This is a genomic window from Bradyrhizobium sp. HKCCYLRH1030, from assembly GCF_051168395.1.
Lineage (GTDB): Bacteria > Pseudomonadota > Alphaproteobacteria > Rhizobiales > Xanthobacteraceae > Bradyrhizobium.
Genome location: NZ_JBNPUY010000003.1, coordinates 112,267 through 227,609 on the forward strand (window position 1 = coordinate 112,267; position 115,343 = coordinate 227,609).

A 115,343-nucleotide genomic window follows, 5' to 3' on the forward strand; every position below is an offset into this window, starting at 1 on the left:
GCTGGGCGGGCGAGGGGATGAGGAGGATCGATGTCCAACGCTGAGCTCGAGATTGCCGTCGACGATCCGACCGCGCCTGAGGAGAATTCTCCGGCCGTCACCTCCACCCGGACCGTCGACGTCGCGGTGTCGCTGCTGCTGCTCGCGCTCGCGGCCGTACTCGCCTGGGACAATTGGCGGACCGGCGCGTCCTGGGACTCGACCGGTCCGGAGCCCGGCTACTTTCCGTTCTATCTGTCGGTGATCCTCGGCGGCGCCAGCCTTTACGGGATCGGTGCCGCCTTCCTGTCGAGCAAGGAAGCGGTCGAGACTTTCGTGACGCGCGCGCAGCTGCGCCGTGTGATGGCCGTGTTCGTGCCGACCTTGTTGTTCTGCATCGCGATGCAGTTTCTCGGCATCTATGTCGCGAGCTTCCTGCTCATCGCCGGGTTCATGCGTCTCGTCGGCAAGATCGCGATCTGGAAATCGCTGCTCACGGCGTTCCTGTTCAGCGCCGTGATGTTCGTGACGTTCGATGTCGTGTTCGACGTGATCATGCCGAAGGGCCCGCTCGAAGCGGCGTTCGGGTACTGACACCGGTCTCTCCCCCGTCATTGCGAGGAGCAACGCGACGACGCAATCCAGGGCTGCGCACTCGACTCTGGATTGCTTCGCTGCGCTCGCAATGACGAGGAAACAGTTGGAATGAAATCATGGAAGCCTTGGGTCTGCTGCTGCACGGGTTCGCGGTCCTCCTGACCTGGAAGACGCTGCTGCTGATGATGGTTGGGCTCGTGCTCGGCGTCTTCGTCGGCGTGCTGCCCGGGCTGGGGGGGCCCAACGGCGTCGCCATCCTGCTGCCGCTGACCTTCTCGATGGACCCGACCTCGGCCATCGTGATGCTGTCCTGCATCTACTGGGGCGCGCTGTTCGGCGGCGCCATCACCTCGATCCTGTTCAACATTCCCGGCGAGGCGTGGTCGGTGGCGACCACTTTCGACGGCTATCCGATGGCGCAGCAGGGCAAGGCGGCGGAGGCGCTGACGGCCGCCTTCACCTCGTCGTTCATCGGCTCGCTGGTCGCGGTGATGCTGATCACCTTCCTGGCGCCCTGGATCTCGTCGTTTGCGTTGAAGTTCGGTCCGCCTGAATTCTTCGCCGTGTATCTCCTGACCTTCTGCTCATTCGTGGGCTTGGGACGCGAGGACAAGCACAAGACGGTCATTGCGATGGCGCTCGGTCTGCTGCTTGCCGGCGTCGGCATGGACACCGTGTCCGGTCAGTTGCGGATGACCTTCGGCTCGACCGATCTGTTGCGCGGCATCAACTTCCTGGTCGCGGTCATCGGCCTGTTCGGCATCAGCGAGATCCTGCTGACGATGGAGGAACGCCTGGCGCTGCGCGGTCACGCCGCCGCGATCTCCTTGCGCACGGTGCTCGCCGTCTGGAAGGACCTGCCGAAATACTGGATGACGCTGCTGCGTTCCTCGGTGATCGGCTGCTGGCTCGGCATCACGCCGGGCGGCGCGATCGCGGCCTCCTTCATGGGCTACAACCTCGCCAAGCGCTTCTCCAAGAATCCGGACAGTTTTGGCAAGGGACGCATCGAGGGCGTGTTCGCGCCTGAGACGGCCGCGCATGCCTCGGGCACCGCGGCGCTGCTGCCGATGCTGGCGCTCGGCATCCCCGGCTCGGGCACCGCGGCGATCCTGCTCGGAGGCCTGATGGTGTGGGGCCTCAATCCCGGCCCGCTGCTGTTCGTGGAGCACAAGGACTTCGTCTGGGGCCTGATCGCGTCGATGTATCTCGGCAATGTCGTCGGCCTCGTGCTCGTGCTTTCCACCGTGCCGATCTTCGCCTCGATCCTGCGCGTGCCGTTCGCGGCCGTGGCGCCGATGATCGTGGTGTCCTGCGCCATCGGCGCCTACGCGATCCAGAACGCGATGTTCGACGTCTGGCTGATGCTCGGCTTCGGCGTCGTCGGCTATGTCTTCAAGAAGATCAAGATCCCGCTGGCGCCGTTCACCTTGGCGCTGGTGCTCGGCAGCCGTGCCGAGGACGCGTTCCGGCAGTCGATGATCATCTCCGGCGGCAACATGAAGGTGTTCTGGGCGAACGGGCTGGTGGGCACCATCACGACGCTGGCGATCGTGCTGCTGTTCTGGCCGCTGATCGATCGTGTGATCGCGACCTTCAGCAAGTCGGGAGCGCCGGCCGCGAAGGCCGAGGCTTAGTACGGTTGTCGCTGATCACCCGTGCCCTGCCAGCTGGACGCCTGCGCTCGATCGGCTACGCCGCTCCTACCACGAGTAGCGCACGCTGCCCTTGCCGGCATAGGAACGGGTGACGCTCGAGAACTCGCCTTCGAACGTCGCCATGGCGCTCCAGCCGTTCTGCCAGCTCATCTCGACCGAGGTCGTCGTCAGCGCGGAGTCGCGCGCCTGCGCGGCGCCGTTGACGACGAAGCTTGCGCCCTGCAGCGTCTGGAACGTCGCCGCGACCGAACGATCGGGATTGAAGTCGTGCGCCCAGGCGAGGCGGCCGCGCAAGGTGAGGGCGCCGTCTGCCAGCGCGTAGGACTTGTCGGTGCGCAGGCCGAACTCGGTGCGTGTGTCGGTGACGGTCTTGCCGGTGTAGCTCAGTGCGAAGGTCGACGTGCCGGAGATGGCCTGCTCCACATAGGCCGGTAGGCGCAAGCTCGTCACCTGCGCAGCCGCGTAAGGCGTCAGGCCGATGCCGCCTATGGGAGCGACGAAGCGCGTGCCGCCCTCGATGCGGCCGATCCAGGCATTGGCTTGATAGGTCGCGCGCAGCCGGTCGACACCGGAGATGGTGACGGTGCGATCCGCGGTGACGTCCTGCCAGCCATAGGCCAGGGCCGCTCTCAGATAGCTCGGGCCGATATGATGATGCAGATAGGCGCCGGCCTGGAACAGATCGGAGCGGCCGGAGCCGAGGCCGTTGACGCTGAAGCTGGTGCCGCCGCCGCCGAGCGCGAAGCCCGCAATCGTGCGCGGTGCGATCCGGTAGTCGGCGCCGACGGCGGTGCCGGCGATGCGGCTGGTGGTATCGTTGGAGCCGACGACTGCATTGCCGCTGGTCGTTTGCGAGCCGCCGAAGCCCGCCGCCCAGACATTCCAGCGCTGCGCAAACTCGGCCGGCCTGTCGTCAGTCAGCATCGCGAAAGCATCGGTGCGCTTGCGGGATGTGTCAGCATAGCTGATCGCGCCCCCGCCGCTGGCTTGACCTTGTGCGAAGGGATCGGTCAGCAGGCTGGCGAACTGGCTCATGGCGTTGAACGTGGTCTGTTGCACGCCGGTGGCGCTCTCGCCGGACGCTTGCGTGAGGCCCGCCTGGTTCAACTTGCCGAACACGACGGGAATATCGCCGGTGCGATCGAAGAACGCCGACAGCGTATCGCCGACCGTCTTCTGATTGCCGTTGAGTCCGCCGGGCACGGCGAAGGCGAGGATCAGATCGAGATAGACGTTGTTGGCGTCGTAGCTCAGGCTGGTCTTGAAGCCGGAGGGCAGGTTGGTCTTCACCACCGATCCGAAGCCGCCCGAGATGCCGCCGCTCGTGGTCAGGATGGTGTAGCGCTTGTCGATATAGCCGCCGCCGGTGCCGAACACGGCGTTGACGGTGGCGCCGCCGAGGGTGGCCGTTCCGGTGACGCTCGCGAATGAGGCCGTGGTCGGATCGAGCTGCACCAGATAGTACGCACCGGACTGGAAGGCGAGATTGCCGACGATGGTCATCGACGAGCCGGCGGTGCCATTGCCCGGCGCCAGCGTGCCGCCGGCATTGATGCCGACCGTCATCGGCGGATCGACGAGACCCGCACCCGTCAGGGTGCCGCCGGCATTCACGGTCACCCCAGAGGTGTTCGTGATCGCACCTTCGACGTCGAGCACGCCGCCGTCGATGGTCGTCGCCCCGGTGTAGCTGCTGGTGCCTGACAAGGTCAGGATGCCTACGCCGACCTTGGTGAGCCCCCCCGTGCCCGAAATCGTCCCGCTGAGTGTCGCGTTGTTGCCGTTGGTATCGAACGTGCCGCCGCCGGCATTGAGGGTCACGGTCCGGCTGGAGCTGAAGCCGGCGAGATATTGCAGCGTGCCGCCACCGAACGACATGCTGCCGGAAGCATCGCCGAGATTGGCATCTGATGACACCGCGAGCGCGCCCTGGTTGATGCTCCACGGCGTAACCGCGGTCGTCGTGCCGGCCAGCGTCCAGGTCGCGGTGCCCGTCTTCACGAAACTCGAGAAGCCCTGGAATTGTGCGGTCGCGCCGATCGTGGAAACGTCGAAGCTGCCGTTCGCGGCGCCACCGAGCCGGAACGTATCGGTGCCGGTGCCGACGACGTTGCCATTGATGATCGAGCTCGCCCAGATCTCCAGCACGTTGCTGCCGCCGGTGAAGCTGATGGCGGCGGGGGCTGCGAACAATCCGAAGCCGTTACCGCGCGAGATCGTGCCGCTGTTGATGATCGCGAGATTGGCGCCGATGACGCCCGCACCGGCCGTTCCAGCCGTGCCGGAGTGACTGGTATCCGTCGCGCCGGCCACGCCTGCGTCGCCGCCGGTGATGGTGCCGGAGTTGATCAGCGTGCCGCCCGCGGCGAAGGCGACGCCGGCGGCACCACTACCACCGTCGCCACTCGCATTCGGTTGGGTGCTGGATGGCGCGTCACCACCATTTCCGCCGCCACCGCCTTTGATGGTGCCGGCGTTGTTCAGCACGACGCTGCTTCCCGTCAGAAAGATACCGTAACCGCCCTGGCCGCCATTGCCGCCCCAGCCATTCACGACGACATTTAGCGAGGCAGCCGCGCCGCCATTGCCGCCCTTGCCTCCCGTGATGCTGCTGCCATTGCTGTAGGTGAGCCCGTTGCCATCGACGACCACCCCGTATCCGCCGGCGCCGCCGCCGCCACCGCCGAAATCCCCGGTGGTGGCGCCGCCACGTCCACCATTGCCGCCGGACAGCGCTGCGGAGTTGCTCGTGTCCGTGGTTACGACGGCGCCATGTGCGCCACCGCCACCTCCGCCTCCGCTGTGAATCGAGAAGCCGCTTTGACCGCTTAGTCCGTTGGCGCCCGGACCGATCCCGCCGCTGCCACCCGGTGCGGCACCGGTCGAATCGCTGCCGCCGGCCCCGCCGAGTGTGCCGGCGCCGCCACCGCCGCCGCCTCGGGTAGGAATAGGTGCATTGGCGCCGACATTTCCAACGGCCGTGGCCGAGCTGGCACCGCCATTGGCGAAGGTGTCCTGGCTGCTGCCGCCGGCGCCGCCTCTGGTGGCCTGCGCAACGGCTGGCGCCGCCGCAAGCACCGGGGTGACCAGCGCGGCCGCTGACAACCAGCACAACCGCCTCGAGCGCGAGACCGTATGGGGACCGGATCGGTTTGCGATCAGCACGTCAGCCTTTGCATCTTCGCGATTGAATCCATGTCGTGCAGGCGCCGTCAGGCGCCTCCAATCGTGCCAGACGGCATATCGCAGCCAAGATCGCCTCGGCGGGTACTGCGATTTTTTGGGTGGATTTCGAGACGGCCTAAGTTCGTCGCTGCCTGTGACCGTCGTGCAACATTCGATACGAACCAGCCTCCGCCTCCGGTTGTGCGTGGTCGTTCTGCAACCGAATGGCGCGCATGCGGCGGGCTTGTGCAGCATGGGCTGTGGCATCAGCGATCCTGCCTCAAACGCTGCGGATAGACCGCGACGAGCACCTGAATTGCCCAGATTCTCCCTGCGCGTCAGCCTCGCGGACCGAGCAGACCAAACGCGGCGGGTGAACAGGCCACACGCTGAGGCTCCCACGACCATCGGCATCAGTTGCGAGTTTCTGATTGGGACCATGCCGTAATTGGTTCGCGGATTGTGGTGGATAGGACTTGGCTGGGAACACCAAAACAATCGTACCGATGTTCGAAGCCGTCCGGTGCTTCTCCAGAGGTTGTGTCTTTGCGATGACAGCATTTTAGGCAGAGCGGTGATAGGCTCCATTCATGGGCAGATATCGTTCTGCTCACGCGCGGTGCCTGATCTCTGGTCATCGCGCCCTGATGTTTCCTCCCGAGACGATCACCTTGCCCGGCGCGTGCGTCGGGCTTTTTTTTGCGTTCGGTGGATCAGAGTTCGCAGCTCATCCCGTCGCCCTCGAAAAGAAAAAGCCTCCGTCCAGCTTTCGGAACGAAGGCTTCGAGCAAAGATGATGCAGGTCAGCGGGCGCGCGGACCCGAGGCGAGTCAGCCTCAGTGGGCCTTCTCCGCAACCGGCATGTGGTACCAGTCGGACTCGTTGTCGAGCATCGTTTCGTCGAACGGCAAAACGCCGACGTGATTCAGAGCGGCCGCGTTGACGTCGCGCACCATGTCCATCGCCGTCAGAAACTCGTTCAATTCCGTCGCGCTCATGGAAGGCTACTCCTCACACGCGCGGGCCGAAGGGGTCCGCGATCAACTGATGCGAAGAGATTAACGCGGTCTCCCTCTGGCCTCAATCCCGCCCAGGTCGAAGTTCCAACGTGGTGACATCTGGGCCACAGCGGCGGGATGCCGCAGCTTGGTCATATTGCACCTGCTCACACGACGCGGTGCAGCCGGAGATCGGCGATCTCGCCGTCGGTGAAGCCGAACTCGGAGAGGATCTCCTCGGTCTGCTCGCCGAACTCCGGCGGCCGTGCCGCCATCCGGCTCGGCGTGCGCGACAAGGTGAAGGGCTGCGCCACCAGCGTGATGTCGCGGCCGTCGTCGCTGGCGACCTGCTGCGCCATGCCGAGATGCTTCACCTGCGGGTCCTCGAACATCTGATCGATCGCGTAGATCGGCCCGCAGGGCACGCCGGCGGCATTGAGCTCGGCGACCCATTGCTCGCTCGTCTTCGCCAGCGTGCGCGCATTGATCTCGGCGTTGAGCGCATCGCGGTTCTTGGAGCGCGCCGGCGCGGTCGCGTAGTCCGGATTGTCGATCCATTCGGGCGCGCCGAGCGTCTGGCACAGCCGCTCCCAGATCCGCCCCCCCGTGGCGGCGATGTTGATGTAGCCGTCGGAAGTCTTGAACACGCCGGTCGGAATGCTGGTCGGATGGTTGTTGCCGGCTTGAGGGGCGACCTCCTTCTCCATCAGCCAGCGTGCGGCCTGGAAGTCGAGCATGAAGATCTGCGCCTGCAACAACGACGTCTGCACCCACTGGCCCTCACCGGAGACCTCGCGCTCGAGCAGCGCGGTGAGGATGCCCATCGCGCAGGACAGGCCTGCGGAGAGATCGGCGATCGGGATGCCCGCGCGCATCGGGCCCTCTCCAGGCGCGCCGGTGATCGACATCAGCCCGCCCATGCCCTGCGCGATCTGATCGAAGCCCGGCCGCTTCGCATAGGGGCCGTCCTGGCCGAAACCGGAGATGCTGCCATAGACGATGCGCGGATTGACGTTGCGCACGGCCTCGTAGTCGATGCCGAGCTTGGTCTTCACATCAGGGCGATAGTTCTCGATCACGACATCGGCCCGCTTGGCCAGTCGCATGAACACGTCGACGCCCTTTGGGTCTTTCAAGTTGAGCGTCATCGCGCGCTTGTTGCGATGCAGGTTTTGGAAGTCGGAACCGCGGCGCGGGCCGCCCAGGGCCTCGCCACCATCCTCCATCATGGCGTCGATCTTGATGACGTTGGCGCCCCAATCGGCGAACTGCCGCGCGCAGGTCGGGCCGGCGCGCACCCGCGTCAAATCGAGGACAGTGAAGCGGGACAGGGCTTTGGACGCGCGCGGAAAGGCCATGCGACGAACTCCGAGAGAACGTGACATGGCTGTATAGGAGAGCGCGCGGGAGGCGACAATTGCGTGCGGGTGGTGCGGGCCGCCCCGCTCATGCCGCTGGCGCAGGGCTTCCTGCTACGGGAACAACGCGAGGACTTCACCGCTCGTCGGCGATCACCTTGCCGTCGTTGGGCAGCGTGCCTGGTGCGATCAGCTCGATGCTGCCGCCGAGCTTGGTGATGTTGCGCAGGCTGGCGGCGAGCGCGTCCTGCAGGCCATCTGATGGCGAGGCGCATTCCGCCTTCAGCGTCATCGCATCGGTCTCGTCGGCGCGGGTGACGACCAGGCGGAGGCGGCCGAGCTCCGGGTGGCGCTTGCCGATCTCGGCGACCTGCTCGGGGCGCACGAACATGCCCTTGATCTTGGTCGTCTGGTCGGCGCGGCCCATCCAGCCCTTGATGCGCATGTTGGTGCGGCCGCAGGCGCTGGTGCCGGGCAGGGCGGCGGTGAGGTCGCCGAGGGCAAGGCGAATCCAGGGATGGTGGGGATCGAGCGAGGTGACGACGATCTCGCCGACATCGCCTGGCGCCACCGGATCGCCGGTGCCGGGGCGGACAATCTCCAAGATCAGGTCCTCGTTGACGACCATGCCGTCGCGCGCTGCGGTCTCATAGGCGACGATGCCGAGATCGGCGGTGCCGAACGCCTGATAGGCATCGATGCCGCGCGCCTTCATCTCGGCCTGCAGTGACGGCGGGAACGCCGCGCCCGACACCAGCGCGCGCTTGAGCGAGGACACGTCGCGGCCGGCGCTGGCGGCGCTGTCGAGCAGGATCTTCAGGAAGTCGGGCGTGCCGCTGTAGCCGATCGGGCGATAGGCCTCGATCAGCTCGAACTGCGCCTCGGTGTTGCCCGGGCCAGCCGGGATCACCGCGCAGCCGAGCGCGCGCGCTGAGGCGTCGAAGATGAAGCCGCCTGGCGTGAGGTGATAGCTGAAGGTATTGAGCACGATATCGCCGCTGCGGAAGCCCGAGGCGAACAGGGCGCGGGCGCCGCGCCAGGGATCGCTGTGCGCCGCCTCCGGTTCGAAGATCGGCCCCGGCGACGTGAACAGACGCGAGAACGCGCCGGGCGCCTGCGCGACGAAGCCGCCGAATGGCGGGGCCGCCTTGTGCAGGGCAGGCAGCTCGGATTTGCGCAGCACCGGCAGTTGCGCGAGCGCAGCGCGCGTCGTGATGTCCTGGGGATCGATGCCCTGCAGCAGCGCGGCATAGGCCGGCGCCTTCATCGCCGCGTGCAGCACGTCGGGCAGGCGGCCGAACAGATCCTGCTCGCGGCCTGCGGGATCACGGGTTTCGAGGGCGTCGTAGTGGGTCATCGTACCCAGTCCTTGAATCTTGCGGTCGTCATGCCCGGGCTTGTCCCGGGCATCCACGTCGTTCGTCGTTGCGGCTCGTGCGTGGATGACCGGGTCAAGCCCGACCATGACGAGGAGAGAGTTCGGCTACAGCCACCGCTTCCGCCGCTTGAAGCTCTTCAGGTTCTTGAAGCTCTTGCGCTGGTCGCCGGCGCCGCCGAGGTAGAATTCCTTGACGTCCTCGTTGTCGCGCAAGCTGTCGGCGGTGCCGTCGAGCACCACCTTTCCCTGTTCCATGATGTAGCCGTGGCTGGCCACCGACAGCGCCGCGCGCGCGTTCTGCTCGACCAGCAGGATGGTGACGCCGAGATCCCTGTTGATCTCCTTGATGATCGCGAACACTTCCTTCACCAGTAGCGGCGACAGGCCCATCGACGGCTCATCCATCAGGATCATCTTCGGCCGCGCCATCAGCGCCCGTCCGATCGCCAGCATCTGCTGTTCGCCGCCGGAAAGATAACCCGCAAGGCCGGTGCGTTCCTTCAGCCGCGGGAAATAGTTGAACACCATCTCGATGTCACGGTTGACCTCGCGATCGGATCGCGTGAACGCCCCGAGCTTGAGGTTCTCCAGCGACGTCATGTCGGAGACGATGCGGCGGCCCTCCATGACCTGGAAGATGCCGCGGCGGACGATCTTCTCCGGATCGATGCCGTCGATGCGCGTGCCGTCGAACATGATCTCGCCGCGCGTGACCTCGCCGTCCTCGGTCTTCAAGAGGCCGGAGATCGCCTTCAGCGTCGTCGACTTGCCGGCGCCGTTGGCGCCGAGCAGCGCAACGATCGCGCCCTTGGGCACGTCGAGGCTGAGGCCGCGCAGCACCAGGATGACGTCGTCATAGACGACCTCGATGTTGCGGACGGAGAGCAGGGGGGCTGCGCTCGCGGTCGCATTTGCATTGGGCTTATCGAGGATCTCAACCATATCCGTTCACCTCACTGTCGTCCCCCGCGGGAGGCGGGGGACCCAGTATTCCAGAGCCGCCGATGCTCGGTGGAGAAGCCGCGGCGTACCGGATCCCCCGCTTTCGCGGGGGATGACGATGGCGTGCGGAGCGGCTGCTGAGTTGAATCAGCGGCCGCCTGGCAACTTACCAACCCGCCCATTCCGCCTTGCGCGGCAGCTCGATGGTCTTGACCTTCTCGAGCTTGATCGTGCCCTTGGCCATGAGATCGTTGAGGTCGCCATCGGTCGGGCCGGTCACCTTGGCGCGATAGAGGTCGACCTTCATCGTGCCGCGGTGATCCTTGTCGGTCCAGGTCGAGGGGCTGCAGACGCCTTCCATCCCTGCGGGCACCCAGTCCTTCTTCTGGTAGAAGCCCTTGGCGACGTTCTCGCCGGTGGCGCCGCCATTCTTCGCAGCCCACTCGATCGCCTCCTTCATGTAGAGCGACGAGCAGACCGCGGCGACATAGTGCACCGGTCGATAGACCTTGCCGGTCGGGTCGGACATCTTGGAGATCTCCTGCACCGTCTTCATGCCCGGCGCATCGCCGCCCCAGGCCACCGAGGTGCGCAGCGGAAAGACGACGCCGTCGGCGGCATCGCCCGCGGTCTTGGCGGCGTTCTCGTCCATGCCCCAGACGTTGGACAGGAATTGGACGTCGACGCCGGCATTCTTGCAGGCCTTCATCACCGAGATGTTGGAGGCCGCGGTGTTGCCCAGATAGGCGTAGTTGGCGCCGGAGCTCTTCAGGCTCAGGCACTGCGCGCTGTAGTCGCCGGGCGCCAGCGCGAACACCAGCGGCGGCAGCACCTCGAAGCCGAGCTCGGTGGCGAGCGCTTCGCCCGCGGCCTTCGGCGCGTTGGGATAGGGATGGTTGGCGCCCATGTGCACGAATTTCGGCTTGCCGGGCTTGCCCTTGGCCTTCCAATCCTCGGCCGCCCAGGTCAGCTCGGCACGCAGCGCGTCCGAGTAGCTTGGGCCGTAGAAGAAGTTGTACGGCGCGGCCTTGGCCTTGCCGCTGGTGCCTTCAGGGTCGGTCAGCGCTGCGGCGTAGGAGCCGGACATGTCAGGGATCTTGTCGTTGGCGAGGAAGCCGGTCAGCGCCTCGGTGTCCGCGGTGCCCCAGCCCATGATCGCCGCGACCTTGTTGTCCGGGGCCGACCACTTCTTGTACAGCGCGATCGCGCGCGGCACCTGGTAGCCGTAGTCGTTGCTGTCGACCGCGAGCTGCTTGCCGCCGATGCCGCCGTTCTTGTTGACCCAGGCGAAGGTGTCCATCACGGCCTGGCCATAGGGCGTGCCGACGTCGGACGTGCCGCCCGAGAGATCCTGCAGATGTCCGATTGCGATCTGCTGCGCCTGCGCCGTTGAGGCGAAGGCGCCTGCGAGCAGCGCCAGCGCCGCCGAGCCGAGCAATGATTTCATCGTCATAGTGCTTCCTCCTGTGATGCGTTCGGGCCGGATTGTCGCCGGTCCCTGTTGGTTGAGTTCAATGTGAGAACGGATAGAGCTTCCAGTATGTCTTGATCTGGCGCCAGCGATGCGCCAGCCCGTCGGGCTCGAACATCAGGAAGGCGATGATGATCAGGCCGATCGCGATCTCGCGCAAAAAAGTGATGTTGTTGTTGAGCGCGAGCGCCTTGTCGATCGCGCCGCCCTTGAGGTGGTGGCTCAGCCATTCCATCGATTCCGGCAGCAGAACGACGAATGCTGTCCCCATCAGGGTGCCCATGATCGAACCGGTGCCGCCGATGATGATCATGGCGAGAAACAGGATCGAGCGCTCGATGCCAAAGCCTTCCTGCGAGATCACCAGCTGGTAGTGCGCGTAGAGCGCGCCGGCAATGCCGGCGAAGAACGCGGCGAGGCCGAACGACAGCGTCCGGTACTTCGTCAGGTTGATGCCCATGATCTCGGCCGAGAGATAGTGGTCGCGGATTGCGATCAGCGCGCGGCCGTCGCGGGTGCGCATCAGGTTGGTGACCAGGAGGTAGCACACCACGACATAGGCCAGCACGACGTAGAAATATTGCCGGTCGCCGCGCAGCGTATAGCCGAAGATCGAGAACGGATTGGCGGAGGCCGGCACCGAGCCGCCGGAGAACCACTCGGCGCGGGAGAAGAAGTCGAGCAGGATGTATTGCGCGGCGAGGGTGGCGATGACGAGATAGAGACCCTTCAGCCGCGCCGCCGGAAGTCCGAAAATCAGCCCGACGAGTGCTGTGATCACCCCGGCGAGCGGGATCGCGAAGAACACCGGGATCGCGTAGGTGTTGTTGATATAGGCCGAGGTGAAGGCGCCGAGCAGGAAGAAGCCGGCCTGTCCGATCGAGATCTGGCCGGTGAAGCCGACCAGGATGTTGAGGCCTAGTGCGGCGATGGCGAAGATGCCGATCTGGATCGAGACCGACAGCCAGTATTCGGAGAACACCTGCGGCGCGAAGCACAGGAGGATCACGCCGGCGATCGCGAAATTGCGGCTGGTTCTGGTCGGGAAGATCGTGGTGTCGGCCGCGTAAGAGGTGCGGAAGTCGCCGGCGGGTATCGTGGAGCGCGCAACCATGATTCAGATCCGCTCGATGTCTTTGGTGCCGAACAGGCCGTAGGGCTTGATCATCAGGATGATGATCAGCACGTAGAATGGCGCGATCTCGTACAGATTGCCCCAGTGCAGATACTGGCTGTCGACATACTGCGCGATGTTCTCGAGGAGGCCGATGATGATGCCGCCGAGCACGGCGCCACCGACCGAGTCGAGGCCGCCGAGGATCGCCGCCGGAAAAACCTTGATGCCGTAGGCCGACAGGCCGGAGGAGACGCCGTTGACCACGGCGACGACAACACCGGCCACGGCCGAGACCGTTGCCGAGATGGCCCAGGCCATCGCGAACACGTTCTTGACGGAGATGCCGAGCGACTGCGCGACCTGCTGGTTGAAGGCGGTCGCCCGCATCGCCAGGCCATATTTGGAGGCCTTGAAGAACCAAGCCATGCCGAGCATCATCAGGACCGATACCACGAGGCTCATGACGTAGACCGTCTGGATTTGAAGTCCGAACAGGTCGACGGACGTGCTGGCGAACACTGGCGGGAACGGCTGGGGGTTGACGCCGAACATCCATTTCAGCGCCGCCTGAAACACGGTCGAAAGGCCGATCGTGACCATGATGACGGAGATGATCGGCTCCCCGATCATCGGACGGAGGATCACGACCTGGATCGCGATGCCGAACGCGAACATGAAGACCAGCGTCAGCGGCATGCCGACCCAGAACGGCACCTGATATTTCGTCAGCAATGCCCAGCACACCCAGGCGCCGATCAGCAGCAGCTCGCCTTGCGCGAAATTGACGACCTGGGTCGCCTTGTAGATCAGCACGAACGACATCGCGACCACGCCATAGAGCGTTCCGACGACGAGGCCGTTGACCAGGAGCTGGATGAGGAAGGCGGTGTTCATGATCGTTCTCACTCGTCACCGCCGGGCTTGACCCGGCGATCCATCGCGAAGGAGATTTTCGGAAGAGGATGGATGCGCGGGTCAAGCCCGCGCATGACGACCTCATGTGGCAGAAGGCGCATCACTCCGCGGCCTCCGCCATGGCGCCATGTCCACCCAGATCCACCACCTTCAGCGTCGTGCGGATGCGCTGGGTGGTGCCGTCCTGGAAGCGGATGACGGTATCGACGGGGATGGCAGGCTTGCCGCCATAGATGCCGTCGATGATATCGGCGTACTTCTCGTTGATGACGCTGCGACGCACCTTGCGCGTACGTGTGAGCTCGCCGTCGTCGGCGTCGAGCTCCTTGTAGAGCAGGAGGAAGCGGGCGATGCGCTGCGCCGGCGGCAGGTGGGCGTTGACGGTCTCGACCTCCTTCTGCAACAGCGCGTAGACCTCGTTGCGCGAGGCGAGATCGGAGTAGGTGGTGAACGCGATGCGGTTCTTCTCCGCCCATTTCGAGATGATCGAGTAGCGGATGCAGATCATCGCGGCGAGATGCTCGCGGCCGGCGCCGAGCACGACGGCCTCGGCAATATACGGCGAGAACTTCAGCTTGTTCTCGATATATTGCGGCGAGAAGCGTTCGCCGCGCGCGGTCTCGGCGAGATCCTTGATGCGGTCGATGACGACGAGCTGCTTCGCCTCGTTGAAATAGCCGGCGTCGCCCGAATGCATCCAGCCGTCCTTGACGTCGGCGGCCGAGGCTTCCGGGGCCTTGTAGTAGCCCAGGAACATGTTCGGATGGCGTACCAGGATCTCGCCGATCCCCTGGCTGTCGGGCTGGTCGATCTTGATCTCGATGTCCTCAGCCATCGGCACGCCCGTCGTGTCCGGATCGACCTTGTCGGCCGGGTGCAGCGTGTAGGCCCCGAGCAGCTCGGTCTGGCCGTAGAGCGTGCGCAAGGGCACGCCCATGGCGCGGAAGAACTTGAACGTGTCGGGCCCGAGCGCGGCGCCGCCGGTGGCGGCCGAGCGCAACCGGGTGAAGCCGAGCCGGTCGCGCAGTGCCCGGAACAGCAGCATGTCGGCAAGGCTCGAATGCTGGCCCCTCTCCAGCGCGGCAAGGCCGGTCGACATGCCCAGATGATACAGCCGCTGCTTCAGCGGCGAGGCGTCCATGGCGGCGGCACGGACGTCGGCCGCGATCTGCTCCCACACCCTCGGTGCGAACAGCACGAAGGTCGGCGCGATCTCGCGGAAGTCGTTCATCATCGTATCGGGCTCTTCGACGAAGTTGACCTTCATCCGGCAGAGCAGACCTTTGCCGAGCACATAGACCTGTTCCATGATCCAGGGCAGCGGCAGCACCGAGACGTATTCGTCCTCCGGTCCCTTGGGATCGAAGGCGAGATAGGTGGCGCAATGCTTGAGCACGCGCGCGGCCGAGAGCATCGCGAGCTTTGGATGCGAGGTCGTGCCCGAGGTGGTGCAGAGGATGGCGACGTCGTCGCCGACGGTTGCATCGACCATGCGGTCGTAGAGATCGGGCTCGCGCGCCGCCCGGTTGCGGCCGAGCTCGGCGAGCTTGTCCGCCGGCAGCAGCCTGGGATCGTCATATTTGCGCATGCCGCGCGGATCGGAATAGACGATGTGCTTGAGCGCCGGCACGCGCTCGGCGAGGTTGAGCAGCTTGTCGACCTGCTCCTCATCCTCAGCGAACACCAGTCGCGCCTCGCCGTAATTGAGCAGGTAGGCGGCCTCGTCGTCGAGCACGTCCCGATAGAGCCCGAGGCTCATGGCCCGGATCGCATGCGTCGCGACCTCCGCGGCAACCCAGTCCGGCCGGTTGTCGCCGATGATGCCGATCACGTCGTCCTTGCCGAGGCCGAGCTCCACCATGCCGAGCGCGAAATCGCGCACGCGCGCCTGGTAGTCGGCCCAGGTGAAGGTGCGCCACAGCCCGAGATTCTTCTCGCGCAGCGCGATCTCCGTCCCGTGCTCTTTCGCGTTCAGCCGTAGCAGCTTCGGATAGGTGTCGGCCTGCTTGACGCGACCCGCATAGTCCATCATGCCGCGTCCTCCGCGATGGACGGCGCCTCGTCGGGATCGACCAGCAGTTCGTCCTCCTCGCCGAGATAGGCACGCTTGACGTGAGGATCGGCGAGCACGGCGGCCGGGTCGCCCTCGGCGATCTTGCGGCCGAAATCGAGCACCATGACGCGATGGGAGATGTCCATGACCACGCCCATGTCGTGTTCGATCATCACGACCGTCATGCCGAATTCCTCGTTGAGGTCGACGATGTAGCGCGCCATGTCCTCCTTTTCCTCGAAGTTCATGCCGGCCATCGGCTCGTCGAGGAGGATCAGATGCGGCTCCAGCGCCATGGCGCGCGCCAGTTCGACGCGCTTGCGCAAACCGTAGGAGAGGGTGCCGGCGGGCGCCTTGCGCACCGACTGCAGGTCGAGAAAGTCGATGATCTGCTCGACCTTCTCGCGATGCTTCAGCTCCTCGCGCCGCGCGCCGGTGAGCCAATACAGAGAGCCGGTGAGGAAATTGTTCTTCAGCAGGTGATGGCGCCCGACCATGATGTTGTCGAGCACGCTCATGTGGTGGAACAGCGCGAGGTTCTGGAAGGTGCGGCCGATGCCGATGTTGGCGCGCGCGCTCGGCGGCAGGCCGGTGATGTCGCGGCCGCGATGGAACAGGCGGCCTTCGGTCGGCTTGTAGCGGCCGGAGATGCAGTTGACGATCGAGGTCTTGCCGGCGCCGTTGGGGCCGATGATCGAGAACAACTCGCCCTCGCGCACGCCGAAGCTGACGTCGGTCAGGGCTCGCACCCCACCGAAACGCAGCGACACTCCGCGCGCTTCCAACGTATAGTCCAAGTCGTCCTCCCGAACTGTCTTCGGCGCTTGGTGCGCTCTTCAGGCATCGTGTCGTGCGACGTTGAGTTCGTCGCATTGGTGCAATCCTATCCCGGGCATCGGTTCCGCGCCATCCGACGAATGACGGGCCGCCCGGGCGGGCGCATTTTGCCGCATCTCGATGCGCCTCGTCCGTGTCCAGAGGCGCGAGTCGAAGACGGTGGTCCTCGATAGGGGAAAGCGCTATCAGGAATTGTCTTGCGCCTGACAATTCCCAGGCAAAATTCACTGCAGGATTGTTGCGATGCAATATGGTCGCCGCGAGCTTCGACGAGACGAGATGCCGGCTTGATCTCTCCCGATACCCTTCTGCGCATCGCGCCCTGGTCCCGCCATCTGAAGCCCGAGGAAATCGACACGGCTGCGGCCGGCATCGTCGAGCGGTCGTTTGCGGCCAACGAGCACATCTTCCTTCGCGGCGACCAATTCGACTACTGGACCGGGATCGTCACCGGTCTCGCGCGGATGAGCACGGTGTCGCGCGGCGGCAAGGCGACGACATTCGCCGGCATGTCGGCGGGCGCCTGGTTCGGCGAGGGCAGCGTGCTGAAGAACGAGCCGCGCCGCTATGACGTCGTGGCGCTGCGCGATACGCGCGTCGCGCTGATGGAGCGGCCGACCTTCATGTGGCTGTTCGAGAACAGCGTCGGCTTCAACCGATTCCTCGTCACCCAGCTCAACGAGCGGCTCGGCCAGTTCATCGGCCTGGTCGAGGTCGGCCGCACGCTGGATGCGACAGCGCGGCTCGCCCGCAGCATCGCTTCGCTGTTCAACCCGATCCTCTACCCGAATACGACCCGTCACCTGGAGATCACCCAGGAGGAGATCGGAGCGCTCTCGGGCCTGTCGCGGCAGAATGCAAACCAATGCCTGAAGACGCTGGAGCGCGAAGGCTTGCTGCGCGTGGAATATGGCGGAGTGACGGTCATCGATCTCGACCGCCTGCGCTGTTACGGGGATTAGATTCCGCTTTTCGCAGGCCCCTTCAGGGTCTATCCGGCGCTGGTTCGTCGTTGAGCTTGACCCGCGGCCTCGGCTGTGGACTGCTCACCGGGAACTCCGGCCTTGAAGGGCCGAGACGGTGTTGGAGTGAGCATGGCGGGGAAGGACTGCAGCGGCCGCGTGGCGCTGATCACGGGCGTCACGGGCCAGGACGGCGCGTATCTGGCCGAATATCTGCTCGGTCTCGGCTACACGGTGCACGGGATCAAGCGGCGGTCATCGTCCTTCAATACCGCGCGGATCGACCATCTCTACCAGGATCCGCACGAAGGCAACGTGCCGTTCCTGCTGCACTACGGCGACATGACCGATTCCACCAACCTGATCCGGCTGGTGCAGCAGATCCGCCCCGACGAGATCTACAATCTCGCCGCCCAGAGCCACGTCGGCGTCAGCTTCGAGAGTCCGGAATACACCGCCAATGCCGACGCGCTCGGGGTTCTGCGCTTGTTGGAAGCCATTCGCATTCTCGGAATGGAGAAGCAGACGCGGTTCTACCAGGCCTCGACCTCGGAGCTGTACGGCCTGGTCCAGGAGATCCCGCAACGGGAGACCACGCCGTTCTATCCGCGCTCGCCCTATGGCTGCGCCAAGCTCTACGGCTACTGGATCACGGTGAACTATCGCGAGGCCTACGGGATGTTCGCCTGCAACGGCATCCTGTTCAACCACGAGAGCCCGATCCGTGGCGAGACCTTCGTGACCCGCAAGATCACCCGCGGCGTCGCCCGCATCGAAACCGGCCTGGAGGAGACGATCTATCTCGGCAATCTCGAGGCCAAACGCGACTGGGGCCATGCGCGCGACTATGTCGAGGGCATGCATCGCATCCTGCAGGCCGATACGCCCGACGATTTCGTACTGGCGACCGGTGAGACCCATTCGGTGCGCGAACTGGTCGAACTCGCCTTCGCCGAGGTCGGTCGCCGCATCGAATGGCGCGGCGAGGGGGTCGAGGAGACCGGGATCGACGCCAAATCCGGCAAGGCGGTGGTGCGGATCGACCCGACCTATTTCCGCCCGACCGAGGTCGACCTCTTGATCGGCGATTGCAGCAAGGCGCGCGACAAGCTCGGATGGAAACCAAGGACGAGCTTCGCCCAACTGGTCAAGGAGATGGTCGCCAGCGATCTGTGCGCCGCGCGGCGGGAGGCGAGCAGTGGCCACGCCGTTTGATCTCCGCGGCAAGCGTGTCTTCGTCGCCGGCCATCGCGGGATGGTCGGCAGCGCGCTGGTGCGGCGGTTGGCGAGCGAAGGCGTCGAGTTGCTCACGGTGCCGCGTGGCGAGGTCGATCTGCGCGACCAGGCGGCGGTGTTCGCATGGTTCGCGCGCGCCAGGCCGCAGGTCGTGTTCCTCGCTGCGGCGAAGGTCGGCGGCATCGTCGCCAACAACACGCTGCGCGCCGAGTTCATCTACGACAACATTGCCATTGCTGCCAATGTCATCCACGCCGCGCATGTGAACGGCGCCGAGAAGCTGATGTTTCTCGGTTCCTCCTGCATCTATCCGAAGCTTGCCGCGCAGCCACTGCGCGAGGACGCCATGCTGACCGGGCCGCTGGAGCCGACCAACGAGCCCTATGCGATCGCCAAGATCGCCGGCATCAAGATGGTCGAGGCCTATCGCAGCCAGTACGGCGCCGACTTCATCAACGTGATGCCGACCAATCTCTATGGTCCCGGCGACAACTACCATCCTGAATACAGCCACGTGGTCGCGGCGCTGATCCGCCGTTTCCACGAGGCCAGGCTCGCCGATGCGCCCGAGGTGGTCGTCTGGGGCACGGGAACGCCGCGGCGCGAATTCCTCTATGTCGACGACATGGCGGATGCCTGCGTGCACCTGATGAAGACCTATTCCGACGCCGGGCTGGTCAACATCGGCACCGGCGAGGACATCACGATTGCCGATTTCGCCCGTGTGGTCGCGGCAACGGTCGGCTATCAGGGACGGATCAGCTTCGACACCTCGCGGCCAGACGGCACGCCGCGCAAGCTGCTCGACGTGTCGCGCCTCGCCGCGCTCGGCTGGCGCGCGACGACGTCGCTGAAGGACGGCATCGCGCGCGCGTATCAAGCGTTCCTGCAGGAGAGGGGGCACGCGCAAGCGTAACCCTCCGCTGTCGTCCCGGCCTTGAGCCGCGACCCATAACCACCGAATGCTGTGAGACGCGCGGAATGTGCCGTTTGCCCATGTCAGACATCACGCGGTACGGGTCCCGGCGTTCGCCGGGACGACACCATTAGTTTGGTGAAGCGCGTGGCACTTTCACGCCCAGCGCCGTGGCCATCGCCGAAATCAGCGGCTTCATGAAATAGGCCTCGCCCGCCGGCGTGATCGACGGCGCCAGCCCATGCGCAGCCAGCTCCTCCGTCACCACGGGCCCGACCGAGGCGATCTGCGTGCGTGCCAGCCCCTCGCGCAGGCGTGCCTCGACGCCGTGCGCCCTGGCCACGTCGAACAGCCGCCGCGGCTGGCCGGAGCTCGTCAGCGCGATCGCATCGACCTTGCCGGCGATCATCTCGTCGATCGCGGTGAGGATGTTCGCATCCGCCGCCTTGGCGTCATAGACGTAGGGCAGCACGGGATCGACCTCGGCGCCCGCGGCCTTGATGGCGCCGATCAGTGCCGAATGGTCCTTGTCGGGATAGAGCTGCAGGCCGAGCCGATGACCCTGGAGATCGTAGCGCGACAGCAGCTCAGCCACGCCTTCGGATGTCGGCTTCTCGGTCGTGACCTGCGGCTCGAGCCCGAGCTCGCGCAAAGCGCGACCCGGCTTCGGGCCACGGGTGAACTTGCGTGTTTTGCCGAGCGCGGCGATGAACTCCGCTTGGAGGCCGATCCGGCGCACCACGGTCATCAGCCGCCGCAGGCCTTCGCCGGTCATCAGCACCACGTCATCGAACGGCCGCTCGATGCAGCGGCGGATCCAGGCCTCGATCGGCACCGGGTCCGGCGCATCCTCGATCGTGAACATCGGACATTGCAGCACGTCGGCGCCCTGCTCGGCGAGCAGTCGCGAGAACTGCGCCTCCTCGCGGGTTTCCAGGATCAGGATGCGGTTGCCGGTCAGCCTGTCAGCCATGGCGATGCTCGAAGTTTGAGAGTTGATGTTTTGTTCATCCTGCCCCCGCGCCGGGCGTTGGCGCAAGCGCGCGGAGGGTGGTAGAGCAGGGCCCGAACGGGCGCCAAGCCTGCCGCATCATTCCCCTCATATCATCCGCCCGGTACGTCATCGCCATGTCCGACCACCAATATGTCCTGACCCTGTCCTGCCCGGATCGTCCCGGGATCGTCTCGGCCGTTTCGACCTTCCTCGCCCACAATGGCCAGAACATTCTCGATGCCCAGCAGTTCGGCGACTTCGAGACGGGTCACTTCTTCATGCGGGTGGTGTTCACGGCCGCCGATCTCGCCGTCAACCTGCCGGCGCTGCAGACCGGCTTCGCCGCGATCGCCGAGCGCTTTGCGATGGACTGGCAGATGCGCGACCGCGCCGGGCAGCGCCGGGTGATGCTGCTGGTGTCGAAGTTCGACCATTGTCTGGTCGACATCCTCTATCGCTGGCGCACCCGCGACCTCGCGATGATTCCGACCGCCATCGTCTCCAACCATCCGCGCGAGACCTATGCCGGGCTCGATTTCGGCGACATTCCGTTCCACCACATGCCCGTCACCAAGGACACCAAGCGCGACCAGGAGCAGGCGATCCTGAAGCTGGTCGAGGAGACCAGGACCGATCTCGTCGTGCTGGCGCGCTACATGCAGATCCTGTCTGACGAGATGTCCGCCAGCCTGTCGGGCCGCTGCATCAACATCCATCATTCGTTCCTGCCAGGCTTCAAGGGCGCCAAACCCTACCACCAGGCCTATGAGCGCGGCGTCAAGCTGATCGGTGCGACCGCCCATTACGTCACCCGCGATCTCGACGAGGGCCCGATCATCGACCAGGACGTCGAGCGCATCAGCCATCGCGACACTCCCGACGATCTCGTGCGCAAGGGCCGCGACATCGAGCGGCGCGTGTTGGCACGGGCGATCCGCTATCACCTGGAGGACCGTGTCATCCTCAACGGCCGCAAGACCGTCGTCTTCATGGATTGATGTCGTCACCGCTTGTCAGCGGCCGGGGACGGTCGCCTGCGCGTTGGCATTGGACTGCGTCTCCTTGTCGCGTTCGGCGGCCGGCATCTGCCGCTGCCGCTCGCGCTCCTGCATGAACCGGTCGTATTCGGCGGTGCCCGGCCGGGGTGGCGCGTCGGCCGGCAGGCCGCCGGCCCATTGCGGCATCAGATCGCCCATCCCCGCGCCGACCTTCTCATTGATCGACGAGCAGCCGGAAAGGATCGGCCCGGCCATGGCGAGAAGCATCATCGCGGCCGGAAACAGTCTGGTCCGGTGGGGGTGTCTGGCCGGCATTGATGGGTGACCTTTCGTGCTGCGGGCGACCCGCGGCCTGGACCCTAACGACTTGCCATCAATTGGCAAAATTTGGCCGTTCGATGATTTAGGTATTAATATACCAATCACGGATTGGTGGTCCGTTGCGGAAACCTACCGTTCACGAAGCCTCCCATGATCGCCATTGACAACGGGGTCCCGAGTCCGCAGCGATGCGCCCGCGATATCGTGAACGAGATCGCACGGTTAAGACAACAATGGCCGGGGGCTGCGGTCCTGATCCGACCAGGGAGGTAGTTTCAATGTTCGTGCGAAGCAAGACACTGACGCTCGCCAGTGCGGCTCTTGCCGCGGCTGCGCTCGCGTCGGGTGCGGCGCGGGCCGAAGACGTATTCAAGATCGGCCTGATCGTGCCGATGACCGGCGGCCAGGCGTCGACCGGCAAGCAGATCGACAATGCGATCAAGCTGTACATGCAGCAGAACGGCGACACCGTCGCCGGCAAGAAGATCCAGGTCATCCTCAAGGACGACGCGGCGCTGCCCGACAATACCAAGCGTCTGGCGCAGGAACTGATCGTCAACGACAAGGTCAACGTGATCGCCGGCTTTGGCGTGACGCCGGCGGCCTTCGCCGCCGCGCCGCTCGCCACCCAGGGCAAGATCCCGGAAGTCGTCATGGCGGCCGGCACCTCCATCATCACCGAGAAGTCGCCCTACATCGTCCGTACCAGCTTCACGCTGCCGCAGTCCTCCACCATCATCGGCGACTGGGCGGTCAAGAACGGCATCAAGAAGGTCGCCACGCTGACCTCGGACTACGCGCCCGGCAACGACGCGCTGGCCTCGTTCAAGGAGCATTTCACCGCTGGCGGTGGCGAGATCGTCGAGGAAATCAAGGTTCCGCTGGCGAACCCCGACTTCGCTCCCTTCCTGCAGCGCATGAAGGACGCCAAGCCGGACGCCATGTTCGTGTTCGTGCCGGCCGGCCAGGGCGGCAACTTCATGAAACAATATGCCGAGCGCGGCCTCGACAAGAGCGGCATCAAGGTGATCGGACCGGGTGACGTCACCGACGACGACCTGCTCAACGACATGGGTGACGCCGTGCTCGGCGCCGTCACTGCGCACATCTATTCGGCGGCGCATCCGTCGGCGAAGAACAAGGAGTTCGTCGCGGCCTATAAGAAGGCGTTCAACAGCCGTCCAGGCTTCATGGCGGTCGGCGGCTACGACGGCATCCATCTGATCTACGAGGCGCTGAAGAAGACCGGTGGCAAGACCGACGGCGATTCCCTGATTGCTGCGATGAAGGGCATGGCCTGGGAGAGCCCGCGCGGTCCCATCTCGATCGATCCGGAGACGCGCGACATCGTTCAGAACGTCTACATCCGCAAGGTCGAGAAGGTCGACGGCGAGCTCTACAACGTCGAGTTCCAGACCTTCGACGCCGTCAAGGATCCGGGCAAGGCCAAGAAGTGACGCGATAGGCGTCATCGAGGGACGCGCGAGGACCGTGCGCTCCCTCCCCCGCCCGCGGGGGAGGGCTGGGGAGGGGGCACCCCACGGCACACGCGTCATGTGGAGAGATTTCCCCCACCCGGATCACATCGTTCCGATGCGATCCGACCTCCCCCGCAAGCGGGAGAGGCGCAGACCGAGCAAGCGTTGTATGCATGCCCTTCGGATGAAGGGATGACCGGGGACTGAAACTAGACTCAATGACCGCCATCCTCACCAACCTGTTCGACGGCGTCGCCTACGGCATGCTGCTGTTCGTGCTGGCCTGCGGGCTCGCCGTGACGCTCGGCCTGATGAACTTCGTCAACCTCGCCCATGGCGCCTTCGCCATGGCCGGCGGCTATGTCTGCGCCGTGCTCGTCAACCGGATGGGATGGCCGTTCTTCGCGGCGCTGCCGCTGGCCTTCGTCGCGAGCGCCATGATCGGCGCGCTGCTGGAGCGGACGCTCTATCAGCATCTCTATGCGCGCAGCCATCTCGACCAGGTGCTGTTCTCGATCGGGCTCGTCTTCATGACGGTGGCCGCGGTCGACTACATCATGGGCTCCTCGCGAATCTTCATCAATCTGCCCGACGTGCTGCAGGGCCAGTTCGACGTCTTCGGCGTTGGCATCGGCCGCTATCGGCTGATGATCATCGTGATCTGCGGGCTGCTCACGGTGGGGCTGCAGCTGGTGCTCTCCAAGACTCGGTTCGGCAGCCGACTGCGCGCCGCCGTCGATGATCCCCGCGCGGCGAGCGGCCTCGGCATCAACGTGCCGCAGGTGTTCGCCTTCACCTTCGCGTTCGGCTGCGGGCTCGCTGGCCTGGGCGGCGCGCTCAGCGCCGAGATTCTCGGCCTCGATCCGTACTTCCCGCTGAAGTTCATGATCTACTTCCTGATCGTGGTCACCGTGGGCGGCTCGTCCTCGATCACCGGGCCGTTCCTGGCCTCGCTGCTGCTCGGCATCGGCGACGTCGCCGGCAAATACTACGTGCCGAAGCTCGGCCCCTTCGTCATCTACACCATCATGATCGTGATCCTGATCTGGCGTCCGAACGGCCTGTTCGGTCGCACGGCGACGCGGTGAGGATCGCATGACCACGAACGCACAAGCCGAGGTCGGATTTCACGCCAGGCAGCATGGCCGCTGGCACTGGAGCGAGTTCGCCTTCTGGATCGTCGTGCTGGCGGTTGGCCTCGCGTTTCCCTCGCGCTACCTGATCATGACCGAGATCCTGCGGCTGGCGTTGTTCGCGCTGTCGCTCGACCTGATCCTCGGCTATGCCGGCATCGTCTCGCTCGGCCACGCCGCCTTCTTCGGCGTCGGAGCCTATTGCGCGGGCCTGCTCTCGGTGCACGGCATCATCAACGAGCCGGTGCTGGCGCTGATCGTGGCCGGCCTCGCCGCCACCGTGCTTGGCTTCGCCACCAGCTTCCTGGTCATCCGCGGCGTCGACCTGACGCGGCTGATGGTGACGCTCGGCATCGCGCTGTTGATGGAGGCGCTGGCGGAGCGCTTCTCCAACATCACCGGCGGTACCGACGGTCTCCAGGGCATCGACATCCAGCCGATCTTCGGCGTGTTCGCCTTCGACATGTTCGGCAGGACCGGCTTCTTCTATTCGCTTGCGGTGCTGTTCGTGCTGTTCCTGCTGGCGCGGACCATCGTACACTCGCCGTTCGGCTTGTCGCTGCGCGCGATCAAGAACAATCCGTTGCGCGCGGCCGCTGTCGGCATTCCCGTCAACAAACGCCTGATCGCGATCTACACCGTCGCGGCGTTCTATGCCGGCATTGCGGGGGCGCTGTTCACCCAGACCACGGCGCTCGCCTCGCTGGACGTGTTCGCGTTCGAGCGCTCGGCCGATCTGGTGCTGATGCTGGTCATCGGCGGCTCCGGCTATCTCTATGGCGGGCTGATCGGCGCCGCCGTGTTCCGGATGTTGCAGGAACTGTTCCAGTGGATCACGCCGCAGTACTGGATGTTCTGGATCGGCCTCGTGCTGGTCGTCATCGTGCTGGTCGGCCGCCACCGCATCCACGCCTATGCGCTGTGGCTGCCCAACCTCGTCCTGCGCCAGATCGCCGGCCGCAAGGCCGCGGTGGCCCTCACCGATAACGAGGCGCCATGACCTACGCATTGGAAACCCGCGGCCTCGACAAGCATTTCGGCGGCCTTCACGTCACCCGCGACCTGTCGCTGCAGATCGCGCCCGGCGCGCGCCACGCGCTGATCGGTCCGAACGGCGCCGGCAAGACCACGGTCATCAATCAGCTCACAGGCGTGCTGGAGCCGAGCGCGGGCCGCATCCTGCTCGAAGGCCAGGACATCACCGATCTGCCGGTGCACAAGCGCGTGCTGCGCGGCCTGTCGCGCACCTTCCAGATCAACCAGCTGTATCCCGACCTGACGCCGTTGGAGACCATCGGGCTTGCGGTCTCCGAGCGGCTCGGCGGCGGCGGCAATTGGTGGCGGCGCATGGGCACGCGCGACGACATCAATGCCGAGATCGCCGAGACGCTCGAGCGCTTCCGGCTGCTCGACGTGATGAACGACCGCACCTCGACCTTGCCCTATGGCAAGCAGCGCCTGCTGGAGATCGCGGTCGCGATCGCCGCCAAGCCCCGCGTGCTGCTGCTCGACGAGCCCGCCGCCGGCGTGCCCGAGGGCGAGCGCAAGGACATCCTCGCCGCCGTCGCCGCGCTGCCGCGCGACGTCACGGTGCTGCTGATCGAGCACGACATGGACCTCGTCTTCTCCTTCGCCGACCGCATCTCGGTTCTGGTCTCCGGCGCTCTGCTGGTTGAAGGCACGCCCGACGAGGTTGCGCGTGATCCGCAGGTCAAGGCGGTCTACCTCGGCGAGGCCGCGTGATGACCGATCTGCTCGCGATTGAAAATCTTCGCGCCGGCTACGGCCAGGCGGTCGTGCTGCCGAACATGTCGCTCAAGCTGCCCGAGGGCCAGGTGCTGGCGCTGCTCGGCCGCAACGGCACTGGCAAGACCACGTTGATCAACTCCATCGTCGGCGTCACCCGCCGCTTCTCCGGCAAGCTCGCGCTCGCCGGCACCGACATCACGGCTCTTCGCGCCGACCAGCGCGCCCGCGCCGGCATCGGCTGGGTGCCGCAGGAGCGCAACATCTTCCGCTCGCTCACGGTGGAGGAGAACATGACGGCGGTGGCGCAGCCGGGACCCTGGACGATCGAGCGCGTCTACCAGATGTTTCCGCGGCTCAAGGAGCGACGCAACAATTTCGGCAATCAGCTCTCCGGCGGCGAGCAGCAGATGCTGGCGATCGGCCGCGCGCTCACCCTGAATCCCAAGGTGCTGCTGCTCGACGAGCCGACCGAGGGCCTCGCGCCGATCATCGTCGAGGAGCTGCTGGCCGCGATCGGCACCATCAGTCGCGCCGGCGGGCTGTGCTCCGTGATCGTGGAGCAGCACGCGCAGAAGCTGCTCGCGCTGGCTGACCGCGTCGTCATCCTGGAGCGTGGCACCATCGTGCATGACGCGCCGTCGAGCGCCTTGAAGGCCGATCCGGCGCCATTGGAGCGGCACCTCGGCGTCGCGAGCGCGGCCGCGCATTGACCTGATCGTCGGGCTTGAACGCTACAGGGCGAAGCGTCATCCTTGGTTGTAGGGACGGTGTGGCTCGCGCAGTCAGCGTGAAGGCCATGCCGGAAGATCCGGCGGTATGGTGCGGCCGCCGTGGACACCGGTATGCAGGATCCGGTCGTTACAGCAGGAAGGCTGGCCAGCGCCGTTGTCGCGATGGCACTTCACCTGGAGGCGGATTTGATGGGTTCACCTCAGGATGCCCCATTGAACGAGGTCAGGGTAGGTCAGCCCATTGCACGGGCCATGGATTGCGCCATGCCTCTCCACGATCTCTCCTCGATAGAATTGTATACCGACCGGATACGGGGTAGGGGATGGACCCAGTCCATCACGCTTTGCCCAGGTAACCAGCCAGGACAGATCGCAGCCGGTCCAACAACCCTATCCAACGAATCGACGCCTTCCAAGGAGTGAGCACATGCAACGCACCAAGCCCCCATTCCGCGCCGACGAAGTCGGCAGCCTCTTGCGGCCGCAGAAGATCAAGGAAGCCCGCGCCAAGCTCGAGAAGGGCGAGATCTCGGCCGACGATCTCCGAAAGATCGAGGACATGGAGATTGAGAAGGTCGTGCATCGCCAGGCCTCGACCGGTCTCAAGCTCGCCACCGACGGAGAGTTCCGTCGCTCCTGGTGGCACTTCGACTTTCTCGCCAAGCTGACCGGATGCGAGCTGTTTCACCCGGACACCGGCATCCAGTTTACCGGCGTGCAGACCCGTCATGACGCGGTGCGCGTGATCGGCAAGCTCGACTTCCCGGATAGTCATCCGATGCTCGACCACTTCCGCTTCCTCAAGAAGCACGCCGACACCGCGCATGTCACGGCGAAGATGACGATCCCGTCACCGGCGGTGCTGCACTTCCGTGGCGGCCGCAAGTCGATCTCCAAGGACGTCTATCCCGATCTCGACGCCTTCTACGAGGATCTCGGCAAGACCTATCGCAAGGCCGTGAAGGCCTTCTACGACGCCGGCTGCCGCTACCTGCAGTTCGACGATACGGTCTGGGCTTATCTGTGCTCGCAGGACGAGCTCAAGAAGGCGCGCGAGCGCGGCGACAATCCCGACGGTCTGCAGCAGATCTATTCGCGCATCATCAACTACGCGATCGCCGAGCGGCCCGCCGACATGACGATCACCACGCATGTCTGCCGCGGCAATTTCCGTTCGACCTGGATTTCCTCGGGCGGCTACGAGCCGGTCGCCGAGACCATGCTCGCCAATACCAATTACGACGGCTATTTCCTGGAGTATGACAGCGAGCGCGCCGGCGGCTTCGAGCCGCTGCGCTTCCTGCCCAAGGGCAACAAGGTCGTCGTCGTCGGTCTCGTGACCTCGAAGGTCGGCGAGCTCGAGAAGAAGGACGACATCAAGCGCCGCCTGGAAGAGGCCTCGAAGTTCGCCCCGCTCGACCAGCTCGCGCTGTCGCCGCAATGCGGCTTCGCCTCGACCGAGGAAGGCAACATCCTCTCCGAGGAAGAGCAGTGGGCCAAGCTGCGCCTCTGCGTCGAGCTTGCCGAGGAGATCTGGGGGAAGTAAGCGCGCCGTGAACACTGCACGCCTCGACATGGGGCGTGCTGATCAGTGATGCGGAAGCGGGGCCGGAGCAATCCGCTCCGCTTCTTTTTTGCGCAGCAGCGCGCGGCGGATCAGCCGCTGTGCCGGGGCCTCGAACCCGGAATAGGTGAGATACGCCGCGGTCAAGGTCAGCCCCATGAAGCCGACCCAGAACGAGGGGCTGCCGTAGGGGATCGCTCGTCCAAGCGCGCCGAAAGCCAGCGCGATCGTGAGCTGGATCGGGAAGTGCAACAGGTAGCACGAATAAGTCATGTTGCCGGCGGCCTGCAGCAGGACTTCGGTGCGCCGCGGCAGCGTGATGGGCGTCGCGCAGACGAACAAGAGGATGGGTGTATAAACGAGCAGGAGCGCTGCGGAGCGCTCGGCAAGCTCAACGCCGGAGAGCCAGAGGGCCGGCGGAATTGTAACGACGGCGCACGCGGCGAACGCTTCCAGCCGCGCGCGGTACGGGGCATCGGCGACGCTCTGCCGCACCATGGCGGCCAGTCCGCCGGCATAGAAGAACACGAAACACTTGCCGACCAGTGTCCCGCTCGCGATGCCGGCCAGGATCATCGCCAGGTTCAACAGCGGTGATGTGGTGACGAAACGCAGCGCCAGGAAGAAGGCCGCATAGACCAGAACCTCGATCGAGACCGACCAGATCGGGCCGTTGAAGCTGACCCCGGTCGGCGGCAGCCAGTCGCTCGCCATGAAAAGCTGGGTGACGAAATGAGCGAGATCGTTGCTCTGGTAGACGAAGAAGACGCCGTGCTGCGCGGCATAGAGGGCCTGCAGCCCCGCGACCAGCAGCAGCGTTGCGAGATGCAGCGGATAGAGCCGCGACACCCGGTTGACGAAGAAGGTCCAGCCATCGACCGTGCCATCCGGGATGATCGCGCTGTACTTCCAGAAGAAGATGAAGCCCGAGATGCACCAGAAGATCACCACGCCGTATTCGCCGAGCTCATAGAACGGAAACAGGACATTGTAGAACGGCAGCTCGCTGCGGACGAGATCGACAGGGGCATCGGCGATGTAGGCGAAGTGCGGGTAGTGCCACAGCAGCACCGAGATCGTGGCGAGGAAACGCAGCAGCTCCAGTCCGAGCAGCTTGTGAGTCCCAGGCGATGTCGATGTGTGAAGCGGGGCCATGCGGTGATCGTTAACCGTCTCGACGGGATGTGCGCCCCCATCCTAGCCGGCGCGAAGTGAAGGATTGTTTTCGCAGCCTGCGGGATCAGCGGCAGGCGAGCTCGGTTCCCTGCAGGATCGCCTGGTCCCAGGACCGATAGCCCATGGCATTCAGGTGGATGCCTTCGAGCGTGAACGGCGATTCCATCGGCGGCAGGGGCAGGAAGGTCGCGCCGGTGCGCCTCGCGAGGTCCGGCAGCATGGCGCGATAGCCGGTGATGTTCGCCATGGCGGCCTTCTCCATGGCCGGCGTGAATGGCCCGCGCGCCTCGACGGAGGGAAACTCGGTGACGAAGATGCGCGTGGTGAGGTTTGATAGCTCGCGCAGCAGGGCCTCGTAGCGCCCGGCGAAGGCCTCGCCGGAGTCGGACTTGGCGGTCAGCGCATCGTTCACGCCGAGGGAGACGATGATCGCGAACGGCCGTTTCGGGCCGAGTGCGGGCTTGAGCCAGCCGGCCAGGTCGCTGCGCGTCCCGGCGCCGGCGAGACCGGCGTTGACGATCGGATGTCCGCAGGCGCTGGCCGGCAGCGTCGCCGCCTCGACGATGCTGTCGCCGAGCACGACGATCGGGTCATCGGAGCGCGCCATCAGGTTGTAGTGGACGATGAGCTGGCGAACCGTGCGGTGGTCGCTGCCCGACGGCGTCGCGGAGCGGCGCGCCAGCACGAACGTCGCGGCTGCTGCGGCAATCACCGCAAACAGCACGAATCCCAGCCGCGCCTGCGTCTTTGCTGCCATATGGACGATCGATGCCTTGATGCGACCCGACCGTAGTCTGAATTCGCAAACGGAGCTCTAATTCGCCCGCGTCCAGGTCGAGGAACGGCAGATGACGCCGCCAAAGGCGCAACCGGCGGTCGTCAGGGTGCCGCCGGTGAGCGTCATCTTGGCATCATAGGTCTTGCCGTCATCGGGATTGCTGTAGCTGCCGGCCCAGGCATTGGGGCCGGTCGGCTTCATCCCGGAGAACAGCCGCTGTCCGACCTTGGCGGGAGTGTCGGTGCCTTCCTTGATCCAGACCAGCGTGCCGCAGACGGCGCCGCCGCAGGGCGCGAATTTGACCTTGGAGGCGCCGCTTTCGCGCAGCCAGACGCCGGTGACATCGTCGGCGAGCGCCGGGCCTGCGGCCAGCACGACTGACAGACCAAGTCCAACAACGAAACGACCGATCATGCGAGCCTCCCTGATCCTTCGAGACGAGCTTGTTGCCGGCGGATCGTGTCGGCGATTGGGCGGGCCGACGGCGATACGCTTCGTCTCCATTGTGCGGCAGCATATCAGGATTCGGGCATGCTGCACCTGACTCCCCGAGGGCCGTGACGGTCGGGCTGGAGCAGCGCCTGCCCAGCCGCAGGTCTATCTCGCCGCCAGATAGACCTCACCGAGCAGCGAGGAGTTCGACCACGGCACCTGCTTGTTCTTGGTGCCGGCCACGACCTCGGCGCGAACGCGCGTCAGCATCTGCTGCACCTCGAGACCGGGCGTGCCGATGTGGCGGGTCAGCGCCGCCGAGAACGGGCTGTTGTCGCCGTCGCCGTCGAGCGCGACCTTGCCCGGCGCCGTCGCGAACGCGATCAGCGTGCCGGCCCCGGACGTTGCGCCGGTACCGAGCGAGGTTGGTGCGGCGAGCCCGCTGGCGCTGAGACCCCGGCCGGGGCCGGCGCCTGCCGTCTCCGGCGGGGCGAACGGATTGTTGCGGCAGGCATCGAGGATCAGGATGTTGGTGCGGACCTGGTCGTCGAGCCCGGCCAGGATCTGGTCCATGTCGACCATCGCCGTGACCACGTCGCTGCCTGCAGACGGCGCAATGTCGGTGGGGACGAGATAGTTGCGGCCGTCGATCTGCACGCCGTGGCCGGCATAGAACACCACGGCGACCTGCGCCCGCGCCGCCTCGCGCAGGAAGTCGCGCGTCTTCGCCTGCATCGCCGCGCGGTCGAGATCGATGCCCTCCGTCACCGTGAAGCCGATGTCGCGCAGGCTCCTGGCGATGGCTCGCGCGTCGCGCGGCGGATTGGGCAGCGGCTGCACGTGCGTGTAGGCGCCGTTGCCGATGACCAGCGCCATGCGCTGCCCGGTCGGCACCGCTGCGGCCGAGGAGGGGGCCGGGGATTCCGGCCGCTGCTGGGGGCGCGCCGCCGGCTCCGACAGCAGCGACAGCCGCACCCTGGCGGTGGCCTGGCTGGCCTTGCTGCCGGCATCGGATGCGGTGGGCTTCAGCGCCGCGGCGTAATCCGCCTTGGCCGCATCGAACTCGCCCTTGGCCTCATAGGCCAGCGCGCGATGCACGTGGGCTGAGATGACGACGCTGCCCGGCGGTGTCATCACGTTGGCCGGCGGATTCTGCGCCAGCCGGACCGCCTCGGAGGCGTCGGCAACGGCGCGGTCGAGATGGCCCTTGGCGCGCCAGATCACGCTGCGGTTGATCAGCGGCGAGGCCAGCGCCGGATCGAGCCGGATCGCCTCGTTGATGTCGCCGAGCGCGCCGTCGAGGTCGCCGGTCGCTTCCTTGGAGATGCCGCGATTCTGCCAGGACAGCGCGGATTTCGGCGTCAGCCTGATCGCCTGGTCATAGTCGGCAATCGCCCTGGCGTAGTCGCCGGTGCCGCGATAGGCGTTGCCGCGGTTGTGGAAGAGCGTGCCGCTCGGCGCGCCGATCTTGATGGCGTCGTTGAAGTCGGCGATCGCGATCTCGTACTCGCCCTTGTCGTAATAGGCCGAGCCGCGCAGATTGTAGATCGCCTGCGCCGGCTGCAGCCGCAGCGCCTCGGTGGCATCGGCGATGACGTGGGTGTAGTCGCCCTTCTTGTTCCAGCCGACCGCGCGCCAGAAATAGATCGTGGCGAGCTGGCTGCCGGAGAACACCTTCAGCGCGATGATCTTGGTGCAGGCGGCGATCATCTGGTCGGCCGGCGTCGTCTCGGTGGTACAGAGGGGGCCAAGCTGGGACTTCGACTGGGCGAGGCCGGGAGACGCCCAGAGGGCAGCCAGCAGCGGTATCAGCAGCAGGAGGGAGCGGCGCATCGGCACGGACCGTGGGGGACGAGAGGCGGGAACCTATCCGGTTTGTTGCGTCCGGAAGGTTCCGGGTTCAGGCTCTTTCCAATGGTGGGCAGATGGTGCTAGGAGGTTGGGCCAAGGGCGCGTTGCCCACTCCTGTTTCCCACCCGTCGAGCCGAATGAAGAACGACCAGCTGCTCGCCCAGATCACGGAGTTCTGCCGCCAGTCGGACATGGCGGAATCGACGTTCGGCCGGCGCGCCGTGAACGACGGCAAGCTCGTGCAGCGGCTGCGCGAGGGCAAGCGCATCACCATCGACACGCTGGATCGCATCCAGGCCTATATCGCGGCCTCGACTGGCACGCTGCCGCCGCCGCGGCTCGACGTCGTGCCCGAAAAGCGCGATCCCAAGAGCAATTTCCGCTTCTTCGAGAACCGTCAGAAATACCTGCTGTTCGTGCACACCTGCAGCGAGAAGCGGGTGGTGGCCGAGCGCGTCGGTCTCGAACTCGCCAGCATCCATCCGCGGCCGCCGGCGCTGCGGCTGTTCGACGCCGGCGTCGGCGACGGCACCGTGCTGTCGAAGGTCCTGCGCACCATGCACGGCCGTTTTCCACACATTCCGTTCTATGTGGCCGGCAAGGAGCTGAGCCTCGAGGATGTCAGGCTGACACTGGAGAAGGTCCCGGACCGGCTGTTCGAGCATCCGGCCAGCGTGTTCGTGTTCACCAACATGAACTATGCCGAGGCGCCCTGGCTGACGCCGGCGTCGCCTTCGGTAGCCGCCTCGATGATCTGGCACGAGGTCGTGCTGCAGGGCGATTCGTCCGGGGATTTCGAGGCCCAGATCACGGCGCTGAAGCCGTTTCTGGAGCAGAACTGGCGCGCCAACGTCTCCCCGCGCACCGGCATGCCGGTCTATGAGCGGCCGATCGCCTTGGTGCTGTATCGCGAGGATCACCGCTTCCTGCTCGACGGCATCATCCCGCGGGCCGGTCGGGTCGAGGCCAATTTCGACCTGATCATCGCCTCGCAGCCCTACCGGGCCCGGTCCTCGGTCAATTTCCGCGCCAAGCGCATCATCGCACCGCTGGCGCGGGCGCTGAAGCCGGGCGGCCGGCTGATCGGAATCCACTCCCACGGCCAGGATCCGGGCCTGGACATCATCCAGGCGGTCTGGCCGGGAGAAAATCCTTTCTCGGTCAGCCGCCATGAGCTATTGCGCGCCGTGAAATACGAGCTCGGCTCCAGTGGGCGGGACTTAAATTTTAACGCCTATGCGGACAATCGCTCGATTTTCAGGTATGAGATGGAGGCTCTGCCCAACGAGGTCACCGGTGCGATCGGAACCTCGACGGCCTTTGCAGCCTGGAACGCGGCGGTGTATGTCGCGCAGATCGAGGAAGACCGCCTGACCGAGGTGGCCCACTCGTCCCGCGCGCTCGACGCCGCCAGAGAGGTTCTGCGAAAGCACAACGGGCTGTGGTTCTACGATGAATCCTACGTCATCTCGCGGCGTCGCGACTGACATTCCTTAGGGATCAATACAAACGACCGCCGTGGGCGGCGAAGAAGGGGTTGCTTGATGCGCGCGTCATATCTGTTCACCTCGGAGTCGGTGTCCGAAGGCCACCCGGACAAGGTCTGCGACCGTATTTCCGACGAGATCGTCGACCTGTTCTACCGTGAAGGGCCGAAGGCCGGCATCGACCCCTGGCAGATCCGCGCCGCCTGCGAGACGCTCGCCACCACCAACAAGGTCGTGATCGCCGGTGAGACCCGCGGCCCGGCTTCGGTCACCAACGAGCACATCGAGCACGTCGTCCGCGAGGCCATCAAGGACATCGGCTACGAGCAGGAAGGTTTTCACTGGAAGACCTGCGATATCGAGATCCTGCTGCATCCGCAGTCGGCCGACATCGCCCAGGGCGTCGACGCGCTGCAGCCCGGCGAAGTCAAGGAAGAGGGCGCCGGCGACCAGGGCATCATGTTCGGTTACGCGACCAATGAAACGCCGGATTTGATGCCGGCGCCGATCTTCTATGCCCACAAGATCCTGCGGCTGATCTCGGAAGCCCGCCACGCCGGTGTCGAGAAGGTGCTCGGTCCGGATTCCAAGAGCCAGGTCACCGTGCAGTATGAGAACGGCAAGCCGGTCGGCGTGCGCGAGATCGTGGTGTCGCACCAGCATCTGGTCGAGGACATGACTTCGGCGCAGGTCCGCGAGCGCGTCGAGCCCTATGTGCGCAAGGCGCTGCCGGAAGGCTGGATCACGCCGAAGACGATCTGGCACATCAACCCGACCGGCAAGTTCTACATCGGCGGTCCCGATGGCGACGCTGGTCTGACCGGCCGCAAGATCATCGTCGATACCTATGGCGGTGCTGCCCCGCATGGCGGCGGCGCGTTCTCCGGCAAGGATCCGACCAAGGTCGACCGCTCCGCCGCCTATGCCGCGCGCTACGTCGCAAAGAACATCGTCGCCGCTGGTCTCGCCGACCGCTGCACCCTGCAGCTCGCCTATGCGATCGGCGTGGCGCGGCCGCTGTCGATCTATATCGACACCCACGGCACCGGCAAGGTGCCGGAGGAGGTGCTCGAGAAGGCGGCCGCTCAGGCGATGGACCTGACCCCGCGCGGCATTCGCACCCACCTCGACCTCAATCGCCCGATCTATGCGCGCACCTCGTCCTACGGCCATTTCGGCCGTACGCCGGACAATGAGGGCGGCTTCTCCTGGGAGAAGACCGACCTCGTCGAGGCGCTCAAGCGTGCGGTGTAGCTCTTAGTGCCGTCATTCCGGGGCCGCGCGACAGCGCTGAACCCGGAATCTCGAAGTGATGGATTCCGGGTTCGCGCTGACGCGCGCCCGGAATGACGCCTTTTACAGACAGGAACCCCACATGACCGCCAAGCCAGGTTTCAACGACTACATCGTCAAGGACATTTCGCTCGCCGAGTTCGGACGCAAGGAGATATCGCTCGCTGAGACCGAGATGCCCGGCCTGATGGCGACGCGCGAGGAGTATGGCCCGAAGCAGCCGCTGAAGGGCGCGCGCATCGCAGGCTCGCTGCACATGACCATCCAGACCGCGGTGCTGATCGAGACGCTGAAGGCGCTCGGCGCCGACATCCGCTGGGTCTCCTGCAACATCTATTCGACCCAGGACCACGCGGCGGCCGCGATCGCCGCCGCCGGAATTCCGGTGTTCGCCGTCAAGGGCGAGACGCTTGTCGACTATTGGGACTACACCGCCAAGCTGTTCGACTGGCACGGCGGCGGCCATCCCAACATGATCCTCGATGACGGTGGCGACGCCACCATGTATGTCCATCTCGGCCTGCGCGCCGAGAACGGCGACACGGCGTTCCTCGACAAGCCGGCGTCCGAGGAAGAGGAGGTGTTCTTCGCGCTGCTGAAGAAGCAGCTCAAGGAGAAGCCGAAGGGCTACTTCGCCGAGATCGCCAAGTCGATCAAGGGCGTCTCGGAAGAGACCACCACGGGCGTGCACCGCCTGTACGACATGCAGAAGGCCGGCACGCTGCTGTGGCCCGCGATCAACGTCAACGACAGCGTCACCAAGTCGAAGTTCGACAACCTCTATGGCTGCCGCGAGTCGCTGGTCGACGGCATCCGCCGCGGTACCGACGTGATGATGTCGGGCAAGGTCGCGATGGTCGCCGGCTTCGGCGACGTCGGCAAGGGCTCGGCCGCCTCGCTGCGCCAGGCCGGCTGCCGCGTCATGGTGTCCGAGATCGACCCGATCTGTGCGCTGCAGGCGGCAATGGAGGGCTATGAGGTGGTGACGATGGAGGACGCCGCGCCGCGCGCCGACATCTTCGTGACCGCCACCGGCAACAAGGACATCATCACCATCGAGCACATGCGCGCGATGAAGGATCGCGCCATCGTCTGCAACATCGGCCACTTCGACAACGAGATCCAGGTCGCCTCGCTGAAGAACCTGAAGTGGACCAACATCAAGCCGCAGGTCGACGAGATCACCTTCCCTGACGGCAAGCGCATGATCCTGCTGTCCGAAGGCCGCCTCGTGAACCTCGGCAATGCGATGGGCCACCCGTCCTTCGTGATGTCGGCGTCCTTCACCAACCAGACCTTGGCCCAGATCGAGCTCTACGCCAACAACAAGGACGGCAAGTACAAGAAGGAAGTCTACGTGCTGCCGAAGTCGCTGGACGAGAAGGTGGCGATGCTGCATCTCGCCAAGATCGGCGTGAATCTCACCAAGCTGCGCCCCGACCAGGCCTCCTACATCGGCGTCAAGCCGGAAGGCCCGTTCAAGTCGGACCACTACCGCTACTGATATCCGGCGCACCGCGCGGCGAAACGACGAAGGCCGGGGCATTGCCCCGGCCTTTTGCTTGCTTTGGCGTAGTTGTGAGTTGAATCTGCGCCTGCCTCCGATCGGCATTGCGAGCCACCTTGTCCCCGCGGGTGCGCGGCCCGATGACAAGCTCCGCGAAGCAATCCAGAGTCGTGGACGGGACTCTGGATTGCTTCGTCGCTTTGCTCCTCGCAAGGACGGAGATCGCGGCGCGCTCTATGAAATCAGCGGAACGCCGCGACCTGCGGTGAACGTGACAATCAGCTCGTTCGCCGCGAGGCCAGCGCCGACGCGCGGATCGCCTTCGTACGCTTCGCCGCATTATGCTCAGGCCGTGCCGCGATCCGCTTGTGCTTCTTCGTCTCCGCCGCTGCCACCTTCACGGCCGGCGCGCGATGCTTGGCATATTCCTCGCCGTCGACCGGGCCGACATGCGGCGGGTCGTGATCGAGATAGGGCCGGCCGATGCCGAACGTCTTGCCGTTGGCATCGACCCATTTCCACAGCGCCTCGGTCGCCACCCAGCGCTGTGCGCGCGTCGCGCCGTTGACGCTGACGATGTCGGCCGCGAGTCCGTGGCCGTAGCCGCCGCGCAGGCTGCCGCCGTGATAGGAGCGGTTGCTGGCGGCCTTCAGGCCGCTCGCGATCTCCTGCCGGTAGTCGTCGCGGAAGCCGCTGGTGATGCCGGGCGCGAGCCCTGCGGCCTCGGCGGCATGCAAGGTGTGAAACAGCTTCAGCTTGAAGCCGCGGTCCATGCCGCCGATCACATACTCCATCATGCTGCGGCCGACGCGCTCGGCCGCCTTCGGATCCTTCCAGGTGAAGTCATTGTCGACGAGCTTGGTGAAGCTGCGCGTCACCTTCACCATGCGCCCCTTGCGCTTGACCGTGACGACGCGGCGCTCGGTCTCGCGGATCTTGTCGAGCTTCGGCGCGCGCTCGTACAGCGCCCACAGATAGCGGTCGATGCAGGCATCGATGTTGGGGCACTCGTCGAGGATCTCGATGCGGTCGGCGCTGGCGACAGTGGGCCGGGGCGGTTCGGTCGCCGCGCCGGGCGCGGCCTGTTCGTCCGCCGGCAGGACCGCCGATGGAGTGATCGACGCGGTCGTCAGCGCGGGCTCTGACGGCGGCAACTGTGCTGCTGTTTGCTCCGTCGTCGTGGAGGCTGTGACCTCCACGATGACGGGAGAGGTTGCAGCCTCCGGCTCGGCGGCGTTGGCAGGCCAAGCCATGACGCAGCCTGCGAGGACAACCGATCGGCACAACGCACGTGTGGTGAACTGCTGTGAGCTCATCATCCGGCCTCCCCAAGATCCAAGCCCCTGCCGAGAGGGGCGGTCAGGCATCCGATACCTGAGATTGTTCGGTGCTTGGCTGCAAGGTGCAAGGACACGGCGCGGGTGGTCGGCAGCTTTTGCGGGAACTGTGACTTGTGCGCAACGGTCGACGACTGTGAGTTCCGTGTGTCGCTTATGAGTCGACTCTCGCGCTGGATTGCGGCTCGCGCTGCATTGTTCGCCGCAGCAGCTTGCGCCCCGTCAGCATGGCGCGGGCGAGATTCTCGCGCTGCAGGCGGCTCACCAGCACGACGCCGGCGACATGCAGCACCACCAGCGGGATCAGGAGATATGACGTCACCTCGTGGGTGTCCTCGACCCACCAGATGCCGAAGAAGCGCACGGTCACCTGCATCGCGCCGGTCATCGCGGAGACGATGAGCAGAAGCAGCAGTGCGAGCTGCATCGCCGTGCCCGCGGGATTCAGCCCGAGATAGCGCCCGGTCTTGCCGCGCCGCAGATTCCACAGGTAGGCCGGCGTCGCGCGCAGCCGGAGCTTGAGACTGCGGAAGCGCGAATGGCGGGTACCGATGATGCCCCAGATCAGGCGAAAGGCGAGCAAGCCGAGGATCGCGTAGCCCGCGATCCGGTGCAGGCCGTCATGGACGTTCGGCGTCACCCAGGCGATGAGCACCAGCACGACCAGCATCCAGTGCCACAGCCGCAGCGGCAGGTCCCAGACCTGCACGGTGTCGGCGGTGTCCTGGCGTTTCAGGCTGGCTCGGGGGGCTGTGCCGTGCATGGCTCTCACGTCACGTCGTCCAGCACGCTGGGCGACGCTTGCGCCAACTACTTGGCGATCGTGTGCTTCAGGCTGATATCCTCCGGGCTGTAGAACAGCTCGTGGAGCTTGCCGCCCTTGACGCCGTAGACCTCGTAGCAGGAGCCTTCGACCTTCGAGCGGCGCACCTCGTAGCCCGCTTCCTTGGCCTTGGCTTCCGCCTCGGCGGCCGGCTTCCACTGGGCCTTGTCGAGCTTGGTGCAGTCCTTGTAGCCGTCGGCCAGAGCCGGCGAGATGGCGAAGCCGGCGAGTGCGGCACCGATCACCGCCGCGATGGTCAGTCTCATCAATCCCTCCAATGAGCAAATTCAAATACGATGCATCGTGGGATCAGTGGAGACGGCAACCGCCCCGATGTGTCAACGGAGCGGCGGCTGGAATCGCTCTTAGAGCTTTTCCAAGTTCGTGAGAGCGGCGATTTTGGCCGAGAATCGCAGACGGCGTGATGCGCGACGTTACGTCTCGCTCGTGCCGCTCGTCGCGACGCCGTGTCGTCTGGCGCCCGCTCTCGCCCTGTCCCGCTGGCGGGACAGGGCGAGATGCGAATGCCGGCGTCAGAATTCCAGGTTCGCACCCAGATAGAACGAACGTCCGGGGCCGGGAACGGCGGTGCCCCACATCGTCGCGGTGCCCGATACGCCGCCGCCGGTGGCAGCGACGGTGCCGGCCTCCTTGTTGAACGACATCGATGCGCCCTCGCCGATATAGGCGCCGCCGAGCGGCAGGTAGTAGAGCTTGTTGAACAGGTTCTCGACGCCGAAGCTGATGCGCAGCCTCTGCCAGGTGTAGTTGCTGCGCAGGTTCACCAGGCTGTAGCCCGGGGTCTTGAGCTCGTTGCGCGCGACGGAGACGTCGGACTTGCGGCCTACCATCACCAGCTCGAGGCCGCTGTCCCAGCCGTCGAGCCGGTGCGTGAGCGTCAGCCTGCCGTTGACCGGCATGATGTTGTAGAGACCGCTTCCGGTGTCGAGATTCCGGCCGTTGGTATAGCTCAACACTCCTTTCAGGCCGAAATCGCCGATCGGCGTCCTGCCCAGCGGCACTTTGCCGGACAGATCGAAGCCGTACAGCCGTGCCTGCTGGTTCATGTATTTCATGATCACGAACTGGTTGGCGACGGCAGGCACGGCGGCGGTGTTGGTGGCGGCCTTCCACTGCACCGCATCGATGTAGTCGCGTACATGGGTGTAGTAGGGCGTGAGCCGGATCTCGGCCTCATGGTCGGCGCTGTGCCAGGCGCCGGTGAAGCTCACGGTATGGGCGACCTCGGGTCTCAGATTGGGGTTTCCGAGATAGCCGTTGCCGTCGCCGACGAAGTTGTTCATCTCCAGCGCCATGGTGTTGCGCGACCAGGAATAACGCTCGTAGAGATTCGGCGAGCGGGTCTTCTGCATCGCGCCGAACTCGAAGGTGAGATGGGCGCTCGGCGTGTTCCGGAACAGCGCCGTCAGATCGACATTGTTGTCCTTTCGCGAGCGATCCATGGCGTTGAACGCCGCGCGGGAGCCAACAGAGCTCGTCTCGTACATGCCGGACATGAATCCCGATGTCAGCGGCGTGGTGCTGATGTTGTAGCCGACGACCGGTCCGGTGTCGGTCTCGACGCGTTCGAACCGCACGCCCAGCAGCGACAGCCAGGACGGGCTCCACTTCGCCTCCCACTCGCTGAACACGCCGGCCCGGTCGCGCTTGCCGCCGTTGATGTTCCAGAACGTCAGTGGCGCCATGCCGCCGATGCAGTTGCCGACGCCGCAATCGGGGGCCGGCGGCCACCAGTCGTCGAGACGGTAGGTCTGCAGGTCGACGCCGACGCGGACCACGTCGCGGGACGACAGCGTGATGTCGGCCTTGGAGGTCAGGCCGTTGGTCTTGGTGTGCGTATACATCGGCATGCCGTTGACCGGATAGCGCGCACCCGTCGTGTTCGGCGGGCTGAGTGTGCCATACGAGAACAGCCGATCGCCGCCGAAGTCCATGTAGTGATCGACGGACTGGTGATAGAGGCGGGTGTCCAGATCTCCCCAGTCGAACCGGCCGAGATGGTGCAGGTTGAAACTGTAGGCATCGTTGCCCAGCATGTCCATGCGCTGGTTCGGGTAGAGCTGATAGGGGACCTCCTGCACTCCCGCCTTCAGCTCGATGAGCTGGCCGTCCTTGTTCCAGGCGATGCCCATCAGATGATTCCTGGTCTCGTAGGCGGACGAGCCGACCTGATCGAGGGGAAGCACCGGCGTGATCGAACTCCTCAGGGTGAAGTTCTTGAAGTTGCCGCCGGCCGTATAGTTGTCGGCCTTGACCGCAGCGCCGCTGTAGCTGACGCTGTAGTTCTCGGTGGCCATGGTGGCCGACAGGTTGACGCCGCGCACGTTGCCGTTGCTGCGGTAGAACGTGCCGATGCTGCCTTTGGTCAGCAGGCTCTGCCCCGGCGCCGCGAACAGGGCCGCCGGCGAGCTGACGGCGACGGTGCCGCCGATCGAGTCGCCGCCGACGCTCACGGGCGTGATGCCCGCCCAGACCTTGGCCGCGGCGACCTGGGCCGGATCGATATAGGACAGCGCCGGGTTCATGTGATTGGGACACGAGGCGATGGTGTCCATGCCGTCGACCTTGATGCGCAGGCGGTCGTCGGCGAGGCCATGGATCGCCGGCAGGCTGGAGACCCCTCCGGCCGAATAGAGGCTGACTCCGGGGACATCCGCAAACAGCGCAGCCGTGTCGTTCGTGGTGGCCCGCTTCGCCAGGATGTCATCCGGTGCAACCGAAGTGGCGCCGGGAGGCGCGCCGACGCCGTCGGATGAGGCCGCCTGCGGCGGTGGCGCGCTGGCCGGATTGGTCGCCGCATGTGCGCCCCTGCGGCGGACTGCCGTTCGGGCGGCCGGCCGGGGCTTCGGGACAGCGACCGTCACCTGCGGCAGCGTGGCGGCGGAGCGAGCCTGCGATGGGTCCTGCGCGAGCACGGGACTCGAAAGGGCGAATGCCAGCAGCGCCGGCGATGTGAGCACGGTGGTTGAGCGGAGCAACCGCTGCCGGACGGGTGTCGAACAATGGTCCATGAGGGGATCTCGGAATAGGAATGGGAGAGGCGCCCGGCTGCGAGCGCGCCGTGGCCTCGTGAACATGTCGCGACGAGGCGGCTCCGGGCACGGCTGCGGCGACCGCCGGACGGCAGCCCACAGCGCGCGCGGACGAGACCGGCCGCATCGTGACGGGATGAGATGTCTGGAGTATCGGCCTAGAGGGCCGCCGGTGGTCCGCGAGCGACCGGCAGTTCGAGCGCAGGCCGAGGCGCCGCAACGAGGTCTGTCCGCTCGATCAGGATCGCCACGACCACCGGCATCGGCCGCGCCACGGCGGGGACGTGCGGGACAGTGACGCCGCGCCCGAGCGCACAGAACGGACAACTCGCGCATTGCTTGGCCGCAGTGCCGATGTCGTCCGACGTTGGATCGTCGGCGGAGCTCTGACAGATGATGGCGACGGCATCGGGGGCCGCAACCGCAGCGCTCATCGCGGAGAGCGCCAGCGCGGACTGGAAGATCAGGGCCCATGCCGCGAACCAGACGAGAGCGCCGCCGAGCCGCGACAGCGCTGCGCGCCGCCGCGCCGAGCGCATGCGCGCCTCACGTCGTCCTGATGCGATGCCTTGTAGTTGACGCCCTTGACGAGCCACCGACTGACGCCCCCGTCCCTCGCAACTATCTACAGGAGCGGACATCCGGTTGGCAATGGACGACACGCGGCCGGCTCGACTCCCGTCGCAGTGGATCAATTCGGCCACAGTGAAGTGACTTCAACTCATTCGCGAGCGGCCGGTGCGACTGAAATGCGCGCGGGCCATTCTTGCGAGTCGAACTCAATCGCGGCGCGGTCTCGCGACGGATGACGGCCGGGCCTGGACGCCGTCAGCGACATCTGTCAAATATATCCTCATGACCTTCCGCATTCGCATCGCAGGCGCTGCCGTCAGCAGCCGAATTACCGACCCGGCCTGATCCGTCGGGCCGGGCGCTTCTGCCTGCGAGAATTGCCTGTGAATGCTCTTGGCGCCCGAAGATGCGCCGTATGCGAGGTCTGTATCCGTGTCTCCCAACCAACCGACGCTGCACCTCGTGTGCGGCAAGATCGCTGCCGGCAAATCGACGCTCACCGCGGAGCTCGGCCATCGCCCGGCCACCGTCGTGGTCGCCGAGGACGACTGGCTGTCGCGGCTCTATCCCGGCGAGCAGAGCAGCCTGGCGGACTACGTGCGCAATTCGTCACGGCTGCGCAGCGTGATGGGGCCGCACGTCGTCGCGTTGTTGCGAGCCGGCGTTTCGGTCGTGCTCGACTTCCCCGCCAACACGCCGGCGAGCCGCGCCTGGATGCGCGGTCTGTTCGAAGCCGCCGGCGTGCCGCACCAGTTGCATCACCTCGACGTCCCCGACGAGGTCTGCAAGGCACGGCTGCGCGCGCGCAACGCAGAAGGCCGCCACGCCTTCACCGTGACCGACGAGGAGTTCGACCTGTTCACTTCATACTTCGTGGCGCCGACCCCGGAGGAAGGATTCGACGTGATCTTGCATCGGCCGTGACCTTGCGGCGGCGACTGGGACTGCTGTCGTCCCGCTGGCTTGTTGGCGGCAATCCTGGCGGTGCGCGTCGCCGCGCAACCTCAGCCGTGCCGCGGCGATCACCGCCTGGTCTCAGAAGATTGCGTCCAGCGCGCTTTCGGCAGCGGAGATGAGCTCGCGCACCTTTGCGCTTTCAGACAGTAGCGCGGCGAATGACGGGGCCGCGCCGATGTGCTGATCCAACTCATCCAAGGCGTTGCGCCACTGCTGCAACTCTTGCTGGAGGCGTTCGGTCTGGGGACGCAGGAGCGCCCGACAAGCCGCCACGGCGTGCTGTTCGACGAATCGCGAGGAATCGGGAGCAGGAAAATGAATGATGTCGGCCACGGTCTTCTCGTCAGCGCCTTCTTGTGAACGCCCGCATTCGATCGCTAATGGGGCGGCGGCCCGCCGGGCTCCGCCGCCCTGGTCGCGCGCAGCTAAGCCGCGGTCCGGGCGGCCAAGGCCTGAGCTTCGGCTGCGGCGCGGGCCATGCTGGACGACATCTCGTTCGTCACCGTGCTCTGCTCTTCCACCGCCGCCGCCGTCGAGGTGACGTATTCGCTGACGCTGTTGATCGCCTGCTTGATCGAGTTGAGCGCCGTCACGACGTCGCCCGAGATGCCGTTAAGGTTCTCGATTTCCTGGGCGATCTTGTCGGTGGCCTGCTTGGCCTGGTTGGCGAGGTTCTTGACCTCGGCGGCGACGACCGCAAAGCCACGCCCGGCTTCGCCGGCGCGGGCGGATTCGATGGTGGCGTTGAGCGCGAGCAGGTTGATCTGCCCGGTGATGTTGTTGATCATCTCGACGATGCCGCTCATCGCCTGCGTGGCTTCGGACAGCCGCTGCGCCTGGCCGTCGGCGGATGCCACCTGACCGACGGCGCCCATCGCCGTCTCGCGGGACTTGGTCATGGCTTCGGAAATCTCCCGCACAGACGCGTTCAACTCCTCGGAGCCTGCTGCGACGGATTCCATCATCGCACGGACGCGCTCGTTGCCTATGCGCACCAGCACCTGCCTGGTGACGTCGGTCGCATACTTCACGACCTTGAACGGCTTGCCGTTGAGATCGAGGATCGGATTGTACGAGGCCTGGATGTAGACCTCCTTGCCGCCCTTGCCGATGCGTTTGTATTCCGCCGCCTGATACTGCCCCCGGTTCAGGTCGGCCCAAAACTCGCGATATGCGGCACCATCGCGCTCCGAAGGCTCCACGAACATGCTATGATGTTTGCCTTTGACCTCGGCCAGGGTGTAGCCGAGCACATGCAGGAAATTGTCATTCGCGGTGATGATCGTGCCGTCCATGTTGAACTCGATCACAGCCTGCGACTTGCCGATCGCATCGATCTGGCCGGCTAGATCCGCGTTCCTGAGCTTCTGCGCGGTGACGTCGGTCGCGAACTTGACCACGCCGAACGGCTTGCCGGCGGTATCGAGCATGGGATTGTAGGTGGCGAGAATCCAGACCTCCTTGCCTCCCTTGCCGATGCGCTTGTATTCGCCGCCTTGATATTCGCCGCGATTGAGGGCCGTCCAGAACTCGCGATACGCCGCGCTGTCGCGCTGTGACGGCTCGACGAACATGCTGTGATGCCGGCCCTGGATCTCGTCGAGCCGATAACCCAGAACGTCGCAAAAGTTCTGGTTCGCCGTCACGACCGTTCCGTCCAGCTTGAACTCGATCACGGCCTGGGCGCGATCGATGGCAGCGATCTTGGAGCCGTCCGCCATGCTGCGCAGCTTTTTCGCGGTAATGTCGGTCGCGAACTTCACCACCTTCACCGGTCGGCGGTTGCCGTCGAGAACCGGATTGTAGGACGCCTCGATCCAGACCTCGCCGCCGCCTTTGGTGATCCGCTTGAATTCTGCGGCCTGGAATTCGCCGCGGTTGAGAGCCGCCCAGAATTCGCGATAGGCCGCGCTGTCCCGCTCGGCCGGCGCCACGAACATGCTGTGATGCTTGCCCTGGATCTCATCCAGCCGGTATCCGAGCGTATCGAGGAAGTTCTTGTTTGCCGTGATGATCGTGCCGTCCATGTTGAACTCGATCACGGCCTGCGAGCGGCTGATCGCGTCGAGCATGGCCTGTGCGTCACCCTTGGCGTGTCTGCGGCCGAACATTCTCTTTCCTCTCTAGGTCTGCTCTGCCGGGGTTTCGGCACATGCACGTCTGTCGATTTCCAGGACCTTGGTTCGCTGGGGCCAAACGCCGCCGCGAGGCCCGACTCTGGTCCAGAGTGAGCGGATCGTAGTCGAATCGAATTATCCAAGTATTTGTCCGATCCCCGACAGATCGGCCGTATGCTGCCGCTCCGATGACCCCGATACCCATCGCATTTGGCCGCTTGGTACGCCGTTGTTCCGAGCGAGCCATTGGACGACCCGGCGCAGACCACGGCCAGCCCCGCGAGGCCGCATTCTGTCCGTAACAATACGGGGTGTTCGGTTATCACCGCGAAAATCGTACGCCCCCTCGCGCCGGGACGTTGTCCGAACCGTGGAACTGAATGAAATTCGTGCTTGCCACGTGCCCTAACGCACGGCCTTGTGCTCACGCGCCTGACGATTGCACAAGGGTTGACCAGGTGGTGATGCCGATCGGGCGGAGGAGCTGTTTGGGTCAAATCTCATATCTCGATCGATATCCGCTGTTTCGCTCGCGTGATCGCGAGTTCGCGCGCGATCGCTTGTTCAGCATCTACGCCGTCGATCGTTTCGACAGCTCCGACTCCAGCTTCGGCATCGAGGCCAATCTTGCGCGGCTCAGCACCGCGGGGCTGGCGTTCTGCTCATATGCGGGCGCGGCGTCGGTGTCGTTTCCGGAATCGACGATCTACAGACAGTTCTTCTCGATCCAGGGCACTGCCGGATACAGGACTGCGCGAGGCCACCAGGCGATCGTCGCCTGGAGTCCCCTGATATCCGGGGATTCAAGACTGGATCTCGAATTTCCTGCCGGCTACTGCCAACTGGTGGTCAGGGTCGAAAGCGCGCCTTTGCACCAGCTGTTGAGAGCCATGCTCGGCGATGACAGAGATACGAATCTGACCTTTGACGAAGGCCCAACCGATCCTGCTGTCATGGCTCTCGTCCGCCAGGACGTTTTCAGGCTTGCCGGTGAGTTGCAGATGTTCGGAGCGGACTACTCGCCGATAGCCATCGCAGAGCTCGAGCGGAGCTTGATGATCCGGCTCCTGCTTGCAAATCGGCACAGCTTTAGCAGCCGCCTGCTGAATGCGCCCCAGCGAGTCAATCGTATGGTTGTCGATACCGTCGAGTCCTATATCGAGGCACATTGGGACGAGCCTCTGGACCTCGAGAAGATCGCCGCGGTCGCGGGGGTCAGCGTCCGGTCGATTTTCCGCGAGTTCTCGGAGTCGGGACGCGGATCACCCGGCCAGTTTGCCAAGCGCGTCCGACTTCAGCGGGCATCTGAACTTCTGCGACGGCCCGATGCCAACACAAGCGTCGTGTCGGTCGCCTTCAAATGCGGCTTTGGCAATCTGGGCCGCTTTGCCAGCGAGTACCGCCAGATGATGGGTGAGTTGCCCTCGGAGACGTTGCGGAACGCAAGGAAGACGTGAGCTTCCATGGGATCACGGACGCGCCTGCGTTACAATCGTATCGGACGTCGAGCGATGATATACGCGTTTGACAATGTGCATTGCGACGCCGGCCGTTTCATCGCGAGCCGCGCGATTCTCAAGCCGTGACGAATCCGATCCTCAACCGCCGGTTCTGCCGGCCCTTGTTGTCGACCTTGAGAATGCGGATGCGCCGCGCCTGCGCCGTCGAGACCAGGTGCGTGCCGCCGCAGGCCTGGCGGTCGAGGCCGTCGATGTCGACGATGCGGATCAGGCCGTCGGCCTGGCGTGGCGGGGCGACCGATTTGGCGCGAAACAGGCCCGCGGTCGCCTGCGCGTCGTCATAGGGCATGTCGAAGGCGCGTACCGGGCGATCGTCCGAGATCGCCGCGTTGACCGCGTCCTCCACCGCGCGCAGCTGCTCCGGCGCCACCTTGGGCAGGTCGAAGTCGACGCTGAACTCGTCGGTCTCGGTCATGCGGACGCCGGTCAGCAGCGCGCCGTCGAACAGGGTGTAGACGGCGCTGTTGACGAGATGCGCCACCGTGTGCTGCTCGCTCATGCGCTGCCGGAACGCCGGATCGACGTGCAGTTCGATCGCCCCGTCCGGGATGGCGTCATCACCGATCAGGTGCCAGATGCCGTCGGCGGTCGGCTCGAACCCGGTGACGACGCGGACGATCCCGTTCCACGCGATCGTGCCGCGGTCCGGCAATTGTCCGCCACCGCCGGGATAGAACGGCGAGCGCGCCACCAGCACCGCGCCGGGGCGCGCGTCGAGCGCGGTGATGTCGAGCTCCAGCACGTCGGGACGATCGACAGCGAAAGGGCGGGGCAGGAAGTCGGTCATGCAGAACGGCTCGCAATCGCATCGCCCGGATGAGCGGAGCGACGTCCGGGTTCATCGAGACGGCGCGTGAGGCCCCGCATATCGCTGCGCTCATGCGGGCCACGAAGCTACGACGATACGCAGCATCGCCGCGCTGCGCAAATGGCCGTTCCTGTCTCGGCCGCAGCGCCGGGTCTCAACGGCATGCGGCCACCGTGAACCACGCCATGCGAAACGCGCCATCGCCCAGGCGCAGGCACACGGTGTCGCCCGGCTGCAACCTTTCGTACAGCGCCTGCGCAACATGTGCATCGGTGGCTCGCGCGAACGGGCCCCACGGCTCGAGCGTCACCTGATGCGTGGCGAGCCGGCTGTGGCCGAGATGCTTGGCGAGCACACGGCTGCGCAGCAGCGCCGGCGCCGAGCGGTCGAGTGCGGTGTTGAACTGGCCAAGCGTCCCGAACGCATAGGCGGCGACGAAGAGAGCGGCGAGCAGCAGCCGCCAGCCGCGGCGGCGGAGCTGGGTTTCGAACCGCGCGGCGACGATGAGGAAAATGATCGCGACCGCGGTCGCGAAGGCTGTCAGCGGCAGCCAGTCGACGAGATTGATGTCCGACAGCGTGCGCGCGGCGAGCGTGCCGGCCGCCACGATGCAACCGGTGCCGAGATTGGCGCCGTAGCCGGAGCCGAGGCCGATGCGGAACCGCCCGGGAAAGCGCAAGGTGAGGATGAGCGCCACCAGCGGGATGACGGTGACGACCGCGATCAGCTGGCCGGCCGGAAAGCTCGGGAAGAGCGACCAGGCTGCGAGCCCGATTGCGAACAGCGAAAAGCCCAGGGCGATGCGCTGCGACGGCGCACCACTGCCGTCCCGGCTGTCGCTGTCGCCGGGCCTGTCGTCGCGCGGGTGGGGAGCGTTCATCACCAGATCCGTATCGAGGGTGTTTCCCGCTGATAGCGGAGGAGGGTTGACCGACGACGAATGCGCCGGCGATTTGACAGCGACGAGCCGGGTTGCGACTGTCCGCAGCCAGAGCAAGAAAGCCGCACCAGGAAACGCCAGGAACACCTCATGTCAACAGAGCATGTCGACGTGCTGATCGTCGGCGCCGGGCTTTCCGGCATCGCCGCCGCCTATCATCTGCAGCACAAGTGCCCGAGCAAGCGCTTCGCGATCCTGGAGGGGCGGGGCGCGATCGGCGGCACATGGGACCTGTTCCGCTATCCCGGCATCCGCTCCGACAGCGACATGTACACGCTCGGCTATTCGTTCAAGCCGTGGACCGATCCGAAGGCGATCGCCGACGGGCCGCAGATCCTGAAATACGTCCAGGACACCGCGACCGATAACGACATCGACCGCCACATCCGGTTCAACCATCGGGTCCGGCGCGCGTCGTGGTCGAGCGCGGACGCACGCTGGACCGTCGAGGCCGAGCGCCGGACGGAGCAGGGCACGGTCGAGACCGTGCGGATGACCTGCGGCTTTCTGTTCATGTGCTCCGGCTACTACCGCTACGAGTCGGGCTATCTGCCGGACTTCAAGGGCATGGCCGATTTCAAGGGCCGCATCGTGCATCCGCAGGCCTGGCCGGAGGATCTCGACTATGCCGGCAAGCGCGTCGTCGTGATCGGCTCCGGCGCGACCGCGGTCACATTGGTGCCGGCGATGGCCAAGTCCGCCGCGCATGTGACGATGCTGCAGCGCTCACCGACCTATGTGGTGTCGCGCCCGGCGCAGGACGCGCTCGCCAACAAGCTGCGCCGGCATCTGCCCGCTGGCCTCGCCTATCACCTGATCCGCTGGCGCAACGTGCTGTTCGGGATGTATTTCTTCCAGCTCAGCCGGCGCAAGCCGCAGCGGGTCAAGCAGCTGATCCTGGGCGGGGTGCGCGCCGCGCTGGGCCCCGATTACGACGTCGCCACCCATTTCACGCCGCGCTACAACCCGTGGGACCAGCGGTTGTGCCTGGTGCCGGATGGCGACCTGTTCAAGACCATTCGCGAGCAGCGCGCCTCGGTGGTGACGGCCGGGATCGAGACCTTCACCGAGCGCGGCTTGCGCCTTACCGACGGCCGCGAAATCGAGGCCGATATCGTGGTCACCGCGACCGGGCTGGTGCTGCAGGTGCTCGGCGGCATCGAGGTCGTCGTGGATGGCCGCACTGTCGATTTCGCCAAGACGCTCAACTACAAGGGCATGATGTATTCCGACGTGCCGAATCTGGCGGCGACGCTCGGCTACACCAACGCGTCGTGGACGCTGAAATGCGACCTCACCTGCGAATATGTCTGCCGGCTCCTGAACTACATGGACCGGCACGGCTATCGCCAATGCGTGCCGCACAATGACGATTCCACCGTTACGCCGCTGCCGTCGCTGAGCTTCAGCTCCGGCTATGTGCAGCGCGCGGTCGCCGACCTGCCGAAACAGGGCTCCAAGCGGCCGTGGCGGCTGTACCAGAACTACGCGCTGGATATCGTCTCGCTGCGCTTCGGCAAGGTCGACGACGGCGTGATGCGGTATTCGTGAGGGCAGGGGGGCACGAGCGGCGCTCGCCTCTATGACGTCAGCTTGGGGCGGCTCTCTCCACATCGTCATGGCCGGGCTGGATCCGGCCATCGATGTCGTTGGGCTTGGAAGAACGCGGATGCCCGGAACCGGTCCGGGGCATGACGGGTAAGCAACCAGCAGTTTTGCTTGGGCTTACCGCTCCGCCGCCCCCTCCCGCAGCGGCGCGCGGCTGAGATCGTTGCCGGCGGCGATCGCCTTCTGCATGAGGCGGACCAACTCCTTCGCCTCGGCCTCGCTGAGGCCGCGCACCATCAGCCGCTGCGCTGCCTCGACCGCCGGCGTGATCGCCTCCAGCGTCCTTCTCCCCTCATCGGTGATCAACAGCTCCCGTGACCGGCGGTCGCGCGCGCTCGCACGGCGGACGACGAGGCCCTTCTGTGCGAGCCGGTCGATCACTCCGGTGATCGTGGTGCGGTCATAGGCGATCAGGCCAGCGAGCGTGATCTGGTCGATGGCCGGGTTGGCCGCGATCGCCGCCAGCGCCGCATATTGCACCGGCGTCAGGTCGAAGCCGGCCGCTTCCACCTCCGCCAGGAACACCGCCACGGCGATCTGCTGAAACCGGCGCGCCAGGTGCCCCGGCATGTCCCGCATCTCGGTCAATTCGAATCTCCTGTTACCAGCTTGACAAGCATACTGATGATCAGCATACTGATCAATAAGAATGGCGAGGGAGGGTGGTCACGTGCAGTTTCATCTCAACGGCTTCCAGCCGGGCGATCCCGAGATCTTCGACGCGGCCGAACGTGTCGCGAGCGCCGGCGCGACCGGCCCGCTGCCGCCCGAGGCCGATGTCCTCATCGTCGGCTGTGGCCCCGCCGGATTGAACCTCGCTGCCCAGCTTTCCGCTTTTCCGGACATCAGGACCTGCATCGTCGAGCAGAAGCCGGGCCGGCTGCTGCTCGGCCAGGCCGACGGCATCGCCTGCCGCACCATGGAGATGTTCCAGGCCTATGGTTTTGCCGAGAAAGTGCTGAGGGAAGCGTGCTGGATCAACGAGACCACGTTCTGGAAGCCGAGCGACCAAGACAGCAAGCATATCGCGCGCAGCGGTCGCGTGCAGGACGTCGAGGACGGCCTGTCGGAGATGCCGCATGTCGTGCTCAACCAGGCTCGGGTCCACGATTTCTTCCTGGACGTGATGCGCCGTTCGGCCGCGAAGCTCGAGCCGCACTACGCGCGGCGACTGCGTGATCTGCGGATCGATCCGGCCGCAGGCGTCGACGCGCACGGCGTGACCGTCAGCTTCGATCGCATAGACCCGGAGCATGAAGGCCAGGTGGAGACGGTGCGCGCGCGCTACGTCGTCGGCTGCGATGGCGCGCGCAGCGTCGTGCGCAAGGCGATCGGCCGCGAACTGCACGGGGATTCCGCCAACCACGCCTGGGGCGTCATGGACGTGCTCGCCGTGACCGATTTTCCCGACATCCGCTTCAAATCGCTGATCCAGTCCGCCAAGGACGGCAGCCTGCTGGTGATCCCGCGCGAGGGCGGCTATCTCGTCCGGCTGTATGTCGAGCTTGCCAAGCTCGAGGTCGGCGAGCGCGTGGCCGGGCGCAACATCACCGTCGACGAGGTGATCGCCAAGGCACAGCGCATTCTCGCGCCTTATACGCTTCAGGTGAAGGAGGTCGCGTGGTGGTCGGTCTACGAGATCGGCCAGCGCATCACCGACAAGTTCGACGACGTGCCGGAGGCCGAGGTCGCAACGCGGCTGCCGCGCGTCTTCATCGCCGGTGACGCTTGCCACACCCACAGCCCGAAGGCGGGGCAGGGCATGAACGTGTCGATGCAGGACACGTTCAACCTCGGCTGGAAGCTCGCCGCCGTGCTGGGCAGGCGTTGCGCGCCGCAGCTCCTGCACAGCTACTCGTCGGAGCGGCGGGCCATCGCCCAGGAGCTGATCGATTTCGATCGCGAATGGTCGGGAATTCTTGCCTCCGCCGCCAAGCAGGGCGGCGCCGACGCGGCCAAGACGCAGGACTATTTCGTCCGTCACGGCCGCTACACGGCGGGCACCGCCACGCACTATCGGCCCTCCGTCCTCACCGGCGACGACACCTTCCAGCCGCTCGCCACCGGCTTCGTCATCGGCAAGCGCTTTCACTCGGCGCCGGTCATCCGGCTCGGCGACGCCAAGCCGGCGCAGCTCGGACATGTCGTGCAAGCCGACGGCCGCTTCCGCATCTTCGCTTTCGCGGCCGCGGAGGATCCGGCCGCGCCGGGGTCCGCGATCCGCCGCCTGTGCACATTCCTCAGCGAGGATTCGGCCTCGCCCGTGCGCCGCCACACCCAGGTGGGCGCCGACATCGACTCCGTGATCGATCTGCGCGCGGTGTTCCAGCAGGGGCATCGCGAACTCGCGCTCGAACGAATGCCGGAGCTGCTGCTGCCGCGGAAGGGCCGTTACGGTCTCATCGACTACGAGAAGATGTTCTGTGCCGATCTGAAGAGCGGCCAGGACATCTTCGCGATGCGCGGCATCGATCGCGCCGCGGGCTGCATCGTGATCGTGCGGCCCGATCAGTATGTCGCCGACGTCCTGCCGCTCGACGACGTCGGGAGGCTGTCGGCGTATTTCGACGGCGTGCTGCTGCCGGTCCGCTGAGGGTAAACGAAACCCAAATCCGGTCGCCGGATTTCCGGGCTTGGCGCTAGCCAGATCCCAAGGTTTCCTCGCTACAAACGAGGTCTCCGGATTGGACGATTGAGTGGGTGAGACGTCGAAATGTTGATGTTGGCGAACCGTCGCAAGAGTGAACGTCGGCTGTGCAGGAGGATCGCGAAGATTCACTATGGCAACGGCAGCCTGCCGCGGGACTGCACGGTCACGGATATTTCCGACGGCGGCGTCAAGGTGATCGCCGAATTCGTCGAGATTCCCCCGCAGTTCACCATCGTCTTCGCGCCCGACCATCAGCGCAAGTGCCGGCTGGCCTGGCGCATCGGCTGCGAGTTCGGCGCCGAATTCATCGATTGAGGCGGGCCGGCCGCGTCTGCTTAACGGGACCTTAGGGTTAATCTGCCAGCGTGCAGATCATCAGGTCTCGAAGTAGTTCAGTTGCATGCGTACGCGGCCCCTTCGCTCTCCCCCTCTCCTCCGGCCGGCTGCGTTCGCGCTGTCGTTCACGGCCGTGCTGCTCGGTCTCGGCGCCTGCCAGACCACCGATCTCAGCGAGGTCACGGGGGCACTGGGCGGCAATCCCGAAAAGAGCCGCGCTGCCGCCGCCGACCCGCGCGCCGAGATCGACCAGCTCCGCGAGCGCTTCCGCGCCAATCCCAACGATCCCGAGGTGGCGCTGCGCTATGGCAGCGCCCTGCGCGGCACCGGCCAGCGCTCGCAGGCCGTCGCCGTGCTCGAGCAGGCGACGATCGCCAATCCCGGCAACAAGGCGCTGCTGGCGGCCTTTGGCCGCGCGCTTGCCGACAATGGCAATTTCCAGCAGGCGTTCGACGTGCTCAGCCGCGCGCATTCGCCCGAGGATCCCGACTGGCGCATCCTGTCGGCGCAGGGCGCCACGCTCGACCAGATGGGGCGCAACGAGGAGGCCCGGCAATACTACATGACGGCGCTGAAGATCGCCCCTGACGATCCTTCCGTGCTGTCCAATCTCGGTCTCTCCTATGCGCTCTCGAACGAACTGCCGAAGGCCGAGGAGCAGTTGCGCAAGGCCAGCGCGCACCCCGATGCCAGCCCGCGGGTTCGGACCAATCTCGCCGTCATCGTCGGCCTGCAGGGCCGGATGAGCGAGGCCGAGAGCATCGCGCGTTCGGGGCTGCCGCCGGAGCAGGCCAGCGCCAGCGTCGCCTATGTCAAGCGCATCCTGGAGCGCCGCAAGATCGCGCAGCGCGAGCTGTCGCCGCGCCGCGACCGTCCGGTGGCCGGCGAGCCCGACAAGGCGCTGGCGCGGGCACTCAGCCGGTCCGACGACTAGAGCATGATCCGGAAAAGTGGAAGCCGGTTTTCCCTCGCGACAAACGCCAAAGGCGTTTGCGCGGAGATCATGCTCAAACACGGAGATGAGATCCTGATGCGAGTCCCTGGGATCGCATCATGATCTCAGGCGCTATTTCGCGCCGAGCAGTTTCGCGATCGGCGCCAGCAGCGAGCCGCGCTGCGGCTTGTGATCGATCCGTCCCGTGAGCCGGTTCGCGATGTCCTGGAACAGTTTTGGCGTGCGGCTCAGCCCCGATATCTCCGCGATCATCTGGCCGTTGTTGGCGGCGGTGCCGAACAGTTTGCAGTCGAACGGGATGACCGCGACCGGCTCGGCCTCGACGGTCTTGGCGAAGCGCTTCAGGTCGATCTCCGGCCGCTTGGGCATGCCGACCTGGTTCAGGCAGTACAGCGGCGGCCGGTCGTTGGGACGCGAGGCCTTGAGCACGCCGAGCAGGTTCTTGGCGTTGCGCAGGTTCGCCAGATCGGGCTCGGCGACCACGAGGATGTCGTCGGCATTGATCAGCGCATGCCGCGTCCAGGCCGACCATTGGTGCGGCACGTCGAGCACGATGCATTGCTGGGTCATGCGCAGGGTGTCGAAGATCGCGTCGAACGCGTCGGCGCCGAAATCATAGACGCGGTCGAGCGTCGCGGGCGCGGCGAGCAGGTTGAGATTTTCGGTGCATTTGGCGAGCAGGCGCTCCATCAGCGCCGTATCCGGCCGGTCCGGCTGGAACACGGCGTTGGCGATGCCCTGCAGCGGATCCTGGTTGTAGTCCAGCCCCGCGGTGCCGAACGCCATGTCGAGATCGATCACGACCGAATCCAGCGTCAGGTCGCGCGCCATGCTCCAGGCGACGTTGTGGGCGACGGTGGAGGCGCCGACGCCGCCCTTGGCGCCGACCACGGCGATGATGCGGCCGGTGATGACGGCCTCTGAGGCCGAGAACAGGCTGCAGACCGAGCGGATCACGTCGATGGTCTCGACCGGGCCGAGCACGTAGTCGTTGACGCCGCGCCGGACCAGCTCGCGATAGGCGACGCCGTCGGACGGGCTGCCGATCAGCACCACGCGGGTGCCGGGATCGCAGACGCTGGCGAGATCGTCGAGGCCGCCGAGAATGTCGCCGCCGGGCCTGGTCTCGATCACGATGACGTTCGGCGTCGGCTGCGAATGATAGGTCTCGATGGCGCGCGGCATGCCGCCCGCCTTGATCGTGATGTGCGCCTTGCCGAGCCGGCGGTCCTGGCTCGCGGCGAGGATCGCGGCCGAGGTCTGGTCGGTTTCGCAGAATGCCTGCACCGAGACGCGCGGCACCGGCGCGATGTGATCGTCGAGGGCCGGGCCGGTGGGGCCGGGCTGCTCATCCTGGCTCTGACGGGACGCGTTGATCATTTGCCTGTATCGCTGAGCTTGGCCTTGTCGGACTCCGGATACGCCACCGCCGTCGACTCGCCCTTGCGGTACTTCTCGAACAGCGCGGAGCGGCGCGGCGTGTAGGCGGCCATCTCCGAGCGCGGCTGCTCGAGATCGGCCGGGTTGTCGATCATCGCAGCGAGGTTGCGCTGCGTGGCGCAGCCGAAATTCTGATAGTGCTGGTTGCTGCTGTAGCCGGGATTGCTGAAGTTCGGCCCGAGGTCGTCGGGCCACAGCCCGCAGGGACCGGCGACGGCGGCGATCTTCGGATAGCTCAGCCGGATGACGGCGAGCTGCCGCGGATCGTCGGGCATGGTGTTGCGCAGGGTGATCGCGTGCGAGGGAACGCCGCCGGCGGTCAGCACGGCGCGGATCTCGCGGTAGGCGTCGGCCGCGGCGCGCGCATTCGACGTGCCCGTCGGCACCTCCGCCATGATCCCGCCGGTGCCTTCGCGCAGCCATGAGCGCGCGAGCCCCGCGACATCCACGCGCTGCTGGTAGGTCAGGCCGCCGCGGCCGCTGCCGATGAAGACGACGGTCGACTGCCGGCCTTCCTCGATCGCGATCGGATGGCGGATCTTGTAGTCGTCCGGGATCGTCGCGACGACCTCACCGGTGGTGGTGTTGCAGGCGCCCAGCGTGAGCGCCAGCCCCGCGATGGCGACGATCCGGCGCAGCGCGCGCCTGCCGTCTGGTATGGATGTTGCCGACATGATCGTTCCCCCGTGCCCCGTCGTCCCGCAATCTCAGTCGATGATGAAGCCGAAGCCGGCCGGCTGCCCCGTGGCCGCGTCGACCCTGGCGGCGATGCCGTACAGCCGGTTCATGCGGCCGAGCAGCGCCGACTCTGAGTCGGTGGCCGGCGCGAAGCCGTCGTCCGGACGCGACAGCTCCTTCTGGGCGACGGCGCGCACGACATAGGGCGTCACCAGCACCATCAGCTCGGTCTCGTTGTTGACGTAGTCCTGGCTGCGGAACAGCTGGCCGAGCACCGGCAGCTGGTTGAGCCCGGGCAGGCCGTTGATCGCCTGCTTGGTCTGGTTCTGGATCAGGCCGGCCATCGCCATCGAGCCACCGGAGGGGATCTCGACCGTCGTCTCGGCGCGGCGGGTGCGGATCGCGGGGATCGTCACCGACGAGGTCGAGGCCGAGGTCAGCGCATAGGAGACCGTGATCGCGTTGTCGTTCGACAGCTCCGACACCTCCGTCATCACCCGGAGGCTGATGCGGCCTTCGCCGAGCACGACGGGCGTGAAGTTGAGCGAGATGCCGAACTTCTTGTAGGTGATCGACGTGCTGCAGACCCGCGTGGTGGGATCGCAGGAATAGCCGCCGGGAATCGGGAATTCGCCGCCCGCGATGAAGGTCGCGGATTCGCCGGAGATCGCGGTCAGGTTTGGCTCGGCGAGCGTCTTGACGACACCGGCCGTCTCCATGGCGCGCAGCGTCGCCGAGACCGACGACAAGCCGCCGCCGGTGGCGGAAAGGCCGTTGGGGCCGACCAGCGACTTGCCATAGGCGGTGAACGGGTTGGTGTTGTTGAAGTTCACCACCGCGGTGCCGTAGTTCAGGCTGGCGCTGAGATCGATGCCGAGCTGCTTGACGATCTCGCGCCGGACCTCCGACACGTTGACCTTCAGCATCACCTGATCGCGGCCGCGCACGACGATCGAGTTGACCACCTTGTCGGCACCGCCGACGAGGCGTGCGGCGATCTCGCCGGCCTGCTGCGCCTCGACCGGGCTCGACACCGATCCGGTCAGGATCACGCCTTCGCCGACGCCGTCGATCTTGACGCCGGGAATGCTCTGGCTCAGCGCCTGGCGCACGCCGTTGAGATCGCGCTTGATCGCGATGTCATAGGCGGCGACCTGCTGTCCCTCGCCGTCGAAGAACACGACGTTGGTCTGGCCGACTGCGGCGCCGATGATGTAGGCGCGCCGGGCCGAACGGACGACCGCGTTGGCGACCTTGGGATCGGCGACCAGCACGTCCTTGACGTCCTGCGGGAAGTCGACGACCACCGACTTGCCGATGCCGAGCGAGAGGAAGCGCACCTTCGACGAGCCGACCGAAACCACCGGCGTCTCCGGCCTGTCGTCGGCCGCCTTCACCGGCGTCAGCGCCGGATTGAGCGCAAGCCCGATCACGGCGGATGTCGATAGCGCGCGGACGACCCACGTCCCGAACTTTGCGCGTTGATGCCCACCCATCATCTTCCTCGTCCTTTCGGTCACTTCTGCGCCGTCAGCGAGCTCGTGATCCCATAGCGAATGATCTCGATGGCGCTGCCCCGTCGCGCCATCTGCTGCTGCTGTTGCTGCGCCTCGGTCTTGTTGCCGTCGGCGGCGTTCACGTCGGCGATGCTGCGCAGCGCCAGCGCCAGCGAGCCGGCCTGTCGCGCGCGCGCCAAAGTCTCGGCCTGCTCGGGCCTGAGCTCGAGCGTCACCGTCTTGCCGACGACGGTGTTCTGGCCTTCCTTCTCCTTCGGCGCCTGATCGATCGCGAGCACGCGGACGTTGGAGAGAATGATCTCGGAGCTGACGAAGTCGGCGGCGCCGGGCTTGTCAGGGTTCTTGTCGCGCTTCGACAGGATGACGTCGACGCGGTCGTTCGGCAGGATGAAGCCGCCCGCGCCGGTCTCGGGTGAGATCTCGGTGGAGATCGCGCGCATGCCCGCGGGCAGGATCGCCGCCATGAAGCCGGAGCCGTCCGCCTTCACCAGCTTCTGCTCGCGGATCGGCTCGCCGATCACGAACGGCGAACGGGCGATGGTGCCGACCAGCTGATTGGCCGCCTCGGGACGGTCGCCGCGCCGGATGAAGATGTTGCTCGCGGCCTCGGGCCAGGTCTGCCAGATCAGGTCGCCGGGCTTGATCGCCTGTCCGAGCCCGATGTCGGTCTTGGCGACCAGCACCTCGACCGTCGGCAACTGCACGACCGGCGCCACGGGCGCCTGCCGCTGGCCGTCGGAATTGCTGACCAGATAGGCCGCAACGCCGCCCGCGCCGAGAGCGATGGTTAACACCACGATGCGTGCGGTCATCATACGCGTGACTACTCTGCTTACTCATACGCCCGGGGCGACGCGCGAGCCGACTGACAGCCGTCCCCCTCACTTACGACTAAGCGGCAATAGTATAAGCGAAATTGAACGGCATGGGCTGCAGCAGCTGCCGTGCCGACCGATTGCGCAAGTGGTGAACAGGTTGTTAGCAAGCAAATAGCGAAACGACGCGAATGTGTTAGCTGTTTGCTCGCAGCGCGGTTGCGCGCGCTGATAGTTGCTCACCAGATTGAATGAAATTGTGAGTTGCAGCCGCGCCTCGGTGGTCGCGCGTTAGGATGAATCATTGACTAATCACGTTGGACGCGAACGCACGCTCATCGTGAGACGGTGTGCGTCGTGGCGCGATGGCGCCGCGGCTGATGCGATCAGCCGCTCGTACCCGCGACGAACAAGTGCCGCGCCGCACCGTAGTCCGACGGGCCGGCATTTTTAGAAAGCAGAAACGGGTTGGACATACGATTCCGTTGAGCGGGATTTCCGTCTCGGATTCAGATTTCCTCAACAATTTGCGCGCACGGTCCGGGCATGGCGGCTCTGCCCAATTTGATTTAGTTCGACCGAAAATGCACGCAGAAATTGTAACAGGCATATCGTGCCGCGGCGTCGGCCGGGCCATCGTCGGGGACAGCATGGGTTCGGGAGGAGACGTGCAATGTCGGTTGCTCGATTCCTGAAGCAGCGCGCGGTCAGGATTCAGACGGTCGGGTCCTACACGCTTCCGAACTGGTATTCCCCTGAAGGACGGCTGCGGTCTTTCGCATGCCGCACCACGCGGGTGTCGCCGTTCCGCGCGCTGCTCGAGGTGCCCGTGGTCGGCAAGGTCGGCGATCGCCTGACCTCGTATTTCCGCGACTTCGGCAAGTTCGAAGGCGAGATCAGCGACACCGTGCATGGCGGCTTTCTGCTCGAGCTGGAGATGACGCGCGCCGAGCGCGCCAAGCTCGCCGAGAAGCTGGTCTGGCTGGAGAAGAAGCAGAAGGATCCGTCGATCCGCGATTCCCGCCGCGATGCGCGCTTCGTGCCGAACTCGCCGCATTCGGCGCTGACGCTCGCCGACGGCAGCTGCATCCCGTGCTTCGTGATCGATGCCTCGATGTCGGGCGCCGCGGTCTCGGCGGAGATCCAGCCGGAGATCGGCACGCCGCTGGCGGTGGGCAGTTGCATCGGCCGTGTCATCAGGCATTTCCCCGACGGCTTCGCCGTCCGCTTCGTCGACCAGTTGCCAGGCGCCAACGAGCTCGAACGGCGGGTCATCACACCGCCGGTGCGCCCGATGCGGCGGCAGCTCGTGGTGCACGGCGATGACCGCCTGATCGGGGCGCCGGAGGACTTCTTCCTGGTGTGACGGCGGCGCTCCTGCGGCGCTCGACGGCGGCCGCTCCGGCCTGCGCGGTTTCGCGTATGGAGCGGCGGCAGGAATCGCGGCATGGGAACCGGCGGCCGTCCGCACGGTTAACGCGATGTTAATCGGCATCGTGACAGCTTGCGCGTGCCGGGTGCATTGCCAGGAGGACCAGTCCCATGGAGGCCCAGAAGACCGCGGTGGATGCCATCGTCGTCCTGACCGGCTGTGACCGCGACGCGGTAGCCGCCTTCATCCGCCGCATGTATCTGGCGGGCGTCCGGGACCCCAAGCGGCTGACCTTCAAGGGCCTGCAGGAGCTGACGCGGGCTTAGCGCGATCGCGAGCCGGGGCCGGCGGCTGTTGCAGCCGGGTCACGCCGCAGAACTTTCAACCCCGATTCCCGTTCACAACCCTCGTGCGAAGGGATGCGGCCGGTCGCGCTTGCGGCTAAATTGAGGCGCTTGGCCGGCATCAGAGCACCCCTTCGATCTCGCCCAGAAGGCGACACATCTGCGCAACACGCTCTGAGCGGCCGGATCATGGGTCCCGGACATGCTCAGACAGCTCTTCGCGCCACAGCTCATCGGCCTCTACATCCTGATCGGGGCCACCATCTACGTCCACTTCCGCGGCAAGCAGCGGCTGCGCTTCGCCCGCCAGCTCGGCGACCACTCCACCTATCTCGCCCCCTACAACGTGCTGATGTATGCCGGCTCGGCTGTGCCCAACACGCCGGTGATCCCGGTGGAGCAGTTTCCGGAGCTCTCGAGGCTCACCGACAACTGGCAGGAGATCCGCGAGGAGGCCGTGCGTCTGTTCGACGAGGGCTTCATCCGCGCCGCGGCGGCGAACAACGACTGGGGCTTCTACTCGTTCTTCAAGAGCGGCTGGAAGCGCTTCTATCTGAAATGGTACGACGACTTCCTGCCGTCGGCGCGCACGCTGTGCCCGAAGACGGTCGAGCTGCTGAACGCCATCCCGAACGTCCATGGCGCGATGTTCGCGATGCTGCCGCCCGGCGGCAAGCTCGGCGCCCACCGCGATCCCTTCGCCGGCTCGCTGCGCTATCACTTGGGGCTCGTCACCCCGAACTCCGACAAGTGCCGTATCCTGGTCGACGGCGTGCCCTGCGTCTGGCGCGACGGCGAGGCCTTCATGTTCGACGAGACCTTCATCCACAGCGCCGAGAACGCCACCGACGTCAACCGCATCATCCTGTTCTGTGACGTCGAGCGCCCGATGAAGCTCGGCTTCATCGCGGCGATCAACCGCTGGGTCAGCCACCACATCGTCAAGGCCTCGGCGACGCAGAACGTCGAGGGCGAGCATGTCGGCGTGCTGAACAAGGTGTTCGGCAAGCTGTACGAGTTTCACCTCGCGACGCGGAAGGTGAAGGCGTGGAACAGGACGGTGTACTATGCGGCGAAGTACACGCTGACGGTGGCGATCGTCGGGGCGATCGTGGTGTCGGCGTTTCGGTGAGGGGCGGAGTAGGGCGGATTAGCGGAGCGTAATCCGCCGCTTCTTCTCCGCGGAGGGACGGCGGATTACGCCTTCGGCTAATCCGCCCTACGCGTTCCTGTATGAGCTTCATCTGGCCACGCGGAAGGTGAAGGCGTGGAACAGGACGGTGTATTATGCGGCGAAGTACACGCTGACGGTGGCGATCGTCGGGGCGATCGTGGTGTCGGCGTTTCGGTGAGGCACCGAGCAGGGCGGATTCGCGGAGCGTAGTCCGCCATCCTTCATCGCGAAAAGTGGCGGATTACGCCTTCGGCTAATCTGCCCTACGCTTGCTCTATCCAGAATTCGTGATTGTAAATTTCCTTCGTCATTCGCTTTTAGCTGTCATCCAAAACAGTGCCGCCGAGCCGACGTTGCAGTGTGTGCAACACATTCAATACTCGATCACCCTCAGAGAAGTGGCGGCCGCTAATGTCCGCTTGGACGCAAATCACGCCATCTTCGTTCTTGTCAATGTTGAAATATGCAATCGGATCGCCTGTGTCCGAAGTGAGCAGCCAGGGATATGTTTGGCCGGGTAGCACTTCCAATAGTGCGGATCGAGCTTCTTCCTCGTCCAGCAGACCTTCGAGGAAATAGCTCTTCAAGTTAAATCTCGCGATGATCGTTGTGGAATAGAGAACTCATGATGACGCCATCGAACATGGTGCGCCATTCGCCTCAAGCGATTTCGGTGATCTGTCGCCGGTTCAATCTGCTCCGTTATCAAGCTCTGCGCAATCCAACCCGTCGGGCAAATCACATCCCTCACCTGGAATCCTGTCAAGATATTCCGAAAAACATAAATCGCTTCCCCGCTTACCCAAATCAGCATTACTCTCCCGCCCATCCCGTTGCACGGTAGGGGACGGTTCGCGGTCGTCACGGACGTTGGCAAGGGGATGCGGTGGACGCGGGCGGCGGCGTGTGATGAGCACGGACGAGCGCTTGGCTCGCGGACGGTGAAGGCGCGTGGTTCTGATACTCCGACGCTAGTATCCAGCGTAATGCGCGAAAGCGCATTGCGCGACATGGTGGCCAGAAAGCCCGGTGCACCAGGAAGAGCGCGCTATAGCCTGTTAAAACCATCGCGCGGGGAAGGCCGGGTGTGTTCGGCCAGACCTGTGGTGACTGCCGCCTGCTTTTTTTCTGCAGGCGGGCCACGGGCGCGGCCAGCGCCCGGCCTTCCCTGCGCCCTCCATCTGGAGAGGGCGGGAATTGGAGCATCACTCGGGCGCGGAATGCGTCGCGAGAAGGTGGGTGCTCGTCTCAGCCTGAACGCTGTTTGAGATTGTGGATCAGTGTAGCCGCAAGGGCGGTGCCCACCCTCCCCTGGAGGGGGAGGGTCGCTCGCGCGCGAAGCGGGCGAGCGGGGTGGGGTGATCTCTCCACGCGCACCGGTGCCAGAGGAGAGATCACCCCACCCCGCCTCACGTGTCGCTGCGCTCCTCGTGAGGCGACCCTCCCCCTCCAGGGGAGGGTGATCCGGTGCTTGGCTGCGATTGGGCTTCAATGAGGAAAGCCGTGCAGGGCGCGGAATGCGTCGCGAGAGCGTGGGTGCTCGTTCCTGAATCAGCTATGCAGCCGTTGAGATTGTGGATCAGATAATGTCGCAAAGCAGGTCTCACCCTCCCCTGGAGGGGGAGGGTCGCTCGCGCGCGAAGCGGGCGAGCGGGGTGGGGTGATCTCTCAGCGGGCGCCGTTGCGAGCGGAGAGATCACCCCACCCCGCCTCACGTGTCGCTGCGCTCCTCGTGAGGCAACCCTCCCCCTCCAGGGGAGGGTGATCCCGGTGCTTGGCTGCGATTGGGCGCCAGACCAAAAAAAGCCGCGCAGAGCGCGGCTTTTTGGAAGTGTTGCGAGGACCGTGGGCGCGTCGGCTTACGCCGCCGCAGGCCCGATCGAGACCTTCAGCGTGCCCACGCCGTCGACGCCGCATTCGATGGTGTCGCCGGGGACGATCGCGGCGACGCCGGCCGGAGTGCCGGTCATGATGATGTCGCCGGCGGCGAGCTCGACCTGCTGGGAGAGCTTCCAGATGATCTCCGGCACGTTCCAGATCAGCTCGGAGAGGTCGCCGCTCTGGCGCTCGGTGCCGTTGACCGACAGCCAGATCTTGCCCTTCGACGGGTGGCCGATCTTGGACGCGGGCTGGATCGCCGAGCAGGGCGCGGAATGGTCGAACGACTTGCCGACCTCCCAGGGGCGCTGCATCTTGCGGGAGGCGAGCTGCAGGTCGCGGCGGGTGAGGTCGATGCCGACGGCGTAGCCGTAGACGTGGTCGAGCGCCTTGTCGGTCGGAATGTTGAGGCCGCCGCTCTTCAGCGCGACCACCAGCTCGACCTCGTGATGCATGTCCTTGGTCAGCGGCGGGTAGGGGATCACGGCGCCGTCCGGCTCCAGCATGTCGGCGTGCTTGGCGAAGAAGAACGGCGGGTCGCGCTCGTCATTGCCCATCTCGCGGATGTGCTCGAGATAGTTGCGGCCGACGCACCAGATGCGGCGGACCGGAAAGACGCCGGCTTCGCCGACGACGGGAAGCGAAGGCTGCGGGAAGGCCGGGATGACGGTGGAGGCGCTCATGAAATGGATCTCGGGTGCGGTGAAATAAGCGGGTCAGGACGTCGCGGTCATGGGGATGACGTTCGGCCCCATGTCGCGCTGTTGCAGGCGGAAGAACGAAGCATAGCGGCCGCCACGGCGCAACAGATCGTCATGCCGGCCGCGCTCGACGATCTCGCCGGCTTCGACCACCAGGATGGCGTCGGCGTTCATGATGGTGTGCAGGCGATGCGCGATGACGATGGTGGTGCGGTTCTGGCAGAGATGCTCGATCGCCTCCTGCACCTGGCGCTCGGATTCGGAATCCAGCGCCGCGGTGGCCTCGTCGAGCAGGATGATCGGCGCGTTGCGGATCAGCGCGCGGGCGACCGCGATGCGCTGGCGCTGGCCGCCGGAGAGCTGGGTGCCGTGCTCGCCGACCGGCGTGTCGTAGCCGAGCGGGAAGCTCATGATGAAGTCGTGCGCGCAAGCCGCCTTCGCCGCCTCGATGATCTCGGCCTCGGTCGCGCCCGGCTTGCCGAAGGCGATGTTGGCGCGGATCGAGTCGCGGAACAGGTAGACGTCCTGGCCGACATAGGCGGCCTGCTCGCGCAAGCTACGGCGCGAGACCTGCGCGATCGACTGGCCGTCGATCAGGATGTCGCCCGCGGTCGCCTCGTAGAAGCGCAACAGCAGCGCCAGCACCGTCGACTTGCCGCCGCCGGACGGGCCGACCAAAGCGGTGACCTTGCCGGGCTCGGCCGTGAAGCTCATGCGGTTGAGCACCGGCTCGTTGTCGCGATAGGCGAAGGAGACGTCGCGCAGCTCGATCCTGGCCTGCGTCAGCTTCAGCGCCGGCTTGTCGTCGTCAGGCTGCTCGCTGGCGGGGCTGTCGACCACTTCGAGCAGCATGCGGGCGCCGACGAGCTGGCTGTTGAGATCGATGTTGAGCCGCGCCAGCCGCTTGGCCGGCTCGGTCGCCATCAGGAAGGCGGTCATGAACGAGAAGAACTGGCCGGGCGTGGCGTTGAGCGCGACCACGGCATAGCCGCCATACATCAGGCAGCCGGCGACGGCGAAGCCGCCGAGCATCTCCATCAGCGGGTTGGAGCGGTTGGAGACGCGGGCCATCTTGTTGGCGTTGCGCTCGACCACCGCGATGTTCTCGTCGATGCGCGCGCGCATCGCGTCCTCGAGCGTGAACGCCTTGACGGTGCGGATGCCCTGCAGCGATTCCTGCATGGTCTCGAGGATGTCCGCATTGCCGGTAAACTGGCTGTGGGCGAGGCCCTTGATGCGCTTGACCAGCTTGCGCAGCACCAGCATGGCCGGCGGCACGACGACGAGGCCGAGCAGCGACATCCAGGGGTCCTGCGCGACCATCACGGCGATCATGCTGATCAAGAGCAGCAGGTCGCGGCCGATCGCGTTGATCAGCATGGTCAGGACGTCGGTGATGGACTTGGCGCCGGCGGTGAGGCGTGCCAGGAACTCCGACGAATGCCGCTCTGAGAAGAAGCCGATGCTCTCGCTCATCAGCTTCGCGAACAGCGCGCGCTGGTTGTTGGCGAGGATCGCGTTCGAGATCTTCGACAGGATCACCGCATAGCCGTAGGTCGAGACGCCCTTGACGAACAGCAGCAGCACGGTGACGCCGGAGAGCACCGCGATGCCGGGGATGCTCTTGTCGACATAGGCCTTGTTGATGACCTGGCCGAGGATGTAGGCGGCGCCGGCGCTGGCGCCGGCCGAGACCGCCATCAGCGCGAAGGCGGTGAGATAGCGGCGCCAGTAGAGGATGCCCTGTTCCATCACGAGGCGGCGGATCAGGATCGCGGCGCCATAGGGATCGTCGGTGATCTTCTTCGGAAATTCGGCCATTCTGGTCCCTGGCCGCCGGGACAAATCGCCGGGCGGACAGCAGTGCTTGCCCGCTCGGGGCGGCTTTTTCAAGCCCCCCGGCGTCCGGCTAAGTCGTTGATTCTAGGCCGAGGCCCGCTGCAGCGTGCCGCTGTGGCGTTCCAGGAACAGTTTCTCCTCCCAGGCCAGCGCATGGGCGGCGATCGTTTCCAGATCGTCATAGATCGGCGTCCAGTCGAGCAGCGCCTTCAGACGGCTGGTGTCGGCGACCATGCTCATGATGTCGCCGGGGCGCCGCGGCGCGTATTGGACGGGAATGGCGCGGCCGGAGACGCGCCGGACGGCCTCGATGGTCTCGAGCACGGAATAGCCGCGGCCGTACCCACAATTCAGCGTGACCGAGCTGCCGCCGGCGCGCAGATAGGCCAGCGCGGAGCGGTGCACCTGGGCGAGATCGCAGACATGGATGAAATCGCGGATGCAGGTGCCGTCGGGGGTCGGATAATCCGTGCCGTAGACGTCGATCTTGGCGCGCTGGCCGGTGGCGACCTCCATCGCGATCTTCATCAGGTGCGTCGCGCCGACGGTGGCAAGCCCGGCTCGTCCGAACGGATCGGCGCCGGCGACGTTGAAGTAGCGCAGCACCACGTAGTTGAGGTCATGTGCCGAGGCCACGTCGTGCAGTATGATCTCGGCCATCAGCTTCGAGGTGCCGTAGGGCGAGGTCGGACGGGTCGGCGCGCTCTCAGGCACCGGCACCTCGTTCGGATTGCCGTAGACGGCCGCGGTCGAGGAGAACACGAAGCGGCTGACGCCGCGCTTGACCGCCGCATTCAACAGGCTGCGCGTGGTCATGGTGTTGTTGCGGTAGTAGAGCAGCGGATCGCGCACCGATTCCGGCACCACGACCGAGCCCGCCAGATGGATGATGCTGTCGACGCCGTGCTGGCCGATGACGCCGTCGACGAGATTTTCATCGCCGGCATCGCCGATGAACAGCGGCACGCCGTCGGGCACGAAGGCGGAAAAGCCGCTCGAAAGGTTGTCGATCACCACGACGCTTTCGCCGGCTTCCGCCAGCGCGAGCACCATGTGGCTGCCGATATAGCCGGCGCCGCCGGTCACGAGCACGGTCATTGTTTGACGCGATCCCTGTTTGTTTCCGGCAGACTAACGCCCGCGAAATGAACGACCTGTTGCGTGCATAGCGAACTGGCGGCGATGCTTAATGTTGCGTATAGGGAACCGCTGCAATTGGAGTTGAGTGTGCAAGCCGAGCCGTTTTCCGCCGCAGATCTCGACGTGATCGTGCCCAACCTGCACCGGCGCTATTCCGGCGTGACGGCGACCAACCGGATGGTGGCGCCGAAGCTGGCGAGGCTGGTGCGCGCGGCGTGGCTCGGCTCCTACGCGCCCGAAGGGATCGCGCGGATGCGCGCGAGCGATCTGTTCAAGTTGTGGGGCCGGCGGCGGCCGCTGATCTGGCATGCCCGTCGCAACGACGAGATGATCGTCGGCGTGATCATGCGGGCGCTCGGCTGGCCGTTGAAGCTGGTGTTCACCTCGGCCGCGCAGCGCCATCACAGCTGGATCACGCGCTGGCTGATCCGCCGCATGGATGCGATCATCGCGACCAGCGACATCTCGGCGTCCTATCTGAAGCGCGAAGCGACGGTGGTGACGCATGGCGTCGACACCGACGTGTATTCCCCGCCGGCGGATCGCGCCGCGGCCTTCGCCGAGAGCGGACTGCCGGGCAAATTTGCCATCGGCTGCTTCGGCCGCGTCCGCGCGCAGAAGGGCAGCGACGTGTTCGTCGCGGCGATGTGCCGGCTGCTGCCGCGTTTTCCGGATTTTTCCGCGGTGCTGGTCGGCGCCGTGACGCCGGAGCAGATGCCGTTCGCGAGCGAGCTGAAGAAGCAGATCGCCGCCGCGGGCCTGGAGCAGCGCATCGTCATCACCGGCGAGCTTGACATCGCCGACGTGCAGCGCTGGTACCAGCGTCTCACGATCTACGCCTTCACCTCGCGCAACGAAGGTTTTGGTCTCACGCTGATCGAGGCGATGGCGGCAGGAGCGGCGCTGGTCGCGGCGCGCGCCGGCGCGGCGGAGATCGTGGTTGAGGATGGCGTCACAGGCGTGCTGGTCCCGCCCGGCGACGTCGATGCGCTGGTCGCAGCGCTCGAGCCATTGATGCGGGATCCGGATGCCGCACAGACAATGGGCGCGCGGGCCCGGACGCGCGTGGTGGAGAAATTCAGCCTCGAGGCCGAGGCCGACAAGATCGCAGCCGTCTATCGCCGGCTGGTCTGAGCGATGATGTCGGTGACGAACGCGTCGAGGTCGCCGCCCGCAAACAGGAAGCCGGGCAGGCCGGCCGCCTCTGCGGCGGCGATGTCGGAGGCGCGGTCGCCGATCACGAAGCTGCCCTCGCGCCTGACGGGCCAGTGCTGCATCAGGTCGAGGATCATGCCGGGCGCCGGCTTGCGCCAGGGATGCTCGCGCAGATAGCGCTCGACGGAGCCTTCGGTGTGGTAGGGGCAATAGCGGACGTCGTCGATCACAGCCCCCTGCGCCGCGAGCTCGGCCCGCATCCAGTCGTGCAGGTCCGTGACGTCATCCTCCGAGAACAGCCCGCGCGCCACGCCGGACTGGTTGGTGAACAGGAACACGTGATAGCCGGAGTCATTGAGCCGCCGGATCGCCTGCGCCACGTTCGGCATCCAGCGGATGCGATCGGGCGAGCCGATGTAGTTGTCGTCGTGATTGATGACGCCGTCGCGGTCGAGAAACGCCGCCGGCTTGAGCTGAGCGGTCGTCATCTAGCCCTCGTCCTGCATCAGCGCCGCCTCGATCATCTCGCAGATGCCATGCGCCGTCGCGAGATGGATCTGCTGGATCAGCGGCGTGTCGTCGCTCGGCGCCACCAGCAGCTCGTCACACAATTCGCCCATCGGGAGGCCCTTGGCGCCGGTGAAGCCGACCGTGACCAGTCCGCGCTCGCGCGCCTTGCGCAGCGCGTTGAGGATGCTCGGCGAGCGGCCGGAGGTCGAGATCGCCAGCAGCACGTCGCCCGGTGTACCGAGCCCTTCGACCTGGCGGGCGAAGACGTGATCGAAGCCGTAGTCGTTGCCGATCGCCCGTCAGCGCCGAGGTATCGGTCGTCAGCGCGATCGCGGCATAGGCGGGCCGCTCCTGCCTGTAGCGGCCGACGATCTCGGCGGCGATGTGCTGCGCGTCCGCCGCGCTGCCGCCATTGCCGACGATCAGCAGCTTGTGGCCGCCACGCAGCGCAGAGATGATTTTCGTTGCGATCCGCCCGGCGCTGGTGAGCATCGCGGCATCGTCGGCCGCGCGTTCCATGGCGGCGCGGGAGCGGGCGAGATGGTTGGCGATCGGGTTGAGGGCGCGGGTCACGCGGGCGGCTCAGGTTACGTCAGGGCCGGTGTATGGGGCGCGGTGTCGCTTCGCAAGCTGGTGCACGACCGGTATTGCCGCGTCGGCAAGGACCTGCTGGGCGATGGCGGCGACATCGGTCGCCGGAATGTCGCGCATGCAGCGGTGGTCGTTCATCCGGCAGACCGGCCGGTGGCAGGGCTGGCAGGGGATATGAGTCCTGGTCTGGACCGTCGCCGCGAGGCCGTTCAGCGGCGCCCAATGGTATGGGCTGGTCGGACCGAAGATGCCCATGGTCGGCGTCCCCAGCGCCGCGGCGATGTGCATGAGCCCCGAATCATTGGAGATGGCGACGCTGGCCGTCGCCATGGCCAGGATACCGTTGCGCAGGTCGGTTCCGGTGAGGTCGCGGACGTCCGGGCCGCCGGCGGCGACGATCTCGGCGGCGAGCGCCTTCTCGCCGGGGCCGCCGACCACCCAGACGTCGAGGCCGGCCTCGCGCAGCAGCCGGGCCGCCTCGCCGTAATAGGGCCAGCGCTTGGCGGCACCCACCGATCCCGGTGCCAGCGCCACGGCCGGGCGGGTCCCCAGGCCATTGGCCTCGCGCCAGCGCGCGACGTCCTCAGGCGGCACCCGCAGCTGCGGGACCGGCCATTCCGGCGGCAGCGGCGCCCCGTCGGGCAGCGCCAGCGCGGCATTCTTGTCGATGAAGCGGGGCAGCGCCTTCTCGCCCCAGCGCCAGCGGTTGAGCAGGCCGAAGCGGATCTCGCCGACGAAGCCCACCCGCTCGGGGATGCCGGCCAGCGCCGGTGCCAGCGCCGATTTCCAGGTCCGCGGCATCACCAGGGCGGTCCGATAGCGACGTTCGCGCAACATCGCGGCGAGCTGCCATTGTCGGCCGAGCGCCAGCCGGCTGCGCGGCAGGTCCCAGACGATGCCGGAGCGGACCCCGGGCATGTAATCGACCAGCGGCGCGCACAGCGACGTCACCAGCAGGTCGACCGGCCGATTCGGCCAGCGCTCCTTGAGCACCCGCACCACGGTGTGGCCGCGCACGAAATCGCCGATCCACATATAGGGAATGATCAGGATCGGGCTGGTGTCCGCCGCGTCCACCTCGACCTTGGCCGAATTCGAATTCATTCTTTGTCTGCCTAGCTCAGGCGCGCTGGTAGCCGCTCGGCCGCCGCAGGTAAAGTGGGCCGAGCGGGCCGTCACCAAAGCGCTTACACTTTGCCGCCGCATGCGCTACGCGAGGGCCGGGGTTTTCGGGATCAGGACGGGTTGCGGAATGTTGCTGGTGACCGGCGGCGCCGGGTTTATCGGATCGAATCTGGTCGCGGCGCTGAACGACGCCGGCCGGACCGATGTCGTGGTCTGTGACACGCTCGGCAGCGAGGGCAAGTGGCGCAACCTGGCCAAGCGGCAGCTGGCCGACGTCGTACCGCCATCCGATCTGGACGCATGGCTGAAGGGTCGCCGGCTCGAGGCCGTCCTGCACATGGGCGCGATCTCCGCGACCACGGTGGTCGACGGCGATCTCGTGATGGAGCGCAACTTCCGCAGTTCCTTGCGCCTGCTCGACTGGTGTACGGCGAACACCACGCCGTTCATCTACGCCTCGTCGGCGGCGACCTATGGCGACGGCGCGCAGGGCTTCGTCGATGAGCCGTCGCTGGCGGCGCTGAAGACGTTGCGGCCGATGAATCTCTATGGCTGGAGCAAGCATCTGTTCGACATGGCGGTGGCCGCGCGCGCCGAGCGCGGCGAGAGGCTGCCGCCGCAATATGCCGGGTTGAAGTTCTTCAACGTGTTCGGTCCCAACGAGTACCACAAGGGATCGATGATGAGCGTGCTGACCCGCCGCTTCGACGACATCAAGGCCGGACACACCCTGCAACTGTTCAAGTCGCACCGCGAAGGCATCGCCGACGGCGACCAGCGCCGCGACTTCATCCATGTCGACGACGTCGTCCGCGTGATGCTGTGGCTGTTGGCCTCTCCCTCCGTCTCGGGCCTGTTCAACGTCGGCACGGGCCAGGCGCGCAGCTTCAAGGACATGATGCTGGCGGCCTATGCTACGCTCGGTGCGACGCCGCGGATCGAGTACATCGACATGCCCGAAGCGATTCGCGGCAGCTACCAGTATTTCACCCAGAGCAAGGTCGACCGGCTGTTGGCGGCCGGCTACAACGGCGGCTTCACGTCGCTCGAGGATGCGGTCGCTGGCTATATCCGGAACTATCTCGATTCCGCCGACCGCTTCCGCTAGACGATCTGGTTCCGACCATTGCACCGAGACTGCCGCTGATGTTCGACTTTGACGATCTCTCGCAAGCGATCGCCCGCCAGACGGTGCTGTGCATCGGCGACCTGATGCTGGACGAGTTCGTCTATGGCGAGGTGTCGCGGATTTCCCCCGAGGCGCCGGCGCCGGTCATCGCGGTCCAGCGAAGCGAGACCAATATCGGCGGTGCCGGCAACGTCGCGCGCAACATCGCCGCGCTCGGCGCCCGCTGCATCTTCGTCGGTCTCGTCGGGCAGGATGCGGCCGGCGACCAGCTGGAGGCCGAGCTCGCCAAGGAGGGCGGCATCGAGAGCGTGCTTGTCCGTGATCCTTCGCGGCCGACGACGCGCAAGGTGCGCTTCGTCTCCGAGCATTTCTCCACCCACATGCTCCGCGCCGACTGGGAGCGCGCCGCACCGGCGGCCGGCGAGATCGAGCAGAAGCTGATCGAGGCCATCCTGCCACTGATCGCGCGGGCCGATATCGTGCTGCTGTCGGACTACGCCAAGGGCGTGCTCACGGCGCGCGTGTTGCGCAACGTGATCGACGCGACGCGCAAGGCCGGCAAGCGCGTCATCGTCGATCCCAAGAGCGCGAATCTCGCGATCTATCGCGGCGCGAGCGTGCTGACGCCGAACCGCAAGGAGTTTTCGGAAGCGACCCGCAGCCGCGCCGAGACCGAACAGGAGATCGCCGCGGCCGCGCAGGATGCGATCTATCTCGCGGACTGCGAGGCGATCCTGGTGACGCAGAGCGAGCGCGGCATGACGCTGGTCCCGCGCGAGGGCGATCCGATTCACGTGCCGGCCTATCCCGTGAAGGTGCGCGACGTCTCCGGCGCCGGCGACACGGTTGTTGCGGTGCTTGCCGCGACGCTCGCGGCCGGCGCCGCCTGGGCGGATGCGTTGCGGATGGCGAGCGCCGCGGCGGCGGTGGCCGTCAGCAAGCACGGCACCGCCAGCGTGACATCGGCCGAGCTGCGCCGAAAGATCCTGCCGCATGCCTATCGTGCCGCTGAGGAGAAGATCATCGAGAGCGATGACGAGCTCGCCGCCCGCGTCGAGGTCTGGCGGGGAGAGGGCCTGCGCGTGGGCTTTACCAATGGCTGCTTCGACATTCTGCATCCCGGCCACGTCAAGGTGCTGACCGCGGCGCGCGCCGCCTGCGACCGGCTCGTGGTCGGGCTGAACAGCGATGCCTCCGTCAAGCGGCTGAAGGGCGAAAGCCGGCCCGTGCAGGACGAGCGCGCGCGCGCCGAGGTCCTGGCCGCGCTCGAGGCGGTGGACCTCGTCGCCATCTTCGCCGAGGACACGCCGCTCCGCTTGATCGAGCTGGTCCGGCCGAGCGTCCTGGTCAAGGGCGGCGACTATACGCGCGAGCAGGTGGTGGGGCATGAGGTCGTCGAGGCCGGCGGCGGCGAGGTGATCCTGATCGACATCCTGAAAGGGCACAGCACGACCGCGCTGGTCGATCGCGCCCGGAGCGAGGCGCGATGAGCGCGCTGGCAGGTCATCCCGGCCCGGCGCTGCTGGCGCGCCGCTGGCGCGATCCGGCGGCGTGGCGGACGACGGTCGATGTCGTGGCGATTCTGCTGGCGGCCTCGCTGCCGTGGTCGACCTCGCTGGTGTCGATCCTCGGCGTCGTCATGCTGATCACGATGGTGCCGTTTCTCGATGTCGAGCGTCTGCTGCAGGTCCTGAAGCGGCCGATCGCGCTGGCGCCGATCGCGCTGTTCCTGCTGGCGCTGGTGGGAACGCTGTGGTCGGACGTCGCATGGGGCGCGCGGTTCTACGCGGTGGGACCTGCGGCCAAGCTTCTGGTGCTGCCCGCGCTGCTCTACCATTTCCAGCGGTCGGAGCGCGGCCTGTGGGTCTTCACCGCGTTTCTCGCCTCCTGCGTGCTGATGGTCGTGGTGTCGACCGCGGTCGCGTTCAATCCTGCGCTCGCGCTCAAGGCCAATGCCGATCGCGGCATCTTCGTGAAGAACTACATCGACCAGGGCCAGGAGTTCTCGCTCTGCGCCGTGGCGCTGGCCTATCCGATCGCCCAGTTGCTGCGCGCCCGCCGCTTCCTTCCGGCCGGCCTGCTCACTGCGATCATGATCGCGTTCCTCGCCAACATGATCTTCATCGTTGTCTCGCGTACCGCGCTGGTGACGATCCCGATCCTGCTTGCGGTGTTCGGGCTGATCCACCTGAAATGGCGTGCCAACCTGCTGATCGCGGCCGTTGCCCTTGCGCTGGGCCTCGCGGCATGGACCGTGTCCCCGCAATTGCAGGGCAAGGTGGCGACGTTCACGAGCCAATATCAGGACTACAGGAACGATCGCGCGGTGACGTCGATCGGCGAGCGGCTCGAGTTCTGGCGCAAGTCGTTGCGGTTCCTGGCCGACGCGCCGCTGATCGGGCACGGCTCGGGCTCGACGCGTCATCTGTTCGAGCTGGCCGCGAGCGGGTCGCGCGACCTCTCCTCGAGCCAGGTCGTCAGCAATCCGCACAATCAGACGCTCTACGTGGCGGTCCAATGGGGGGCGCTCGGGATCGTGATTCTCTACGCGATGTGGGCCGTGCACCTTCTGTTGTTCCGCGGCGACGGGCTGGTGCCCTGGATCGGGCTGCTCGTCGTCGTGCAGAACATCTTCACCTCGTTGTTCAATTCCCACATCTTCGATTTCCACGAGGGGTGGATGTACGTGATCGGCGTCGGCGTGGCCGGCGGAATGGTGTGGCGATCGCGGACGCCGCCTGATGCTGGGCAGGGGACGCTCGAACCATGACGCGTCCGTCTCAACTGACCTACCGGAATATGCTGATTGCCGCGCATGACCTCCTGGTCAGCGTCGTCGCGCTGTTCGCGGCGTTCTATATCCGCTTCGAAGGCGCCAGCACCTTCTGGGAGCGGGTGCCGCTGCTCTTGCAGATCCTGCCGTACTTCATCGCCTTCAGCTTCGTCGTCTTCTACTTCTCGAGCCTTCTGACGACGAAGTGGCGGTTCATCTCGCTGCCGGACGCGCTGAACATCGTCCGCGTCGCGACCGTGCTGACGCTGGCGCTGCTGGTTCTCGACTACATCATCGTTGCGCCGAACGTCCGCGGCACCTTCTTCTTCGGCAAGCTCACGATCATTCTCTATTGGTTCCTGGAGATCTTTGCGTTGAGCGCGCTGCGTTTCGCCTATCGCTACTTCCGCTACACGCGGGTGCGACGGCACGCTCGGTCCGAGGACGCTGCCCCCGCGCTCCTGATCGGCCGTGCTGCCGACGCCGAGGTCGTGCTGCGCGGCATCGAGAGCGGCGCGGTCAAGCGGATCTGGCCGATCGGCATTCTCTCGCCATCGGCCGCCGACCGGGGGCAGTTGATCCGCGGCGTGCCGGTGCTGGGCGGCATCGACGATGTCGAGGATGTCGCGGCCGACTTCGCCCGCCGCGACCGGCCGATCGCGCGCGCCCTGATGATGCCGACGGCGTTCGATCCGGACTGTCATCCGGAAACCTTCCTGATGCGGGCGCGCCGGTTGCGCCTGATCGTGAGCCGCCTGCCGTCGCTGGAGAGCGGCGATGCGCCGAGGCTCGCGCCGGTCGCGGTCGAGGACCTCCTGCTGCGGCCGAGCGAGAAGATCGATTACGGACGTCTCGAAGCGCTGGTGCGTGGCAAGGCGGTGGTCGTCACCGGCGGCGGCGGCTCGATCGGGGCCGAGATCTGCCAGCGCGTCGTGGCATTCGGCGCGGCGCGGCTGCTCATTCTGGAGAATTCCGAGCCGGCGCTCTACGCGATCACCGAGGCGCTCGCGGCCGATCCCGAGGCGGCCGTCGCCGTCGAGGGGCGCATCGCCGACATCCGCGATCGCGACCGGGTGTTCGCGCTGATCGGCGAGTTCAAGCCGGATCTGGTCTTCCATGCCGCCGCCTTGAAGCATGTGCCGATCCTCGAGCGCGACTGGAGCGAGGGCGTCAAGACCAACATCTTCGGCTCGATCAACGTGGCCGATGCCGCGGTGGCCTCAGGGGCCGAGGCCATGGTGATGATCTCGACCGACAAGGCGATCGAGCCGGTGTCGATGCTCGGCCTCACCAAGCGCTTCGCCGAAATGTACTGCCAGGCGCTCGATCGCCAGCTCGCCGACCGGCCGACGGGACGGCCGCCGATGCGGCTGATCTCGGTGCGCTTCGGCAACGTTTTGGCGTCGAACGGCTCGGTGGTGCCGAAGTTCAAGGCCCAGATCGAGGCGGGCGGTCCTGTCACGGTGACGCACCCGGACATGGTGCGCTATTTCATGACCATCCGCGAGGCCTGCGATCTCGTGATCACCGCGGCCTCCCATGCGCTGGCGCCGCAGCGCCCGGACGTCTCGGTCTATGTGCTGAACATGGGCCAGCCGGTCCGCATCGTCGAACTGGCCGAGCGCATGATTCGCCTGTCCGGCCTGCAGCCGGGCTACGACGTCGAGATCGTGTTCACGGGCATCCGGCCCGGCGAGCGCCTCAACGAGATCCTGTTTGCGAGCGAGGAGCCGCCGGTCGAGATCGGTGTCGCCGGCATCATGGCCGCCAACCCGAACGAGCCGCCGATGCCGACGCTGAAGGCCTGGATCGCGGCGCTCGATCAGGCGATCGCGCGCAATGATCCGGTGACGATCAAGTCGGTGCTGAAGGATGCGGTGCCGGAATTCGGCTCGAGCGCGGCCTGAGTCTTCAATGGCGCCGCCGCGAGAAGCGGCTCAGCACCCAGGTGACGGCGCCGAGACCGAAGACGAGCAGGATGGCGTCGGCCGTCATGGAACGCTGCGCGACCGAGATGGCTGCGAGCGTCGCAAGCACGACGTTGAGGATGAACACCTCGCTGACGACGCGCCAGACGGTGAAGCCGTTATCGGTGGCCTGTTGATAGAAATGCGTGCGGTGCGCCGCCCAGAACGGCTCGCGCTGTGCCATCCGTCGCAACAGGGTGAAAGTGGCGTCGATCAGATAATACAGCGGCAGCAGCAGCGCCGCTGCGACGTCGCCCTGCCAGGCAAGATGGAGCAGGCCCCAGCCGAGCAGCAGCCCGATCGGCAGGCTGCCGACATCCCCGAGAAAGACCTTTGCGACGGGACGGTTGAAGGGCGCAAAGCCGAGCATGGCGCCACCCAGCGCCGCAGCGATGGCGGTCGCCGGCCAGGGCAGTTCACCGGAGAGGCCAAACAGGACGAGCGTCGCCGTGATCGGCACTGCCTCGGCCACGGTCATCAAATCGAGCCCGTCCATGAAGTTGACGAGGTTGACGAACCACAGGCCGGCGATCAGCAGCAGCGTGCGCTCGACCGCCAGCGGGATCGGAAACAGCCTGAGATCGTCAGGCGCGGTGAATACGACGAGGCCGACGGCCAATCCCTGCAGGACCAGGCGCGGCAGCACCGGGATCGGCCTGATGTCGTCGATCAGGCCGACCAGCGCCAGCATCGGCACGGCGATGAACAGCATCAGCAGCGGCGCGAAACCGGCCACGGAGGCGAACGCGCCGCCGACAACGATCGTGGCGCCGATCACGGCAATGCCGGCCCCCTGCGGCGTCGGGATCTTGTGCGACGAGCGCGCATTCGGCCGCGCCAGCGCGTAGCGTTGGAGCACTGGACGCAACAGCACGATCAGGATGGCGCACATCGCGGCCGCGAGCACGGCGATGGCGGCAAGGACCGCGGTGGGATCGGCGATCATCCGCAGACCTCTGCGGCCGAGATGAGGCGATCATAGAGCGCCACCACCGAACGGCCAATGATCCTGGCCGAGAGCTTGTCCTCGACCAGTTGACGGGCCGCCGCGCCATAACGTGCGCGCATCTCGGGCGACGCCGCCAGCTGCGCCATCGCCTGCGCGAGCGCCGCCGCATCCTCGACCGGCACGGCGAGTCCGGTCTGGTCGTGGATCGCAATCTCGCGGCAGCCGGGTGCATTGGTGGAGATCAGCGGCCGGGCGCAGGCGGCGGCCTCCAGCAGGCTGACCGGAAGTCCTTCGCGATGCGACGGCAGCACGGCCACGTGGCAGCGGCGCCAGAGCTCGGTGATGTCCTTGATCTGGCCGAGCAGGGTGATGCCGGGTTCCTTCCGCCAGGCCTCGACCTCCTCGGCCGAGACCGAGGCAGGATTGGCCGGATCAGGCGAGCCGGCGATCAGCAACTGGTCGTCGCGGCCCTGCTGGCGCAGCATGCGGTGCGCAGCGACCAGGGCGCGGACGCCCTTGTCGGTCAGCAGCCGTCCTGCGAAGCCGAAGGTGATCGGCCCGTCCGGTTCTGGCAGCGGCTGGAAGCGGTCGGTGTCGACGCCCGAGCCCGGGATCAGCGTGATCTTGTCGCCCCGGACGCCCATGGCTTGAAGCGCCTCGCGATCGTCGGGATTCTGGACCAGCACGCAGCTCGGTGTCCGGTTCATGAGCTGCGGCAGCAGCCACAGCAGGCCCTGCTTGAGCAGACGCGAGCGCCAGCTCGCCGATGTGAACACATAGCCGAGGCCGGTCATGGCGTTGACGACCGGAGTGGTGCGTCCAAGCGCGGCGAGCGAGCCGAGCACGCTCGACTGCAATCCGGAATGATGCACCACGTCGGGGCTGATCGCAGCCTCGACGGCGCGGATCGCGCGGATCGTGGGCAGGGCTGATGACGGCGACAGCCCGCCGCGTTGGAACGGGATCGGATGCAGCACGAACCGCTCGGCGGCGATCGCGGCGGCGCCGGCATTGACGTTGGTCGCGACATGCACCTCGTAGCCGGCCTCGCGCGCCGCGCGCGCCATCGGCAGGCGATGCATCAGGAAGGCGTAATCCTCGTTGGCCACGTAGAGCAGGCGGCGCGGCGAAGCGGAGCGGGGCGGGGGCATCAAACTCACGGTGTAGGATGGTCGAAGCGCCGTATAGGGCAAGAGCGGCCCTCGCGCGAGCCGTTATCTGTCCTGCGGCGGGCGGAAACCGCCCGCCGGGCACCCTTCGCCCGCCGAATGGCGGAGACGACGCCTCGAATGCCGCCGGTCTCAGACCAGATGGAAGCTCGACAGATGAGACAGCAGCTCGGCCGTCGACACGTGCTGAATCGTGATGGTGTCGAGTGCCGGATCGGTGATGACGGCGTTGCCCGCGGCGTCGTCATGGATGGCGGCCTGCAGCGTGGACGGGTCCGCGAAGATGCTCTGGCTGAACACGATCTTGTCGGTGCCGACCGCAAAGTCGGCGATGTTCACCTGACCGAAATGCTCGGCGAACACGAAGGTGTCGTGTCCCTGCAGCGACACCGATGAGGATGCCGCGCCGGAGATCGAGGTCCCGGAGATCAGAGTGCCGCCCTGGCCGTCCGCTGCGAAGTGAAAGCTGTCCTGCGACAATGGGCCGACGAAGTGCAGCGACGCGCTGTTGGGCCCGTCGCTCAGCGACAGCATTCCGCTCGTCTCGTCGAAATGCGTCTGAAGCGATGTGAATGCGATGCTCTTGAGATCGATCTGAGCGGCGGTGCTACCGAATCCGATGAGATTGCCGCTGAAGGAAGGCGCGGCGAGGACCAGGTCGGTCGCACCCGACGTCGTGGCCGTCTCTGCGCTCGCCGTCACCGAGCTGACGGTCGGGATCCCGATCGTGCCGTCGCCATTCAGATCCTGATGGAAGCTGCTCTCGAGGGCTTCAAGGGACGTCGAGCTGCCGGAAACGGCGCCGATGGCATTGCCGGTGTAGTTGCCGCTGCTATCGGTGTTCCAGACCGTGTAGAGGTCGGCGCCGGCCATCTTCCAGGCGACCTGATAGCCGCCGCCCGAGACCTCCGCAGCGATCGCCGCCCAGCCGCCGAGCTGGCCGGCAACGATGACGTTGCCGCCGAACATGACCTGCGTTGCGGTGCCTCCCGACACCGGCGCCATCAGGTAGGTCGTGCCCGACAGCGACAGGCTGGTAGACCCGAGCGCTTCGATCACGCTGCCGCTCGGTGTCACGCTTGGGGCGCCGATGGTGCCGTCGCCGTTCAGATCCTGGTGGAAGCTGGGCTCCAGCGCTTCCAGGGCTGCGGAGCTTCCCGCAACCGCGCCGATGACGTTGCCGGTATAGTTGCCGCTGCTGTCGGTGTTCCAGACGGTGTAGAGATCGGCGCCCGCCATTTTCCAGGCGATCTCATAGCCGCTGCCGGACGGCTCCGCGGCGATCGGCGCCCAGCCGCCGAGCTGACCGACGGTCACGATGCTGCCGCCGAACATGATCTGCGGACCAGTGCCGCCGCCGACGGGATTGAGGAAATAGCTCGACCCGGCCAGCACCAGGCTTGTCGATCCCGCGGCCTCGATGACCGTGCTCGGAACGCCGATCGTGCCGTCGCCGTTCAGGTCCTGGTGAAAGTTCGGCTCCAGCGCCTCGAGCGCGCTGCTGGCGCCATTGACCGCGCCGATGGCGTTGCCCGTGTAGTTGCCGCTGCTGTCGACGTTCCAGACGGTGTAGAGGTCGCTGCCCGCCATCTTCCAGGCGATCTGATAGCCGCCGCCGACGGCCTCTGCAGCGATCGGAGTCCAGCCGCCCAGCTGCCCGGGGCTGACGGTGCTGCCGTTGAAGCTGATCTGCGGTCCTGTCCCGCCCGCGACCGGATTGAGGAAATAGCCGTTGCCGGACTGGACCAGGCTCGTGGCCCCCGCGGCCTCGATGACCGTGCTGACAATGCCGATCGTGCCGTCGCCGTTCAAATCCTGATGGAACGCCGTCTCGAATGTTTCGAAAGCGGACGAGCTTCCGGAGACGGCGCCGATCGCGTTGCCGATGTAGTTGCCGCTGCTGTCCACGTTCCAGACGGTGTAGAGATCCTGCCCCTGGAATGTCCAGGCGACTTCGTAGCCGCCGCTTCCATTGGCTTCGACGCCGATCGGCGTCCAGTTGCTGAGCTGGTGAACGACGACGTTGGCGCCGTTGAACCGCAGCGCCACCGATGTGCTCGCACCGATGGTGTTGAGATCGTAGATGACGCCGACCTGGGCGAGGCTGATCGATCCGAGCGCCTCGACGATGGTGTTGGCGAAATAGGGGGCCGATCCGACGGCAGGATTGATCTGGGCGAGACCCGCGCCGGCGACCGCCGGATTGGCCATCGGCACCGCCGTCTGCTGCAGGATCTCCGAGACGTTGGCGTAGCTCAGCGTCGGGTTGGCCGTCAGGATCAAGGCCGCGATCGCGGCAACGCTCGGTGCGGCTGCGGAGGTGCCGTAGAAGTCGGTCATTCCGGTGACGGTCGTCGAGATGTTGTCGATGCCGGAGACCACGACTGGGCTGAGCTGGAGCGGCGTCGTAAGGCGCGTGCCGTCGTTGGCGAACAGGATCTCGGTCCCGGCGCCGGACGATGAAAAGCTTTCCGAGACCGGTGTTGCGCCAAAGGCAGGCGTGTTGGCGGCATCGACGGCTCCGACGGTGATGACCCCCGGGGTCATCGCGTGACCGAAGACAGTTCCGATATTGGCGCCGCTGATGGAGACCGGGAGGCCGTTGCCTGCCAGGATCTCCTTGATCGTCGATGGCGTGGAGCCGGAAACGTCCGCAATGACGATCTGGTAGGTGCCGGAGACCGCGAAATGCAAGCCGATCCACGGGTTCTGATAACTGTTGGGAACGTGTCCGAGATATTGTCCATTCTGGTACACGTTGACCGAGAGATGAGACGCGGCTTGACCCCAAGCCTCGTCCCATTGCACGAGCAGGTTGGCGCCCGCGGTCACGGTGATGGTTTGCGCGATGTTGCCGCCGAAGCTCAGCGCATTGCCATCGTAGTACATTCCTCCGATGCTGCCGGAGATCGAGGTCCAGGACGTCTGATAGGCCGTGCTGCCGTTGTTGCCGGCCGACGTCACATAGGTCACGCCCATGGCCTGAACGGTCTGAATGGCCTGGGCGACAACGCCGTTCTGGAAGAACGGCTCGTCCGAATAGCTCACATCGTCGACGATGACCTTGCAGCCGGCATTGGCGAGCGCGATGATGCCGTCGGCGAAGTCCTGTTCGCTCTGGAACGCGGTATAGAAGGCGAGACTGGCGTCAGGCGCAATGTCGTGGATGACCTGCATCATCGCACGGCCTTCGTCCGTCCCGCCCGATGGCATATCCTTGAGGATCTGAATCTTGGAGGCCGAAGGCAAGGCTCCGCCGGCTTCGTCCGCAGCGGCGCCGCCGAGATTGTTGAAGCTGCTGGAGAGGACGCCGATCTTGATGCCGGCTCCCGTCACGCCCGTGGAGTTGCCGCCGAGCGCCTGAACGACCTGGGCGCTGGTCGCACCTTGTGCACTGACCGCCGAGGCGATGGCTTCCGTCACTGCGTCCTGAAGCGACGGCGCGGGCGCGCCGCTCGGCCCGGCCTGCGCTGTCGCGGGCTTTCCGAGGCTGCTGAACGACCATGTCTGCAGCGATGCGCTGGCGCTTGACCACATCTCGACGCTGATCGAGAGGACGAATCCGGTCTCGTTGGTGCTTGGCCCGGCATACGCCGGTTCGACGGAGACGTTGCCCGCAATCGCTGGGGCCGGATGGAAGGACGTCTCGGTGACTTGCCAGGTCGAGCCGGCGACCACCGTCCGAGCCGTTAGCTCGGCCGCCTCCTGGGCCGACGTCTGGGCCCGCGCGCTCACGTCGAAGAGTTGTGCGACCACCGTTGCCTCGCCGTCGCCGTGCGCGAGGAGGCCCGGCGCCTCGCTCGGAGCATCGGCGCTCGGCGCAGGAGGGGCAGGATCGATCTGCCCGGCCGGGCCAAGCAGCGTCTGCGCGATGGCGGAGGCCGGCTTGAATTCGTACTCGGCGGGCGCGGCAGGCTGCTGCACATGCGACTCGTGACGGCCGCCAGCAACAGGATCGAAAATGAGGGACTCGGCAGCTTCCCGCCAACGGTCAGGAATGTCTTCGGTACGGCCAGATTGGTAAAGCATGCATGCAGCGATGGTGATCCTGTCCTCGAGGCCGACAGGCGAAATGGGATTGAAGCATCGCGCAGTGATGCCCCTCGATCTTGTATAAAATGGTACCGAAGAATGGCGGCTCCGGCCATACGTCATTGTTCGATCTGTTTGATCGATTTCAACCATTGATTGTGTTCGGGGGTGGCAGCTCCGGACGGTCGCGGAGATCGGAGCGTGCGCTGCAGCGGATCGCTCCCGCCAGCCTGCCCCGAAGACCGCTGGCGCGCCGATCAGACCAGGTGGAAGCTGGACAAATGGGTCAGCAGGTCTGCCGTCGTGACGTGCTGGACGGTGATCGTGTCCTGCGCGGCATCGGTGATCACGGCGTTGCCGGCCGCATCGTCGTGAATCGACGCCAGCAGAGCCGCCTGACTTGCGAAAAGGTCGTGGCTGATGACGATCGCGTCGCTGCCCAGATGGAAGTCGGCGACGCTGACCTGGCCGAAATGCTCGGCGAAGACGAAGGTGTCGTGTCCTGCCAGGGAGACGGCCTGCGGAGCAGGGCCGCTCGCCGGACCCGCGGCCGCCGAGATCATCGTGCCGCCCTGGCCGTCATTGGCGAAGCGGAAACTGTCCTGCGACAGCGGTCCGAGGAAATGCAACGAGGTGCTGCTCGCGCCGTCGCTGAGCGACAGCAGCCCGCTGCTGTCGTCGAAATGCGCCTGCAGCGAATGAAAGGCGATGCCGTTGAGGTCGATCTGATCGCCGCTGCTGCCGAACCCGATCAGAGAGCCGCCGAAGCTGCCGGGCACCGTCAGGACCACGTCCGGGCCACCGGCCAGCGTCACGGCTTGCGTGCTCGCCGCGACGTGCGCGGGCACACCGATGGTGCCGTCGCCGTTCAGATCCTGATGAAAGCTGGTCTCCAGCGTCTCCAGCGCCGCCGAGCCGCCCGGAACGGCGCCGATTGCATTGCTGACGTAAGCGCCGCCGCTGTCGGTATTCCAGACCGTGTAGAGGTCGACTCCCGCCATCTTCCAGGCGACCAGGTAGCCGCCGCCGGAGCTCTCTGCGCCGATCGGGTTCCAGCCGCCGAGCTGACCAACGGTGACGACGCTGCCGCCGAACACGATCTGTGGCCCGGTGCCGCCGCCGACCGGATTGAGGAAGTAGGTCGAACCGGATTGCACCAAGCTCGTCGATCCCAGCGCTTCGATCACGGCCGAGGGGATGCCGATCGTGCCATCCCCGTTCAGATCCTGATGGAGGTTCGTCTCCAGTGCTTCCAGCGCGCTGTTGGTGCCGTTGACGGCGCCGATCGCGTTGCTCGTATAGGCGCCGCTGCTATCGGTATTCCAGACCGTATACAGGTCCGCGCCCGTCATCTTCCAGGCGATCTGATAGCCGCCACCGACGGTGTCCGCCGCGATCGGCATCCAGCCGCCGAGCTGACCGACGACGAGAACGGAGCCGCCGAACGTGACCTGCGGACCGGTGCCGCCGCCGACCGGGTTCAGATAGTAGCTGGATCCGGATTGGACGAGGCTGGTCGATCCCAGGGCTTCGATGACGGTGGTCGGAATGCCGATCGTGCCGTCGCCGTTCAGGTCCTGGTGGAGGTTGGTTTCCAGCGCTTCCAGCGCACTGTTGGTCCCGCTGACCGCGCCGATCGCATTCGTCGTATAGGCACCGCTGCTGTCGGTATTCCAGACCGTGTAGAGGTCGGCGCCGGCCATCTTCCAGGCGATCTGATAGCCGCTGCCCACGACGTCGGCTGCGATCGGCGTCCAGCCTCCGAGCTGACCGACCACCAGGTTGGCGCCGCCGAACTTGACCTGCGGGCCGGTGCCGCCGCCGACGGGATTGAGGAAATAGCCGTTGCCGGCCTGGACGAGACTCGTCGATCCCACGGCCTCGATGACCGTCGTGGGAATGCCGATCATGCCGTCGCCGTTCAAATCCTCATGGAATGACGTCTCGAACGCCTCGAATGCAGCCGTGCCTCCCGAGACGGCGCCGATGGCATTGCCGGTGTAGTTGCCGCTGCTGTCGACATTCCACACCGTGTAGAGATCCGCCCCCGACATCTTCCAGGCGACCTGATAGCCGCTGCCGCTGGTCTCGCCCGCGATCGGGGTCCAGCCGCCCATTTGTCCGGGCTGGACGATGCTGCCGCCGAACTTGATCTGCGGTCCGGTACCGCCGCCGACCGGATTGAGGAAGTAGCTCAGTCCGAGCTGCACCAGGCTGGTCGATCCCAGCGCCTCGATCGTCACCGGCGTTGCGGAAACGAGATGGAAGCCGAGCGCGTCCATCTGCTTGAGATCCACGGCCGTCAGCGTCTGCAGCGTGCTGTAGGTGTAGAATTCGTTGAACGGATCGTTGCCGCCCTGCACGCCGCTGTTCAGGAAGTCGCTGGGGTCCGAGGACTGGCCGTAATCCGCGAGCTTCGTATAGCCGCCGTCGACCGAGAAATACGCGGTCCCCGCCGTCGCGCCGCCGGTCATCAGCCGGACGCCCGGGCTGGAGAAGCGGAACAGATCGAACACGTCCGGCTGCGGCCCGTAGGGCACGCGGCCGAACGCGTGCGTCAATTCGTGCAGCGCCACGCCGACCAGCAGGTTTGAATTGATGTCAGTCGCGAAGGTCGCGCTGCCGTCGTCGGTGGTTGCATCGTTGGCGCCGAGGCCGCCCCACAGCTTCAGCTGCGAATTCCACACCGCGACGTAGGACTGTCCCTGGATGCTGGATCCCGCCGGCAGGGCATTGAAGGTGGTATCGCCTGGGCTGGCATAGTTGATCAGGTTGGACCTGACGCTCGAATAGCTCATCCACTGGCCGCCGTCAGGACCGGCCGCCGCGCCGCCGCCGACGCCGCTATAGTCGATCTTGATGTTGACGGTGATATGATCCGAGATCATCGAGGTGAGGATCGCGGCGGCCTGCTGAATGCCGGCGCGAAAGCTCGCCGGTGCATTCATCGCCGCCGTGTCGAACAGCAGATTGATTGTCAGTCCGCCGGCGCTCACCGCGGTGACCGCGCCGATCCCGCCGAAGTCACCCTGCGCGAGCTGGGCCTGGACCGCCTCGTCGGGCAGCTCCACGGGATTCGACGGCGGAGGGACCCCCGCGTCGTACGGAGGTGAGGTCGTGACCGACTGTAAGGTGGACACTCCGGGCATTGCCTCAGTTCCGGCTAATCGCATGAGCGGCGCATGGCTCGACCGTATCGACGCGCTGCCGAGCCGAATCGCGACCATCCCAAGTTACAGGGCATCGATCTTGCTCGGAGGTTAACGGGAGCCCCGAAGCACTGGAAAACGACCCGCGATGGCCGTCGCGGGCGTTGATCGAACCGAGGCCGGGTTACGCGTTCAGTGCAGCAGCTCGGGCAGGCGGTCCAGGAACGCGGGGACCGGTAGCGCAGCACCAAAATTGTAGGGGTTGCTGCTGAGCGCTGCGCGATAGCGATCGAGCTGCGGGCCGCCCTCACGCAGGGATCTGCCGGTTCCGTCCAGGCAATCGAGCTTGTAGCGGACGGCTGCCGTGATGTCCTGTGCGGTATTGGGGTGGATTTCGAGCCCGTGACGGGCCAGCACGGCGGTGTCGATCAGCAGCGCCTGCAGCGGCTGGCGGTAGGTCTCGCGCAGCGAGAGGTAGCGCCGTCCACGCCGGTCATAGACCGGCCGCACGGTGAAGTCGGTGCGGTCATGCCAGAACTGGCAGTCGTTGGAGATGCAGTTGACCAGCAGCATCGGCGTTCCCAGCGCCTGCACGGCCGTGGTCAGGCCCGATGTCGTGCCGACGAACAGACGAGCTGCGGCGCAGAGATAGAGGTCCATCTCCGCCGATTTGATGTCGCTGTGCGCGTAGTCGAACACGCCGGCCATGCCGCGCAGCGGCGTCATGCTGCGATCGCCGAGCCTGACCACGGCGCCGCCGCGTGAGGTGATTGCGGCGATGGCGTCCAGGTAGTCGCCGACATTGGCGGAGCGATGCTGGCGCGTGGTGCCTGGTCCGTCGCCATGATAGCCGCCCTCGCGGATGTGCATCGCGACGAACCAGTCCGCGGTGACACCTGCGGCGCGCAGCCTGGCAGCCCCGGTGTCCATCAGCTCCGATGGGACCTTCACGATCGGCAGCCGCCGCTGTTCGGCCCAGGCGACCTGCGCGCGCGACGCCGCGTGGGCCCATGGCTCAGCCAGGCCGTCCTGGCCGCGGACGGCGATGAACTGGTCGCCGACCAGCCGCTGATAGGGCAGCAGGTCGTCGACGAGAGCGGGGTCCTCGACGATCGTGACATGCGGCGCGAACAGCCCGAGGAACGGTTGGTTGACCACCTTGCTCGCCGGAGCAAGCAGGACGTAGTTGGCGCGCGGCAGCATGCCGAGCGCGGCCATGCGCAAATGGCAGTCGATGAAGCCGATGTGGCCGATCAGCGTCACCCATTCGTAGCCGAGCAGCCGGACCGGGAGCGCGGGATCGAAGATGCTGCTGGCGCCGGCAATCCGATCGATCAGCGCGCCGGGAATCGACCATTTGGCCGCCAAGGCGTCCTGATGGTCGAGCGCGGCCTGATAGCAGCGGAACGTGTCCTCGTAACGGCCCTGGTGATAGAAGTTCTCGCCGAGCTGGATCAGATTGTCGTAGATCAGGAGCTCGCCGGCATGCTCCAGCTCCCAGGCGCTCGGCGTGTAGGTCGACGGATCATAGCCGCCGGCATAGTTCTGGTGCGCCATCACCGAGCGGGGATCGCGCGCGACCGACGCCCTGAAGCAGGCGGCGGCCCGGACGTGGTCGCCGGCCAAGGCGTGGACGGCGCCGAGCTTGCGCAGCGCGTTGCCGTCGCCGGAGGCCGCAGCCGCTGTCAGGAAATGGGCCGCGACCGGCAGATTGTCGCGATACATGTGGGCGACGCCGACCGCGAAATTGATCGCGAAGCTGTCGATCGTCTCGGGCCGTGGCACGTCGCGCACGATCCGGTCATAGGCGCTGCACAGCGCCAGCGTGGTGAAATAGGCCTGCGCGCCCACACCGGCTCGCGCACGCACGTTGCTGCGGAAGATCAGGTTCAAGATCCGCACCGCACGCAGCGCGCTCGGCTTGCGGCTTGCGGCCAGATGAACCTGCGCGGCGGCGGCCAACGTGGTCGAGGTCGTCAGCGCCAGCAAACGGCCAAGGCGCGATCCCCTTGCCAGTTGCCGGTCCATCAGCCGGAGCAGCGTCGCCCCGGCCGGCGCAACGATGAGCCTGCTGTCGACGATGTTCGCGGCACGAGTGGTCAGCGGCAGCAATTGCCGGCGCCGCGCGCTCAGGAACGCGTAGAGACGAAATGCGGATGTCGTCAGCCACGTCCGCGGCGACCAGCGGCTGCGCGGCGCCTGCGGCGATGGTTGCGCCGTCGGCATCGCGCGGATCGGCGCAGGCGCCGCCTTCGCGCCGAGGCGGCGCCGGAGAGAGCCGAAGGGGGCGCGGACCGTCATGGCGCGCGATAGCCGGGCGTGGTGGACAAGATCGCCCGTCGCGTGGCGGCCTGGGCGAGCAGGCGAGACAGCGACATCGGCCGCGTCCGCAAGGTGATCCAAGCCAGCGCAGCAAGGCGGCCGCTTGCGCCGAGGCTCAACATCAGCCCAAGCAGGTGCGTATCGAGCGCATTGCCGTCGAGCAAGGCGGATACGCGCGCTGCCTTGGCCGACGCTGCCGTATCGCCGCCCAGTACCATCCGCGCGGCGCCGAAGCGATTGCGCCGGGCGAACACATCCTCATACCCCTTTGGGAACAGCCTGCTCTGCGCAATCAGCGCGCCGATCTCCGCGAGCTTGGCGTTGAGCGAAGCCGGATCGGTTGCGGTCGCCGTCGAATAGTTCTGGCCGTGGATGCGCCAGTAGCCGAGCGCCTCGGCGATGAAGCAGCAGCCATAGGTCAATGCCAGCCGCCGGGCGAGAAACGCGTCCGAGAACGAGCCGAGCTTGACGTCGAATCCGCCGAGCGCCTGCAAGGCCGTGCGGCGGTAGAGCGAGGTGGTGCCCGAAAAGTAGTTGTCGCCAAAACGCAGCGCGTGGCGAACGTCGGCCGGCGTCAGCATCGCCGATGCGGAAGCCGGCAGCATCACCGGCCGCAGCATCCGTTTTGCGGACGGTCCCTGAGGGCCGATGATCTCGCAGCAGGCGAAGACCAGACCGGCTTCGGGATGGGTGGTCGCCTGCGCCATCGCCTTTTCGAGATAAGCCGGATGCAGCGCATCGTCGGCCCCGAGAAAACCGATCCATTCGGTGTCCGCGATCGCCAGGGCCTCGTTCTGACCGCGCACGACACCCTGGTTGGTCTCGTGGCGGATCAGTCGCCAGCTCGGCCGTTCCGCCACGAAGCGTGAAATGACCGCGATGCTGTCATCCGTCGAGCAGTCGTCGATGATGATGACGCGGTCGGGGGCGCGGGTTTGGTTCGCGATGCTGCCGAGCGACTCGGGCAGGTAGTGGGCGTGGTTGAAGTTCGGGACGACCAGCGTAACGGTCGGGGAGGCAGCGCGGGCGGGCGTCGTGGTCATGGTTCAGCGAGCTTCCTGCCGCATGCTGTCGAGCCCGGCCGCTCAAACCTTGGGCAGCTCTTTCAGAACGTCGTCCAGGGCGCCGAAGGCCCGCACGCGGCCGCCATCGAGATAGAGCCCGAGATTGCAGGTGTCGCGCAGCAGGCCATGATCATGGGTGGCGAGCACGACGATTCCCGAGCGCATCGTGATGTCCTGCAGCCGGCCGTGAGTCTTCTTGCGGAACTGCGCGTCGCCGACCGCGATCCACTCGTCCATCAGGATGATGTCGCCGTGAATCGAGGCTGCGATCGAGAACACGAGACGCAGCAGCATGCCCGAGGAATAGGTCCGGATCGGCAGCTCCAGATAGTCGCCGAGCTCGGCAAATTCGGCGATCTCGGGCACGCGCTGCTCGATCTCCTCGGGCGAGAGCCCGAGGATGAGGCCGCGGGTGCGAATGTTCTCGTAGCCCGAGGCCTCTTCGTCCATGCCGAGACCGATGTCGAACATCGGAACGTTACGCCCTACGGTCCGCAGCGAGCCGCGCGTCGGCTCGTAGATGCCGGCGAGCACGCGGATCAGCGTGGTCTTGCCGGCGCCGTTGTGGCCGATCAGGCCGAGCCGGTCGCCCTGCTTCAGGGTGAAGCTGATGTCATCGAGCGCCTGGACGAACTGGAACGAGCCGTCGCTCTTCGAGACCCGGCCGCCGACGCGCGAGGCCGCCTTGATGGCCAGATGCCGGAATGATCGTGCGTTCGGCGGCGCGACCGGAAATTCGATGCCGATTTGCTTGGCTTCAATGAGAGTCATTCGAGGCGGATCCAGAGCTCCCGGCCATGATGTCAGGCCCAATACACGACGCGCGACCGATAGCGCGTGTAGATATAGATCATGGCGGCGGTCAGGACCGCGACCGATCCAATGGCACCGGCCCAGGTCGCAAGGCCGGGAACGTCGCCCATCAGCGGACCGCGCGTGACCGACAAGAGATAGGCGATCGGATTGAGCGTGACGATGAGCTCGCCGCCGCGGATACTCGACGGTTCCCAGATGATCGGAGAGATGAAGAACAGGAGCTGCAGCACCGCCGCCATGACGGGCGGCACGTCGCGATAGCGCACGCAGATCATCGAGACGATCACCGAGGCGCTGACGACGAAGACGTAGACGATCATCAGGCCGAGGATGGCGAGGACCATTCCGAACCCGACCGACCATGGATAGACGAGCCAGATGAACGGGATCACCGCGATGTTGTGCAGGAAGATGATCAGGTTGCGCTGAACCATGCGCATGACATGGATCAGGATCGGCATGTCGACGGCTTTGATCATGCCGCCTGCATTGATCATCGTATAGCAGGCCTCGCTGAGCGAGGACGAGATGAAGCTCCAGATGGTCATGCTGACCATGAAGTGGGGCAGGTAGGTCTTCATGTCGGCGCCGAGGAAGCGGCCGGCCACCGTGCCCATGATCAGGGCGGTGATCGCGTTGGTGGCCGTGATCCACCACGGGCCCAGCATGGTGCGGCGGTATTTCGATCGGATGTCACCGGCAGCGAGCGCGCGCCAGGTGACGTGACGGGTGATGAAAGGCGCGATGTCCTCGCGGCAGCGCGCCCAGGAGATGCGACGCCGATCCGCAACCACGAACCGCTCGACCTGTCCATCGGTCAGGGTGGTCATCCTTGTACCTCGCGAGAGCCGTAAGTGTTTGTCTTACCAGCTGAATGCGGTTGGACCCCCGCCACGCCGGCGGCCCATCGCCGGGGCTTGCTGGACCATGTTACGAGGGCACTGTCAACCGGTCAGCTCAGGCCGCCGCCGCGGCTCAGATCGCGACCGAGCCCGAGGCGTCGACGATCCGCGGCTCCGGCAGCGGCACCAGGAATCGACCGCCTGCGTCCAGGTAGGCCTGGTTGCGCTTCAGGATCGGGTCCGCATAGATCCAGGCGAGGACGACGACGATGTCGGGCTTTCGCGTCGCGAGCTCGCTGGAGGGCAGCACGGGGATGTGGGCGCCCGGGCTGAAGCGGCCGTGCTTGAGCTGGTTGTCGTCGACGATGAACTTGATCCGGTTCTCCAGCTCGAAATGGTAGAGCAGGGTGGTGGTGGTGGTCGAGGCGCCGTAGGCCGCGACCAGCTTGCCCGCGGCGATGGCCTCGTCGAGAGTAGCGAGCACCCGGCGCTTGCAGTTCTCGATGGCGACGAACCAGTCACGGTAGATCTGCGGCTTGGTGACGCCGCGCCGTTCCTCCTCGGCGATCAGCGTCGACAGCTCCGCCGAGCGCGGGCGCTTGCCGGTCGATTTCGGCTGCGCAAAGGCGCGGATCGAGCCGCCCTTGGTGCCGGTGCGTTCGACGTGGAACAGCGTCATGTCGTGCCGGTTCAGGAAGGTCTCGAGCGGGATCAGCGCGTGATGCGAGACGTGCTCGTGGTAGATCGTGTCGAACACCATGTTGTCGATCATGTCGACGATGTAGGAGACCTCGAACACGAAGGCGCCGTCGTCGGCGAGCAGGAGGCGGATGCCCTTCACGACGTCGGACATGTTGTCGATATGCGCAAACACGTTGTTGGCGCAGAACAGCTTGGCTTCGCCCTGCTCCGACTTGATGCGGGCCGCCAGCGCGCTGGTGAAGAAATCCGGGATCGTCGGCACGCCTTCCTTGGTGGCGGTCGCCGCGATGTCGCGGGCGGGGTCGATGCCCTGCACGCGCATGCCCTCGTTCTTGAACGCCTTGAGCAGCGAGCCGTCATTGCTGCCCATCTCGGCGACCAGGCTGCCCTTGGGGATGGCGAGCGAGGACACCACCGATTGCGCATAGCGCTTGAAATGCTCGACGAGGCCGAGCGAGACCGAGGTGCGGTAGGTGTAGTCGCGGAACAGGATGTCGGGATCGACGACGTCGAGATTCTGCAGATGGCCGCAGTCGAGGCAAAGATAGCAGTCGAGCGGGTAGAGGTCCTGCTTCTCGCCCAGCCGGTCCGCCGTCACGAACGCGTCGCCGATCGCCGAAGGCCTGATCGGCAGCACGTGATCGAGCGAGGTCGAGCCGCAAAGGCGGCAATCGGTCTTGTGCTTGACGTGCTGCATGAGGTGTCGATCCTGGGTTGGCGATCCCGCAGGCGGGACGGTCGGCCGAAGAGGAATTTGCGGCGGGTTTTACAGGCCGGCGAAGCTCTTGGCGACCTCTTCTTGCCAGACTGTGGACACTCCGCCATCCAGAAACAGGCTCTGCCCGTTGATGAACGAAGCGCGCGGGCTGCAGAGGAAGTCGAGGGCGTCGGCGCATTCCTCGGCCGTCCCGAGCCGGCCCAGCGGGACCAGCTTGCGGTAGGTCTCCATCAGCTTCTCGTTCTGCTCATAGAAGATGCGCGATTCGCGCTTCAGATAGGTCAGCGGCATGATCGCGTTGACGCGGATGCCGCGCCGGCCGAGCGTCGCGGCGTAATGCCGGACCATGGCGTTGAGGCCGCCCTTGACGACATGGTAGCCGACCGGCTGCGAACTGCCGACGAATTCGGCATAGACCGAGCTGACCACGCCGATGGCGCGGTCGCCATCGTCAGCGAAATGGCCGGAAAAGCCCTCGATCAGGTCGCGCGAGGCGGTCAGGCCGACCTGGATTTCCCCGGCCCAGGGATCGCCCTGGCCGCGAAAGCGCTGGCTCAGGACGAGGTAGCGGACCGGGCCGTTGGCCTCGGCGATCTCACCCCAGAGCCCGGCAAAGCTCTCGCTGCGCTCGAGATCGGCGGAAAAATGCTTCAAGCCGGGCTGATCGGGAAAATCGGCCGGGCGCTGCCGCGACACGACGCTGACGGCGCAGCCGCGCGCCAGGAAGCGTTCGACGACCACGCGGCCGAGGCCGCGGGTGCCGCCGACCACGACGGCATGGCTGGTCATGCGGCAACGCCCTGCCGTGCGGCGACACGCCGGACGAGATCGGCCTGATAGGCCTCGGCCCCGGCGGCGTCGCTGTCCTCGGGCGCGAAGTTGGCGAACACGCTGGCGCCGGGGCGGAACGGGCCGTTGGTGATCTCGTGCACGATCAGCAGGTCGCTGCGGATGATCAGGGTGTGAAAGAATGCATTCGACATGCGATAGTAGAAGGGGCGCGCACCGCCCGGCGGCCCCAATTCGACGACACGCTCGATCTGGCCGTCATCGTCGAACACCACGATATCGACCTCGCCCTCGATGATGTGGAACGCCTCGCTCTTGCCCGGGTGCTTGTGCGGACGGATGTAGGAGCTGGAATCGATCGCGATGATCATTTCATGCAGGCTGTCATCGCCGTCCGGATGGGCGTTGATGCGGGCCCGCCGCTTCGGGCTGGCCTTCACCGCGGCCTTCAGGGTGTTGATCTCGGCCGCGCCCACCGATGAAATGGGGCCCTCGGCCAGGAATACCTCGGGGGATTTCTGGACGAGCGTCATGCGTGATCCCTCATGATCGAATTGTCGAGCGCGGCGTAGATCGAGCGGAATTCCACGCCCCTGGCAGCGAGCGGCGCGAGCTTTTCACGCACCTTGCCCTCGATATGCGGCGCGATCGCAAACAGGCAGAGCCTGATCCGCTCGTCATCCAGCAGCCGCTGGGAGCCTACCACAGGTGTACGGAAGCCGGGGGGGAAAAAGCCTGTCTTGTCCGCATCATCGTCGACGGCCACCGCGATCAGGTCGGCCAAGCCGAAGGTGTTGACGAACATGATGGCGTGATGGCCGATGCCGAACAACGCGATCCGGTCGCGGTCGGGACCGGCCAGGGCCGTCAGCCTGCTGCGCAGTCGCGCGCGGGCGGGGACGAAATTGTCACGGTAGACCTGGAACAGGCTGGAAGGTCCGCGGGGCTCCACCGGAGTGGCGGGAATATCGGCCGGGGTGAGGACGGCGACCAGGGCATCTTCCAGGGCTCCCGGATAGCGAAGCAGGGCCAGAACGCGATAGCCGCTCACCTCAGCCAGGCGCCGCAGCGTGTCCTCGACGAAGTAGCAGCTATGCTCCTCCCACAGGAAGCAGTAGTCGCGCGCCGCGAGGAACTTGCTGCTGTCGGGGACTTCGATCAGCAGCAGGCCATCGGGATTTAGCAGAACCCTGAGCGCTTGCAGCGCCTGCACGGGCTCCGGCGTGTGCTCGAGGATGTAGCGGCACGATACGATGTCGAAAGTGCCAAGCTGCGCCGCTTCGGCGGCCAGCCGTTCCTCGCGGAGGCTGGCCTGCCAGGTTTCCAGATAGGGATAGCGCCCCGGAGCGCCGGCGGCGCCGAGCGCGAGGGCGCTCGCGGTGAGCCCGCGGGCCTGCAACCTGCCCAGCAGAGGCCCCTCGAACGGACCGGTGCCGAGGGCGGTGCCGGCCCGTGGCTTCAACGACAGCAGCTCTCCGACCAGGGCGTCGAGATGGCCTTCCGGCTCCCGGTAGCGGATCCATGGCACCTCGGGAACAAGCGCCTCGGGTGGCGGAAGCTCGCGGAGCTGGACGAGTTGACAAGTGTCGCACGCGACGATGTCGAGGGTTACCCGAAGCTGGACACGGTTCTCACGCGCGAACCGGTTGCAGACCGGGAGCTCACCAAGCGGGAGCGCCTGCGTGGAGATCGGCTGACCGCACAATCGGCAGCCGGATAGTGGTCCGGTGGACATGGCTCGGCTGGATCGCTCGATCAATGGGCACACTCAGGCTCGCCGCTGCGTCCAGCGCGCCGGCTGCTATGGATGTTGCCATCTGGAGGCAACCTCAATAGCAGTGTAATCGGGAACATGACAACGTAAAATGTTCGCCTGGCACAGACCCTGGAACTCGCGTCATTTGTGATGTTTCGCGCTGCTGTTGCTCTTTGAGCGCTCGCATCACTCCCTCTCGGTTCAACCGGCGAATCAGTGTCAATAACGCCAGCAGATTTTTGTTCTACCGCAGCGGGATTGCGCGACTGGGCAGTCTTCCAGCGGAGATGCTACAGACGATGCTGAGGGGCTTTGGCGGCTATTGTTCGGCCACATGAGATCTAACGTTGGTAAGAGGGGGCGCCTGCGTGAAGGATATGGTTCTCGTTTTGCGATCGATCTTGCGCACCGTCTGCGTGAGCACGGTCCTCTTCTGTGTTCTTCTTGCGGTCGGCGCAGGGTTCCTCAACGCCTTGCTTGCGGGATTTGTGGCTTTCGTATTCATCTCGCTGGGAATCGGCCGGCTCGTGCTCGAGCGGCTGGCTCTGTGGTCGACAATTCTGCTGATTGTCGACAGGGCAGGGCTGTTGCCGGTCACCGAGTGGGTTCATGGGATCATCATACTCATTGGTCGTGGGTTGGCTTGACAGCCCGATAGGCATGCGGCGTGTATTGCTGAAGCCAATTCGAGACAGGCGACAAACGGCATAGCCTTCTCCTGGTCTGCCGCAGGGCGGTCTGGATGTTCGAGAACGGGGGCTGGCCGTGAGCCGGAGATGGAGTTGGGGTAGCCGATGCAGCGCTTCAAGGAGCCGCTAGTTCTGCAGAGCCCTGTGCGCAGACGCGGATTCCTTGAGCTGTTCAACGCACTGGAAACTCTGCCAGCCGAAACGGCGCGTTGGGGAGAGCGGTCTCTGTTGGCGCCGCAGCGATGGGCGCGCATCCTGATTGTCGGCACTGCCAGGCTGCTGCGCCTGCTGCCGCCGCGGCTGGCCTTTCTGATCCTCGCCTTGTTCGAGATCGGAGAACTTCGCGACCGCCGCCTGCTGCAAAGAGCCTATCAGGTCCACTGCGCGTCTCTGCTGGCGAAGGACCCTGACCTGCGGTTTTCGGGATTGCTCAGACGGAGCTTTCCGATGCTGGCAGCGGAACTGCTGCTTCGGATCGGAGCCGATTGGGAAGCCTATGATCTGGTCCTCCGGCGTCAACTCGCAGCCCGCTCGCCGGAACTTGCGCACATGATGGTTCGCGCGCTCTTCGAGCTCGGGGAGTTCGACAAGGCCTATCGGTTGGCATCGCAGCTGGATCTGAGGGCAAGGTCGGAATCGGAGATACATCTCACCTTTCTCAAGGGCATGCTCGAGATCATGGTCGGCAACGAGGCCCGCGCGGTCGAATGCATGTCGGACGCATGCCGTGGTATTCCCGACTACATGCGTCCTCATCAGAACATGGCGTCGCGGCCGGCGCGAAACTATCATCCCAACCCTCTTGATTTCGCCTGCGGCGCCGCGGGCAGGCTGTTCGATCTCTGCAACTTCACCGGCCAGCGCGTGACTCATGTCGGCTCTGGCGACATCGGCATCGGTCTGTTCACGAGAGCGCTCGCGGCGCAGTCGGAGCTCGGCGAGGCGGCGCCAGCCATATCAGCGGAGGCCAGCCACCTGTTGCGCAGGTTGGGAATTCCATTGGAGCAATTGCGGGTCCTTCCCGAGGAATGGACGACCCAGATCGGTCACCTCGGCATGCTGGACATCCTGTTCCGAATGCGCGACCTGGGGTGGTGGTCGGGAAGACCGCTGATCGTCGTCCGTCCGAACTGCGTGGCCAACAGGGCGTTTCTTCGGCTGTTCGAAAGGTTCGCCGATGTCGTCGTGATCGGGGAAACCGTCTCTCACGCGCTCGGCGAAGAGCTGCTGTCGCTGCAGCGCTGGTACGGCATGAACTTCAATGTGTTCCGGCTGCCGAACGGCGACGTCGTGCCGTGGCAGGAAGCCGGGGCGCTTGCCATGCTGCAGTGGGAGCGGGATGGCCGCGGGCATCCCTTGCGCGACCAGTATGACCGGATCTACGAAGCGGCGCCGAAGGTGCAGGACGATTATCGGCGGATGCGCGAATCCTGGGGCATGAAGCCGGACGACTGGTACGTGTGCCTGCACACCCGTGACGGTTCCCACTATTCCGAGGTCGACGGGACCGGCCAGACCCACCGCAATGCGCCGATCGAGACCTACCTCGATGCCATCCACGCGATCACCCGCAGGGGCGGCTGGGTGATCAAGCTCGGTGGCCCAAATTCACCCGGACTTCCGCCGCTCGACCGTGCAATCGATTATGCGCAGAGCAAGTTCAGATCCGAACTGATGGACATCTGCCTCATCCGGAATGCCAAGGCCTTCATTGGCACGACTTCAGGGTTGACGAATGTCGCGATCAGCTTCGGCATTCCAAGTGCCCTCGTGAATTGCATCACCACGGATCCGCAATTGTGGAACAGCGCTGTTCGGTTTGCGCTGAAGCCGGTGCGTCTCGCCGACGGAAGGATGCTGACCCAGACGCAGCTCACCTCGTCCCCCTGGCGCTGGCGCCTGTTCGACGCCTGCGTTCTCAGCCGCAACGGAGCGCAGCCGTTGAACAACACGTCAGACGAAATCCTCGCGGTCGTCGAGGAGGTCGTCGATCTCGCTTGCGGACATGCGGCCGACACCGCCTCGCAGCAACTCTTGTCGCTCTGGAGGGAGCAGCTTGTGCCGCCTCACTATTACGGCGGCGGCACGATCAGTGCCCACTATCTCGCGAAGTACGAAAGCGCATTCTTGGTGCCTGGAGCGGCCCCGCCGAGGAGCCTTCCCGAGGTCGCCAGGGCGCGACAACGTTAGTCCGACAGCATGGCCCTACTGTTCGCGGCCGACGTCCTCAGGTGCGCGCCAGGTCCGGGCGGCATCGCTTGATGCATCGCGCTGTCCTCACGGTTCTCTCAGCAGGTCTTGAGCGTATTTCTCGAGGAAGTACCTACTCGGCCGCGAACTGCCGAAGAAGCCCGGCACCTGGACGTGACGCTCCCATTTGCCGTCCACGCCGGGGGCGGGTCCTTTCCGCCGGGGATCGGAGATTTCGAGCACCTCGCGCACGGCTTCCAGGATTTCGTCCGAGCTGCTCTCGCTCACGACGAGTTTGGCACGCGCCATGGATTCATGGGTAGGGTAAGCCCAGCGATACTCTTCCGAGGTCCATTCGCTCAGCGAAAGCATCTGGCCATCCGCCCTGTGCACGGGCTTGAGCGCGAAGCGGGTGTCCGTCGACCACAGCAGGCCGATCGAGCTCAATGCATTGACCATCGCAGTCGGGATGCCGAAGCTGCTTGCCACATAGGCGAAGCCGGAGGTCGTGCCGATGAACATGCGGGCACGGCGCATCAAGTGAATGTCCATCTCCGGAAACGCGTCGTCGCTGCGGGCGTAGTCCACCACGCGTTCCATTTGCGGGAACGGCGGCACCTTGCGACCGCCCATCCGGACAACCCATCCGCCGCATTCGGTGATGTGGCGGACGGCATCGAGATAGCTCGCGAGCGACGCGTTGCGGATGGATTCGCCGACGCCTTCGGTATCATTCCGGGTCTGGGCATCCCGCACGTGCAGGCAGACGAACCAGTCGCCGTCCGCCATGCCCCACTTGCGCCGGTAGTCCTGGTACGTCTGCTCGACGCGGTTGTCGGAAAGCAGGCGGCGGTCGTAGATGTCGCGCAGCGGAAAGCTTCGCTGCCGGCTTTCCCATTGCTTGAGCGCGAGTGAGCCCGCATCGTTCCAGTACACCGCGCGTCCGTCCTCGAAGCGGAATGCCTGGTGGGAGTCGCCGATGAACGGGGTGAGGCTGGCGAGTTCGTGCCAGACTCCGGCGGTGACGTTCTCGCCCAGGGTGAGCGTCGGACAGATCTCCGAGAACAGCGACAGGAACGGCTTGTTGGCGATCCGGTCCTTGTAGGCCAGGAGCAGCGGCTGGCCCTGCCACCACCCCATCTCGCGCATCATCAGATGAACGTTGAGATGGCCGTTATGGCCGATCAGCGCGCTCCAGTCCGGAGAGAGCAGCCTGACGTCCGACAGATCAGTGTCGAGCTTCTTGAGAAGGGCCTTGAGCTCGGGGCTGGGCGCGGGAAGATGACGGCGCAACCGCTTCTGTGTCTCCGTCAGCTTGGTGTAGACCTGCGGGACATGGAAGCCCTCGCCGCTGTGATATGTCGTCAGCAGCAGGTGGCGATAGGCGTAGAACAGGTTGATCTCCGACAACACCTTGCGCTGCGGATGATCGGCGGGAAAGCGCTCCCAGTATTGGCCGCGGTCCTCGCGTGCGGCGAGGATATCGTCGTGCCGGGGGAGACCGAGCTGAGTGACGAGGGTCTCGATCAGCTCCTTGTCGCAGAAGAAGTCGGGAACGTAGCGGTCGAGCGGGGCTTCGAACGGCTCGGGGTCGCCGTCTCGGCGCGCATCGTATTGCCGTCCTTCGAAGGACGTCTGCTCGAAACGAAAATTCCGGTGCTCCAGCATGATCTTGATCAGCTCGGCAAACCGGCGCAGGTCCTGCGGACGAAGCGCGGTCCAATTGATGGTGTGGGCCTGCGCCAGCAGCTCCATGAAGTAGCCGGATGTCAGCTTTTTCGTCAGCTTGCCGATCGCCTCCATGAACTCGTCATCGACCCGGTCCCAGTCGATTCTGGGAAACAGCTCCAGAACGCGCTTCTCCTTCTCGCACATGAGAAGGAAGAGGATCAGCTCGTTGCAGTACTGACCCGAGTGGCCGCGGGTGAGCACCCATTGCATCTCTTTTTCGATGTCGGGACCGCAGAAATAGCGGAATTGCCGGTCAAACTCGTTCCGGTGTGCATAGCGGTGGAAGACGAGCGCCACCATGAAGGCCTGTCTGAAGGTCAACAGGGCGAAGATCAGGTCCTTCAACGATTCCGCCCGTTCCTGCCCGGCTGCATTCAGAAACCAGCCGATCGCCCTCGCGGCACGGCCGGCGAGGTTCGACTTCAACGCCTGGACCCGACTGCGTTGGCGTGGCGCGGGATGCCCGGCTGGATTTGAGTGGACGGACTCGACGAACATTTCCAAGGCCCCATGACGAAAGCGAAGGTTTCACCGGCGCACTGCTTCGGCAGCACAACCGCCCGGCATTGAAACAGGCCTGCCAGCTTTCCGGACTGGACAGGGATCGCGCCCAAGCGTGGCACGAGCATAGAGCGCGCGTGGGTTGGCCGCCAGTCCAGGCGCTCGCCGCCCGTCAGGAGAGGGGGACTTGAGCGGACCACCGCCAGCGACACGCGAGGACGGCAGCTTTCCGACGGGAGGTGGCGGCTTCTTTCGCCCGATTCGGGTTGATCGGGTCGGGCCTTCACAGTAATCGTTGCCTGCTGTTTCCGAGGTTGCGCCGGAGGTGCGGTTTGCCGCTCGACACCATTTCGACCGAGGGCCGGCCCGTCGGCAGCGCTCCGGTCCACGACCTGACTCGCGCGGAACGTACATTCGGCCGATATTATCCTCTGTTGCGCCTTCTCGCGCGGCTTCCGGGCCGGCACTTTCTGCGCAATCTGGCATTCACGGTGTTGCCGTTCAGGGCGAGATTTTGGCTGACGGTACAATTCCGCCACTTCTTCCAGCATCCGGGCCTGGACCGCCACTTCGTCTTTTTCTGCGGTCCCTTCCTGGGCCGGCACCTGCCCTGGATCTTCAACAGCTCTGTTTGGGAGCGCTACCCGAACGAGGTTGCATTCTATCTTCTACTCGCGGGGTACCGGAAAGAAGCGCTGCCGCTGTTCCGCCGGTTGAGGTGGGACGGGGAGCGCCCGATCGCCGAGCTCGCCTTGCACGGAACGGGCGTCGTCGGTGACGGCTACTCGATGGATCTGCTGACGCAGATTCATTTTCTCGACTGGCAGCAGGTTGCCGAGCGGTCGCCGGCGATGCGGACCTTCGTCCGGCTGATGTTGGAGCATCGCAACTTTCAATATGAGGAACGGGCTTTTCGCGGGCGTGTCGAGTTCGATCACGTTCCGAGGGACGTCCCGGTCGAGCAATTCATTCCTTATTTCTTCCGCGACCGCGAGGTGACCGTTCGCCTGATGCAGGAACTCGGTCTCGTCGATTCGACGGGCGTCCTTCGAAAGCTGGACGCGTCCGGGCAGTACTGGGAAAGCCTTCCCAGATATCTGCCCGACCGCATGGTCTGTCTCGACATCTACCTGTTCTATGCTTATCGCGAACTCCTGCTGAGGACTTACCACAACGGGGAAGGAGACAAGGTTCCTCTCGTGTACAGCCGCGGTCTGGACACGCAGCGTCGCCTTCGCCGTCAGCTTCCGAAGCCGTCCGCCGAGCTGAAGCGCGTGCTCGACGGGGTCGGTGCCGAGCTCGGCGATGTCAGATTGCTCTCACCCGATTGGAGCGCGCTGATCGGTCACAATGGTCATCTGAACGTGCACCTGATGATGCGGAGCATGGGGTGGTGGAAGGGACAGCCGGTCCTGCTCGCCTATAAGGATCGGATCGCCAACAAGCCTTTCCTGTCGCTGTTTTCCGAGATTTGTCCGACGCTCACCCTGGGTGAGAACGTTTCCCCCGGTGTCTGGTACGAGCTCGCCAGCCTGACGCCTTTCCTCGGTGACTCGCATCAGGCCTTCCAGTTCGAGGATGGCCGGACGATGTACTGGAACGATGCAGGCGCGATGGCACTCCAGCAGTGGGAGCGCGAGGGCAAGGGTTTCCCGTTGCGCGACATCTATGACGCGCGCATGAAGGCGGACGACAGGACCGAGGTGCTGTACCAGTCGCTGCGTCGGAAATGGGGGCTCGCGCCCGGTGATTGGTTCGTGTGCCTGCATATGCGCGACGCCGAGGCGCGCGGCGAGACCCTCGGAACGGGCGAGTCGATCCGCAGTGCCACCATCGGCAACTATCTCGAGACCGTCCGCTACATCACCCAGCAGGGCGGTTGGGTGATCCGCATGGGCGGACGCAAGGCGCCGCCGCTGCCGGACATGCCGCGCGTGGTCGACTACGCGCGAAGCGAGGATCAGGTGGCGGAGATGGACATTCACCTGATGCGCCGCGCGCGCATGTTCATCGGCACGACCTCGGGCTTTGCCTATGTCGCGACCAGCTTCGGCATTCCGACCGCGATGGTGAACGCGCTGAGCTCCGTCGGCCTGTTATGGTCGAAGGATACGCGCTTCTCGCTCAAGCCCGTGCATACGCGCGAGGGGCGCATGCTGTCGTTGAGCGACGTCACCTCCGAGACATGGCGCTGGACGTTCCCGACCTATGAGACGGTCAAGGCGGCCGGCCTCACGGTCGGCGAGAGCTCCGCCGACGAGATCCTGGAGACCACCCGGGAGGTGCTGGATCTGTCGTCCGGGGCGGCGCCCGTCATTCCGCCGGTCGACGATGCCTGGGAAAAATGTGTGAACATCCAGGGATTCTTCGGCAATTCACGGCCGTCCCGCTATTTCCTGGACAAATATGCGGCGTCGCTGCTCGATCGCTCCTGAAACGAAACGGTCCGATGAACTTCGCCCAACCGAACATGTCCCTGGAAGAAGCCCGCGCCACCCCGCTCGGCTATCGCGCCGACATCGACGGCCTGCGTGCCGTCGCCGTGCTGCCGGTCCTTCTCTACCACGCGTTTCCCGCGGCCGTCCCCGGCGGCTTCTACGGCGTCGACATTTTCTTCGTCATTTCCGGTTATCTGATCACCGGAATCATCCACAAGCAGATGCTGTCGAAGACGTTCAGCATCGCCGATTTCTATGCCCGCCGGATCCGCCGCATCTTTCCTGCGCTGATCACGGTGGTGCTGGTCACCTTCCTGATCGCCTGGTTCTTCCTGCCGCCGCGCGAGCTGAAATCGCTCGGCACCAACATCGCGGGCGGCGCCGTCTTCATCCAGAACTTCATCCTGCTCGGGCAGGTCGGCTATTTCGACCTTGCCGCCGAGAAGAAGCCGCTGCTGCATCTGTGGTCGCTGGCGATCGAGGAGCAATACTACATCGTCTGGCCGCTGCTGCTGATGCTGATCGGCTCATGGCGGCGCAGGAGCCTGGCGATCACGGTCGCGCTGGCGGCGGCGTCGTTCGTCGCGTGCCTGATCGTGCAGCCGCGCGCGCCCGAATATGCGTTCTATCTGCCGGTGACGCGGGCGTGGGAGCTCTTGGTCGGCTCGGGACTGGCGCTCTGGGTCAATGGGCGCAGTGCGGAGGCTCGTCCGCTGCCGCTAATCGACGTCCCGCTCGTTCGCGAGCTCATCGCGCTGGCCGCGATGCTCGCGATCGTGGTCGCGTTCTGGCGCTACGGTCGGCTCACCCCGCATCCGGGCGTTCACACGTTGCTGCCCGTGCTGGGCGCAGCCGCCCTGATCGCGACCAGCGGCACGCTGGTGCATCGTTATGTGCTGTCCGCGACGCCGGCGGTCTTCGTCGGCCTGATCAGCTATCCGCTTTATCTCTGGCACTACCCGCTGATGGCCTATGCGCGCATCCAGTTCATCGACGCGGTGCCGGTGTGGGTCATGCTCGCGATCATCGTGGCCAGCCTGGTGCTTGCCTGGGCCACCTACCGCTTCATCGAGCGGCCGATCCGCTTCGGCCGGCGCCTAGTGCCGCTCAAGGTCGGCGGACTCGTCGGCGGCATGGTCGCGCTGGGCATCGTCGGCGTGGTCGCCGACCGCACCAATGGCCTGCCGGCGCGCATTCCCGCCGAGCTTCGCGGCTTCATGCTGGACGGCAGCGAGACGGCCCGCTTCTGGCGGGCCGACAAATGCCTGCTGAAGCCGGATCAGAGCGCGTCCGAATTCTCACCGGAATGCGCCGGCACCGGCCGCCATCCGCTCATTTTGGTCTGGGGCGACTCCTATGCCGCCTCGCTCTATCCGGGACTCGCTCATTTCGGTGCCGAGCGAGGATTCGAGGTCGCGGAATACACAGCCTCCGCCTGCCCGCCGCTGCTCGGTTTCGTCCATCCGGAACGGCGGTTCTGCAAGGGCGCGAACGACTTCGTCATCCAGAAGGTCGCCGAGCTGAAGCCGGATCTGGTCGTGTTCTATTCGACCTGGAGCTATGGTCCGGACGACCTGCGCAACGGGCTGGACAGAACGGTCACGGCATTGAAGGAGCTCAACGTCCCGAAGATCGTCCTGCTCGGGCCGCCGGCGACCTGGCTTGGCGAAAGCCTGCCGGCGAACATTCTCGACTATTATTTCCGGACGCATTCGCTGCTGCCGGCGCGCACCAAATTCCGCTCCAACGACAATTGGACGCGGGCGCTGGACGAGTTCCTCGAGGCGCAGGCGCAGCGCGTGGGCATCCAGTACATCTCGGCACGCCGCATGATGTGCAACGATGACGGCTGTCTGGCGCGGATCGGCGCGGACGGATCGGACCTGACCGCGTATGACAGCGGCCATTTGACTAACCCCGGCTCCCTCTTCATTGCCAGACAGGCGCTGGAGGCGTTGCCTGGCTTCGATAAATAGCCGCGTCGTCCGCCCCGGGGCCACCATGGATCGTCGGACAGAGCAGAGCGGTCGCGCCGGATACGAGGCCGGGAACGACGACCTCGGCCGCGCGGGAGGCCGCTATCTCGCCAGCGTGCTTGGACTGGTGGCGGCGATGCTGGGCGGTGTCAGCCTGTGGCTGGCAGCGCAGGGCGGCGACCATTTCAGCGCGATCAGCAGGGCCGGCGATCGGTCATGGTACCGCAATTTCGGCGGCGACAGCGTCACCGAGATCCAGGACCAGGATCTGTTCTACCATGGCATCGGCCGGTCGATCGACAACGCCCGCCAGGCCGACGTCATCATCCTCGGCTCATCCCTGGTGTCGTTTGCGCTCGATGAGACCGTCATGCGCGAGCGCCTGGAGCAGCCCTACGGCCTGAAGTTCTACAACATGGCGTTCGTCGGCGTTGCCAGCGGCGAGTTCGCGCGGCAGATCGCGCTGAAGTATCAGCTCCATCCGCGCCTGTGGATCTTGAACGCCGACGATGGCGGCGGCGGCGGCAACTTCTTCCACCGCAACCTGACCCGCGCGTTCGGCGCCGACGTCCGTCCGATCCCGAGCACGAAGCTCAGTCGCTACGGCGCGACCTACGAGATCATCCGGCGCAATCTGCGCTGGCGCTTCGAGGACGTGACGCGGCCATGGCGCCAGGCGCTCACCGGCCCGCGATCCGGACCGCTGCCGCGCTTCGACCGCGATGATCGCACCGGCGCGGCCGACATGAGCACGTTTCCGCGCTTTCTCGCCGACGGCAATCCGGGCGTGAAGATGACGCGCGATCCCGATTGTCACACCACGCCCGACGTGATCGCCAATGCGCGCGACCTCGTGCAATCGTTGGGCGCGCCCGTGGTCCTGACCCTCGTTCCCAATTTTCACGGCTGCCTGACCCAGGTTCGCGAGATCGCGGCTGCGATCGGCGTCGAGACGGCCTTGCCGGCGCGTACGGATTACTCGAGCTGGGATGGCGGCGGCCATCTCGACGCCAGGGGCGCGGCTGATTTCACCCGCGACCTCGTCGGCGCTCTGGAAAAGACGCAAGCGTTTCAGGGAATGCGTGAGAATGGCGATCACCGAAAGCCTTGATCATGCGGCCGCAGCGGATCGCCATGCGCGGCCGATCAGCCGGGCGCACGCGCTGCTCTATCGTCCCGACATCGACGGCCTGCGCGCGATCGCCGTCGTCGCCGTGCTCGTCTTTCATACCTTCCCGCGGCTGCTGCCCGGCGGTTTTGCCGGCGTCGACGTGTTCTTCGTGATCTCCGGCTATCTGATCACGGGCATCATCGATCGGCAGTGCGAGGACAACAGCTTCAGTTTCGCGACCTTCTACGCCCGCCGCATCCTCCGGATCTTCCCGGCTCTCATCACCGTGGTGCTGGCGACGTTCGTGATCGCCTGGTTCGTATTCCCGGTCGCCGAGATGGAAGCGCTCGGGTCCAACATCAAGGGCGCCGCCGCCTTCATCGAGAATTTCATGCTGCACGAGCAGATCGTGGGCTATTTCGATCCCGGTGCGGAGCGCCTCCCGCTGCTGCATCTGTGGTCGCTCGGCATCGAGGAGCAGTACTACATCGTCTGGCCCGCGATGTTCGTGCTGATCGCCCGATGGCCGTCATGGAAGGCGGCCATCGTGGCCGCGCTCGCGTGCGGCTCCCTGGTGGTCTGCCTGTCGACTCCCGCAAGAGAGGCGGCGTGGGCGTTCTATTCCCCGACCACGCGGGGCTGGGAGCTGCTGGCCGGCTCGCTCCTGGCGGTGTGGCTGCGCCGGCGCGCCGATCGCCCGATCGGTGCGGCCACCAGCAATGCGCTCGCGGCTGTTGGCGTGGCGGGCCTCGCCGTCGCCTTCTTCGCGTTCAGCGCCGCCTCGCCTTGGCCCGGCATTCGCACCACGGTGCCCGTGCTGGCGACCATGGCCCTGATTGCGGCCGGCGGTACGCTGGTTCAGCGGGTGTTGGCGTGGCCCGCGCTGGTGTTCGTCGGCCTGATCAGCTACCCGCTCTATCTCTGGCACTTTCCGCTGATCGCCTTCACCAAGCTGCAGTTCGGCGGCGCGGCTCCGGCGTGGATCCTGCTCGCGGTGCTCGGGCTGAGCGCCGTGCTGGCCTTCCTCACCTATCGCTTCATCGAGCTGCCGATCAGGTTCGGAGCCGCGCCCGTCGCGTGGCGGGCGGGGTCTTTGCTGGCCGCGATGGCGGCGATGATCCCGATCGGCGTCGCGGCGACGAGCACGCGCGGCCTGCCGGTCCGATTCGCGCCGGAGATCAGGGGCTTCATGCTCTCGGGCTCCGAGACCTCCTCGCACTGGCGCCGCGGCCGCTGCCTGCTGCTGCTGCAACCAGCCTCCGCGTTCGGCGCCGACTGCGCCGGGCAGGGGCGCCGGCCGCTGCTGCTGATCTGGGGCGATTCCTACGGCGCGGCGCTCTATCCAGGGCTGCTGCATCTGTCGACGGAGCGCGGCTATGACGTCGCGCAATATACGGCCTCTGCCTGCCCGCCGCTGATCGGCTACACGTTGGAGGCCCGGCCGTTCTGCAAGAGCATCAACGACGACGTCGTGTTGCGGATCGGCCGTCTCCGGCCGGACGTCGTCATCCTCGACGCGACCTGGGGCCACGCCGAGTCCGTGCTGCGCGAGGATCTGCCGCGCACGGTCGCGCTGCTCAGGGCCAACGGGATTGCGAAGATCGTGCTGATGGGACCGCCGCCGAGCTGGCAGGGCGTCGGCCTGTCGCACAACGTGCTCGACTACTACCGGCAGACCGGAACCGTGTTGCCGGAGCGGACCGTGTTCCGCTCCAACGACGAATGGACGCGCGGCCGCGACGCACTGTTTCGCGAGCTGACCCGTCAGCTCGGCATCGACTACATCTCCGTGCGTGACGTGTTCTGCAACGACGAAGGCTGCCTCAGCCGGATCGGCCCGGGCGGCTCGCAATTGACGGCATTCGATCCCGGGCACCTCACGGTGCCCGGGGCCATCTTCCTGGCGCGCCACACCATCGACAGCCTGCTCGGCCCGGCCCAGCGGCCGCCGCCGTGAGCAGCGTCAGGTCGGATCGGCCGGGATGCCGCGATAGGCGTGGATGATGAAGCGAGTGCCGCCGACCGAATAGTCGCCGCCGTTGGAGGCCTCGATCGCGAACATCTCGACCAGCTCCTTCCAGGCCTGCCGTTCGCCCGTGGTCGGAATGGCACGATTGGCGTTCCAGTCGTCGAAGCAGATGACGGCGCCGGTCGAGATCATGCCGCGCTCGAACAGCGGGACGAGCGCATCCATGGTCGACTGGTAGAGGTCGCCGTCGAAATGGATCATCGCAAACCGCGTCTCGGGCGGCAGCGTCTTCACGGTGTCGGCGAACCAGCCTTCGTAGAGTTGAAAACGGTGCGGCGGAATGATCTTGCCGATCAGCGCGCTCAACTGCGGCGCGGCCAGCACCTTGCAGCCGCCCTTGGCCCACGCGCCGGAGATGACGTGCGGCGCGGCTTGGTCGACCGGCGAGGTGATCTCGGGAAGGCCCTCGAAGCTGTCGAACAGGCGTAGAATACGGAACGGGTTTTCCCCGGACGCGCTCTTGCCGAGCGGCTGGCGCTGCAGGTCGAACACCATCGACGTGGCGATTGCGCGGGCGCTGAAGCCGCCCATCGTGCCGAACTCGGCGATGTCGCCGTTCACGTGGGCGCTGTTGATGTACTGGACGCACAGCGTGAGCGTCTTGGCGATCTCCTGTGCCGGCAGGATCAGCACGTCGGCATAGCTGTAATACGCGCCGGGCGAGGGAAGCTGCCGCGCGCTGTATTTCTCCAGTGCGATGTCCTGGATGATGCGTCCGTCATCGACCGTGTCGGCGGACGGGGCTGCGATTGCGACGGCCGGAGGCCTGTCCTGCACGCTGGCGCTGCTGCTGCCGTTTCCATAGGGCCAGGGCAGCGGCGGCTGGAACAGGATCGCCCGTTTGACCGAGCGCATCCAATACAGCACGTCCGGCGGCAGCGAGGTGGCGAGCGCATTCTTCAACGGTTGCAGCATTCAAATCTCCAACGCGGCGCTGTTCGATGACCGCAAAACGACCTTGAGGGATGGCGCAGACATGATGCTGCGCCGAAGAGGGGTGTTCGCCTGGCAACGCCCAACAGGCGGCGTCACGCCGAGACGGGATTCCGCGCTCGGTAACGGCTCCGCATGCACCGGCCGCAACGGGATGAACATCCGAAATCTCCGAGCGATCCCGCTCATGGCCACCCAGAGGTCGACATCGGCGGTGAGCGCGCCGTCGCGCGCTAGCCCACCTGCTGCCTCCTGGCTTAGCCGTCCTCCATTCCTGGTGCAAGCGGGCGGCCATGCGTCAATAGAGGCTGGCAGCCCGGCGTCCGTCGGCCAGCGCGTCGTGGACGTCTGCGGTCCGCTCCTTCGGCAGCTTGACGAAGAACGGGTCCGCCGGCCAGTGGTTCATGCCGGCGACCATGATCGTCATCTCCTCGTCGGGCATGCGCGGCATGAATACCAGATCGATCGCGGAGCGTGTCTTGTGCGACGGCGGGCTGCCGCGATGCATGAGGCGGGTTGCGTCGAACACCAGCAGATCACCGGTCTTGCCCAGAACCGTGTGCTCCCGGTAATTGGCGTCGCGATACTGGAACGGACCGGTCTGCTCGTCGACATCGCAGAGATAGAGCACGCCGCGAATGACGCCGGCGGGACAGTGGTCGCTGTGCCATTCCTGGGGGCCGACGCCCTCGGTCACATGCGGCTTCGAGCGCACCAGCCGGACATTGGCGACCTTGGCCGGGCAGCCGAGCACACCGCGGAAGAAGGAATCGAAATCGCCGCCGCTGAACAGCGCGTGCAGATAGTCGACGAGGGCGGCCGACGGCATCCCGGTCTGCAGATCCTGCGTGTAGGAGGCGACGCTGTTGCCGGCCCAGTCCCACGCCGAGTGGCGATTGCTGACGTCGCGATCGAAGCTCTCGGTTTCCCGGAACATGGTCGCCTTTTCCGGATTCGTGCTGATCACCGTGACGCCGTTCTGCTGGAACGCGACGATCTTGTCGGCGAGCTGGCTCGGCGTCTTGTGCGGATCGAACTTCGGCGCATGGGCCGTGCACAGCGGCGGGGCGCTGTTCGCGGCCGGGAGCAGCGTCAGCCGGCGCGGCTGCGCCGTGCCGTTCTTGTCTGCGGGGGCTGCGTCAGGACTGAGATGTCCATTCAGGCGGTCGAGCGTGTCGGCCCGCACCAGGCGGTAGCCGAGAGCGCCGAGCGCCTGGTTGACGCCGCCCTTGAGCCGCTGCTTGGCGGTGCTGATCATCGATCCCAAGGCCATGCTGTCCTCATGCTGCGTTCGGCTTGGTCGGCTGGAACGGGTCCAGGCCGCACGCCATTCGATAATACAGTTCGTATCGCGGATGATTGGCGACGAGGCCGCGGCTGTCGATCGCGTGATCGATCAGCGCCTCGAGCAGGAGACGGGCGCCCTTCGGCGGCAGATGCACCCCGTCGAAATCGAACTCCGGACGCAACAGATCGCCGTCCGTCAGGTCTGGCCAGCGGTCGATCATGAACAGGTTCACCGAACGCACCTTCTGCGCCAGCTTCCAGTTGAACGCCTGGACCAGCTTGGTGCGCACCGACACCGGGCAGTCGTAGTTCTGCAGTTCGCGGATGCGCGCTTCCTGCCGGGTCGGAGGAACCACGCTCTGCACGTAGACGCGCTTGAAGCCGGCTTTGACCAGCTGGTCGAGCCCGGCGACGAACGGCCCGAGCCGGGCCTCGATCGCCTCGTCGATGAGATCCCACGGCACCAGCGGCTTGTCGAGCAGAGGCAGCGTCGTGGCGAACGGCGGAACGAAGTCGTGGGTGTCCTTGAGGAGTTGCAGGAGCGGACCGCGAACGTCGATCTCGCCGACGGTGATCATGATCAGCGGCGGCCGCACGGCCTGGCCGACCGCCTTGGCAATGGCGAAATCGACCTCGTCCATCGACAGATGCGTCGCGCGTCCGTTCCGGATCAGGCCTTCGTATTCGAGGAAGGCGATGAAGTCGGGATGAAACTCGCCGGTGGCGGGATCGTAGAACTCCCGCGCCGTGGCGCCGGGGATGTACTTGGTGCGGGCCATCACCCAGGCGCCGGTCCAGCGCTCGCGGAACACCATGTTCCGATACGGCAGGGAATGGCTGTCGCCGACGATATAGACCGGCAGAACCGCTTCGAGCTCGGTGTCCACGCTGATACTTCCCCTCACATCACAGGCTCGGCCGCAGCCGCCGCTCGTCCTCAGTGTTTACGGCTCGCGGCCAGTGCGCGGTAGAACTCGTCCTCGTCGCAGATGATCTGCGGCGCGGTCGGAGGAGCCGCCGGTTGCGTTCGTTCGTCATCACGTGCGGATCGCACCTCTGCGCCAGCGTCCTCGCCGGTGAACTGCGCGAAGAACAGCTTCATCGCGCGCGCGACGCCCTCGGACGTGACCGAGCGCGCATCGTCGGCGAAATACGCTCCCGCGTTCTTCGCATTGGTGATGATCTCGTAGGATGCGAAGTAATGCACGTTGTCGTAGCGCCGGACCATCTCCTCCGCGGCGACGCGCAGCACGCTCTTGGAATAGGTCGTGGCCTGCAGCACGTGGCGCGGCTCCATGGTGGCCGCAAGCGGGACCGGCGAGACCGTCAGGATGATCTGCAGGCGCGGATTGGCTGCCGACATCAGGTTGATCGCCTCGGCAAGATAGCCGGTGGTCTCCATGACCGAGAGATTGTGGAACGCGTATTTTGCATCGTCGAAGTCGCCGGCGCTGCCGCACCCCGGACAGGTCGGATACACCGTGCCGTCGAGCTTGGACACCCAGCTCTCGGTCAGACCGAGCGTGAAGATGAAGATGTCGGTGGTTTCGAAGAGCCGCCGCACCGCCTGCAAATGCTGCTTCAGATCGACTTCGGCCTCGACCATCGAGACGTAGCCGCGCGGCGTGATGCGGGGGCGCAGCAGATCGAACACCCAGCCGTCGCTGTTTGTCCAGAACTGATCGGCTGGCCGGAAAGCTCCGAAGGCGCGTTGCAGCAACTGCAGAAGCTGCAAGGTGCTGTAGATGTTGCCGTAGCGCGCGGAGAACGCGCCATAGCCGAAGCGCTCCTCCTGCTCGGGCGTGAGATGCGGCGGTGCGGGCTCGGTGACATGGTAATTGTAGCCCCGCTCCTTCAGGGCGCGCGAGATGTGCTGCGCGAAGCAACTGCCGGCCGAGGCGACGCGCTGATCTGGACCGAAGCGGAGCCGCGCGGTCAGATGAGGATCGAGATCGGATGGGCTGCGCTCGGCAACGGCCTGCCGCCAGAAGCTGCTCGTGGGCAGCGTGGTGTAGGGACAACTCATGCACTCACCCTCTGACCGCATGGGGCCGCGACGCAATGAAAGCGAAGCGCATGCTGCTCAAGCCCTCGGCTTCATTCCGAGATAGGAATGAATGATGAACTTGGTACCCTGGATCGAGTAGTCGCCGGAATGGCTGGCGACGATATTGAAGCGGCTGACGAGGTCGGCCCAGGCCTTGCGCTCGCCGGCCTCGGGGTCGGCCTCGTTGCAGTTCCAGTCGTCGAAGCAGAGCACGGCGCCCTTCGAGATGAAGCCGCGTTCGAAGCACGGCACCAGCGCGTCCATGGTTGACGAATACAGGTCGCCGTCGAAATGGATCAGCGCAAAGCGCGTGTCGTCCGGGAGCAGCTTCACCGTGTCGGCGAACCAGCCCTCATAGATCTCGACCCGGCTGGGCGGGATGATGGCCTCGACCATGGTCCGCAGATCCGCGGCGCTGAGAATCCGGCAGCCGCCCTTCGACCAGGTGCCCGATTTCACGTGCTGCGACTCGAGGTCGACCTGCGCCGTGATTTCCGGCAGGCCCTCGAAGCTGTCGAACAGGCGCAGTTTGCGCAGCGGCTGGTTCGGCTGATAGCGCGGGTCGAACACCATCGCGTTCGCCAGGGTGCGTGCGGTGAAACCGCCCATGGTGCCGAATTCGGCGATATCGCCTTTGACGTCGGCGCTGTTGATGTACATCACGCTCAAGGTCAGCGTGCGCGCGATCTCCTTGGCGGGGAGGATCAGGACGTCGTCGATGTCGAAGAACAGGTACGGTGCGCTGATCTTGTGGGCGTCGAGCCGTTCCAGGGCTTCGGTCTGCCGCGTCCGCGGCTCCGACACCGCTTCGACGACCGGCGCGGGGGCCGGTTGAGGCTCGGGCTGGGGCTCTGGCTCCGGAGCAGCCTGCGGCCGTTCCGGGGGCGGCTGCCCCATCAGCGCGCGCTTGATCGAGCGCAGCTTGAACAGCGTCTGGGGGGGCAGGCCTTCGGCAATCGCCACCTTCAATGACTTCGTCATGACAGCCCCGTTCCCCGCCGTTCGCGATGTCCGCCGCCAATTTATAGATACATTTTGCAAAGATCGCAAAAGCGGCATGCGGGCTCTGCACTCGTTTTGCGTGGGTGTCGGCCGGCGAGGCGCCGCTGATGGTCGAACCGGTCCTGCGTGCGCGTCAAAGACGAATTGGTCCGCATCTTCAGGTGCATCACCCCTGTCCAGTCCTGCCGGGAAAAATATTCTTCTTTCGTTTTATCGGAAAATATGGTTCTCTCGCGTCATCCCGCCTCATGCAGAGGGACGTACGCGTCGTCACGATACGTGGAGGTGTGCTGCGATGGACGTGACGGCTGCGCCAGACGAGCGCAATCGGCGCGGACGGCGAAGTCGTGTGGTCCTGGCCTCTCGACGCTGAGGTCTGCGCAACGCGCCAAAGGCGCGTTGTCGCAAAATGGGGGCAAGAACGCCGATCCCCAGGGAGAGCACGAAGGACACCGTTAAAACCAGTCGCGCGGGGAAGGCCGGGATGTCCCAGCCGAACCTGTGGTACCTGCCGCCTGCACTTCTTTCTGCAGGCGGGCCATGGGGGCGGCAGGCTCCCGGCCTTCCCCGCGCCCTCTCGTTCGAGAGAGCGATCGTCGACTGATAGCTCGGATGCCAATGCGTCGCGAGAGCGCCTGTCGACGCTCTCAGCTCACACTCATTCGAAGAAGATGAATTCGTGGTCGCCGGTGTAGCCGGAGCGCTTGAATTCGAAGGCCCATTCCTCGGGGGTGTGGAAGATGCGGCAGGTGAGCTGCCAGTACATCAGGTTCACCTTCTCGCGCTCGTTGCGGTAGCCCTCGACGCAGAGATACTTGGCGCCGCGGCTGACGCGCTCCATCTCGCGCAGGGCGGCATCGAGATCGTAGTTGTAGAGGTTGTGCAGCGTGTTGATCGAGATGACCAGATCGAAGTGCTTGTCGGGGTAGGGCAGCTTGGCCGCGGTGCCGACCTGGCAGAACGGCTTCACGCTCTCCATCGTGTGCTCGATGCCGTAGGAGGAGACGTCGATGCCGGCGACCTCGAGATCCGGGATGGCTTCGCGGAAATCGTGCAGGATGAAGCCCTTGCCGGAACCGACGTCGAGCACGCGCATGCCGGGCTTGATGCCGTAGGTCGCGATCATCGCATCGGCGACCTTGCGCCAGCGGCCGTCATATTTGTAGCCGCCATAGCCGGTCTCGCGGCTGCCGTCCCAGTAGTCGTAGTCGTACTTGATCGCCATCTCCGCGACATCGGCCTTGTCGCGCTGGGTAACGCGCGCGAGATAGTCGCGCTTGGTCGATTTGTGGACGAGACTGACGAACTCGCGATAGGCCATGAAGATCTCCGGGCGTTACGATGTCGGTTAGTCGGATGTGGCGCCGATGAGGTCGAGCTTGGCGTCGGCCTTGGCGAGCTGCGCGGCGCAACGCTGCGCCCAGGCGCCTGTGTCGGCGAAGGCGCGCCTGGTGGCGCCGAGCGGCAGGAAGTCGTTCAGGATGATGCAGGTCCACTTGACCTGGTAGGCGTCGAGCAGGAGCCGGCAGCGCGCGACGCTGGCCGCGTCCAGTCCGAGGCCGTCCGTGAGCCGGTCGATGAAATGCTCGTGCACCGCCAGCGGCACCGGCACCTCCGGCTGGCAGAAGAAGTCGGAGACGAGCTTGGCCGGATCGTCGCGGCCGGCATATTCGAAGTCGAGGAAGGTGAGCTTATCAGCGTCGTCGATCAGTGCGTTGTGGAAGCCGAAATCGGACGGCGACAGGCAGACCTGATCGGCGGGGATGGCGGTCTCGAAGGCGAGCCCTTCGGCCGCGGCGCCGCGCAGAATGGTCGCCTTCACCTCTGCCCAGGCCGGCTGCAGCCGTGCGGTCACGAACTGTCGGGCGTCGGCCACATGGGGCACGTCGCCATCGAGCGTCGCCAGCCGCGCCACCCGGCGCTCGACGGTGGCGAGGTGCTCGGCGAGGGAGAAGCAGGCCTCGGATCCGGCCGCCAGCGCCGGGCGGGGCGGAGCATTCACGGCGAGCACGAAGTCGATCGCGGCATCGACATGAACGGGCGCCAGCTCCGCGACCGTCAGCTTGCGTCCCTCGACGAAGCTGTACAGGCCAGCCTGTTCGGCGCGGTCGCAGGCCAGGGGCTCCGGCACGACACGGACCCCGTGCGACCAGGCATGGCTGACAAAACTCCATTCGGCGCCGAGCCGGTCGCGGGTGTCGC

General features: G+C 65.7%; 91 protein-coding genes and 1 pseudogene (1 of these 92 running past the window's edge). 35 read left to right on the forward strand and 57 right to left on the reverse strand.

The genetic code is table 11. From position 1 onward, the window contains the following. Nucleotides 1–30 precede the first annotated feature (30 nt). A complete protein-coding gene (locus ACQR1E_RS10800; RefSeq protein WP_315712922.1) occupies nt 31–573 on the forward strand; it encodes a tripartite tricarboxylate transporter TctB family protein in 543 nt (180 codons plus the stop codon). Nucleotides 574–692: 119 nt separating this feature from the next. Further along, nucleotides 693–2,213: a tripartite tricarboxylate transporter permease gene (locus tag ACQR1E_RS10805; protein ID WP_315712921.1), complete on the forward strand. Its 1,521-nt coding sequence runs from the start codon at nt 693–695 to the stop codon at nt 2,211–2,213. Nucleotides 2,214–2,279: 66 nt separating this feature from the next. Here the strand turns inward: ACQR1E_RS10805 and ACQR1E_RS10810 are convergent, their stop codons facing one another. The 10 genes from ACQR1E_RS10810 to ACQR1E_RS10855 all read right to left on the reverse strand — a co-directional run bounded on the left by ACQR1E_RS10810 (nt 2,280) and on the right by ACQR1E_RS10855 (nt 16,428). Continuing rightward, nucleotides 2,280–5,339 carry an autotransporter outer membrane beta-barrel domain-containing protein gene (locus tag ACQR1E_RS10810; protein ID WP_315753560.1) on the reverse strand — a complete coding sequence of 1,020 codons (3,060 nt, stop codon included), beginning with the start codon at nt 5,337–5,339 and terminating at the stop codon, nt 2,280–2,282. A gap of 896 nt (nt 5,340–6,235) precedes the next feature. Continuing rightward, nucleotides 6,236–6,397 (reverse strand): hypothetical protein, encoded by a 162-nt coding sequence (locus ACQR1E_RS10815; protein WP_315712919.1) that lies wholly within the window; start codon nt 6,395–6,397, stop codon nt 6,236–6,238. Nucleotides 6,398–6,564: 167 nt separating this feature from the next. Further along, entirely contained in the window at nt 6,565–7,755 is a 1,191-nt protein-coding gene (locus ACQR1E_RS10820) for a CaiB/BaiF CoA transferase family protein (RefSeq protein WP_316191404.1), read from the reverse strand. 136 nt (nt 7,756–7,891) lie between these two features. After that, entirely contained in the window at nt 7,892–9,112 is a 1,221-nt protein-coding gene (locus ACQR1E_RS10825; RefSeq protein WP_434897020.1) for a phenylacetate--CoA ligase family protein, read from the reverse strand. A 126-nt stretch (nt 9,113–9,238) separates the two neighbouring features. Further along, the gene (locus ACQR1E_RS10830) at nt 9,239–10,075 is read right to left on the reverse strand and encodes an ABC transporter ATP-binding protein (protein ID WP_434897021.1); all 837 of its coding nucleotides are present in this window, start codon (nt 10,073–10,075) and stop codon (nt 9,239–9,241) included. A gap of 166 nt (nt 10,076–10,241) precedes the next feature. Then, complete coding sequence (locus tag ACQR1E_RS10835) at nt 10,242–11,528, reverse strand: ABC transporter substrate-binding protein (RefSeq protein ID WP_315712916.1); 1,287 nt, start codon at nt 11,526–11,528, stop codon at nt 10,242–10,244. A gap of 58 nt (nt 11,529–11,586) precedes the next feature. Then, complete coding sequence (locus ACQR1E_RS10840; protein WP_315712915.1) at nt 11,587–12,660, reverse strand: branched-chain amino acid ABC transporter permease; 1,074 nt, start codon at nt 12,658–12,660, stop codon at nt 11,587–11,589. Nucleotides 12,661–12,663: 3 nt separating this feature from the next. Then, on the reverse strand, nt 12,664–13,557 hold the full coding sequence (locus ACQR1E_RS10845; RefSeq protein WP_316166153.1) for a branched-chain amino acid ABC transporter permease: 894 nt from the start codon (nt 13,555–13,557) through the stop codon (nt 12,664–12,666). Nucleotides 13,558–13,678: 121 nt separating this feature from the next. Continuing rightward, a complete protein-coding gene (locus ACQR1E_RS10850; protein WP_316166155.1) occupies nt 13,679–15,610 on the reverse strand; it encodes a long-chain fatty acid--CoA ligase in 1,932 nt (643 codons plus the stop codon). Next, on the reverse strand, nt 15,607–16,428 hold the full coding sequence (locus ACQR1E_RS10855) for an ABC transporter ATP-binding protein (RefSeq protein WP_315712912.1): 822 nt from the start codon (nt 16,426–16,428) through the stop codon (nt 15,607–15,609). Before ACQR1E_RS10855 ends, ACQR1E_RS10850 begins: the two co-directional genes overlap by 4 nt. Before the next feature lie 327 nt (nt 16,429–16,755). Here ACQR1E_RS10855 and ACQR1E_RS10860 point away from each other — a divergent pair, with 327 nt between their 5' ends. From ACQR1E_RS10860 to fcl, 3 genes are all read left to right on the forward strand, one after another. After that, nucleotides 16,756–17,430: a Crp/Fnr family transcriptional regulator gene (locus ACQR1E_RS10860; RefSeq protein ID WP_315768777.1), complete on the forward strand. Its 675-nt coding sequence runs from the start codon at nt 16,756–16,758 to the stop codon at nt 17,428–17,430. Nucleotides 17,431–17,562: 132 nt separating this feature from the next. Then, entirely contained in the window at nt 17,563–18,645 is a 1,083-nt protein-coding gene (gmd, locus tag ACQR1E_RS10865; protein WP_315768775.1) for a GDP-mannose 4,6-dehydratase, read from the forward strand. Continuing rightward, nucleotides 18,629–19,582, forward strand: a complete 954-nt coding sequence (fcl, locus tag ACQR1E_RS10870) for a GDP-L-fucose synthase (protein ID WP_315753578.1) — start codon at nt 18,629–18,631, stop codon at nt 19,580–19,582. The genes gmd and fcl overlap by 17 nt, the downstream gene beginning before the upstream one ends. Nucleotides 19,583–19,712: 130 nt before the next feature. On the opposite strand, the gene ACQR1E_RS10875 is transcribed toward fcl, so the two are convergent. Then, nucleotides 19,713–20,555: a uroporphyrinogen-III synthase gene (locus ACQR1E_RS10875; protein WP_315753580.1), complete on the reverse strand. Its 843-nt coding sequence runs from the start codon at nt 20,553–20,555 to the stop codon at nt 19,713–19,715. A gap of 155 nt (nt 20,556–20,710) precedes the next feature. Here ACQR1E_RS10875 and purU point away from each other — a divergent pair, with 155 nt between their 5' ends. Then, the gene (purU, locus tag ACQR1E_RS10880) at nt 20,711–21,574 is read left to right on the forward strand and encodes a formyltetrahydrofolate deformylase (protein WP_434897022.1); all 864 of its coding nucleotides are present in this window, start codon (nt 20,711–20,713) and stop codon (nt 21,572–21,574) included. Nucleotides 21,575–21,589: 15 nt separating this feature from the next. Here the strand turns inward: purU and ACQR1E_RS10885 are convergent, their stop codons facing one another. Further along, the gene (locus tag ACQR1E_RS10885; RefSeq protein WP_434863255.1) at nt 21,590–21,889 is read right to left on the reverse strand and encodes a hypothetical protein; all 300 of its coding nucleotides are present in this window, start codon (nt 21,887–21,889) and stop codon (nt 21,590–21,592) included. 284 nt (nt 21,890–22,173) lie between these two features. Between ACQR1E_RS10885 and ACQR1E_RS10890 the strand changes: the two genes are divergently transcribed. The 6 genes from ACQR1E_RS10890 (at nt 22,174) to ACQR1E_RS10915 (ending at nt 28,532) form a co-directional block, all read left to right on the forward strand. After that, nucleotides 22,174–23,352 carry an ABC transporter substrate-binding protein gene (locus ACQR1E_RS10890; protein WP_315768767.1) on the forward strand — a complete coding sequence of 393 codons (1,179 nt, stop codon included), beginning with the start codon at nt 22,174–22,176 and terminating at the stop codon, nt 23,350–23,352. A 239-nt stretch (nt 23,353–23,591) separates the two neighbouring features. Beyond that, entirely contained in the window at nt 23,592–24,461 is an 870-nt protein-coding gene (locus tag ACQR1E_RS10895; protein WP_315712905.1) for a branched-chain amino acid ABC transporter permease, read from the forward strand. A 7-nt stretch (nt 24,462–24,468) separates the two neighbouring features. After that, nucleotides 24,469–25,506 carry a branched-chain amino acid ABC transporter permease gene (locus tag ACQR1E_RS10900; RefSeq protein WP_315712904.1) on the forward strand — a complete coding sequence of 346 codons (1,038 nt, stop codon included), beginning with the start codon at nt 24,469–24,471 and terminating at the stop codon, nt 25,504–25,506. Further along, complete coding sequence (locus ACQR1E_RS10905) at nt 25,503–26,249, forward strand: ABC transporter ATP-binding protein (protein ID WP_315768765.1); 747 nt, start codon at nt 25,503–25,505, stop codon at nt 26,247–26,249. Before ACQR1E_RS10900 ends, ACQR1E_RS10905 begins: the two co-directional genes overlap by 4 nt. Continuing rightward, entirely contained in the window at nt 26,249–26,965 is a 717-nt protein-coding gene (locus ACQR1E_RS10910) for an ABC transporter ATP-binding protein (protein WP_315712901.1), read from the forward strand. The genes ACQR1E_RS10905 and ACQR1E_RS10910 overlap by 1 nt, the downstream gene beginning before the upstream one ends. A gap of 448 nt (nt 26,966–27,413) precedes the next feature. Continuing rightward, a complete protein-coding gene (locus ACQR1E_RS10915) occupies nt 27,414–28,532 on the forward strand; it encodes a cobalamin-independent methionine synthase II family protein (protein WP_315712900.1) in 1,119 nt (372 codons plus the stop codon). A gap of 42 nt (nt 28,533–28,574) precedes the next feature. Here ACQR1E_RS10915 and ACQR1E_RS10920 read toward each other — a convergent pair whose 3' ends face one another. From ACQR1E_RS10920 to ACQR1E_RS10935, 4 genes are all read right to left on the reverse strand, one after another. Further along, on the reverse strand, nt 28,575–29,705 hold the full coding sequence (locus ACQR1E_RS10920; protein WP_316187624.1) for an acyltransferase family protein: 1,131 nt from the start codon (nt 29,703–29,705) through the stop codon (nt 28,575–28,577). An 85-nt stretch (nt 29,706–29,790) separates the two neighbouring features. Then, nucleotides 29,791–30,483, reverse strand: coding sequence for an SGNH/GDSL hydrolase family protein (locus ACQR1E_RS10925; protein WP_316191402.1), 693 nt, complete (start codon nt 30,481–30,483; stop codon nt 29,791–29,793). 57 nt (nt 30,484–30,540) lie between these two features. Continuing rightward, entirely contained in the window at nt 30,541–30,918 is a 378-nt protein-coding gene (locus ACQR1E_RS10930; RefSeq protein ID WP_315712895.1) for a DUF2147 domain-containing protein, read from the reverse strand. Between the two features lie 183 nt (nt 30,919–31,101). Beyond that, complete coding sequence (locus ACQR1E_RS10935; RefSeq protein ID WP_434897023.1) at nt 31,102–32,769, reverse strand: caspase family protein; 1,668 nt, start codon at nt 32,767–32,769, stop codon at nt 31,102–31,104. Between the two features lie 155 nt (nt 32,770–32,924). Between ACQR1E_RS10935 and ACQR1E_RS10940 the strand changes: the two genes are divergently transcribed. From ACQR1E_RS10940 to ahcY, 3 genes are all read left to right on the forward strand, one after another. Then, a complete protein-coding gene (locus tag ACQR1E_RS10940; protein WP_315712892.1) occupies nt 32,925–34,274 on the forward strand; it encodes a hypothetical protein in 1,350 nt (449 codons plus the stop codon). A gap of 57 nt (nt 34,275–34,331) precedes the next feature. Further along, entirely contained in the window at nt 34,332–35,528 is a 1,197-nt protein-coding gene (metK, locus tag ACQR1E_RS10945; RefSeq protein WP_315712890.1) for a methionine adenosyltransferase, read from the forward strand. A 121-nt stretch (nt 35,529–35,649) separates the two neighbouring features. Continuing rightward, on the forward strand, nt 35,650–37,071 hold the full coding sequence (gene ahcY, locus ACQR1E_RS10950; protein ID WP_315712889.1) for an adenosylhomocysteinase: 1,422 nt from the start codon (nt 35,650–35,652) through the stop codon (nt 37,069–37,071). 281 nt (nt 37,072–37,352) lie between these two features. Here ahcY and ACQR1E_RS10955 read toward each other — a convergent pair whose 3' ends face one another. From ACQR1E_RS10955 to ACQR1E_RS10975, 5 genes are all read right to left on the reverse strand, one after another. Continuing rightward, a complete protein-coding gene (locus tag ACQR1E_RS10955; protein WP_434897024.1) occupies nt 37,353–38,393 on the reverse strand; it encodes a hypothetical protein in 1,041 nt (346 codons plus the stop codon). Nucleotides 38,394–38,565: 172 nt separating this feature from the next. Continuing rightward, nucleotides 38,566–39,174 carry a cytochrome b/b6 domain-containing protein gene (locus ACQR1E_RS10960; RefSeq protein WP_434897025.1) on the reverse strand — a complete coding sequence of 203 codons (609 nt, stop codon included), beginning with the start codon at nt 39,172–39,174 and terminating at the stop codon, nt 38,566–38,568. Between the two features lie 47 nt (nt 39,175–39,221). After that, nucleotides 39,222–39,500, reverse strand: a complete 279-nt coding sequence (locus tag ACQR1E_RS10965) for a PepSY domain-containing protein (RefSeq protein ID WP_315753602.1) — start codon at nt 39,498–39,500, stop codon at nt 39,222–39,224. 267 nt (nt 39,501–39,767) lie between these two features. After that, nucleotides 39,768–42,266, reverse strand: a complete 2,499-nt coding sequence (locus ACQR1E_RS10970) for a TonB-dependent receptor (protein ID WP_434897026.1) — start codon at nt 42,264–42,266, stop codon at nt 39,768–39,770. Nucleotides 42,267–42,445: 179 nt separating this feature from the next. Beyond that, nucleotides 42,446–42,826, reverse strand: a complete 381-nt coding sequence (locus ACQR1E_RS10975; protein WP_316187621.1) for a DUF2946 family protein — start codon at nt 42,824–42,826, stop codon at nt 42,446–42,448. Nucleotides 42,827–43,292: 466 nt separating this feature from the next. On the opposite strand from ACQR1E_RS10975, the gene ACQR1E_RS10980 reads away from it, so the two are divergent. Further along, nucleotides 43,293–43,784, forward strand: coding sequence for an AAA family ATPase (locus ACQR1E_RS10980; RefSeq protein WP_315753608.1), 492 nt, complete (start codon nt 43,293–43,295; stop codon nt 43,782–43,784). A 111-nt stretch (nt 43,785–43,895) separates the two neighbouring features. Here ACQR1E_RS10980 and ACQR1E_RS10985 read toward each other — a convergent pair whose 3' ends face one another. Together ACQR1E_RS10985 and ACQR1E_RS10990 are read right to left on the reverse strand one after the other, a co-directional pair. Beyond that, on the reverse strand, nt 43,896–44,150 hold the full coding sequence (locus ACQR1E_RS10985) for a hypothetical protein (RefSeq protein ID WP_315825097.1): 255 nt from the start codon (nt 44,148–44,150) through the stop codon (nt 43,896–43,898). A 92-nt stretch (nt 44,151–44,242) separates the two neighbouring features. Continuing rightward, nucleotides 44,243–45,928 (reverse strand): methyl-accepting chemotaxis protein, encoded by a 1,686-nt coding sequence (locus tag ACQR1E_RS10990; RefSeq protein WP_315712876.1) that lies wholly within the window; start codon nt 45,926–45,928, stop codon nt 44,243–44,245. A gap of 494 nt (nt 45,929–46,422) precedes the next feature. Between ACQR1E_RS10990 and ACQR1E_RS10995 the strand changes: the two genes are divergently transcribed. Continuing rightward, a complete protein-coding gene (locus ACQR1E_RS10995; RefSeq protein ID WP_434841812.1) occupies nt 46,423–47,391 on the forward strand; it encodes an AraC family transcriptional regulator in 969 nt (322 codons plus the stop codon). A 118-nt stretch (nt 47,392–47,509) separates the two neighbouring features. Here ACQR1E_RS10995 and ACQR1E_RS11000 read toward each other — a convergent pair whose 3' ends face one another. Together ACQR1E_RS11000 and ACQR1E_RS11005 are read right to left on the reverse strand one after the other, a co-directional pair. Beyond that, nucleotides 47,510–48,241, reverse strand: a complete 732-nt coding sequence (locus ACQR1E_RS11000) for an alanyl-tRNA editing protein (RefSeq protein ID WP_434897027.1) — start codon at nt 48,239–48,241, stop codon at nt 47,510–47,512. Nucleotides 48,242–48,416: 175 nt separating this feature from the next. After that, nucleotides 48,417–49,142: a hypothetical protein gene (locus ACQR1E_RS11005; protein ID WP_316225656.1), complete on the reverse strand. Its 726-nt coding sequence runs from the start codon at nt 49,140–49,142 to the stop codon at nt 48,417–48,419. Between the two features lie 60 nt (nt 49,143–49,202). Between ACQR1E_RS11005 and ACQR1E_RS11010 the strand changes: the two genes are divergently transcribed. Then, the gene (locus ACQR1E_RS11010; protein ID WP_434897028.1) at nt 49,203–50,753 is read left to right on the forward strand and encodes a flavin-containing monooxygenase; all 1,551 of its coding nucleotides are present in this window, start codon (nt 49,203–49,205) and stop codon (nt 50,751–50,753) included. Between the two features lie 174 nt (nt 50,754–50,927). Here ACQR1E_RS11010 and ACQR1E_RS11015 read toward each other — a convergent pair whose 3' ends face one another. Next, nucleotides 50,928–51,380: a MarR family winged helix-turn-helix transcriptional regulator gene (locus ACQR1E_RS11015; protein WP_315825457.1), complete on the reverse strand. Its 453-nt coding sequence runs from the start codon at nt 51,378–51,380 to the stop codon at nt 50,928–50,930. A gap of 100 nt (nt 51,381–51,480) precedes the next feature. Between ACQR1E_RS11015 and ACQR1E_RS11020 the strand changes: the two genes are divergently transcribed. The 3 genes from ACQR1E_RS11020 to ACQR1E_RS11030 all read left to right on the forward strand — a co-directional run bounded on the left by ACQR1E_RS11020 (nt 51,481) and on the right by ACQR1E_RS11030 (nt 54,730). Beyond that, nucleotides 51,481–53,403, forward strand: coding sequence for an FAD-binding monooxygenase (locus ACQR1E_RS11020; protein WP_434897029.1), 1,923 nt, complete (start codon nt 51,481–51,483; stop codon nt 53,401–53,403). Between the two features lie 126 nt (nt 53,404–53,529). Then, nucleotides 53,530–53,775 carry a PilZ domain-containing protein gene (locus ACQR1E_RS11025; protein WP_315712872.1) on the forward strand — a complete coding sequence of 82 codons (246 nt, stop codon included), beginning with the start codon at nt 53,530–53,532 and terminating at the stop codon, nt 53,773–53,775. Nucleotides 53,776–53,860: 85 nt separating this feature from the next. Beyond that, on the forward strand, nt 53,861–54,730 hold the full coding sequence (locus tag ACQR1E_RS11030; protein ID WP_434897030.1) for a tetratricopeptide repeat protein: 870 nt from the start codon (nt 53,861–53,863) through the stop codon (nt 54,728–54,730). A 132-nt stretch (nt 54,731–54,862) separates the two neighbouring features. On the opposite strand, the gene ACQR1E_RS11035 is transcribed toward ACQR1E_RS11030, so the two are convergent. The 4 genes from ACQR1E_RS11035 to cpaB are packed head-to-tail and all read right to left on the reverse strand — an operon-like array spanning nt 54,863 to nt 59,201. Beyond that, a complete protein-coding gene (locus tag ACQR1E_RS11035) occupies nt 54,863–56,131 on the reverse strand; it encodes an AAA family ATPase (protein WP_315712868.1) in 1,269 nt (422 codons plus the stop codon). Next, a complete protein-coding gene (locus tag ACQR1E_RS11040) occupies nt 56,128–56,865 on the reverse strand; it encodes a CpaD family pilus assembly protein (RefSeq protein ID WP_315712867.1) in 738 nt (245 codons plus the stop codon). Before ACQR1E_RS11040 ends, ACQR1E_RS11035 begins: the two co-directional genes overlap by 4 nt. Nucleotides 56,866–56,898: 33 nt before the next feature. Then, nucleotides 56,899–58,368 (reverse strand): type II and III secretion system protein family protein, encoded by a 1,470-nt coding sequence (locus tag ACQR1E_RS11045; RefSeq protein WP_410052254.1) that lies wholly within the window; start codon nt 58,366–58,368, stop codon nt 56,899–56,901. A 17-nt stretch (nt 58,369–58,385) separates the two neighbouring features. Then, nucleotides 58,386–59,201, reverse strand: a complete 816-nt coding sequence (gene cpaB / locus ACQR1E_RS11050; RefSeq protein WP_315712864.1) for a Flp pilus assembly protein CpaB — start codon at nt 59,199–59,201, stop codon at nt 58,386–58,388. A gap of 673 nt (nt 59,202–59,874) precedes the next feature. Here cpaB and ACQR1E_RS11055 point away from each other — a divergent pair. The 3 genes from ACQR1E_RS11055 to ACQR1E_RS11065 all read left to right on the forward strand — a co-directional run bounded on the left by ACQR1E_RS11055 (nt 59,875) and on the right by ACQR1E_RS11065 (nt 62,049). After that, the gene (locus ACQR1E_RS11055) at nt 59,875–60,567 is read left to right on the forward strand and encodes a PilZ domain-containing protein (RefSeq protein WP_316169703.1); all 693 of its coding nucleotides are present in this window, start codon (nt 59,875–59,877) and stop codon (nt 60,565–60,567) included. A 176-nt stretch (nt 60,568–60,743) separates the two neighbouring features. Beyond that, on the forward strand, nt 60,744–60,899 hold the full coding sequence (locus ACQR1E_RS11060) for a hypothetical protein (RefSeq protein WP_315712861.1): 156 nt from the start codon (nt 60,744–60,746) through the stop codon (nt 60,897–60,899). Between the two features lie 220 nt (nt 60,900–61,119). After that, entirely contained in the window at nt 61,120–62,049 is a 930-nt protein-coding gene (locus tag ACQR1E_RS11065; protein WP_434841815.1) for an aspartyl/asparaginyl beta-hydroxylase domain-containing protein, read from the forward strand. A 359-nt stretch (nt 62,050–62,408) separates the two neighbouring features. Here ACQR1E_RS11065 and ACQR1E_RS11070 read toward each other — a convergent pair whose 3' ends face one another. From ACQR1E_RS11070 to galE, 4 genes are all read right to left on the reverse strand, one after another. Further along, nucleotides 62,409–62,678, reverse strand: coding sequence for a hypothetical protein (locus ACQR1E_RS11070; RefSeq protein ID WP_434897031.1), 270 nt, complete (start codon nt 62,676–62,678; stop codon nt 62,409–62,411). Between the two features lie 1,272 nt (nt 62,679–63,950). Further along, nucleotides 63,951–64,652, reverse strand: coding sequence for a fumarylacetoacetate hydrolase family protein (locus ACQR1E_RS11075; protein ID WP_434897032.1), 702 nt, complete (start codon nt 64,650–64,652; stop codon nt 63,951–63,953). Between the two features lie 33 nt (nt 64,653–64,685). Beyond that, a complete protein-coding gene (locus tag ACQR1E_RS11080; RefSeq protein ID WP_434897033.1) occupies nt 64,686–66,491 on the reverse strand; it encodes an ABC transporter ATP-binding protein in 1,806 nt (601 codons plus the stop codon). Between the two features lie 102 nt (nt 66,492–66,593). Then, entirely contained in the window at nt 66,594–67,607 is a 1,014-nt protein-coding gene (gene galE, locus ACQR1E_RS11085) for a UDP-glucose 4-epimerase GalE (protein ID WP_315753283.1), read from the reverse strand. A 129-nt stretch (nt 67,608–67,736) separates the two neighbouring features. Here galE and ACQR1E_RS11090 point away from each other — a divergent pair, with 129 nt between their 5' ends. Further along, the gene (locus ACQR1E_RS11090; protein ID WP_434897034.1) at nt 67,737–68,783 is read left to right on the forward strand and encodes a glycosyltransferase family 4 protein; all 1,047 of its coding nucleotides are present in this window, start codon (nt 67,737–67,739) and stop codon (nt 68,781–68,783) included. Here the strand turns inward: ACQR1E_RS11090 and ACQR1E_RS11095 are convergent. The 3 genes and pseudogenes from ACQR1E_RS11095 to waaF all read right to left on the reverse strand — a co-directional run bounded on the left by ACQR1E_RS11095 (nt 68,765) and on the right by waaF (nt 71,009). Further along, nucleotides 68,765–69,292 carry a D-glycero-alpha-D-manno-heptose-1,7-bisphosphate 7-phosphatase gene (locus tag ACQR1E_RS11095; RefSeq protein ID WP_434897035.1) on the reverse strand — a complete coding sequence of 176 codons (528 nt, stop codon included), beginning with the start codon at nt 69,290–69,292 and terminating at the stop codon, nt 68,765–68,767. The two genes, ACQR1E_RS11090 and ACQR1E_RS11095, sit on opposite strands and share 19 nt — an antisense overlap. Further along, a pseudogene (locus ACQR1E_RS11100) lies at nt 69,293–69,833 on the reverse strand (D-sedoheptulose 7-phosphate isomerase). A 63-nt stretch (nt 69,834–69,896) separates the two neighbouring features. Continuing rightward, nucleotides 69,897–71,009: a lipopolysaccharide heptosyltransferase II gene (gene waaF, locus ACQR1E_RS11105; protein WP_434897036.1), complete on the reverse strand. Its 1,113-nt coding sequence runs from the start codon at nt 71,007–71,009 to the stop codon at nt 69,897–69,899. A 148-nt stretch (nt 71,010–71,157) separates the two neighbouring features. Here waaF and rfaD point away from each other — a divergent pair, with 148 nt between their 5' ends. From rfaD to ACQR1E_RS11125, 4 genes are read left to right on the forward strand one after another with little or no spacing between them, the layout of a single operon-like run. Then, the gene (rfaD, locus tag ACQR1E_RS11110) at nt 71,158–72,138 is read left to right on the forward strand and encodes an ADP-glyceromanno-heptose 6-epimerase (protein ID WP_315753274.1); all 981 of its coding nucleotides are present in this window, start codon (nt 71,158–71,160) and stop codon (nt 72,136–72,138) included. Between the two features lie 38 nt (nt 72,139–72,176). After that, complete coding sequence (gene rfaE1, locus ACQR1E_RS11115; protein WP_315825086.1) at nt 72,177–73,649, forward strand: D-glycero-beta-D-manno-heptose-7-phosphate kinase; 1,473 nt, start codon at nt 72,177–72,179, stop codon at nt 73,647–73,649. Next, a complete protein-coding gene (locus ACQR1E_RS11120; RefSeq protein WP_315753270.1) occupies nt 73,646–74,929 on the forward strand; it encodes an O-antigen ligase family protein in 1,284 nt (427 codons plus the stop codon). Before rfaE1 ends, ACQR1E_RS11120 begins: the two co-directional genes overlap by 4 nt. Next, a complete protein-coding gene (locus ACQR1E_RS11125) occupies nt 74,926–76,839 on the forward strand; it encodes a polysaccharide biosynthesis protein (protein ID WP_315712843.1) in 1,914 nt (637 codons plus the stop codon). The genes ACQR1E_RS11120 and ACQR1E_RS11125 overlap by 4 nt, the downstream gene beginning before the upstream one ends. Nucleotides 76,840–76,843: 4 nt before the next feature. Here ACQR1E_RS11125 and ACQR1E_RS11130 read toward each other — a convergent pair whose 3' ends face one another. The 12 genes from ACQR1E_RS11130 to ACQR1E_RS11185 all read right to left on the reverse strand — a co-directional run bounded on the left by ACQR1E_RS11130 (nt 76,844) and on the right by ACQR1E_RS11185 (nt 95,186). Continuing rightward, on the reverse strand, nt 76,844–77,845 hold the full coding sequence (locus tag ACQR1E_RS11130) for a glycosyl transferase (protein WP_315825084.1): 1,002 nt from the start codon (nt 77,843–77,845) through the stop codon (nt 76,844–76,846). After that, a complete protein-coding gene (locus ACQR1E_RS11135) occupies nt 77,842–78,999 on the reverse strand; it encodes a glycosyltransferase family 4 protein (protein ID WP_316225665.1) in 1,158 nt (385 codons plus the stop codon). The genes ACQR1E_RS11130 and ACQR1E_RS11135 overlap by 4 nt, the downstream gene beginning before the upstream one ends. A gap of 150 nt (nt 79,000–79,149) precedes the next feature. Beyond that, nucleotides 79,150–82,941 carry a S8 family serine peptidase gene (locus tag ACQR1E_RS11140; RefSeq protein WP_434872259.1) on the reverse strand — a complete coding sequence of 1,264 codons (3,792 nt, stop codon included), beginning with the start codon at nt 82,939–82,941 and terminating at the stop codon, nt 79,150–79,152. Nucleotides 82,942–83,306: 365 nt separating this feature from the next. Continuing rightward, a complete protein-coding gene (locus tag ACQR1E_RS11145; RefSeq protein ID WP_316225667.1) occupies nt 83,307–86,198 on the reverse strand; it encodes an NF038122 family metalloprotease in 2,892 nt (963 codons plus the stop codon). A 192-nt stretch (nt 86,199–86,390) separates the two neighbouring features. Next, nucleotides 86,391–88,499, reverse strand: a complete 2,109-nt coding sequence (locus tag ACQR1E_RS11150; RefSeq protein WP_434897037.1) for a TIGR04372 family glycosyltransferase — start codon at nt 88,497–88,499, stop codon at nt 86,391–86,393. Continuing rightward, nucleotides 88,496–89,563 (reverse strand): glycosyltransferase family 2 protein, encoded by a 1,068-nt coding sequence (locus ACQR1E_RS11155; RefSeq protein WP_315825079.1) that lies wholly within the window; start codon nt 89,561–89,563, stop codon nt 88,496–88,498. The genes ACQR1E_RS11150 and ACQR1E_RS11155 overlap by 4 nt, the downstream gene beginning before the upstream one ends. Before the next feature lie 42 nt (nt 89,564–89,605). Next, nucleotides 89,606–90,355 (reverse strand): ABC transporter ATP-binding protein, encoded by a 750-nt coding sequence (locus ACQR1E_RS11160; RefSeq protein WP_315712834.1) that lies wholly within the window; start codon nt 90,353–90,355, stop codon nt 89,606–89,608. A gap of 32 nt (nt 90,356–90,387) precedes the next feature. Further along, on the reverse strand, nt 90,388–91,230 hold the full coding sequence (locus tag ACQR1E_RS11165; protein ID WP_315712833.1) for an ABC transporter permease: 843 nt from the start codon (nt 91,228–91,230) through the stop codon (nt 90,388–90,390). Nucleotides 91,231–91,375: 145 nt separating this feature from the next. After that, a complete protein-coding gene (locus ACQR1E_RS11170; protein ID WP_315753257.1) occupies nt 91,376–92,641 on the reverse strand; it encodes a class I SAM-dependent methyltransferase in 1,266 nt (421 codons plus the stop codon). Nucleotides 92,642–92,710: 69 nt separating this feature from the next. Beyond that, the gene (locus ACQR1E_RS11175) at nt 92,711–93,451 is read right to left on the reverse strand and encodes an SDR family NAD(P)-dependent oxidoreductase (protein ID WP_315712830.1); all 741 of its coding nucleotides are present in this window, start codon (nt 93,449–93,451) and stop codon (nt 92,711–92,713) included. Next, on the reverse strand, nt 93,448–93,984 hold the full coding sequence (locus tag ACQR1E_RS11180) for a WbuC family cupin fold metalloprotein (RefSeq protein ID WP_315712828.1): 537 nt from the start codon (nt 93,982–93,984) through the stop codon (nt 93,448–93,450). Before ACQR1E_RS11180 ends, ACQR1E_RS11175 begins: the two co-directional genes overlap by 4 nt. Then, nucleotides 93,981–95,186: a class I SAM-dependent methyltransferase gene (locus tag ACQR1E_RS11185; protein ID WP_434897038.1), complete on the reverse strand. Its 1,206-nt coding sequence runs from the start codon at nt 95,184–95,186 to the stop codon at nt 93,981–93,983. The genes ACQR1E_RS11180 and ACQR1E_RS11185 overlap by 4 nt, the downstream gene beginning before the upstream one ends. A 398-nt stretch (nt 95,187–95,584) precedes the next feature. Between ACQR1E_RS11185 and ACQR1E_RS11190 the strand changes: the two genes are divergently transcribed. Together ACQR1E_RS11190 and ACQR1E_RS11195 are read left to right on the forward strand one after the other, a co-directional pair. Next, nucleotides 95,585–95,854, forward strand: coding sequence for a hypothetical protein (locus ACQR1E_RS11190; RefSeq protein WP_316169864.1), 270 nt, complete (start codon nt 95,585–95,587; stop codon nt 95,852–95,854). 147 nt (nt 95,855–96,001) lie between these two features. Then, nucleotides 96,002–98,086: a TIGR04372 family glycosyltransferase gene (locus tag ACQR1E_RS11195; protein WP_434840827.1), complete on the forward strand. Its 2,085-nt coding sequence runs from the start codon at nt 96,002–96,004 to the stop codon at nt 98,084–98,086. Nucleotides 98,087–98,173: 87 nt separating this feature from the next. On the opposite strand, the gene ACQR1E_RS11200 is transcribed toward ACQR1E_RS11195, so the two are convergent. Then, nucleotides 98,174–100,243 carry a TIGR04372 family glycosyltransferase gene (locus ACQR1E_RS11200; protein WP_316169689.1) on the reverse strand — a complete coding sequence of 690 codons (2,070 nt, stop codon included), beginning with the start codon at nt 100,241–100,243 and terminating at the stop codon, nt 98,174–98,176. Between the two features lie 509 nt (nt 100,244–100,752). Between ACQR1E_RS11200 and ACQR1E_RS11205 the strand changes: the two genes are divergently transcribed. The 4 genes from ACQR1E_RS11205 to ACQR1E_RS11220 are packed head-to-tail and all read left to right on the forward strand — an operon-like array spanning nt 100,753 to nt 107,800. Next, nucleotides 100,753–102,753 (forward strand): TIGR04372 family glycosyltransferase, encoded by a 2,001-nt coding sequence (locus ACQR1E_RS11205; RefSeq protein ID WP_434897039.1) that lies wholly within the window; start codon nt 100,753–100,755, stop codon nt 102,751–102,753. Between the two features lie 14 nt (nt 102,754–102,767). After that, the gene (locus tag ACQR1E_RS11210) at nt 102,768–104,732 is read left to right on the forward strand and encodes an acyltransferase family protein (RefSeq protein WP_434897040.1); all 1,965 of its coding nucleotides are present in this window, start codon (nt 102,768–102,770) and stop codon (nt 104,730–104,732) included. Between the two features lie 25 nt (nt 104,733–104,757). Then, nucleotides 104,758–105,843 (forward strand): hypothetical protein, encoded by a 1,086-nt coding sequence (locus ACQR1E_RS11215; RefSeq protein WP_434897041.1) that lies wholly within the window; start codon nt 104,758–104,760, stop codon nt 105,841–105,843. Beyond that, the gene (locus ACQR1E_RS11220) at nt 105,821–107,800 is read left to right on the forward strand and encodes an acyltransferase family protein (RefSeq protein WP_434897042.1); all 1,980 of its coding nucleotides are present in this window, start codon (nt 105,821–105,823) and stop codon (nt 107,798–107,800) included. The genes ACQR1E_RS11215 and ACQR1E_RS11220 overlap by 23 nt, the downstream gene beginning before the upstream one ends. A 6-nt stretch (nt 107,801–107,806) precedes the next feature. On the opposite strand, the gene ACQR1E_RS11225 is transcribed toward ACQR1E_RS11220, so the two are convergent. The 7 genes from ACQR1E_RS11225 to ACQR1E_RS11255 all read right to left on the reverse strand — a co-directional run. Then, nucleotides 107,807–108,787 (reverse strand): TylF/MycF/NovP-related O-methyltransferase, encoded by a 981-nt coding sequence (locus ACQR1E_RS11225; protein WP_434897043.1) that lies wholly within the window; start codon nt 108,785–108,787, stop codon nt 107,807–107,809. 316 nt (nt 108,788–109,103) lie between these two features. Next, complete coding sequence (locus tag ACQR1E_RS11230) at nt 109,104–110,078, reverse strand: hypothetical protein (RefSeq protein WP_315753236.1); 975 nt, start codon at nt 110,076–110,078, stop codon at nt 109,104–109,106. A gap of 7 nt (nt 110,079–110,085) precedes the next feature. Next, on the reverse strand, nt 110,086–110,979 hold the full coding sequence (locus ACQR1E_RS11235) for a hypothetical protein (RefSeq protein WP_316225676.1): 894 nt from the start codon (nt 110,977–110,979) through the stop codon (nt 110,086–110,088). Between the two features lie 50 nt (nt 110,980–111,029). Then, nucleotides 111,030–112,118 carry a GSCFA domain-containing protein gene (locus ACQR1E_RS11240; RefSeq protein ID WP_316225677.1) on the reverse strand — a complete coding sequence of 363 codons (1,089 nt, stop codon included), beginning with the start codon at nt 112,116–112,118 and terminating at the stop codon, nt 111,030–111,032. A 57-nt stretch (nt 112,119–112,175) separates the two neighbouring features. Next, nucleotides 112,176–113,120, reverse strand: coding sequence for a TylF/MycF/NovP-related O-methyltransferase (locus ACQR1E_RS11245; protein WP_315712808.1), 945 nt, complete (start codon nt 113,118–113,120; stop codon nt 112,176–112,178). A gap of 679 nt (nt 113,121–113,799) precedes the next feature. After that, entirely contained in the window at nt 113,800–114,462 is a 663-nt protein-coding gene (locus ACQR1E_RS11250; RefSeq protein WP_315712807.1) for a class I SAM-dependent methyltransferase, read from the reverse strand. Nucleotides 114,463–114,489: 27 nt separating this feature from the next. Then, a protein-coding gene (locus ACQR1E_RS11255; RefSeq protein WP_434897044.1) for a phosphotransferase crosses the window boundary here: on the reverse strand, nt 114,490–115,343 show its 3' portion. Its footprint extends 184 nt past the window's final position; the window shows 854 of its 1,038 coding nt (coding positions 185–1,038); its start codon lies off the right edge, out of view; the stop codon is at nt 114,490–114,492.

What these genes read in the sequence shown, in the direction of transcription:
- ACQR1E_RS10960 (WP_434897025.1), bottom strand. Translation starts at nt 39,174, where the DNA reads ATGCACGGCACAGCCCCCCGAGCCAGCCTGAAACGCCAGGACACCGCC.
- ACQR1E_RS11210 (WP_434897040.1), top strand. Translation starts at nt 102,768, where the DNA reads ATGAACTTCGCCCAACCGAACATGTCCCTGGAAGAAGCCCGCGCCACC.
- gmd (WP_315768775.1), top strand. Translation starts at nt 17,563, where the DNA reads ATGGCGGGGAAGGACTGCAGCGGCCGCGTGGCGCTGATCACGGGCGTC.
- ACQR1E_RS11120 (WP_315753270.1), top strand. Translation starts at nt 73,646, where the DNA reads ATGAGCGCGCTGGCAGGTCATCCCGGCCCGGCGCTGCTGGCGCGCCGC.
- ACQR1E_RS11135 (WP_316225665.1), bottom strand. Translation starts at nt 78,999, where the DNA reads ATGCCCCCGCCCCGCTCCGCTTCGCCGCGCCGCCTGCTCTACGTGGCC.
- ACQR1E_RS10895 (WP_315712905.1), top strand. Translation starts at nt 23,592, where the DNA reads ATGACCGCCATCCTCACCAACCTGTTCGACGGCGTCGCCTACGGCATG.
- ACQR1E_RS10830 (WP_434897021.1), bottom strand. Translation starts at nt 10,075, where the DNA reads ATGGTTGAGATCCTCGATAAGCCCAATGCAAATGCGACCGCGAGCGCA.
- rfaD (WP_315753274.1), top strand. Translation starts at nt 71,158, where the DNA reads ATGTTGCTGGTGACCGGCGGCGCCGGGTTTATCGGATCGAATCTGGTC.
- waaF (WP_434897036.1), bottom strand. Translation starts at nt 71,009, where the DNA reads ATGAATTCGAATTCGGCCAAGGTCGAGGTGGACGCGGCGGACACCAGC.
- ACQR1E_RS10990 (WP_315712876.1), bottom strand. Translation starts at nt 45,928, where the DNA reads ATGTTCGGCCGCAGACACGCCAAGGGTGACGCACAGGCCATGCTCGAC.
- ACQR1E_RS11245 (WP_315712808.1), bottom strand. Translation starts at nt 113,120, where the DNA reads ATGACGAAGTCATTGAAGGTGGCGATTGCCGAAGGCCTGCCCCCCCAG.
- ACQR1E_RS10935 (WP_434897023.1), bottom strand. Translation starts at nt 32,769, where the DNA reads ATGCGCCGCTCCCTCCTGCTGCTGATACCGCTGCTGGCTGCCCTCTGG.
- ACQR1E_RS11220 (WP_434897042.1), top strand. Translation starts at nt 105,821, where the DNA reads ATGGCGATCACCGAAAGCCTTGATCATGCGGCCGCAGCGGATCGCCAT.
- ACQR1E_RS11145 (WP_316225667.1), bottom strand. Translation starts at nt 86,198, where the DNA reads ATGCCCGGAGTGTCCACCTTACAGTCGGTCACGACCTCACCTCCGTAC.
- cpaB (WP_315712864.1), bottom strand. Translation starts at nt 59,201, where the DNA reads ATGATGACCGCACGCATCGTGGTGTTAACCATCGCTCTCGGCGCGGGC.
- ACQR1E_RS10875 (WP_315753580.1), bottom strand. Translation starts at nt 20,555, where the DNA reads ATGGCTGACAGGCTGACCGGCAACCGCATCCTGATCCTGGAAACCCGC.
- ACQR1E_RS11060 (WP_315712861.1), top strand. Translation starts at nt 60,744, where the DNA reads ATGGAGGCCCAGAAGACCGCGGTGGATGCCATCGTCGTCCTGACCGGC.
- ACQR1E_RS11170 (WP_315753257.1), bottom strand. Translation starts at nt 92,641, where the DNA reads ATGCAGCACGTCAAGCACAAGACCGATTGCCGCCTTTGCGGCTCGACC.
- ACQR1E_RS11040 (WP_315712867.1), bottom strand. Translation starts at nt 56,865, where the DNA reads ATGTCGGCAACATCCATACCAGACGGCAGGCGCGCGCTGCGCCGGATC.
- ACQR1E_RS11190 (WP_316169864.1), top strand. Translation starts at nt 95,585, where the DNA reads ATGGTTCTCGTTTTGCGATCGATCTTGCGCACCGTCTGCGTGAGCACG.
- ACQR1E_RS11045 (WP_410052254.1), bottom strand. Translation starts at nt 58,368, where the DNA reads ATGATGGGTGGGCATCAACGCGCAAAGTTCGGGACGTGGGTCGTCCGC.
- ACQR1E_RS10845 (WP_316166153.1), bottom strand. Translation starts at nt 13,557, where the DNA reads ATGAACACCGCCTTCCTCATCCAGCTCCTGGTCAACGGCCTCGTCGTC.
- ACQR1E_RS11180 (WP_315712828.1), bottom strand. Translation starts at nt 93,984, where the DNA reads ATGACGCTCGTCCAGAAATCCCCCGAGGTATTCCTGGCCGAGGGCCCC.
- ACQR1E_RS11005 (WP_316225656.1), bottom strand. Translation starts at nt 49,142, where the DNA reads ATGAACGCTCCCCACCCGCGCGACGACAGGCCCGGCGACAGCGACAGC.
- ACQR1E_RS10940 (WP_315712892.1), top strand. Translation starts at nt 32,925, where the DNA reads ATGAAGAACGACCAGCTGCTCGCCCAGATCACGGAGTTCTGCCGCCAG.
- ACQR1E_RS10835 (WP_315712916.1), bottom strand. Translation starts at nt 11,528, where the DNA reads ATGACGATGAAATCATTGCTCGGCTCGGCGGCGCTGGCGCTGCTCGCA.
- ACQR1E_RS10975 (WP_316187621.1), bottom strand. Translation starts at nt 42,826, where the DNA reads ATGCGCTCGGCGCGGCGGCGCGCAGCGCTGTCGCGGCTCGGCGGCGCT.
- ACQR1E_RS10955 (WP_434897024.1), bottom strand. Translation starts at nt 38,393, where the DNA reads ATGATGAGCTCACAGCAGTTCACCACACGTGCGTTGTGCCGATCGGTT.
- ACQR1E_RS10825 (WP_434897020.1), bottom strand. Translation starts at nt 9,112, where the DNA reads ATGACCCACTACGACGCCCTCGAAACCCGTGATCCCGCAGGCCGCGAG.
- ACQR1E_RS10910 (WP_315712901.1), top strand. Translation starts at nt 26,249, where the DNA reads ATGACCGATCTGCTCGCGATTGAAAATCTTCGCGCCGGCTACGGCCAG.
- ACQR1E_RS11215 (WP_434897041.1), top strand. Translation starts at nt 104,758, where the DNA reads ATGGATCGTCGGACAGAGCAGAGCGGTCGCGCCGGATACGAGGCCGGG.
- ACQR1E_RS11015 (WP_315825457.1), bottom strand. Translation starts at nt 51,380, where the DNA reads ATGCCGGGGCACCTGGCGCGCCGGTTTCAGCAGATCGCCGTGGCGGTG.
- metK (WP_315712890.1), top strand. Translation starts at nt 34,332, where the DNA reads ATGCGCGCGTCATATCTGTTCACCTCGGAGTCGGTGTCCGAAGGCCAC.
- ACQR1E_RS11225 (WP_434897043.1), bottom strand. Translation starts at nt 108,787, where the DNA reads ATGCTGCAACCGTTGAAGAATGCGCTCGCCACCTCGCTGCCGCCGGAC.
- ACQR1E_RS11230 (WP_315753236.1), bottom strand. Translation starts at nt 110,078, where the DNA reads ATGGCCTTGGGATCGATGATCAGCACCGCCAAGCAGCGGCTCAAGGGC.
- ACQR1E_RS10965 (WP_315753602.1), bottom strand. Translation starts at nt 39,500, where the DNA reads ATGAGACTGACCATCGCGGCGGTGATCGGTGCCGCACTCGCCGGCTTC.
- ahcY (WP_315712889.1), top strand. Translation starts at nt 35,650, where the DNA reads ATGACCGCCAAGCCAGGTTTCAACGACTACATCGTCAAGGACATTTCG.
- ACQR1E_RS10915 (WP_315712900.1), top strand. Translation starts at nt 27,414, where the DNA reads ATGCAACGCACCAAGCCCCCATTCCGCGCCGACGAAGTCGGCAGCCTC.
- ACQR1E_RS10815 (WP_315712919.1), bottom strand. Translation starts at nt 6,397, where the DNA reads ATGAGCGCGACGGAATTGAACGAGTTTCTGACGGCGATGGACATGGTG.
- ACQR1E_RS11165 (WP_315712833.1), bottom strand. Translation starts at nt 91,230, where the DNA reads ATGACCACCCTGACCGATGGACAGGTCGAGCGGTTCGTGGTTGCGGAT.
- ACQR1E_RS11000 (WP_434897027.1), bottom strand. Translation starts at nt 48,241, where the DNA reads ATGACCGACTTCCTGCCCCGCCCTTTCGCTGTCGATCGTCCCGACGTG.
- ACQR1E_RS10900 (WP_315712904.1), top strand. Translation starts at nt 24,469, where the DNA reads ATGACCACGAACGCACAAGCCGAGGTCGGATTTCACGCCAGGCAGCAT.
- ACQR1E_RS11025 (WP_315712872.1), top strand. Translation starts at nt 53,530, where the DNA reads ATGTTGGCGAACCGTCGCAAGAGTGAACGTCGGCTGTGCAGGAGGATC.
- ACQR1E_RS11055 (WP_316169703.1), top strand. Translation starts at nt 59,875, where the DNA reads ATGTCGGTTGCTCGATTCCTGAAGCAGCGCGCGGTCAGGATTCAGACG.
- ACQR1E_RS10930 (WP_315712895.1), bottom strand. Translation starts at nt 30,918, where the DNA reads ATGATCGGTCGTTTCGTTGTTGGACTTGGTCTGTCAGTCGTGCTGGCC.
- ACQR1E_RS11065 (WP_434841815.1), top strand. Translation starts at nt 61,120, where the DNA reads ATGCTCAGACAGCTCTTCGCGCCACAGCTCATCGGCCTCTACATCCTG.
- ACQR1E_RS11075 (WP_434897032.1), bottom strand. Translation starts at nt 64,652, where the DNA reads ATGAGCGCCTCCACCGTCATCCCGGCCTTCCCGCAGCCTTCGCTTCCC.
- ACQR1E_RS10905 (WP_315768765.1), top strand. Translation starts at nt 25,503, where the DNA reads ATGACCTACGCATTGGAAACCCGCGGCCTCGACAAGCATTTCGGCGGC.
- ACQR1E_RS11240 (WP_316225677.1), bottom strand. Translation starts at nt 112,118, where the DNA reads ATGAGTTGTCCCTACACCACGCTGCCCACGAGCAGCTTCTGGCGGCAG.
- ACQR1E_RS11250 (WP_315712807.1), bottom strand. Translation starts at nt 114,462, where the DNA reads ATGGCCTATCGCGAGTTCGTCAGTCTCGTCCACAAATCGACCAAGCGC.
- ACQR1E_RS11155 (WP_315825079.1), bottom strand. Translation starts at nt 89,563, where the DNA reads ATGACCACGACGCCCGCCCGCGCTGCCTCCCCGACCGTTACGCTGGTC.
- ACQR1E_RS11125 (WP_315712843.1), top strand. Translation starts at nt 74,926, where the DNA reads ATGACGCGTCCGTCTCAACTGACCTACCGGAATATGCTGATTGCCGCG.
- ACQR1E_RS11150 (WP_434897037.1), bottom strand. Translation starts at nt 88,499, where the DNA reads ATGACGGTCCGCGCCCCCTTCGGCTCTCTCCGGCGCCGCCTCGGCGCG.
- ACQR1E_RS11010 (WP_434897028.1), top strand. Translation starts at nt 49,203, where the DNA reads ATGCGCCGGCGATTTGACAGCGACGAGCCGGGTTGCGACTGTCCGCAG.
- ACQR1E_RS10800 (WP_315712922.1), top strand. Translation starts at nt 31, where the DNA reads ATGTCCAACGCTGAGCTCGAGATTGCCGTCGACGATCCGACCGCGCCT.
- ACQR1E_RS11160 (WP_315712834.1), bottom strand. Translation starts at nt 90,355, where the DNA reads ATGACTCTCATTGAAGCCAAGCAAATCGGCATCGAATTTCCGGTCGCG.
- purU (WP_434897022.1), top strand. Translation starts at nt 20,711, where the DNA reads ATGTCCGACCACCAATATGTCCTGACCCTGTCCTGCCCGGATCGTCCC.
- ACQR1E_RS11175 (WP_315712830.1), bottom strand. Translation starts at nt 93,451, where the DNA reads ATGACCAGCCATGCCGTCGTGGTCGGCGGCACCCGCGGCCTCGGCCGC.
- ACQR1E_RS11130 (WP_315825084.1), bottom strand. Translation starts at nt 77,845, where the DNA reads ATGATCGCCGATCCCACCGCGGTCCTTGCCGCCATCGCCGTGCTCGCG.
- ACQR1E_RS10890 (WP_315768767.1), top strand. Translation starts at nt 22,174, where the DNA reads ATGTTCGTGCGAAGCAAGACACTGACGCTCGCCAGTGCGGCTCTTGCC.
- ACQR1E_RS11185 (WP_434897038.1), bottom strand. Translation starts at nt 95,186, where the DNA reads ATGTCCACCGGACCACTATCCGGCTGCCGATTGTGCGGTCAGCCGATC.
- ACQR1E_RS10970 (WP_434897026.1), bottom strand. Translation starts at nt 42,266, where the DNA reads ATGGACCATTGTTCGACACCCGTCCGGCAGCGGTTGCTCCGCTCAACC.
- ACQR1E_RS10850 (WP_316166155.1), bottom strand. Translation starts at nt 15,610, where the DNA reads ATGATGGACTATGCGGGTCGCGTCAAGCAGGCCGACACCTATCCGAAG.
- ACQR1E_RS11080 (WP_434897033.1), bottom strand. Translation starts at nt 66,491, where the DNA reads ATGGCCGAATTTCCGAAGAAGATCACCGACGATCCCTATGGCGCCGCG.
- ACQR1E_RS10925 (WP_316191402.1), bottom strand. Translation starts at nt 30,483, where the DNA reads ATGGCAGCAAAGACGCAGGCGCGGCTGGGATTCGTGCTGTTTGCGGTG.
- ACQR1E_RS10820 (WP_316191404.1), bottom strand. Translation starts at nt 7,755, where the DNA reads ATGGCCTTTCCGCGCGCGTCCAAAGCCCTGTCCCGCTTCACTGTCCTC.
- galE (WP_315753283.1), bottom strand. Translation starts at nt 67,607, where the DNA reads ATGACCGTGCTCGTGACCGGCGGCGCCGGCTATATCGGCAGCCACATG.
- ACQR1E_RS10920 (WP_316187624.1), bottom strand. Translation starts at nt 29,705, where the DNA reads ATGGCCCCGCTTCACACATCGACATCGCCTGGGACTCACAAGCTGCTC.
- ACQR1E_RS10805 (WP_315712921.1), top strand. Translation starts at nt 693, where the DNA reads ATGGAAGCCTTGGGTCTGCTGCTGCACGGGTTCGCGGTCCTCCTGACC.
- ACQR1E_RS11195 (WP_434840827.1), top strand. Translation starts at nt 96,002, where the DNA reads ATGCAGCGCTTCAAGGAGCCGCTAGTTCTGCAGAGCCCTGTGCGCAGA.
- ACQR1E_RS11035 (WP_315712868.1), bottom strand. Translation starts at nt 56,131, where the DNA reads ATGATCAACGCGTCCCGTCAGAGCCAGGATGAGCAGCCCGGCCCCACC.
- ACQR1E_RS10840 (WP_315712915.1), bottom strand. Translation starts at nt 12,660, where the DNA reads ATGGTTGCGCGCTCCACGATACCCGCCGGCGACTTCCGCACCTCTTAC.
- ACQR1E_RS11030 (WP_434897030.1), top strand. Translation starts at nt 53,861, where the DNA reads ATGCGTACGCGGCCCCTTCGCTCTCCCCCTCTCCTCCGGCCGGCTGCG.
- ACQR1E_RS11095 (WP_434897035.1), bottom strand. Translation starts at nt 69,292, where the DNA reads ATGACGACCGCTCAGCTCAAGCCGGCGGCGTTTCTCGACCGCGACGGC.
- ACQR1E_RS10885 (WP_434863255.1), bottom strand. Translation starts at nt 21,889, where the DNA reads ATGCCGGCCAGACACCCCCACCGGACCAGACTGTTTCCGGCCGCGATG.
- rfaE1 (WP_315825086.1), top strand. Translation starts at nt 72,177, where the DNA reads ATGTTCGACTTTGACGATCTCTCGCAAGCGATCGCCCGCCAGACGGTG.